This window comes from Pseudomonas sp. NY15356, assembly GCF_048068175.1.
GTDB classification, from domain to species: domain Bacteria; phylum Pseudomonadota; class Gammaproteobacteria; order Pseudomonadales; family Pseudomonadaceae; genus Aquipseudomonas; species Aquipseudomonas putida_K.
Map to the genome: position 1 here is coordinate 55,881 of NZ_JBLUPW010000008.1, position 115,343 is coordinate 171,223.

Here is a 115,343-nt window from a genome sequence, read left to right on the forward strand (position 1 = left end):
CCGACTTCAGCGCATCTTGATAGCGCGCATTGTTCTGCAGCAGGCTGACCAGGTCGTGGAAGCTGTCCTGGTAGGAGTCGTAGGAACGGAACGCCGCGGTCTCCTTGACGAACTGCCCGCCACGGAACTCACTGGTGATCGCCCGCGCATGTCCGCCCTGCCAATTACCGGTGGCCTTGATGCCGAACAGGTTGTGGCTGCTGGTGCCGTCGGCGTTGCGCATCACCGACTTGCCCCAACCGGTTTCCAAGGCGGCCTGGGCCACCAGGTAGCGGGGGTCGATGCCGATGCGCTTGGCCGCCTGCTCGGCCATCGGCAGCATGGTAGCGACGAACTGGTCGCTGTCGCTGAAGGCCTTCTTCGGTGCCAGCGGCGGCTGAGCCACGGCACGGCCAAGAATGCGCAGGCCGTCATCTGGCACGGCGAAGCTGCGCGCGACCTGCTGCCCTTCGCGGGCCGGCACGGCGGCGGTGTTGCTGGTGGCCGCCGACGGCACGATGCCGGCCAGCAGGCGATCGGTAAGCTTGCCCGGCAACGCCAGGCGGCGGGCATTGAGCGCCGCCACGTCGTTGCGGGCGGAAGTCGGCTCCCCATGCACGGGCGCTGCCACCTGCTGGCTGCCCCACAGTGCTGGAGCGTTGCCTTCGATACGTGGGAAGGGGCTGGTATTGGCCTGGGCGCTTTTGTGCTTGGTCAGCTGGCGCACCAGCACATCCTGCAGGCCGATGCCGCCGCCCTCGCGCGACATGCTCACGGCCAGCTGCTGGTCGTACATGTCGCGGTACTGCTTGACCGTCTCGCTGTTCATCGGATTGTCGTCGGCCAGCACGTCGCTGGCCTTGCGCGAGGCCTTGAGCATCTCGCTGATGAACAGCGATTCGAACTCCTGGGCCACCTTACGCACGTTGGCGTCGCTGTCGCGATCACCGTGCTTGAGCGCGCTCAGGCGGTTGAGGTCGGTATAGGCGCCGCTGTCGGCGTGTCCGGAGACCAGGCTCTTGGGCGTCATGGGCAGGCCTCCTCAGATCACGATCAGGTCGGCCTGCAAGGCGCCGGCCTGCTTCAGGGCTTCGAGGATCGCCATCAGGTCGCTGGGCGCCGCCCCGACCTGGTTCACCGCACGGACGATCTCGTCCAGGGTGGTACCCGGGCCGAACTTGAACATCGGCTTGGCCTCCTGCTGGGCATTGACGCGAGAGCGCGGCACCACGGCGGTCTGACCATTGGAGAACGGCCCCGGCTGGCTGACGATCGGGTCTTCGGTGATGGTCACGGTGAGGCTGCCGTGGGTCACCGCCGCCGGCGAGACCTTGACGTTCTGGCCGATGACGATGGTGCCGGTACGCGAGTTGATGATGACCTTGGCCACGGCCTGGCCCGGGTCGATCTCCAGGTTCTCGAGGATCGACAGGTAGTCCACCCGCTGGCTTGGGTCCATGGGCGCGGTGACGCGCACCGAGCCACCGTCCACGGCCTGGGCGACACCCGGGCCGAGCAGCTCATTGATCTTGTCGACGATGTGCTTGGCGGTGGTGAAGTCCGGGCGGTTGAGGTTCAACGTCAGGCTGTTGCCCTGGTTGAAGCCGCTCGGCACCGCACGCTCGACGGTGGCACCGCCCGGGATACGGCCGGCCGAGGGCACGTTGACGGTGATCTTGGAACCATCCCGACCTTCGGCGTCGAAGCCGCCCACCACCAGGTTGCCCTGGGCCACGGCGTAGACATTGCCGTCGATACCCTTGAGTGGGGTCATCAGCAAGCTGCCGCCGCGCAGGCTCTTGGAGTTACCGATGGAAGAAACGGTGATGTCGACCACTTGGCCGGGCTTGGCGAAGGCCGGCAGGTCCGCGTGCACGGATACCGCCGCCACGTTCTTGAGCTGCACGTTGCCCGACCCTGGCGGCACCTTGATGCCGAACTGCGAGAGCATGTTGTTGAAGGTCTGCAGGGTGAATGGGGTCTGGGTGGTCTGGTCACCCGTACCGTTCAAGCCCACCACCAGGCCGTAACCGATCAACTGGTTGGTACGCACGCCGGAAATGCTGGCGATGTCCTTCAGGCGCTCGGCCTGGGCGCCGAAGGCACAGGACAGAAGCAGGGTCGCGGCGATCAGCTGCCTTACGTTGAACATGGTCATTCGACTCAGAAGGGCCAGAGCGGGCTGATGAAGAAGCGGTCCAGCCAACCGGGCTGGCTGGCATCGGCGAAGGAGCCGGTACCCGAGTAGGTGATACGCGCATCGGCCACGCGGGTGGACGGCACGGTGTTGTCGGTGGCGATGTCATCGGCGCGGATCAGGCCGGCGATACGCACCAGCTCCTCGCCGGTGTTCAGGGTCAGCCACTTCTCGCCACGCACGGCGATGATGCCGTTGGGCAGCACCTCGGCCACGGTGACGGTAATCGAACCGGTCAGGGTGTTGCCCTGGGTCGCCTTGCTGTCACCCTTGGTGGCGCGCTCGCCGCTATAGCCAGCCTCCAGCGACAGGTCACCGCCCCCGAAAGGGTTGTTGGTGTTCGGGCTGGTGCCGAACAGCGAGGTCAGGCCGATGTTGGCGTTGCTGTTCTTCTGGATCTGCGAACCTGCGTTCTTGCTAGCCGAAGTGCGCTCGTTGAGGGTGATGGTGATGATGTCACCCACCCGGAACGCCTTGCGGTCGGTGTACAGGTTCTGCTCGAAACCGGCCTGGTAGATCGAACCGTTGTTGGCCGCCGCGGGCAACGGGGTACGCGGCAACACCGGCGCGTAGTACGGGTCGTTGGGCTTTGGCGTCGGCGCGACGCAACCGGCCAACAACACCGCGCCCCCGAGGGCGAAGACGGACAACAGACGATTCATGACGCTTACCTCACGGTGTAACGGGCTTGGGGCTTACAGCTGCTGGGTGACGAACGAGAGCATCTGGTCGGCGGTGGAGATGACCTTGGAGTTCATCTCGTAGGCGCGCTGGGTGGTGATCATGTTCACCAGCTCTTCCACGGTGCTGACGTTGGAGTTCTCCAGGGTCTGCTGCAAGGTGGTGCCGAAGCCGTTCAGGCCCGGAGTACCGATCTGCGGTGCACCGCTGGCGGCGGTCTCCAGGAACAGGTTGTTGCCGATGGCCTGCAGGCCGGTCGGGTTGATGAAGTCGGCAGTCTGGATGTTGCCGATGATCTGCGCGGCCGGGTTGCCGGCGGTGGTGATCGACACGGTGCCGTCCTGGCCGACGGTGAAGGTCTGGGCATCCGGCGGCACGACGATCGCAGGCTCCAGGGCGAAACCGTTGGCGGTGACGATCTGGCCGTCGGAATTCAGGTGGAAGGTGCCGTCACGGGTATAGGAGACGGTGCCGTCCGGCTGCAGCACCTGGAAGAAGCCGCGACCGTTGACGGCCATGTCCAGCGGATTCTCGGTGGTCTGCAGGCTGCCAGCGGTGAAGTTCTTCTGGGTGCCGACGATGCGCACACCGGTACCGACCTGCAGGCCCGAGGGCAGCTCGCTGTCCTGGGTCGACTGGGCACCGGGCTGGCGCTTGATCTGGTACAGAAGGTCCTGGAATTCGGCGCGATCACGCTTGAAGCCGGTGGTCGAGACGTTGGCCAGGTTGTTGGAGATGACAGTCAGGTTGGTGTCCTGGGCGGACAGGCCGGTCTTAGCGACCCAAAGAGCCGGAAGCATTTAGTGTTCTCCTCGTGCGCCTGTTTTACGGCACCCGTTCAAAAGTGATTAGCCGATTTGCAAAACCCGAGCCATGGCTTCATCGCCTTCCTTGGCCGCGTTCATCATCTTGACGTGCAGCTCGAACTGGCGGGACAGGGCCAGTACCGAGGTCATTTCCTCGACGGCGTTGACGTTGCTCGACTCCAGAAAGCCCGACACCACCTTGACGTTGACGTCGGCATCGGCCGGCTGGCCGCTGGTGGTGTGGATCATGCCGTCCAAGCCCTTGGTCAGGCCCTTGGTATCGGGGTTGACCAGCTTGATGCGATCGACCTCGGCCATCACCCGCGGGTCTTCACCCATGGCGCGGATGCTGATGGTGCCGTCTTCGCCGATCTCCACCTTCTGCTCCGGCGGAATGGCGATCGGGCCGCCATTGCCGATCACCGGCATGCCGTTGCCGGCACGCAGCACGCCCAGGGCATCGATGTTCAGGCTGCCGGTGCGCACGTAGGCTTCGCTGCCGTCCGGTGCCTGCACGGCGATGAAACCGTCACCGCTGACGGCCACGTCCAGCTCGCGGCCGGTTTCCACCAGGGCACCTGCGGTGAAGTCGGTAGCCGGGCGTTCGGTCATGGCAAACGCACGCGCCGGAAAGCTGTCGCCGAACACCGGCATCGACCGCGCCTGCTCCAGGTCGCGCTGGAAGCCGTTGGTAGAAACGTTCGCCAGGTTGTTGGCGTGGGCCCGCTGGGCCAGCGCGTTCTGGCTGGCGCCGGTCATGGCCACGTAAAGCATCTTGTCCACAGTCTCTCCTTCTGCGCGTACCCGTGCCGCGCGCATGCTGCACAGGGATAAGCAAATATCGAACCAAGGTTGCCAACCCAGTAATTACGGGGACTGTAGCGCCTGGCTCGACCTTGACCGTCAGTTTGTCGGCGAATCTTTGCCGACAGCGGCAAGACACTGCTCAGTAATCGCGGCAACCGGCATTGTTGTAAGGGCCGGAGTGACGCACCCAACCTTCGCCCGGGTTGCTGGCCGAGCACATGAAGCGGCCGGTGGCCAGGCTTTGCCATTGGTAGAAAGGCGCGGGGGCCGCAGACAGCGACAGGGAGATGCACAGCGCGGGGAACAGGCTGAGCGGGAGCCGTTTTTTCATGGAGGTATCTCGTTGGCAGGGGCTGCCAGGCAGCCCCTGCCCGATCATCAGGTCATCTGGATGATGGTCTGCATGATGGTGCTTTCAGTGGAGATGGTCTTGGCGTTGGCCTGGTAGTTGCTCTGGGCTTTGATCAGGTTGACCAGCTCGCCGGTGAGATCGACGTTGGAGTCTTCCAGCGCACCGCCCGCGATCTGGCCCAGGGTGCCGGTGCCAGGCTCGCCGATGACCGGCACACCCGAAGCATAGGACTCCTTCCAGGCGGTGCCGCCCACTGGCGTGAGGCCCTGCAGGTTGGCGAAGTTGGCTACCACCACCTGGCCGATCACTTTGTCCTGGCCATTGGTGAAGTTGGCGAACAGGTTGCCACTCGGGTCCACGGTCAAGCCGGTGAGCTCGCCAGTGGCATAGCCATCCTGGCTTTTGGCGGTGGTCGCCGACGCCGCGTTGTACTGGGTGGTCGCCAGCATGTCCAGGGTCACGCCGCCCGTGCGCGCAGTGGCACCATTGCCGACCCAGTCGCCCGCCGCATTCTTTTCGGCCGGTACCCAGCCATTGAGGGTGAAAGTCTTGTCATCGCCGATATCCAGACCACCGGGCACCGCGCCCGCCGTCATGGCGGCGGTGTCCAGGGTACCGTCGGACTTGAACGGCAGCTTGTTGACCAGCGGTGTATCGAGGCTTGGATCAGTCGGGTTACGACCGTCGATGGTGGTGTACATGGTCCACGAGTTGGTGCCCGCGTCCTTGATGAAGTACTGGTTCAGCTGGTGCGCGTTGCCCTGGCTGTCGAACACGTCGGTGTTGAAGGTGTAGTTGTAGCTGTTGACATTGGTCGGATCGAACGGCGTCACGCTCGGCGTCGAGGCGCTGGAGTTGAGGTTGACGGTTTCGGAAATCCGACCGGTCGGGTTAGGCGAGAGGTTCGAGGTATCGATCTGCAGGTTGGTCAGCACCCCCTGGACGATCTTGCCATCGGCATCGACCGCATAGCCCTGCAGGTTGGCGCCCGAGGCGTTGACGATGTAGCCGTCCTTGTCGCTGTAGAACGCACCGGCACGGGTGTAGATCTTCGAGCCATTGTCGCTCAGGGCGAAGAAGCCGTTGCCGTCGATGGCAAGGTCCAGGGCCTGGCCGGTGCCGTTGATATTGCCCGGGGTGAACATCTGCGATACCGCGGCGGTCTTCACACCGCTACCGACAGTGGTCTTGCCGGCGCTGGTGCCGCGAATGGACGCCGAGTACTGGTCAGCGAATTCGGCACGGGAGGACTTGAAGCCTGTGGTGGCCACGTTGGCGATGTTGTTGCCGGTAACGTTCAGAGCCTTGTTCGCCGCGTAGAGCCCGCTCAGGCCAATATTGAAAGACATTTACTTGCTCCTTCTGCCGATTGCGCGGCGTTAGATTCCGATGGTAGTTACTTTGGAGATGCCGATCTTGCCGATGCCGGCAAGGTTGAGCATCATCTCGCCGCCGCTCTGGAAGCTGACACTGTTCACCGTTGCCGGCAGCAGCGTGGCGAGCGTCACGCTCTTGCCATCGACCGTGGTGCTGGCGGCGAAGGTGTAGTTGCCCGGGTCGACTTTCTCGCCCTTGTCGTTGGTGCCATCCCAGATGAAGTCGGCGGTACCGGCCTTCTGCGCACCCAGCTCGATGGTCTTGACCACGTTGCCGTCCTTGTCCTTGATGGTGACCTTGCCTTCGGTGATGTTCTGCGGCAGTACCACCTGGCCGGTGAAGCTCTTGGTGGTGTCGACCATGGCCTTGTCGTTCTGCACGATCACCGAACGGCCGACCAGGGACGAGGCCTGCAGCGCCTGGGAAGAGCCCATGCCGCTGAGGATGCCGTTGACCGACTGGTTCAGCGTCTGGATACCTTCAAGGCTGCTGAACTGGGCCAGCTGGGCGACGAATTCGCCGTTCTCCTGAGGGTCCAGTGGGTTCTGGTTCTTCATTTGGGTGACCAGCAGTTGCAAGAACGCATCCTTGCCCAGCGCACTGCCGGCGGTACCGGTGCTGCTGTCGGTCTTGGGGTTCTGCTTTTGCAGCGACGTCAGGTAGGCACTGCCGACTTCGCTGGTGGAATTGGTCGTGGTCATGTCGATGTCCTATCACTGACCCAGGGTCAGGACCTTCTGCATCATGGTCTTGGCGGTGTTCATCAGTTCGGCGTTGGTCTGGAACGCACGGCTGGCGGAGATCATGTCGGCCATCTCCTCCACCACATTGACGTTCGGGTAGTAGACGTAGCCGTCTTTGTTCGCCGCCGGATGGTTGGGCTCGTAGCGCGCCTCGAGGTTGCTCTGGTCCTCGACGATGCCCATCACCTGCACGCCCTGCCCCGCCTCGCCCTGGTCCTGGAACAGCGACTGGCCGGCACCATCCTGGGCCTGCTGGAACGTGGTGGCGAACACCGGGTGGCGTGCGCGGTAGGTCTGGTCGATGCTCGAGGACACGGTCTCGGCGTTGGCGATGTTCGAGGCAACGGTGTTGAGGCGGGTGTTCTGCGCACTCATGCCGCTACCGGCAATGTTGAAGACACTGGCAAGGGACATGGTCACTCTCCGCGCAGGGCCGAAATCAGCCCTTTGAATTTACTGTTGAGCAGGGTGAAGCTGGCCTGGAAGCCAATGGCGTTCTCTGCGTAGTTCGACTGCTCGATCTGCGCATCGACGGTGTTCTGGTCGATCGAAGGCTGCATCGGCGTGCGGTACTTGAGGGTGTCATCGCCCATGGCCAAGCCCTGGGCCTCGATGTGCCGGGTGTTGGTACGGTCCAGGGCGATGCGGCCGTCCTGCTGCTTGGCCGCCTCGGCGGCGAGCACCGCCGAGAAATCCATGTCGCGCGCCTTGTAGTTGGGCGTGTCGGCATTGGCGATGTTATTGGCCAGGACCTCGGCGCGCTGGGCGCGGAAGCTCAATGCCTGCTCATGGATGCCGAGCGCCTTGTCGAAGCTGATGCTCATGTCTGGGAAACCTTCGAAGGTTGACCGGAAGAATCGTGAGCAGGCTAGAGCAAGGTTTGTGCCAAGCGGCAAGGGCCCAGTAAAACCGGGGTTTGGGGCGCAGGTGGCAAAATGGGATGCCAGAAAAGCGGCAAAGTGCTTCCGCCTGGTGAAGGGAAAGCGGCAATCGCGTGGTGGCAAAAGCGGCAAAACAAAAAATTGACACCAATTGAGGCCATGGTCGAACCATGCACAGCTTGAGGCTCAGGGTCTGGGCAAACCAGATCGCTCCCAAGCTGTATCATCGACGAATTTGTCGGCTATTTCAGTGGAATTTACGAATTTTCCCACAAGCTACACGGAAATGATCACCATTTTTTCGTGATGTGATTTCCCCCTGCACACGCTGTCAGGGAGACACCACATGTTTCTAGGCCACTACATACCTTCGTGGCAGGAAATCGAGTCACGCATTATCAATGAAATGGGCTATCAGGGAGGCGCCCATTTCCGCACGCACCTCAACGAACAGGTCGCCTCGCTGGCGCTCAACCTACGCCGGGTCAGAGCCGTTCAATCGGCCTTCGACCAGGCTGAATGGCAAGCTGCACGTATGCTGCGCCAACGCTTCGCCGACCTCGAAATCGCCAGCATCGTCGACGAACTGCTCATCGTCGTGAGGCAGATGGCGATGATCATCGCCAGCGGCGTCATCACCGGCGGCGCCATTGGTGCAGGAATAGGCGTATTGGGTGCAGGAGCGAGCGCCATTCCCTTTGCCGGCGCGGGCGCGGCGATGGGTCTTAAGGTCAGCGGCTGGATCCTCGGCGTACTGGGGCTGGCGTCCATCGCCGAGTTTTTCATCGACGGCCTGCCACGCATCGGCGAGTACTACCTCGATGGCATCTGCATAGCCTGGAAAGGTACGCGTGGCGACGAAGGTCTGAGCCCATTCAGCCAGGACGACCCGCATGCGGTATCCCGAGCCGCCCATCATATTGCCCTGGGTCATGTAGAAGTCGTGGTGTTGCTACTGGGCGCGATTGTGTCCTACCTCACGCGCGGGCGAGGCGACGCCCGGGTGCTGGCGCAGGAGATGGCGGCCAGCCGCAAAGGTGCGCGGCTGGGGCAATGGATGCTCAAGCATGAAGAAGGGTTGAAGAAACGGCCGGATCTGCAGGTGCCGGTGCGGCGCAAGGGGGCGGTGGGTGACCCGCAACCGGTTCGCCCGAATCAGCCCAAGAAGGAGTCAATGAAGGCCCACCCCGGCACGATGGCATTGCATAATGTTGAATGCTTCAAAGCTGACAAAGTGCCGGAATACAAAATAGGAGAATTCAAGCGACAGTTGAATGGTCAGGAAGATGGGCTCAACGGGATGACTGTTGAAGAATTTTTGGAAAAAGTTGAAAGCCCGAACCAGCGAAACAAAGGGCTTGCCCAGAGAGCGAGAAGGAAGGAACAGGAAGTCATCCAGGAAAAATTTGCAAAAGAGCTCAGGAAAACCATGGATCCATCTGAAGCGCAACGGATCGCAATAGAAAAAGCCCGAAACCGCATGTCAATCACAGCGGCACTACACAACCCAGACCTCATCGCAGGAGGTCGAGACGTCATATCGGACTTTGGGGACCGACAAGTAAACTCAATAATAGGCCCCCAATGGAAAACAAAGATACCCAACTTGAAGAAAGCCGCCGAAACGGTACCGCTGGAGCTCAGAGGCTCAACCCGCATGAATATAAAACTACACAAATGCTAACGCAAGGCGATTGAAATGGATAAAATTTTTTCCAAGTTCATTGAAAACTTCGGCCTACCGATTGACCGCCGGGAAGTACCTACCTCCACAATCGAAAGATACAGAGACAAGCTTCCCTCCAAGCTCTTGGAATATTGGTCCGAACATGGATGGGGAGGCTATGGAGAGGGCATATTCTGGCTGGTCAACCCACAAGAGTATGACGCCGTAGTTTCCTGCTGGATTGCAGGCACCGCATTTGACTCACATGACAACTATCACTTGATTGCAAGAAGCGCTTTTGGAGACTTATATCTATGGGGCGAAAAAACTGGATTCTCACTGGAAATAGCAAGCCTTAGCTCTCAGTACGTCTTCTATAAAACTGATTTTACAAAAGAACAGCTCAACTCCGAACTTCAAGGCTTTATCCTATCAAGAAAAGTCGACTCAAATGATTTCAATGACCTTTTCAATCCCGCCAGAGAAAAGCTTGGCAGACTTAAACATGATGAGATGTACGGCTTTTTCCCTGCACTCATGCTGGGTGGCTCCGACTCCCTGCAGCACCTTCAAAAAGTCAGCGCCATTGAGCACTTGGTCTTTCTTGCGCAACTGGCAGACCTGCAGCCTTATCCCTTCTCCGAGCAACCCGATTGATGCTGCAACCATTCAATGAAGTAGCACAATCACGGACCAAGCGCCGTCAGGCGCCTGGCACCTATATGATGGGCGGGCCTAGCCAGGTGGAGCATCTCGAAAAGGTCAAGGCCGTAGAGCACCTACTTTTCCTTTCACAGCTCACTGAACTCGAGCCTTACAGCTTCTCTGACTTCTGAAGCTGAACCTCACAGCCTCCACCTACCTCATTTGGCCTGGTAGATGATCCCCGGGCTGCACTGCACCATCTGGTAGTGGTCCGGCAAGCCGTTGAGCGCCTCGGACGCGCCGAGGAACAGGTAGCCACCGGGCTTGAGGGTGCTGTGGATGCGTAGCAGGATGTCTTTCTTGACCTGAGCCGAGAAGTAGATCAGCACGTTGCGGCAGAACACGATGTCGAACTTGCCCAACGCCGCGTAGCTGTCGAGCAGGTTGAAGGAGCGGAACTCCACCCGGCTGCGAATCGGCGCCTTGACCGCCCAGCGGCCCGGGCCCTTGGTGTCGAAGTAGCGCTGCAGGCGCTCCTGGGACAGGCCACGGCCGATGGCCAGGCTGTCGTATTCGCCGGTCTTGCAGTTGGTCAGCATCGACCCGGACAGGTCGGTGGCGACGATCTGCGCGCCCATCTTCAACTGGCCCAGGTTGCTGCGCTCGAACTCATCGATGGCCATGGAGATCGAGTACGGCTCCTGCCCCGAGGAGCAGGCCGCCGACCAGATGCGCAGGCGCTGGCCGGGGTTGTTCTTGATGAACTCCGGGATGACCTTGTTCTTGAGCACCTCGAAGGGGTAGGTGTCGCGGAACCACAGGGTCTCGTTGGTCGTCATGGCGTCGACCACCTGCTCGCGCAAACCGCCCCGTGGCTGGCTCTGGATACGCTGCACCAACTCGCCCAACGACTTGATGCCCTGCTGCTCCATCAGCTTATTGAGACGGCTGGACACCAGGTACTGCTTATTCTCGCCCAGCAAGATGCCACAGGCTTTCTCCAGGAAGACCCGGAACTGTTCGAAATCCAAATTACCCGTAGACAATGCTGCCGCCTCTTTCCAATCACTGGTGCCGGGGGCTGGCCCCCGGCGGTTTCAATGCGTCGCCTTGATCCGGTCGACCACCCGCTGGGCCAGGTCGTCCGGCTTGAACTTGGCCAGGAAGTCGTCGGCACCGACCTTCTTGACCATCGCCTGGTTGAAGACGCCGGACAGCGAAGTATGCAGCACGATGTGCAACTTTTGCATGCGTGGATCGCTGCGAATCTCCGCGGTCAGGGTATAGCCGTCCATCTCCGGCATTTCAATGTCGGAGATCATCATCAGGAATTCTTCATCCGGGCGCTTGCCCTCTTCCACCAGCTTGTGCAGGTAGTCCAGGGCCTGGCGGCCGTCGTTGAGCGCCACCACCTCGACACCCACTGCCTGCAGGCAGCGGCTGACCTGCTTGCGCGCAACCGACGAGTCGTCGACCGTGAGCACCCGCAGCATCACTGCCTTGTCTTGCACCTCGGCATCGATCACCCCGGCAGAAATGGCCTCGGAGGCCGGCGACACCTCGGCCAGCACCTTCTCCACGTCGACGATCTCCACCATGCGGTTGTCCACGCGGGTGACCGCCGTCAGGTAGTGGTCGCGACCGGTACCCTTGGGTGGCGGGTGGATCTCTTCCCAGTTCATGTTGACGATGCGTTCGACCGAATGCACCAGAAAGCCCTGGGTCTTGGTGTTGTACTCGGTGATGATCACGAAGCTGTTGCGTGTTTCTTCCCGCAGGCCGGGCAAGCCGGTCGCCATCGACAGGTCGAGGATGGGAATGGTTGCTCCGCGGATGTTCGCCACGCCACGCACCACCGGGTGGGACTTGGGCATCACGGTCAGCTCCGGGCACTGCAGCACTTCCCGCACCTTGAATACGTTGATGCCATAGAGCTGTTCGCCATTGAGGCGGAACAGCAACAGCTCCAGGCGATTCTGCCCCACCAGTTGCGTACGCTGGTTGACCGAATCCATGACTCCAGCCATGCCAGACTCCTCTAGTTCTCGCCTATGTACCGAATCGGCACGGGCTTTGCTTTTTTGAGCGCCATGTATATGAAAACGACATTTTTCCGACGTCTGACGCGCCTGCTGGGCGGCTCGCTGGCCATGATCTGCCTGCTGGCCCCCGGCAACCGAGCGCTGGCCGATGCGGTTACCTTGCCTGAACAGCTTATCGGCGTCACCCAAGGGTTTCTTGAATTCACCGTGGAGGACTACCTGGCCACCAGCCAGACGCCGGGCCGCTACGAGATCCAGGTCAACACCCTCGACCCGCGCCTGCGCATGCCGACATGCAGCCAACAGCTGGACGCTTCGCTGGAGAGCCCGGCACAACCGCTGGGCAGGGTCACGGTACGGGTGCGCTGCGCCGGCAGCGCGCCGTGGACGGTATTCGTGCCGGCCCAGGTGCGCTTGTTCCGCGACGTGGTGGTGATGGCGCGCCCGCTCAAGCGCGAAAGCGTCATCGGCGAAGGCGATGTGAGCCTGCGGGAACGGGACGTGGGCACGCTCAACCAAGGCTTTCTCACCGACCTGGACCAGGCCGTGGGCATGAAGCTGCTGCGCCCGACCGTGCTGGACCAGGTGCTCACGCCACAGCATCTGGAACAAGCCGAGGTGGTGCGCAAGGGCGATCACGTGGTGATCATCGCCCGCAGCGGCAGCCTGAGCGTGCGCATGCCGGGCGAAGCCTTGAGCAAAGGCGGCCTGTCGGAGCAGATCCGCGTGCGCAACCTGAACTCCAAGCGGGTGGTCAAGGCACGAGTGACCGGGCCAGGCCAAGTCGAGGTGGCCATGTAGTATTGGGCCTGCCAAGGCTCTAGTCCCTGTAGGAGCGGGCTTGCCCCGCGATTGGCCCTGCCAGGGAAACGCCATGAAGGCTAGCGACAAGGAACTGCTTTTCCTAGACTGTGTCAGAAAACGGGTTATGTGAACTTGCGCACAGGCGCCGACAAATTCGCGCCTAAAGTTTTTTTCGGGTTGGCCGAAAACAAGGCAAGCGTCCAAATTCCCAGAGGTTTCTACAATCATGGTCATCGACTTCAGTCGTTTGAATAATGCGCCATCCATCACCGGTGGCGTTCGCGGCAATACCGCGACCGGCAACGCCGAGAAAGCCGGCGAAACCAGCCAGGCGGCCAAGCCCGACGCCAGCGGAGAAGCCGTACATCTCAGCCAGGAGGCCCAGCAGTTGCAGAAGATCAGCGACCAGCTGCGTGATCAACCTGAAGTCAACAGCGCCCGCGTGGCCCAGTTGAAGCAGGCCATCGCAGAGGGTAGCTACAAGGTCGATGCCGAGCGGGTCGCCAGCAAACTGCTTGATTTCGAAGCCCAGCGCTAACCCTTTGGGGCGCTGACTTCAAAGGACGTAACGAGCCAAGAGCCAGCCATGCACGACACTACCCTGCTGCAATTGATCGAAAACGACATCGCGCCCACCCAGGAGCTGCTCGAACTGCTTCAGAAGGAAGCCGTCGCCCTGCATGGCCGTGACATGGCGCTGCTGGAGCATATCCTGGCGCGCAAACAGTCGTTGATCGTCTTGCTCGAGCAGCAGGGCATGCGACGCAACCAGCTGCTCACCGGGCTCGGCCTTTCCGCTGACCGCGAAGGCGTGAAGGCCTTGGCGGAACAATCAACGGTAGGCGAGGTCTTGCTGCAACGTTTGGACGCGCTCTCCCAATTGATGGATGCCTGCCAGGCCGCCAACGCGACCAACGGCCGGATCATCCAGGTGCAACAGCTCGCCACCGCCAACCAGATCCGCATCCTCAACGGCGGCGACTCTCCCTCGCTCTACGACAGCCGTGGCACCACCTCGCCCATGGCCAAGGCACGGGCTATCAGCCAAGTGTGATTACCGCTATCAAGGCACGGAACATACTGGCAAAATGCCGTTACTTGCGTGTGTCGTTTTTGCCTGGAGATTGAAAACCCGTGTTCAATGAAACCGATGCCCCGCAACCGCCGAAGGTGCTGACCACGCCTTTGGAGATCGCGGCCAACCTGCGCCAGCTGCAAGATAGCCATGATCCCTTGATCATCACCTTCCACGAGCGCAGCCAGCGGTTCCAGAGCTACGTGGTACACGTGGACCGTGACAGCAATACCCTGGCGCTGGATGAGATGATTCCGCGCGACGGGGAAAAATACATCGAGAACGGCGAACCGTTCCGCATCGAAGGTTTCCATGACGGGGTGCGCATCGCCTGGGATTGCAACACCGCACCGACCATCACCGAGATCAACGGCCACCGCTGCTACCGCAGCGCCCTGCCCAGCGAAGTGACCTACCACCAACGGCGCAACGCCTTCCGCGCCGCGCTCAAGCTGTCGCAGCTGGTCGATATCGTGCTCGACGGCGAAAAGCTCAAGGGCAAGGGCGCCCTGCGCGGCAAGCTGCTGGATATCTCCGCCACCGGTTGCAAGCTGCGCTTCGAGGGCAATGTGGAAGAGCGCCTGCAACTGGGCCAGGTCTACGAGCGCTTTGCCGCTGCGGCCCCGCTGGGTATCCCGCAAGCGATGGTGGAACTGCGCCACCTGCACTTCGAGGAGCGCGCCAATACCACGTTCGCCGGGGTACGCTTTCATAACCTCAATGGCCAACTGCAGCGCAAGGTCGAGAGCTTCGTGTACCAATTGCAGCGTGAGGCACGGCGGTTCGACAAAGACGACTATTGAGCCTTGCTGGGCCATGAAAAACGCCACCCGATCGGGTGGCGTTTTCGTTTTTACAGCTCGGGGAAGAATCGCGGGACAAGCCCGCGATGAGGCCGACCCTGCCACCTAGATCGACTTATCGACCTCGGCCTGCGGCTCGGCCTCTTCGGCTTTGGCCTTCTGTTCCTCAGCCTCGGTATCCTCCGCGGCCACCGGCGCCTGCATCACCTCCTGCACGGTCGCCTCATCCACCCGCGGGTCGAGCGCCGCCGACAACGGCGAACCGGCCGCTGGCATGGCCACGTGGCCCAGTGGCGCGTCCTGCACCTGGTGCAACCCGGTGACCGCCTTCGGCCGGATACGCCACACCAGCACCAAGGCGAAGAACAGGAAGAAGGCGTACAGCATCTGCGGCCCCAACGCTTTCATCAGCACCCCCGCCGCCAGCGGCCCGATACAGGCCCCCACGCCGTAGGTCACCAGCAACATGGCCGTCAACGAGACACGCCGCTCGCTTTCGACATGGTCGTTGGAAAACGCGACCGCCAGCGGATACAGGCAGAACTGCAGCAGCGAAATCACGAAACCGATGGCGAACAGCAACTCCAGCGGCACGCTGGGCAGCACCGCCAGCGGCAATGCCGCCAGCGCCAGGCCGATCGAGACACTACGGATCAACACGGCTCGGTCGTAGCGGTCCGACAGCCAACCGAGCGGCCACTGCACCACCAACCCCGCGAAGATGCAGCTACCCATGAACAGACCGATCTGCTCGGTGGTCAGCCCCTGTTTGGCCGCATACAAGGGCGCCAGGCCGTAGAACGACCCCACGATCAAGCCCGAGCCCAGCACCGTGGACAAGGACTGGGGTACCCGTTTGAGGAAGAACTTCGGCTCCATCGGCGCCGGACGCAACGGCGCCGGGTGGATGCGCCGGGTCATCGCCACCGGCACCAGGCACAAGGCAAAACACATGGCCACCAGCATCAGCAGTTCAGGGCCGAGTTCCGGATGCACCACCAGGATCAACTGGCCGAGCACCAGGCCCAGGTAGGAGGCGATCATGTAGCCACTGAACACCGCCCCGCGGTGCTTCACATCGGCCTGCTCGTTGAGCCAGCTCTCGATGACCATGTACTGGCACATCATCCCCAGGCCGACGATCATCCGCAGCCCTACCCAGACCGGCAACCAGTTGGTCATGCCATGCCCGAGCACGGCGGCACACACGATGCCGGCGCACGTGGCATAGGCGCGTATGTGCCCGACCCGGCCGATCAGCCGGTGGCCGATCTTGCCGCCCACCGCCAGGCCGAAATAGTTGGCGGCCATCAAGGCGCCGACCCAGAGGCTGTCCACATGGTCGGCGGCCAGGCGCAGGGCCAGGTAGGTACTGAGCAGGCCCGAGCCGATCAACATCATCAGCGCGGCGAAATACAACGACTGAAACGGCTTCCAGATATTTCGCATAAGTCCCTTGCGGCTCCCGAGTCAGGTGGCGATGGGTTGCAGACAAGCATAAGGGCAAATGCCAGGGAATGAGTGCAGTGGCAGGTAAAATGCTGTTGCCGGGGCGCGTCCGGTGCAGGTCATGTCGTGATCAGGCCTGTGCAGCAAGCTGAAAGGCCCCTTCCGCTGGCTGAAACGCATCCATGTCCCAAGTCGACAGGCAGTGCATTAGCCTGGGCTACCGCCTCAGCAATCATCGGAGATTTACATGATAAGGGCCAATTTCACCGCTACGCTGCATAGCCGCCACCGTGGTCAGATCGTTGTTGCAGACAACAACGTACACCCAGTTCTTGGCCTGGATGAAGACGGCTGGCTGTGCACGACAGCCGCGCGCAGGAGCATGCCACGCAGCGCGAATGAATTCCAACGACTCGCATTCCATTTTGAATTCATCGAGCACCGTGAAGACCGCACGCACTACTACATTACCTGCGCAGAACACTGGGCCTATATTGGCGCCCGGCTTGAAAGCAGTGGCAATGGCTGGCTAGGCCTGTATGGTACGCATGTGGCCGGGCGGGTCCGGGATGTGCTCAACGCCCCACATCCGTACAACCTGCTACGTACCAGGCCCTACTGGAAAATCGAAACGCTCCAGCCATGGGACGGCACACTGAAGAACGCCAGCAATATTCCCTTCTACCTGCGGGACATGAACGGCTACCGCGTTGCGGAGTCGCTCTCGGACCATGTCCCGGTAATTGACCTGGCCCGCCAGTACTACCTCAATGCCGGCGAGCGTACCGGTGACGTCCTAGAATTCTATCTAAGCGATATTCAGCTGACCTAACCAGCAAGCATAGTGCTCGGACGGCTACTCTCGCAAGGTCATGCCATTGGCCGGCAGTGGCAAGGCCGTCTTGTAGCGCACCTGCTTCAAGGCGAAACTGGAACGGATGTTGGCCACCCCTGGCAACCGCGTCAGGTAATCCAGGAATCGTTCCAGCGCCTGGATGCTGGGCAACAGTACTCGCAACAGATAGTCCGGATCGCCCGTCATCAGGTAGCACTCCATCACCTCGGGCCGCTCGGCGATTTCTTCCTCGAAGCGGTGCAGCGACTGCTCCACCTGCTTCTCCAGGCTCACATGGATGAACACGTTCACGTCCAGCCCCAGCACCTCGGGCGCCAGCAGGGTCACTTGCTGACGGATCACCCCCAGCTCCTCCATGGCCTTGACCCGGTTGAAGCAAGGCGTCGGCGACAGGTTCACCGAGCGGGCCAGCTCTGCGTTGGTGATGCGGGCGTTTTCCTGGAGGCTGTTGAGAATGCCAATATCCGTACGATCGAGTTTGCGCATGAGACAAATTCACCGGTTTTTTGTGTTTATGCGGAATGTTTATCTGGCCCGTCAGGCAAAGGCAATCAACTTGAGAGAAAAATTCTCTGGCCATCCCCCTATGATGTATTTAGCGCTGACTTACCAGTCACAAGCCGGTACTCAGCGGCGACCGCTTCAAAGCTCACAAAAACAACATTCGAGCGAGCGTAAAAGGCATGAACGAGTACGCCCCCCTGCAGCTGCATGTGCCCGAGCCTACCGGCCGGCCAGGCTGCCAGACCGATTTTTCCTACCTGCGTCTGAACGACGCCGGTCTTGTCCGTAAACCTCCTGTCGATGTGGAGCCCGCCGACACCGCGGATCTCTCCTATAGCCTGATTCGCGTCCTGGACGAGCACGGCAACGCCGTCGGCCCCTGGGCCGAGGACATCGACCCGCAGGTCCTGCGCCAAGGCATGCGCGCCATGCTCAAGACGCGGATCTTCGACAACCGCATGGTCGTCGCCCAGCGCCAGAAGAAGATGTCCTTCTACATGCAGAGCCTGGGCGAGGAAGCCATCGGCAGTGCCCAGGCCCTGGCGCTGCAATACACCGACATGTGCTTCCCAACCTATCGCCAGCAGAGCATTCTGATGGCCCGGGACGTCTCCCTGGTCGAGATGATCTGCCAGTTGCTGTCCAACGAGCGCGACCCGCTCAAGGGCCGCCAGCTGCCGATCATGTACTCGGTGCGCGAAGCCGGCTTCTTCACCATCAGCGGCAACCTGGCCACCCAGTTCGTGCAGGCGGTCGGCTGGGCCATGGCCTCGGCGATCAAGGGCGACACCAAGATCGCCTCGGCCTGGATCGGCGACGGCGCCACCGCCGAGTCGGACTTCCACACCGCCCTGACCTTCGCCCACGTCTACCGCGCCCCGGTGATCCTCAACGTGGTCAACAACCAATGGGCCATCTCCACCTTCCAGGCCATCGCCGGGGGTGAATCGACCACCTTCGCCGGCCGTGGCGTGGGTTGCGGCATCGCTTCGCTGCGGGTCGACGGCAACGACTTCATCGCGGTTTACGCCGCCTCGCGCTGGGCCGCCGAACGCGCCCGCCGTGGCCTGGGCCCGACCTTGATCGAATGGGTCACCTACCGCGCAGGCCCGCACTCGACCTCCGACGACCCGTCCAAGTACCGCCCGGCCGACGACTGGAGCCACTTCCCACTGGGCGACCCGATCGCGCGTCTGAAGCAGCACCTGATCGCCAGCGGCCATTGGTCCGAGGAAGAACACCAGGCGGTCACCGCCGAGCTCGAGGCCGAAATCCTCAAGGCCCAGAAGGAAGCCGAGCAGTACGGCACCCTGGGCAATGGCCACATCCCGAGTGCCGCCTCGATGTTCGAGGACGTGTACAAGGAAATGCCCGAACACCTGCGCCGCCAGCGCCAGGAACTGGGGGTCTGAGATGAACGATCACAACAACAGCATCCATCTGGAATCCGCCATGTCCACCACCACCATGACCATGATCCAGGCCCTGCGCTCGGCCATGGACATCATGCTCGAGCGCGACGACAACGTGGTGATCTACGGCCAGGACGTCGGCTACTTCGGCGGCGTGTTCCGTTGCACCGAAGGCCTGCAGGCCAAGTACGGCAAGTCGCGGGTGTTCGACGCGCCGATTTCCGAGAGCGGTATCGTCGGCACTGCCGTGGGCATGGGCGCCTATGGCCTGCGCCCGGTGGTGGAGATCCAGTTCGCCGACTACTTCTACCCGGCCTCCGACCAGATCGTCTCGGAGATGGCCCGCCTGCGCTACCGTTCGGCCGGCCAGTTCACTGCCCCGCTGACCTTGCGCATGCCCTGTGGCGGCGGCATCTACGGCGGTCAGACCCACAGCCAGAGCCCGGAGGCGATGTTCACCCAGGTCTGCGGCCTGCGTACGGTGATGCCATCCAATCCCTATGACGCCAAGGGCCTGCTGATCGCCGCCATCGAATGCGACGACCCGGTGATCTTCCTGGAGCCCAAGCGCCTGTACAACGGCCCGTTCGACGGCCACCACGACCGCCCGGTGACGCCGTGGTCCAAGCACCCGCAGAGCGCGGTACCCGACGGCTACTACCAGGTCCCGCTGGACAAGGCTGCCATTGCTCGCCCAGGCAACGACGTGACCGTGCTGACCTACGGCACCACGGTGTACGTGTCCCAGGTGGCCGCCGAGGAGACCGGCGTCGACGCCGAGGTCATCGACCTGCGCAGCCTGTGGCCGCTGGACCTGGACACCATCGTCGAGTCGGTCAAGAAGACCGGCCGCTGCGTGGTGGTCCACGAGGCCACCCGTACCTGCGGTTTCGGCGCCGAACTGGTGTCGCTGGTCCAGGAGCATTGCTTCCATCACCTCGAGGCGCCGATCGAGCGCGTCACTGGCTGGGACACCCCCTACCCTCACGCACAGGAATGGGCCTACTTCCCCGGCCCTTCGCGGGTAGGTGCGGCATTGAAACGGGTCATGGAGGTCTGAATGGGCACGCACGTCATCAAGATGCCGGACATCGGCGAAGGCATCGCACAGGTCGAGTTGGTGGAATGGTTCGTCAAGGTCGGCGATGTGATCGCCGAGGACCAAGTGGTGGCCGATGTCATGACCGACAAAGCCACCGTGGAAATCCCTTCGCCGGTCAGCGGCAAGGTGTTGGCCCTGGGCGGCCAGCCAGGTGAGGTGATGGCGGTCGGCAGCGAGCTGATCCGCATCGAAGTCGAAGGCGGCGGCAACCACGTGGATGCGCCGCAGGCCAAGCCGGTCGAAGCCGTCGCGGCCCCTGCTCCGGCGCCGGTCGCCGAGCCACCGCGCAGCGCACCTCAAGTGATGGCCAGCCAGCCTGCCAGCACCAGCACTGCCGCGCCTATCGTGCCGCGCCAGGCCAGCGACAAGCCTCTGGCCTCCCCGGCCGTGCGCAAGCGCGCCCTGGATGCCGGTATCGAGCTGCGCTACGTGCATGGCAGCGGCCCGGCCGGGCGCATCCTGCATGAAGACCTCGATGCGTTCATCAGCAAGCCCCACAGCAGCGCCGGCCAAGCGCCGAGCGGCTACGCCAGGCGTACCGACAGCGAGCAGGTGCCGGTCATCGGCCTGCGCCGCAAGATCGCCCAGCGCATGCAGGATGCCAAGCGCCGCGTCGCCCATTTCAGCTACGTCGAGGAAATCGACGTCACCGCCCTGGAAGCCCTGCGCCAGCAGCTCAACCAGAAGCACGGCGAAAGCCGCGGCAAGCTGACCCTGCTGCCGTTCATCGTGCGCGCCATGGTCGTGGCCCTGCGCGATTTCCCGCAGATCAACGCCACCTATGACGACGAAGCCCAGGTCATCACCCGCCATGGCGCGGTGCATGTAGGCATCGCCACCCAGGGCGACAATGGCCTGATGGTGCCGGTGTTGCGCCATGCCGAAGCCGGCAGCCTGTGGAGCAACGCCGCCGAGATCGCCCGCCTGGCCAACGCCGCGCGCAACAACAAGGCCAGCCGCGACGAGCTGTCGGGCTCGACCATCACCTTGACCAGCCTCGGCGCACTGGGCGGTATCGCCAGCACGCCAGTGGTCAACACGCCGGAAGTGGCCATCGTCGGGGTCAACCGCATGGTCGAACGACCGGTGGTGATCGACGGCCAGATCGTCGTGCGCAAGATGATGAACCTGTCCAGTTCCTTCGACCACCGTGTGGTCGATGGCATGGATGCCGCCCTGTTCATCCAGGCCGTACGTGGCCTGCTGGAACAGCCCGCCTGCCTGTTCGTGGAGTGAGCATGCAACAGATCCTCAATACCACCCTGCTGATCATCGGTGGCGGCCCTGGCGGCTACATCGCCGCCATTCGCGCCGGCCAGCTGGGCATCCCCACCGTGCTGGTCGAAGGCCAGGCGCTGGGCGGCACCTGCCTGAACATCGGCTGCATCCCGTCCAAGGCGCTGATCCACGTGGCCGAGCAGTTCCATCAGGCCAGCCGCCTCGATGACACCTCCCCCCTGGGCATCAGCGTGTCCGCACCGCGCCTGGACATCACCCGCAGCGTGGCCTGGAAGGACGGCATCGTCGATCGCCTGACCAGCGGTGTCGCCGCACTGCTGAAGAAGAACGGCGTGAAGGTGATCCACGGCTGGGCCAGGATTCTCGACGGCAAGAACGTCGAGGTCGATGGCCAGCGTATCCAGTGCGAACACCTGCTGCTGGCCACCGGCTCCACCAGCGTGGAACTGCCGATGCTGCCGCTGGGCGGCCCGGTGATCTCTTCCACCGAGGCCCTGGCGCCCAAGGCCCTGCCCCAGCATCTGGTGGTGGTTGGTGGCGGCTATATCGGCCTGGAGCTGGGCATTGCCTACCGCAAGCTCGGTGTGCAGGTCAGCGTGGTGGAAGCCCGCGAGCGCATCCTGCCGACCTACGACGCCGAGCTGACCCAGCCGGTGGCCGAGTCGGTGAAGAAACTGGGCATCGCCCTGTACCTGGGTCACAGCGTCGAAGGCTACGAGAACGGTTGCCTGCTGGCCAACGACGGCCAGGGCGGGCAACTGCGCCTGGAGGCCGACCAGGTGCTGGTCGCGGTCGGTCGTCGTCCGCGCACCCAGGGCTTCAACCTTGAATGCCTGGACCTGAAGATGAACGGTGCGGCAGTGGCCATCGATGAACGCTGCCAGACCAGCATGCGCAACGTCTGGGCCATTGGCGATGTGGCCGGCGAGCCGATGTTGGCGCACCGCGCCATGGCCCAGGGCGAAATGGTGGCGGAAATCATCGCCGGCAAGGCACGGCGTTTCGAGCCGGCTGCAATTGCCGCGGTGTGCTTCACCGACCCGGAAGTGGTGGTGGTCGGCAAGACCCCGGAGCAAGCCAGCCAGCAAGGCCTGGATTGCATCGTCGCGCAGTTCCCCTTCGCCGCCAACGGCCGGGCCATGACCCTGGAAGCGAAAAGCGGCTTCGTGCGCGTGGTGGCCCGCCGTGACAACCACCTGATCCTCGGCTGGCAGGCCGTAGGGGTGGCGGTCTCGGAGTTGTCCACTGCCTTCGCCCAATCCCTGGAGATGGGCGCACGGCTGGAGGATGTCGCCGGCACCATCCATGCCCACCCGACCCTGGGCGAAACGGTCCAGGAGGCGGCCCTGCGTGCCTTGGGCCACGCCCTGCATATCTGACACTGAAGCGGCGACGGCCGATTTGACCCGCTGCGCCCCAGGCGCCGCGGGTCTTTTTTGTCCGGCTTTGCAAGGCTTGCCCCCCTGTAGGAGCGGGCTTGCCCCGCGATCGGGCGCGAAGCGGCCGCAAATCCGGTAAACCCTGGTATTGAGTTGGCTGATTATACGGCCGCTTCGCGCCCGATCGCGGGGCAAGCCCGCTCCTACAGGGGTCGGCTGCAGCTCATTCGAAAATGGTGTTCTTGCCCGCAGCCTTGGCCCGGTACAGCGCCCGGTCGGCCCGCGCCAGCAGGTCGTGCTGGTCTTCATCCTCCTGCCAGCGCACCACGCCGAAGCTCATGGTCAACCGGCAATCGCCGATCGGCTCCACCGCTTCCATGGCCTGGCGGATCGCGCCTGAAATCTCCAATGCCTGCTCCACCGGCGTTTGCGGCAACACGGCGACGAACTCGTCCCCCCCCCAGCGCGCCAGCAGGTCCTGAGGGCGCAGACAACCCCGGATGCATTCGACCACCTCCACCAGCGCCGCATCCCCGCGGGCATGGCCGTGGCGGTCGTTGATCGGCTTGAAGTCGTCTACGTCCATGACGATCAGCGACAACGGCTGGCGGAAACGCCGGGCCCGTTCGCATTCCTGCTGCAGGGTCTTCTCCAGGCGATAGCGGTTGGCAGTGCGGGTCAGCGCGTCGCGCTCGGCAAGCTCCAGGTTCTCATCGAGCTGGCGTTGCAGTTGCTGGTTGACCCACGACAGCTCCCGGGTGCGCTCGGCTACCAGGGTTTCCAGGGACTGGTTCTTCTGCTGCAGCTCGATCACCAGGCGCTTGCCGGCATCGATGTTGCGGTGCGCGCCGAGCATGCGCGCCACCGAGCCATCCTCGTTGCGGGCGATGATATGGCCGCTGTCCTCGATCCACAGGTAACTGCCGTCCTGGCAACGGCAACGGTATTCGATGCGGTAGCGCTCGTTGCGCTGGTTGATGTAGGCCTCGAAGTGGGCCATTACCCGGGGGTAGTCCTCCGGGTGGATGACGCTTTCCCAGGTGAGCACGGTGTTGGCCATGGAATGGCTTTCGTAGCCGAGCATGGCGTACCAGCCGGGGTTGCGGTAGACGTACCCGGAATTGGCATCCCAATCCCAGATACCATCGCTGATCAGCTCGAACAAGGTATGCAGCTGCTGCTCGCTGAAACCGGCGGGCACCGGCTTTGGCTCCTGACTCATGACACGCTCCCTGGCTCCCCTCGGTGGCAAGCATAGCTGCACCGCACAGCCCTGCGGATAGCCCGGCAGGCCGCTTTCGTGCCTTTGCGAGCCCAAGCCTGTATACCTGTAACGTTCATGGAACTGCGGCCCAGGCCACTCCCCACCCTGTGTAGGAGCGGCCTTGTACCGCGAAGGGGCCGCGCCGGCGGCCCTCAAGGTTCAAGGTTCCTCGATCCCCGTGGTATCACCGATCAACGACTCGGCCTTGAGCACAGGCGCCGGCTGCTTGCGCAGGCTCGCCACCTGGGCTGCGGTCACCGCACCGGCCTGGTTGCCCCAGCTGCTGCGGATGAAGTTGACCACATCGGCCACTTGCTGGTCGTTCATCCGCCAGGCGAAGGCCGGCATGGTGAAGGTCGACGGCGCCGTCTGCGTTGCAGGCAAGGTGCCGCCTTCGAGCACGATGTGGATCAGCGAAGTGGCATCCTCGCCCTGCAGCACCGGGTTGCCGGCAAGGGCCGGGAACACCCGCGCGTAGCCCTTGCCATCGGTGCGGTGGCAAGCAGCGCAGTTGTCCACGTAGAGCGCGGCACCGGGCTTGGCATCGTCGCCCTTCCACAACGCATCGGCGACCTGGCGGTCCTCCTGGAACGGCTTGTCGTCCGGGTTCACCGGCGGCAAGGTCTTCAGGTAGCGGGCGATGGCGCTGAGGTCGGCGTCGCTCATGTACTGCATGCTGTGTTCGACCACATCGCTCATGCCGCCGAAGACCGCCGTGCGCTCGTTGCGCCCGGTCTTGAGGAAGGCCACGATCTGCGCCTCGCTCCAGCTGCCCAGGCCATCTTTGTGATCGCCCCGCAGGCTCTTGGCGACCCAGCCTTCCAGCGGCGCGCTGCCGGCCAGGTAGGCATCGCCGTCGTCGGCATCCAGCGCTTTTTCCTGCATGGTCAACGCCCGTGGCGTATGGCAGGCGCCACAATGGCCCAGGCCCTCGACCAGATAGGCCCCGCGGGCCACCACCGGGTCACGCCCACCGGCCTCGAACGGCTTGACCTCAGGCGCGAACAGCCCGCGCCAGAACGCCAGCGGCCAGCGCATGCTCAGCGGCCAGGGGATGTCACTCTCCTTGTTGGCCTGCTCCACCGGCTGCACGCCGTGCATGAAGTAGGCATAGAGCGCCTGCATGTCCTCGTCGCTGACCCGCGCATAGGACGGGTATGGCATGGCCGGATACAGAGTGCTGCCATCGAGCCCGATGCCCTGGCGTACGGCGCGCTCGAAGTCTTCGTAGCTGTAGTCGCCGATGCCGCTCGGGTCCGGGGTGATGTTGGTGGAATAGAGCGTGCCGATGGGGGTCTCCATGGGCAGGCCGCCGGCGAACGGCTTGCCGCCCTTGGCGGTATGGCAGGCCACGCAGTCGCCGGCGCGGGCCAGGTATTCGCCCTTCTTGACCAGGGCCGGGTCGGCCGCGTCGGCGGCATGCAGCAGGGTACTGGCGCCCAGGCAGAGGGCGGCGGTCAACAGTCGTTTCATGGTCGGCCTCCTATGCCTGCACCAGTGGACCTGGGTTCTTCAGGTACTGCTCGCGAATGGCCCGCGCCGACCAGTAAGTCAGCGCCGCCACCAACCCGGTGGGGTTGTAGCCCAGCCCCTGGGGAAACGCCGAGGCGCCCGGCACGAAGACGTTGTGCACGTCCCAGCTCTGCAGGTAGCGGTTGATGGCACTGGTCTTGGGGTCGGTGCCCATGATCGCGCCGCCGTTGAGGTGGGTGGTCTGGTACACGGTGGCATCGAAGTGCTGACCGAACGCCTTCATCGACGCGGCGATCGCCTTGGGCCCCATGGCTTCGGCGATCTTGCGCATCTGCTCGACCATGAAGCGGTTCATCTTCACGTCGTTGTCCTTCCAGTCGAAGGTCATGCGCAGCAGCGGCAGGCCATAGGCGTCCTTGTACACCGGGTCCAGGTCCAGGTAGTTGTCGCGGTAGGACTGGTGCGCGCCATGGGCATCCATCGACAGCATGTGGCTGTAGCTGTCCGCCACCGCGGCCTTCCAGGCACTGCCCCACTTGGGCGTGCCTGGCGGGGTCTTGGTGCCGGAGATGGGCTTGGTGCCCGCCTGGTTGACCCAGAACGGCGAGCCGCCGACGAAGCCGAGCGGGCCATGGTCGAAGTTGTCGGCATTGAAATCGTCCACCGCCACGCCATTGCCGCCAGCGCCGATGAAGGGGTTGGTGTGGTGGCTGTTCTTGTCGAAGAAAGCGCTCACCGTGGACAGGTTCTGGAAGGCGAAGTTACGCCCCACCACACCCTGGTTGCTGACCGGGTCGTAGGGTTTGCCGATGCCCGAAAGCAGCATCAGGCGCACGTTGTTGAACTGGAAGGCACCGAGGATCACCAGGTCCGCCGGCTGTTCCACCTCGCGCCCCTGGGCATCGACGTAGGTCACGCCGGTGGCCAGGTTCTTCTCGGCATTGAGGTTGACCCGCAACACATGGGCATTGTTGCGCAGCTCGAAGTTCGGCACTTGGCGCAGGGCCGGCAGGATGTTCACGTTGGGCGAGGCCTTGGAATACATGTAGCAGGCATAGCCGCTGCAGTAGCCGCAGAAATTGCACGGGCCCATCTGTGCCCCGTAGGGGTTGGTGTAGGGCCCGGAGGTGTTGGCCGACGGCAAATTGTAGGGGTGGTAGCCGACCTCGCGGGCCGCCTTCTCGAACAGCTGCGCCGAGACGGTGTTCTTCTGCGCCGGCAGCGGGAAATCATCGGAGCGGTCCGGGGAGAACGGGTTGCCGCCCTTGTCGCGGCCCACCACCTGCCCCTTGATCGACCAGGCGGTGCCGGAGGTGCCGAAGACTTTTTCGGCGAAATCGAAGTACGGTTCCAGCTCTTCGTAGCTGACGCCGAAATCCTGGATGGTCATGCCTTCGGGGATGAAGGCCTTGCCATAGCGTTCCTCATAGTGGCTGCGCATGCGCAGCTCCATCGGGTCGACGCGAAAATGCACGCCCGACCAGTGCAGCCCGGCCCCGCCGGTGCCCGTGCCAGGCAGGAAGGCGCCGAACTGGCGGTACGGCACGGCCACATCGTTCAGGCTGTGACGCAGGGTCACGGTCTCGCGGGAAATGTCCATGAACAGTTTCTTGCGCGAGTTGTAGGTCAGCTCGTCCATGGTCTGCGGGTAGACACCGTCCGGGTAGGTGTCACGCGCTGGGCCCCGCTCCAGGGCGACCACCTGCAGGCCTGCCTCGGTCAGTTCCTTGGCCATGATCGCGCCGGTCCAGCCGAACCCGACGATGACCGCATCGACTTTCTTCATCACCTGGGCCATCGCTCAACCTCGCTCGCCAATGATGGATACCGGAGGGAAGGGATAGCGCTCGTCGCGTTCCACCCAATCCATGAAATCGGCGCGCGCGCCGGGGAAGCCGATCAGTTTCCAGCCAGCCAGGCCTTGGTTGCCACCGTGCAGCGGGTCGCTGAAGAACCCTTCGCGGGTGTTGAGCCAGAGCATGGCGAAGAAGGTGACGGCAGGCACCGAGGCCAGGGCCGCCTTGCCGCTGTCCAGGGCCTCCAGAGCTTGCTGCTGTTGGGCCGGGTCCAGCTGGGCGAACGGCTTGTTCCACTGCGCCTTGCACCAGGCGTCGGTTTCCTGGATACCCAGCCGGTAGATCTCCTGGGGGCTGAGCTTGAGCTGGTAGCCCAACTCGGCCGGGGCGTCCGGATGGAAGGGGCCCTGCATGTACCACAGGCCACCGCTGCCGTAGCGGGTATTGAGCTGGCGGTCGATGAATTCCGGTACACCGGCTTCTACCGCACCGGGGCCGAGCGCGTCGGCGGGAATGAGCACCGCGACCGCAGCGGAGATGAACGCCCACTCTTCGGCATTGAAGAAGGTCGGTTGGTAGGCGCGGGCGGGCGCCCTGCCCTGTTCGGGGTCCTTGGCGGGTGCGGGGGTAGTGGTTTCGGCAAGCACTGCGCTGCCCATGCCGGTGCTGGCGAGGGTGGCCACCGGAATGAGGGTCAGTGACTTGCGCAGGAACTCGCGGCGCGCCGGGTGCGCGAAGGCAGGTTCGTCGTTGGACATGGCTTTGGCCTCTTCTTTGACAGGTCAATCAGGTCATACATGGCATTCGCTCCGTTCGTGCGGGGCTGTTGTTGTTTTGTCGGGAAAGCATAGACAGTGCTGTTTCTGTGGGAGCCGGCTTGCCGGCGATCAAGGGCCAGCCTTTGCCCTGCAAAAGGCTGTGCCGGCCCAATCGCCGGCAAGCCGGCTCCCACCTGTCCTGCGCTGTTGCAAAGACACCGCCATACCTGTGGGGGCTGGCTTGCCAGCGATAGGACCTGGCAGTGCGCTATCCGGCCCTGCGCTCCCAAGCAATGGGATTCACCAGGTTGGCCGGTTTTTCACCCGCCAGGGCGGCGAGCAGGTTGTCCACCGCACAACGGGCCATGGCCTCACGGGTTTCGTGGGTGGCCGAGCCGATGTGCGGGGTCACCACCAGGTTGTCCAGTTGCAGCAAGGGTGAGTTGGCCGGCAGCGGTTCGCGGACGAATACGTCCAGGCCCGCGCCACGGATACGCCGCTCGCGCAGGGCCTGCAGCAGGGCCGCCTCGTCCAGCACACGACCACGGGCGATGTTCACCAGGATCGCCGAGGGCTTCATCAGCGCCAGCTCACGTTCGCCGATGAGGTTCTGCGTCTGCGCATTCAGCGGCACGCACAGGCAGACGAAATCGGACTCGGCCAGCAAGGCCTCGAGGCTGCGGTGACGCGCCCCATAGCGCGCTTCCACTTCGGGCCGTGGCTGGCGGGTGTGATACAGCACCTGCATGCCGAACCCTGCGTGGGCCCGACGGGCCAGGGCTTCGCCTATGCGCCCCAGGCCGACGATGCCCAGCGTCTTGCCGTGCACATCGCAACCGAACTGGGCCGGGCCGATGCCGGCCTGCCAATGGCCGTTGCGAATCCAGCCGTCGAGTTCCACCACCCGCCGGGCACAAGCCATCAGCAGGGCGAAACCGGTGTCGGCAGTGGTTTCGGTGAGCACGTCGGGGGTATTGGTCAGCAACACGCCGCGGCGGTCGAGCTCGCCGATGTCGTAGTTGTCCACGCCCACCGAGACGCTGGAGACCACCTCCAGCTGCGGCGCCAGGCCCAGCAGCTCGCCATCCAGACGCAGGCTGGCACCGAGCAGGCCATGAGCGCCCGGCAAGGCCGCCCGCAGGCGCGCCAGGCCATCGGCCGCCGGCGCCTCGACCAGGGTCACCTCGGCATGGGTCTGCAGGCGCTGCATGAGTTCATCGGACAAACGTTTGTACAAGACGATGCGTTTTTTCATGGTCGATACCTATTGGCTCGGCGCCAGCTGTTGGCGCCGTGCCTGTTGCGAAGGGTTGAGCACGGCGGTCAGGGCCACCGCTACCAGCAGTGCGCCGCACATGAACAGATAGGAAGCCCCCGGGCCGCCGGTGACACCGTTGAGGTAGCCCACCAGCCAGGAGCCGGAGAACGAGCCCAGCGCGCCCATGCTGTTGATCAGGGCCATGGCGCCACCGGCGACGTTGCTGGGCAGCAGTTCCGGCACGATGGCGAAGAACGGGCCGTAGGGGGCGTACATGCAGGCACCGGCGATCACCAGCAGGGTGTACGACCACCAGAAATGCTCGGTGCCGAGGATGTAGGAGCCGTAGAAGGCCAGGGCAGCGATCAGCAGCGGCGGCCAGACGAAACGCTTGCGCTTTTGCATGCGGTCGGATGCCCAGGACACCCCGAGCATGGCCAGCACCGCGCCCAGGTACGGCACCGCCGACAGCCAGCCGGCCGTGACGATATCCAGCGCCGCAGCTTGCTTGAGAATCGATGGCAACCAGAGCACGAAGCCATAGACACCGATGCTCCAGCAGAAGTACTGCAACGACAGGATGATCACCTTGGGCGAACGGAACGCCTCGCGGTAGTTCTTCACCGGTTTGATGCCCTGTTGCTCGGCGGCCAGGGCCTCGCGCAGCGCGGTTTTCTCCTGTGCCTTCAGCCAGTTGGCCTGCTCCGGGCGATCGTCCACCAGGCGCCACCAGATGAATGCCCACAGCACCGCCGGCAGGCCCTCGATGATGAACATCCAGCGCCAGTCGAAATGCTTGACCAGGTACCCGGACACCACCGACATCCACAGGATGGTCACTGGGTTGCCGAGGATCAGGAAGGTGTTGGCCCGCGAGCGCTCGGCGCGGGTGAACCAGTGGCAGAGGTAGATCAGCATGGCCGGCATCACTGCAGCCTCCACCACCCCCAGCAGGAAGCGGATGGCGATCAGCAGCGACACGTTCTGCACCATGCCGGTGAGCGTGGCCAGGCCGCCCCAGAGGATCAGGCTGACGAAGATCAGCTTCTTGACGCTGCGTTTTTCGGCATAGATGGCACCGGGTACCTGGAAGAAGAAGTAGCCCAGGAAGAACAGCGCCCCGAGCAGGGACGACAAGGCCGGGGTGATGTGCAGGTCATCGGCCATGCCCGAAGCGGCGGCAAAGCCGTAGTTGGCACGGTCAAGATAGGCCAGGCTGTAGGTGATGAAGACGATGGGCATGATGTACCACCAGCGTCTTGGGGCAAGTCGGTCGATCTGCATGGTTGTATCTCCTGAGCTTGTTGTTCTTGTTGCAACAGGTACCGGCCAGGCCGGCAGGTTCGGTTCAACCGCCGAAGCGGTCTTCGTAGGCATCCAATTCATGGCGCTGCGGCAGGCCTTCCATGTCGCCGCGTGATTGCACCGCACGGCTGCCGCACCAGTTGCCGCGAGCCACGGCGCGGCGCAGGTCATGGCCTTCGAGCAAGGCGCTGACCACACCCACGGCGAAGGCGTCGCCCGCCCCTACCGTGTCCACCACCTGCGCCACGGGACAGGGCGCGACCACCCCTTCGGCACCGCGGGCATCACGCAGGTACGCCCCCTCGGCGCCCAGTTTGATGGCCACGCATTGCACGCCGTGCTCCAGGTAGAAACCGGCAATGGCTTCAGGGGTTTGTCGACCGGTGAGCAGGCGTCCCTCTTCCAGCCCTGGCAGCACCCAGTCGGCCTTGAACGCCAGGGCATTGATTTCCTGGACCATGGTTTGCCGGTTAGGCCATAGCGATGGGCGCAGGTTGGGGTCGAAGGAGATGCTGCGGCCGTTGGCGCGCATGGCCTCGAGCAACTGCCGGGACAGGTCGCGGCACGACGCCGACAATGCCGGCACGATGCCTGTGGCATGCAGGTGGCGGGCATCCAGCAGCTCCGGGCACAGCTGCGCCGGCGACATGCGGCTGGCGGCCGAGCCTCGGCGGAAATATTCCACTTGCGGGTCGCTGCCATCGTCGCAACGTGCCTTGAGCTGGAAGCCCGTGGGGTATGCGGGGTCGATTTCGACACGGGCACAGTCCAGGCCTTCGCCACGCAGGCTGGCAAGCACGAAGGCGCCCAGCGAATCGTCGCCCACCCGGCTCAGCCAGTTCACCCGCAGGCCCAGACGCGCCAGGCCGATGGCCACGTTGCTGTCGGCACCGGCAATGCGCTTGCCGAAGCCTGCCACCTGGGCCAGGTCGCCGCACTGCTCGGCCACGAACATGGCCATGGTTTCACCGAAGCAGAGCACATCATGTTCAGCCATGGTGGACCTCCGCCTCGAGCACAGCCAGGTGCTGGACCTGCTGGCGGGTGTAGGCCAACAGATCGTCGTCGACCAATGGATACTCGATGGCCCGGGGCACGCCAGGCATGAAGTGGCTCATCAGCTGCCGCCAGGCCGCCAGGTCCGCTGCCTGCGGCGGCACTGCCACCAGGCGCCCGTCGTCACGCCGGGTGACGGCCTTGCAGTGCACGTAATGCACCCACCGGCCCAGCGCCTGTGCAGCCTGCAGGGGCGACTCGCCCTGCCAGTACCAGTTGCCGATGTCGAAGGTCATGCCCGGCGCCAGGTCGAGGGCGGCGGCACGCTCGAAGAATCGCTGCAGGGGGGCCAGGCGCCCGCCCTGGGGCGTCTGGTCGTTCTCGACGAACAGTGCCGCCCTGCGCCCAAGCAACGGCCGCAGGGCATGCAGGTCGCAGGTGTCGTGGTAATGGCCAAGGGATACTTTCAATGCCACTGCACCGATCCGCTCGGCCATGTCCAGCCGCTCGGCCACCACCGGCTCCAGGCTGCCGTCTTCGCGCCACAACTCCAGAGGCGTGGAAAACAGGCTTTCCAGCCCCAGCTTGACACTGGCCTTGGCCAAGGTGTCGGCATCAGGCCAGGTGTCGAACAGTTCTTCACGCCACTCCACGCGACGCGCACCGGCTTGCGCCAACAGCGGCAGATAGGTGACCTGGCCACGGCGCTTCACGGTATCGGCGCCGAAGCTCGACAGGCTGATGGAAACAGGGTTCGCATGCATCGTCGTTGTCCTTGTTCTTGTCAGATGAAACCGGTTTCATTTCCACGCAAAAAACAGCGCGACTCGCGGGCCGCGCTGCATTCAACTGCGTATCGGGGTGGAGCCTCGCACGATGAGCTGGGCGCGCAAGTCAAGCCTACGTGCCGGCAACTGGCTGCCTTGCAGACGCTCCAGCAGGCACTGGACCGCTGCGGCAGCGATGCGTTCGGTGGGCTGAGCAAGGGCCGTGATACCGCCACCGACCAAGGGGTACCAGTCCAGGTCGTCGAGGGCCACCAGACCCAGTTGCTGGAACAGCTGTTCACCGCGCCCATGCAGGTGACGCATCACCTCCAGGGTCGCCACGCCGTTGCAGCTGAACAGGGCCTGGGGGCCATGGCCAGCGCTGGCCAGGAACGCCGCCAGTTGCACAGGCAGGTTGGCGCTCACTTCCAGCACCTGGCCGCGCAGCCCAGGCCGTCGGGCGATGGCGGCCTGGAAAGCGGCCACCCGCTCCTGACGCGAACTGGTGCCGTCGAGGGGTTCGCTGACGGCGAGGATGTCGCGGTAACCGCAGGCGTGCAGATGGTCCAGGGCCTGCTCGACGGCATCGGCATTGTCCAGGCCCACCAAGTCGGTCTGCAGCTCGGCCAGTTGGCGATCCACCAGTACCATGGGCAGTTCCTGGGCCAGGCTGGCCAGTTCGCCGGCATGGTGGCCGAGGGTATTCACGATCAGGCCGTCGACGTTGTAGGCCTGCAACGCCTGCAAGTGCTGGCGCTCCTGGTCGTCGTCGCAGTCGGTGTTGCACACCACCAGGCTGTAGCCATGCTCGCGGCAGGCCGTCTCGACGCCGTGCATCACGGCCACTGAATAGGGGTTGCGGATATCGGCCAGGAGCATGCCGATCAGGCGCGTACGACCGCGCTTGAGGGCGCTGGCCATGCGGTTCGGGCGGTAGCCGAGCTGCTCGATCACCGCCTCGATGCGCTGGGCGGTGGCATCGGCCAGCAGTTGCCGGTCGCCGCCGATATAGCGCGAGACCGTGGCCTTGGAAACGCCGGCAGCCTGGGCCACTTCACTGATCGTGACCCGCGTGCGGGCTTGGGAAAGCGTCTTGTCCACCCGATGACCTTCTTGTATTCGCTTATGTGGGCAGGGTTATGAAAACGGTTTCAATAAAACAGGGAACCGGGGCTTCGTCAAGAGGGGCGGCGTGTGTCGAGGCAGCTTCGGTGTCTGTGAGATCGAGTGCCACACGGGTGGCGCTCGATCTCACAGGTCAGTACAACCGCGCCTTGATCAACGGCCGCAACAGGTAGTTGAGCACGGTCCGCTTGCCACTGAGGATGTCCACTTCGGCAACCATCCCCGGGATGATCGGCAACACCTGCGAACCGCGGGTCAACTGGCTGCCATCGGTGCGGATCAGCACCTGGTAGAACGACTCCTTGCCATGGGGCGTGTCCTCCTCGATGGTGTCGGCGCTGATCTGCTCCAAGGTGCCGCTGAGGTCGCCGTAGATGCTGTAGTCGTAGGCAGTGATCTTCACCTTGGCTTCCATGCCTGGCACCAGGAAGGCGACATCCCGGGGTTTGATCTTGGCCTCGACGAGCAACCGATCCTCTACCGGGATGATCTCCATGATCGGGTCTCCCGGCTTGATCACACCGCCACGGGTATTGATCAGGACCGTGTTCACCCTCCCCCGCACCGGCGACAGGATCTGCGTGCGGCGCAACTGGTCATGCCGCTGCTGCACGATCGGCTCCACTTGGGCCAGCTGGGCCTTCTTGTCGGCGCGTTCGGTGTAGGCCTCCTGGAAGTAGGTGTTCTTGAGCTCGGTGAGCTTACCGGTCAAGGTGGCGATGTCCTGGCTGAGCTTGAGCGCCTCCATCTGGCTGACTGCGCGCTTTTCCACCAACGGGCGGACCAGGTTCAGTTGGCGCTGGGCCAGGCCGATCTGCTGTTGCACGGCACGGGTGCCTTCGTGCAACTTGGCCCGGCGCGAGGCAAACAGCTCCTGCTCCGAACGTGCCAACGGGCTCTTGCCGTCGATGTCGCTGGGGAACTCGATGCGGTCCTTGCCCAGCACCTCGGCGTCCAGGCGGGCGATCGCCGCACGCAGGACCTGGGACTGGTTGGCCGATTCCTGGTAGTTGGTCAGGAAGTGCGTTTCATCCAGCTGCACCACCGGCTGCCCTATCTCAACCAGATCGCCTTCGTTGACCAGCAGGCGGTCGAGGATGCCCCCTTCGAGGCTCTGGATCTTCTGGATGCGGCTGAACGGCACCACGCGACCATCGCCCCGGGTCACCTCGTCCAGCTCAGCCCAGGCCGCCCAGGCGATGAACAGCACCAGCGTACCCAGCAGCGTCCACAACAGCGGCCTGTAGGTCGGGTGGGTGGTGGCCAGCAAGGGGTCTTCCAGCTGCCTGCGCAACGGCAGGTTCTTCGTTTCAACGCCCATGGGCACGCTCCTCGACCGGTGAGACCTGGACCTGGTTGCCTTGCACCACCTGTTGCACGGCGCCGTCCATCACGACCTGCCCCTGGCGCAGCACCACGGCACGGTCCACCAGGGCCAGCATGCTTTTCTTGTGGGTGGTCAGGATCAGCGTGCGGCTGCCCAGCCAGCGCTGCAGGTAGTTGACCACCTGCAGTTCGCTGGCCTGGTCGAAGGCCGCGGTCGGCTCGTCGAGCAACACGATCGAAGGGTCCTGCAGCAGCACCCGGGCCAACCCTACGGCCTGGCGCTGACCACCCGAAAGGCTGGCATTGCCGTGGATCGGCATGTCCAGCCCCAGGGCATGGCCCCGCACGAACGGGCCAAGCCCGACGCCGTCCAGGGCCTCCAGCAGGTCTTCGTCAGGCAGTGCGGCATTGGCCAGGTTGAGGTTATCGCGCAATGTACCGTGGAACAGCGCCACATCCTGGGGCAGGTAGCCGATACCGCGTTGACGGTCGGCCGGGTCGATCTGCCCGAGGCTCACATCGTCGAGCAACAGGCGCCCCGCTTGCGGGCTGGTCAACCCGCTGAGCAGGCGCAACAGCGACGATTTGCCCGCGCCGTTGCCACCGAGCAAGGCCACGCGCTCGCCGGCCTTGATGGTCAGCGCCTGTACATTCACCACCGGAGGGCTGTCGCCATGGGCCAGGCGCACGCCTTCGAGCTGGTAGTGCCCGGCCAGGCGTTCCTTGTGCACGAAGCGTTGCCCGCTGGGGCGCTCCTGGTCCGCTGACATCAACTGGTCCAGGCCTTCCATGGCCACCTTGGTGTGCTGCCAACGGCCCAGGATGCCAGCCACCTGGGACAATGGCGCAATCGCCCGGGAGGCCAGGATCGAGCAGGCAACCAAGGCACCGACCGTCATCGCCCCGTCGTTGATCCGGTACACACCGAACACCACCACGCCCACGTAGCACAGCTGCTGGATGATGCTCGAGGTGTAGCTCAAGACGCTGACCAGGGCCTGGGTCCGCAGGGCTGTGGTCGACAGCTCGCCGGTCAGGGTCTCCCACTGGTGCAGGCAACGCCCTTCGGCACGGGTGGCCTTGACGGTTTCCAGGTGCTCGAAAGCCTCCAGCAGCACACCGTTTTTCATTGCCCCCTCACGCAGGTTCTGCCGCGACAGCGAGCCGAGCACGCGTTGGGTCAACAGCCCCGGCAACACCATCAACACGCAGGCCACCAGCGGCATCCAGACCACATGCCCACCCACCAGGGCGATGATCAACAGGAAGATCGCCACGAAGGGAATGTCGCTGATCAACGCAGCGCTGGAGGAGGTGAAGAACTCACGCACCGATTCGAACTCGCGCACCTGGGTACTGAACGCGCCCATCGAGGCCGGCTTGGCCGCCAGGCGTGTACTCAGCACGCGTGAGAACAGCAGGGTCGACAATTGCAGGTCCAGGCGCTTGCCCAGCACCGTCAACAGGTGCCCGCGCAGGATCCGCAACACGCCGTCCAGGACGATCGCCGCCATCACGCCACTGGCCAGGATCCACAAGGTGTCGAAGGCGCCGTTGGGGACCACCCGGTCGTACACCTGCATGGCGAACAACGCCGAGGCGATGGCCAGCAGGTTGGCCGCAAAGGCGGCGAACGCCACCTCGGTGTAGGAGCGCCACAGCCGTCGCAGCGGGCCGAAGAACCAGTGCTCACCCGGCGCCTTGGCGTAGTCGCCGATGCGACCGTCAGGGCGGAACCGACACTTGGCGAAGACCACCGTACCGCTGTACAGCGCCTCGAGCTCAGCCAGGGCCATGCGCTCGGCGCCGCCATTGCTTTGCGGCACCAGCACCCGTGCATGCTCGTCTTCCACCCCCACCAGTAGCACGGTCTGGCCGTTGTTCAGCAGCAGCAGCGCCGGGAGCAGGTAATCGTCCATTTGTCGCAGGGGCTGCTCGACCACCTGGGCAACGATGTCGGCACGGCGCAGCGCCCGTACCACCTTGTTCAGGGGCAACTGCCCCTGTTCCAGGGCAATGCCATCGACCAGTTCGGCATCACCGAGTGGACGACCGAGTTGCCGGCACAGCAGTAGCAATCCCTGACGCAACGGGTCCTGATGGTTGTCCACCGGCAACGTCACGACCTTCGCTTGGCTGGTATCGATGTCCATGATTCAAACGCCCCTCCACTAATGGGCCCAGCCAACCGACCTGGGCGGCGGCCCGATACTCGACTCGCTTCTGTTCGAAATGCAGGTTGATCAATTGGCGTTCGGCCTCGAAGCGCTCGCGCTGCACGTTGAGCAGGTCGATCACGTCGCGCCGACCGACCTCGAACTGCTCGCGGTACAACCCCGCGACCTGCTCCGCTTCCGTCACCTGCTGGCTGAGCGATTGCTCACGCCAGCGCAGGGTCTCGCCTGTGTCGAACAAGGTCTGCAACTGCCTGCGGATATCGCGTTGCATGGCATCGGCGGTCCAGCGCGCCGACTCCAGGCGCTGCTGCGCCGCGGTCGGGCGCTGGAAGTTGGAAAGCCCTTGGAAGGTGTCCATGCGCAAGCGCAGGGATACCACCGAGTCGTTTTCCAGATGCCCACCCACCTCACGGCGCAAGGCCGATGCCTCCAGGTTCAGTTGTGGTAAAAGCGAGGCCTTGGCCTCACGCACTTGGGCCTCGGCCACATTGGCGTCCTCGACGGCCTTGCGCTGCAAGGGCGAGTCGCGGATGACCTGCTTCAGGTCGCTGGCAGCCAGGTACCGCTGCATGGACATCGGTTGCGGCTCCTCCAGGTCCGCTGGGGGTTGCCCGACCAGGATGTCGTACTGGTTGCGGGCGTCCTGCAGGGTGCCCTTTTCCAGCGACAACTGCTCCTGGGCCCGGGCCAGCTCCAGGTTGGCGCGATCCAGTTCGCTGCGATCGGCATAGCCGTCGCCGCCACGGTCCTGGGTCATCTGGCGGACGCCGTCCAGGCGCTGGATATGCTGGCGCACGGCTTCCACCCGTTGAGTGGCGGCCAATACGTCCAGGTAGGTCTCGATGATGTCCAGGGCCGCATCGTCCTGGGCTACCCGCACCGCCTCCAACTGCTTGCGCTCGGTGGCACTGGCACCATCGACTTTGCTGCCCACGCGGCCCCAGTCGTAGAGCATCTGGGACACGGTGACGTCGTACACGACCTCACCGAAATCGAATTCCTGTGGCCCGCCGGACATCGACAGGGCCGGGTAATAGCCTCCCTTGGCAATCTTCACCTCGGTGCCGGCGCGTTCGGCCTCGGCGATGGCCGAACGCACGTCCGGGTGAATGGCCAGCCCCGACCGTACCGCCTGGTCGAGGGACATGGCCGACGTCAACACCGGCAGGCCGAGTGAAAGGAGCCAGACGACTCCTTTCACCATCTGCCGCCCCTTGCGGGACTGCGCGGCTCGTTTCATCAGACCACGACCTGAACGGTGTTGTCCTCGATCAACAGGGTCGTGCTACCGAACGTGTAGACGTCGTAGGTCACACCGTCGATCAACTGGGTGGTGCCGGTATTGACCGCTCCCACCACGTTCAGGGTGTCGTTGTTTTCACCGGTGATCTGCAACGTGTTGTTGGCATCGGTGATGACATCGACCTCCGCCGCCGTCAGGGTCAGCACACTGCCGCTGTCGCCCTTGCCCAGGTCGATGCGCTCGATGTTGCTGAGCGTGCCGACGCCTGCGCCGTTGTAGTCCAGGTCGATGCCGTTGGCGAGCAACAGCGTGTCGAACCCGGCGCCACCATCGATGCTGACGAAGTTGTTCGCCGTGACCTGGAGGGTGTCGTTGCCGTCACCGCCTTGGACCTGGTCACCGCTGCCCACGTTGAAGATCAAGTCGTGGCCTGCCCCACCGTTGATGTGTTCGGAACTGCCGTCGGCACCGGACAGAACATCATCTCCGGCAGTGCCATTCACGTTGATATCACCCAATCCCAAAGTGATACCGTTACCGCCCACCGTGACGCCATAGGCAGCACTATCGTTGCCGTTGGCGTCGGTAGCCACGAGGTTGACGGCAAGCAACGTATTGCCGGTAAGGATATCGGTGATATCTATGCCCAACTGAGGCAGGACATTGAGCAGATTCACGTTGAAGTCCCCGTTGGCGTTGGCCTGGATCGGCGTCAATGTCACTTCTGCCCCGAGCGCGCCTACCCGCACCAGTACACTCGAGTTCGGCTCAGTGGTGCCGCTGATCCCGAGGCGCAAGTCCAGTGGGTTCAAGCTAACGTCCAGGCCGAAGTTGCCGATGGTCACCGGCTGCTCGATGCTGGTACCCACGCCGATGGTGGCTACGTTGCTCGGGTTGCCGGCCGGGTCGCGGCCGACCACCGAGACCTGCGCGTTGAGCAGCTGGTCCCAGCTGAAGTCGATGTCCAGGTCGGTCAGCAGGTTCAGCGATGCCAAGCCGCTGTTGTCAGCGGTGGCAGTAGCGGTTGCGGTCACTCCTCCCACGTCCACGGTGATCGTCAGCTCAGTACCCGGCTCCGCGGAAATGGTCAGGATGTTGCCTACCAGCGACAACACCGGGGTGGCTGGCGGCACGGTGTCGATGGTGAATGCCACCGGTGTCGATGCATTACCACCGACCTCGGCCGTGACGGTCGAGGCCCCTTCCGGGAACGGCCCCTGGCCGCCGGGTGGCGTCAGGGTCACGGTGACATTGCCAGCCTGGATGTCGCCTGCGGTAAGGGTATAGTCGACCGAGGCCTCATAACCGTTCTGCCCGGCGAACGTGACGGTGACCACTTGCCCGGCCTGCATGGTCGGGCGCAGGGCCATATCGACCTGGATGCCGTCGCCGATTTCGGCGGCATTGATCCAGGTGTCGGCAGCCTCTGGCACGGTGATGGTCGGCGGTGCCAGGTCCGGTGCAGTGATCGTGGCCGGGCCACTGACATTGCCAGCGGCATCCACGGTAACGGCCGAGAGCAGCTCACCGGTGATCAGCGGAGAGGTGGGCGACCAGCTGAAGTCGCCATTGCCATCGACGTTCACTGTGATCGGGTTGGCAGTGTCGCCGTTGACCACGATGCGCACCTGACTGTTGGGCTCGGCGGTGCCGGTCAACAGCGTGCCGTCGGCATTGATGCTCAGCAGTGGTGCGGGCGGAGCCACTGAATCGACGGTGGTGCTGGCCGGGCCGCTGGTGTTGCCCGCGGCGTCTTCGGCCATGGCATTGACCACGGTGCCGTTGGGCAGCGGCGTGCCAGGGGTGAAGCTCCAGTTGCCGCTGCCATCGGCGGTCGCCTCGCCAATCGGGTTGCCATTGCCGTCGGTGAGGATCACCGTCGCGCCGGCTTCGGCGGTACCGCTGATGATCACACCATTGGTCGGGTTGATGATCGGCGTAGGCGGCGCCACGGTATCGACCGTGACGCTGGTCGGGCCGCTGGTGTTGCCGGCCGGGTCCTGGGCCACGGCATTGATCACGGTGCCGTTGGCCAGCGGCGTGGTGGGTGTGAAGCTCCAGTCGCCGTTGCCATCGGCGGTGGTCTGGCCGATCGGGTTGCCGCCGCCGTCAGTGAGGATGACAGTGGCACCGGCTTCGGCGGTGCCGCTGATCTCCGTGCCATTGCTCGGGTCGACGACCGGCGCGTTAGGCGCCACACCGTCCACGGTAATCACGGCCGGGGCACTGTCGACGTTGCCGGGGTTGCGGGCTACGACGTTGACTACCGTGCCGTCCGGCAGCGGTGTGCCGGGGGTGAACGACCAGTTGCCGCTGCCATCGGCGGTGACCTGGCCGATCGGGTTGCCATTGCCGTCGGTGATGATGATGGTGTTGCCCGCATCGGCGGTACCGCTGATCACCGAGCCATTGCTCGGATCGACCTGCGGAATCGACGGCAGCGAAGTATCGACCGTGGTGGTACTTGGAACGCTTACATTGCCTGCCGCATCGGTAGCCGTGACGTTGACCACGGTGCCATTGGGCAGCTGCGTACCCGGCGTGAAACTCCAGTTGCCGCTGCCGTCGGTGGTGGTTTGGCCAATCGGATTACCGTTGCCATCGGTCAGGGTGATGCTGCTGTTCGGTTCGGCGGTGCCGTTGACCACGTTGCCGTTGCTGGCATTGACCACTGGCGCTGTCGGTGCGACAGCATCCACCGTGGTGCTGCCTTGTGGGCCGGTGTTGCCGGCCGGGTCTTGGGCTACGGCATTGACTACGGTGCCGTTGGGCAACGGGGTGCTCGGCGTGAACGACCAGTTGCCGCTGCCATCGGCCGTGGTTTCACCGATAGGGTTTCCATTGCCATCGGTGAGAATGACCTTGGCTCCGGCTTCAGCAGTACCGCTGAGTGTCGTGCCATTGCTTGGTGCGATTACCGGGGCTGCCGGCGCTACCGCGTCCACGGTCGTTGCTGCTTGCGGCCCAGTGTTACCGGTCGGGTCGGTCGCAGTGGCCACGATGACGGTGCCGTTTGGCAACGGGCTGCCAGGAGTGTACGACCAATTGCCACTGCCATCGGCAGTGACCTGGCCGATCGGATTGCCGCCACCATCGGTCAAGGTCACGGTGGCGCCAGCTTCAGCGGTACCGCTGATGGTCGTGCCATTGCTCGGATTGATCACTGGCGCAGGTGGCGCGCTGGCGTCCACGGTCACGGTCGCCGGCGGGCTGTCGTTGCCGGCAGCGTCCTGGGCCACCACATTGACGACAGTGCCATTGGGGATCGGCGACGTCGGGGTGAAGCTCCAGTTGCCAGCGCCATCGGCCGTGGCTTCACCAATCGGGTCACCGTTGCCGTCGGTGAGGATGACCTTGCTGTTCGGCTCGGCAGTACCGGTGAGGGCGTCGCCCTTGGACAGGTTGACGGTAGGCGCGGCTGGCGCGATTGCATCCACGGTAGCCGAGCCCTGCGGGCCAGTGTTGCCGGCCGGGTCCGTTGCGGTGGCGTTGATCACGGTGCCATCAGGCAAGGCGATGGCCGGCGTGAAGGTCCAATTGCCGCTGCCATCGGCGGTGGCCTCGCCAATCGGGTTGCCATTGCCGTCGCTCAGGGTCACGGTGCTGCCAGGCTCGGCGGTGCCGCTGATGGTGCTGCCATTGCTTGGATTGACCACTGGCGCGGCCGGTGCCACGGCATCGACCGTGACGGCGGCTGGTGAGCTGGTGTTGCCCGCCTCGTCCAAGGCCACGGCTTCGACCACCGTGCCATGAGGCAACGGCGTCGCCGGGGTGAACGACCAATTGCCGCTGCCGTCAGCGGTCGCCTGGCCGATCGGGTCGCCATTGGTGTCCAGAAGCAGCACGGTGGCGCCAGGTTCGGCGGTACCGCTGAGCTCTACACCATTGCTCGGCTCGATGACCGGCGCGTCGGGCGCCACGGCGTCCACGGTGATGCTGGCCGGGGCACTGTCGATATTGTTGCCCGGATTGCGCGCCACGACATTGACGACCGTGCCATCGGGCAGCGCGGTGGTCGGGGTGAACGTCCAGTTGCCGCTGCCGTCGGCGGTGGTCTGGCCGATCGGGTTGCCATTGCCGTCGCGGATGATGATCAGGTTACCCGCATCGGCCGTACCGCTGATCATCGCGCCATTGCTGGCGTCGACCTGGGGAACGTTCGGTACCGAGGTGTCCACGGTCGTGGTGCCTGGGCCACTGACGTTGCCGGCAGCATCGGTGGCCGTGGCATTGACCACCGTACCATTGGGCAGCGCAGTGGCCGGCGTGTAGCTCCAGTTGCCGGCGCCATCGGCGGTAACCTGGCCGATCGGGTTGCCGGTACCATCAGTCAGGGTGATGGTGCTGTTCGGTTCCGCGGTACCGCTGACCAGGACGCCATTGGTCGGGCTGACTACAGGCGCCGCAGGCGCGACCGAGTCCACCGTGGTGGAACCTTGCGGGCCGGTGTTGCCGGTCGGGTCGGTGGCCGTGGCATTGACCACGGTGCCGTTCGGCAGCGCGGTGGCTGGTGTGAACGACCAGTTGCCGCTGCCATCAGCGGTTGTTTCGCCGATGGGGTTACCGTTGCCATCGGTCAGGGTCACGGTGCTGCCTGGTTCAGCGGTACCGCTCAAGGTAGCACCGTTGGTTGGGTTGACCACGGGTGCGGCCGGAGCAACGCTGTCCACGGTGACGGAGCTTGGGCCGCTGCTGTTACCGGCAGGGTCCTGGGCCACGGCATTGATCACGGTGCCGTTGGCCAGCGGAGTGCCTGGGGTGAACGACCAGTTACCGCTGCCATCGGCCGTGGTCTGGCCGATCGGATTGCCGTTGCCGTCGGTGAGCAGGATGGTTGCGCCGGCTTCGGCAGTACCGGTGATATCCACGCCATTGCTCGGCTCGACGACCGGTGCGTCAGGCGCCACGCCATCGACGGTGATGACGGCCGGGGCGCTGTCGATGTTGGCGGGGTTACGGGCCACCACGTTGATGACAGTGCCATCGGGCAGCGGAGCGCCTGGCGTGAACGACCAATTGCCACTGCCATCGGCGGTGACTTGGCCGACCGGGTTGCCGTTGCCGTCGGTGATGATGATGGTGTTGCCCGCATCGGCGGTACCACTGATCACCGAACCATTGCTCGGGTCGACCTGCGGGATCGATGGCAGCGAACTGTCCACGGTAGTCGTGCCTTGCGGGCCGGTGTTGCCGGCCGCATCGGTAGCCGTGGCATTCACCACGGTGCCGTTCGGCAATTGCGTGGCCGGGGTGAACGTCCAATTACCGCTGCCATCGGCAGTCACCTCGCCAATGGGGTTGCCGTTGCCATCGGTCAGGGTCACGGTGCTGTCAGGCTCGGCGGTCCCGTTGATCACGTTGCCATTAGTAGGGTTGACCACCGGCGCTGCCGGCGCGACGGCATCCACGGTGGTGCTGGCCGGCGCGCTGGAGTTGCCCGACGGGTCGGTGGCGGTGGCGTTGACCACGGTGCCGTCAGGCAGCGCAGTGCCTGGTGTGAACGACCAGTTGCCGCTGCCATCGGCAGTGGCTTGGCCAATCGGATTGCCGTTGCCGTCGGTGAGGGTCACGGTGCTGCCCGGCTCGGCGGTGCCGCTCAAGGTGGTGCCGTTGCTGGGATTGAGCACTGGTGCGCTTGGAGCCACGGCATCGACGGTGACGCTGCCCTGCCCGCTGGTGTTGCCCGTCGGGTCGGTGGCGGTGGCGTTGACTACGGAGCCGTTGGGCAACGGCGTGCTCGGCGTGAACGACCAGTTGCCGCTGCCATCGGCGGTGGCTTGGCCAATCGGATTGCCATTGCCATCGGTCAGGGTCACGGTGCTGCCCGGCTCGGCGGTACCGCTCAAGGTAGTGCCATTGGTTGGGTTGACCACGGGCGCGGCCGGTGCGCTGGAGTCAACGGTGACAGCAGCTGCTGGGCTGGTGTTGCCTGCAGCGTCCTGGGCCACCACATTGACGGCCGTTCCATTGGGCAGCGGCGTGGTCGGGGTATAGGTCCAGTTGCCGCTGCCGTCGGCCGTGGTTTCGCCGATAGGGTTGCCGCTGCCGTCGGTGATGATCACCTTGCTGCCCGGCTCCGCAGTGCCGCTCAGGCTGCTGCCGTTGCTCAGGTTCACGGTCGGAGTCGCTGGCGCGACGCCATCCACAGTGGTGCTGGCTGGCGCGCTGGAGTTGCCCGACGGGTCGGTGGCGGTGGCGTTGACCACGGTGCCGTTCGGCAATGGCGTGCTCGGCGTGAACGACCAATTGCCACTGCCGTCGGCGGTGACCTGGCCAATCGGGTTGCCGTTGCCATCGGTCAGGGTCACCGTGCTGCCCGGCTCGGCGGTACCGCTCAGGGTGCTGCCGTTGGTTGGGTTGACCACCGGCGCGTCAGGCGCAACGGCATCGACGGTGACGCTGCCCTGCCCGCTGGTGTTGCCAGCCGGGTCTTTGGTCACCACATTGACCACGGTGCCGTCCGGCAGCGGTGTGGTCGGAGTGTAGGTCCAGTTGCCGTTGCCGTCGGTGGTGGTTTCTCCGATGGGGTTGCCGTTGCCATCGGTGATGATCACGGTGCTGCCTGGCTCAGCGGTGCCGCTGATGGTGCTGCCATTGGTTGGGTTGACCACCGGCGCGTCAGGGGCGACGGCATCGACGGTGATCGTTGCGCCTGGGCTGGTGTTACCGGCGGCGTCCTGGGCCACCACATTGACCACCGTACCATCCGGCAGCGGTGTACCGGGTTTGAAGGTCCAGTTGCCATTGGCATCGGCAGTGGTCTGGCCGATGGGGTTGCCGTTGCCGTCGGTGAGAATCACCGTGCTGTTCGGTTCTGCGGTGCCGCTGAAGCTCGAGCCGTTGCTGGGGTTGATCGTCGGTCGGCCGGGCGCGACTGTGTCTGGTGTGGAACCACCGTCGCTGCCACCGCCGCCACCCCCGCCGTTACTGGCAAGAGCGATACCGCCGCCAACGATAGCCACGCTGGCGAGCAGTGCCCCGCCGGAGACGCCGGCGACGCCGGAGGCTGCCGTCAAGGACTCAAAACCAGCCATACCGTCCTGGGGCACATAGGTGGCCGCGACGACTCCGTCGGTTTCTGCGGCGGCAAGGTCGACCGCCACCAGCTTGTCGTCCTCGCCCACCAGGAACAATTCGCTGGGTGCCTGGCCTTCGGCATAGAAGTTGGCGATACGCACGGTTTCGCCATTTTTCAGATGCACCACAAGATCGGGACCTTGACGGGAGTATTCGGCTACCGCGTCCGGTGAAAGCCCGAGTGCAACATTACTGCTCTGGGTGAGGGTGAGCTGGCCGTCCACCGCAACTGCCGGAGCATCCGCGAGGGTGTGAGAGGGTTGGGTGGAAGCAATCACTTTCGCTTGAATCGACATTCAAACTTCTCCTTGTATTGACGCGACTTGGCAAAGGGCCAATCGGCATCCATTGCGAACCCTCAAGCGGGAAAGACCGCACCGGGAATAAGCTTTTATCCTGTGCCCGTTGCGGAAATCCTCTGACGAATCGGCACCCGAACCAACCAAACTTCCGGCAGCCGGACACACTGACGCCCCGCACTGAAACGTTCAAACAGTCGCTTGTATATAAAACCAGACCACACAACGAATCACGTGCAGGCGAAAAAAGAATGGCCTGCCAGGACCCGCACGCCTTGAGTAATTAAAAAAAGATCAATAGTTTCCGACACCACCAGTACTCAATCGCCCCTTCCCTCCTGCCGAAAGCCGAATAGAGCCAGTTATATATAGGACTAATCGCTTCTATATATATCCAGCCTTCACTTCACACTTCCATACCGCATAAGAAAGTGCATGCGGGATAAAACGTCAAGGGCCTATGTGAAAAACCTTTGTGTTCGATCAACGCGAACAGTGAGCCCTCTGCAGCCTGAAGGCGGCAAAGCACAAGTGGCAAGCGAAAGCGACACTCGCTTGGCGTTAATCGGAACGGTATAACTAACTTAAGAATTAATCAGGAAGGTGGTCGCACACCACCGAAAAGGAACAGTCCGTTTCACGAACGGAACGATTGCGACGTGGCTCGCATTTTAACGACCCATCGAAGGGCACATTAGAAAACCGACTTGCTCAGGCTTTTAAAAAGATGGTATTCAAACAATGCCCAGGGACGGGCGACTTTTCGACCTAAATAAACGCACGCGATAGCAAGGGATATTTACGACTCCCGCTAACGGTACACATAAACGGGCATGCCGATATGAATTGGAAACTAGCCAGACGTAAAACAACGAAGATGGCGTCCCCGGCAGGAATCGAACCTGCACCAAGGCCTTAGGAGGGCCCCGTTCTATCCATTAAACTACGAGGACGGATAGTGCGATTCCCACTGGACATGCCGTGCGTGGGAGCTTGATGTGACGCCTCGCAGGCAGGGCTGCATGCGAGACGGCGAGCATCTTAACCAGCGACCGACCGTTTGTCATGCCTCAATCCATGTTTTACCTGTAATCCTTTTCGGCATTTCCAGGGCTCATCGCGCCACCGCTAACCACCCGGTACGTGGGCAGCCCTGGCGATCACCCCCTCGTCGGCCAGGAGTTCAAGCAATGCGCCCACGGTAGTGGTCAGCGAAAGCGAATTATCCAACACATGCACATCCGGTGCGTCGTGACGCTGCAACCGTGCATTGCGCTCGAGCCGCTGCTCGATCTCCTCGACTGTTTCTCGCCCTCTGGCAAGCAGGCGCAGCCTCAATACCTGCGGCGCGACGTCCAGCCGAATCGCCAGCAGGCCGGGATAACGTCGTCGCGCCTCGGGCAGGTAACCGCGAGAACCATTCACCAGCACATGGCGACCGGCCGCCAACCATTCATCGACTTGCGCAGGGATACCGTACTGCAGCGCATTGGCCTGCCAATGCATCGCAAACGCGCCCGCCTCGCGCATTGCCTCGAACTGCTCAAGGCTCACTCCGTGAGCCGCCTCCCCCTTGGATTCGGCCGAACGCGTAATCACGCGCCTGGCGATTTCGATGCCGTGGGCCAGCAATTGCGCTCGCGCTGCATCGATCAGGGAATCTTTTCCTGATCCGGAAGGTCCAATCAGAAATATCAGGCGACCTGCCGTGTGAAGCGTGCCGCTTGCGTCATGTCGCATAGCCACTATGCTCAAGTGAGGGAACCTGCGTATTTTAGGGATTTTCCATGGCCTTTGCTGATTTTTAACAGCTTTTGACGGCAATCAGCGGACAGCGTGGTGAGGCGAAAAAGGCAAAACTTTTCCAACCAGTGCTCATTTCTGATAATTGGTACTGGCAAAAAGCCTTTATTCAGATCACTATTTGTCACAGAATTGACGCCAAGGAAACGCCGGCCTTAGGGCAAGATGAGCACCTAAATGAGATCCCGGTTGAACATTTTGATGTCGCCACGGTCGTACCACCACCACCGTGCGGCCAATTTGAGAACCGCTTCCCCTGAACCAGAAAAACCGGTCAATGTATATGCGCCCAATGAAACAGGCTATCTATTCAAGCCGCACCGCTGACAAGTTCGTCGTCCGCCTGCCAGACGGAATGCGTGAGCGCATTGCCGAGGTAGCGCGCAACCACCATCGCAGCATGAACTCCGAGATCATTGCACGCCTGGAGCAAAGCCTTATCCAGGAAGGTGCATTGGGCGACGAGCTCAGCATGCGCCTGGACAGCCCTGAGCTGAGCCTGCACGAGCGGGAGCTGCTGCAACGCTTCCGCCAACTCTCCCACCGCCAGCAGAACGCGCTGGTTGCCCTGATCGCCCACGACGTGGAAATGGCCGCAGACGCTTCCTGAGGCCTGCACCACAAAAAAAAGCCAGCTGATGCTGGCTTTTTTTGTGCCGAAACATTCTGGAACGGCTTTGTGCCGCTCCATACAGGAGACCGCCGGTTAGAGCAGGAACAGCGTAGCCAACCCCAGGAAGATGAAGAAACCACCGCTGTCGGTCACGGCGGTGATCATCACACTCGACCCCATCGCCGGGTCGCGCCCCAGACGCGTCAGCGTCATCGGAATCAACACCCCCATCAACGCGGCCAACAGCAGGTTCAGGGTCATCGCGGCGGTCATTACCAGGCCCAGCGACCAACTGCCATACAACCAGAAGGCCACGGCGCCGATCACCCCACCCCAAATCAGACCATTGAGCAACGACACCGCCAATTCCTTGCGCATCAGGCGGCTGGTATTGCCGGGCGATACTTGGTCCAGGGCCATGGCGCGGACGATCATGGTGATGGTCTGGTTACCCGAGTTGCCACCAATACCCGCCACGATCGGCATCAACGCCGCCAGGGCGACCAGTTTCTCGATGGAGCCTTCGAACAGGCCGATCACCCGGGACGCCACGAAGGCAGTGATCAGGTTGATGGCCAGCCAGGCCCAACGGTTGCGCAGCGAACGCCAGACCGAGGCGAAGATGTCCTCTTCCTCGCGCAAGCCTGCCATGTTGAGCACTTCGCTCTCACTCTCCTCGCGAATCAGGTCGACCATCTCATCGATGGTCAAACGGCCGATCAGGCGATCGCTCTTGTCGACCACCGGCGCGGAAACCAGGTCATAGCGCTCGAACGCCTGGGCAGCATCGTAGGCATCTTCCTCGGGGTGGAAAGTGACCGGGTCGTTGGCCATGACCTCGGCGACTTTCTTCTCGGGGTCGTTGACCAGCAGACGCTTGATGGGCAATACGCCCTTGAGGATACCGTCGTAGTCGACCACGAACAGCTTGTCGGTGTGGCCAGGCAGCTCCTTGAGCCGCCGCAGATAACGCAATACCACTTCCAGGCTGACGTCCTCACGGATAGTCACCATCTCGAAGTCCATCAGCGCACCGACCTGCTCTTCGTCGTAGCTCAGGGCCGAACGGACTCGCTCGCGCTGCTGGGCATCGAGGCTTTCCATCAGCTCATGGATGACGTCTCGCGGCAGTTCCGGTGCCAGGTCAGCCAGCTCGTCGGCATCCATTTCCTTGGCGGCGGCGAGCAGTTCGTGATCGTCCATGTCGGCGATCAGCGTCTGGCGAACGGCGTCGGACACTTCCAGCAGGATATCGCCGTCGCGCTCGGAACGCACCAGCTGCCAGACCGTCAGGCGGTCGTCCAACGGCAGGGCTTCAAGGATATAGGCGATGTCGGCAGGGTGCAGATCGTCGAGCTTACGCTGCAGCTCGACCAGGTTCTGGCGGTGGACAAGGTTTTCCACCAGGTCGTGATGGTGACCTTCCTGACGATGGGTCAGGTCCTCGACCACCCGTTGGCGCTGCAACAGTTCGATTACCTGGGCCAGGCGATCCTGCAGGCTCTCTTGGGCTTTTTTTACTTCGACTTCGGTCATAGGCGAACTCCACTCCCAGCAGCGGAGCACGCCGGGAGAATCAATCGGTCAGATCTAGCTTGGCAAATCGTGTTATCGAGTAACTACTGGGTAAGTCCATGGTGGTATTCCACAAGCCCCGGCGGGGCTGACGGGCGCAATCATACACTGCATCAGCTGTCAGATCGCTTAAAATTTTGGCCAGAACAATCGTTTGCGCGTTAAAGCTATGACAACGCTCGAAGCCATCAGTGCGACGGCGGCACGGCGCGAAAAAACACATCGCTTCATGCAGGATGCCTGGCGGCGCATGCAACCATCACCGCTGAGCTTAGTTCGACATCACTGACAAATCAGTGAAACGGCAGAAAAGAAAAAGCCCGCTCAATGAGCGGGCTTTTGGGTGTGGCGGACTCAGGAGGATTCGAACCTCCGACCGCTCGGTTCGTAGCCGAGTACTCTATCCAGCTGAGCTATGAGTCCGTAGGTGGTATTTTTTAGACCAGGTTACCACTGGTTGATGAAGCTGCCTTGCTCAACAAAACCGCCTCATTAAATGGCGGACTCAGGAGGATTCGAACCTCCGACCGCTCGGTTCGTAGCCGAGTACTCTATCCAGCTGAGCTATGAGTCCGTGTCTTGCCGCGCATTATAGTTCGCTGAATCGTTTTGCCAAGCACTTTTTCGTTTATTTTCAACGACTTAAGTGATTCGGCCAATTACAGCGCCCTACACGAAAAATGGCGGTGAAGGGGGGATTCGAACCCCCGATACCCTTATGAGGTATACTCCCTTAGCAGGGGAGCGCCTTCGGCCACTCGGCCACCTCACCGCAACACGGGGCGTATAATAACCAGACCCTTCCCCGTTTGCAAACCCTTTTTTGAAAAAAAATCGAGAAAAATTAAAGGGTTGGTTCTTCGTCCTTCTCTTTCTTGATCCGCAGATAGATTTCTTCGCGGTGAACGGCCACTTCCTTGGGCGCACTCACGCCGATACGCACCTGGTTGCCTTTCACACCCAGGACCGTGACGGTGATCTCGCCGTCACCAATGATCAGGCTCTCGGCGCACCGACGAGTCAGAATCAACATAGCTTTCTCCTCAAGCAATTCAATCAGGGACAACAGTCTGTAGTTGGCTGGGCCGGGCCATACATGGCACCAAGCCCGGATAAGCCACCGCACGAGGCAGGACAGGCGCCTGCGCAGCGGCCAGAAACGCGAAGGGCGCGGCAAGCCGCGCCCCTCCAGGCAGCGAGTTACTCGCCCTGTCGGGCAGGAGCGTCGAGTTCGAACGCGGTGTGCAGCGCGCGAACGGCCAGCTCCAGGTACTTCTCCTCGATGACCACCGAAACCTTGATCTCGGAGGTGGAGATCATCTGGATGTTGATGCTCTCCTTGGCCAGGGCTTCGAACATGCGGCTGGCCACGCCCGCGTGGGAGCGCATGCCGACACCGACGATGGAAACCTTGGCGATGTTGGTGTCGCCGATCACTTCACGGGCACCGATCTCGCGCGCGGTGTTTTCCAGCACGCTGTGCGCCTTCTCGTACTCGTTGCGGTGCACGGTGAAGGTGAAGTCGGTGGTGTTATCGTGCGAGACGTTCTGCACGATCATGTCGACTTCGATGTTCGCCGCGCTGATCGGGCCGAGGATCTTGAAGGCAACGCCCGGGGTATCCGGCACGCCGCGAATGGTCAGCTTGGCCTCATCACGGTTGAAGGCGATACCGGAAATGATCGGCTGTTCCATGGATTCCTCTTCATCAATGGTAATGAGGGTACCCGGACCCTCCTTGAAGCTGTGCAGCACGCGCAGCGGAACGTTGTACTTGCCGGCGAACTCCACCGAGCGGATCTGCAGCACCTTGGAGCCGAGGCTGGCCATTTCCAGCATTTCCTCGAAGGTGATCTTCTCCAGGCGCTGGGCCTGGGGCACTACTCGCGGGTCGGTGGTGTAGACGCCATCGACATCGGTGTAGATCTGGCATTCGTCGGCCTTGAGCGCCGCCGCCAGTGCCACACCGGTAGTGTCGGAGCCACCACGACCGAGGGTGGTGATATTGCCGTGCTCGTCGACACCCTGGAAGCCCGCCACCACGACCACCCGGCCGGCCTTGAGGTCGGCACGGATCTTCTGGTCATCGATCTGCAGGATACGCGCCTTGTTGTGCGCGCTGTCGGTGAGAATCCGCACCTGGTTGCCGGTGTAGGACACCGCCGGCACGCCACGCTTGATCAGGGCCATGGCCAGCAAGGCGATGGTCACCTGCTCGCCGGTCGAGACGATCACATCCAGCTCGCGAGGAACCGGCTGGTCGGTGATCTGCTTGGCCAGGTCGATCAGGCGATTGGTTTCTCCGCTCATGGCCGACAGCACCACCACCAAGTCGGTGCCTTGCTCGCGGAATTTCTTGACCTTGTCGGCAACCTGCTCGATCCGCTCGATGGAACCGACAGAGGTACCGCCAAATTTCTGTACGATCAACGCCATTTCAAAGGTGCCTCAGCCCTCAAGGGCCCCAAAAAACCATCCAACATGAAAGGGCAGCGACTAGACCGCTGCCCCTTCATCTCAAAGTCCCTGCTCGGCGAACGGCACGGCCAGGGCCAGGGCCTTGTCCAACGCAGCGACGTCGACGCCACCACCCTGGGCCATGTCCGGGCGACCACCGCCCTTGCCACCTACCGCAGCAGCGGCTTGCTTCATCAGATCGCCAGCCTTGAGTTGGCCGGAGAGGTCCTTGGTCACACCGGCCACCAGCACGACCTTGCCCTCATGCTCGCTGCCCAGCAGGATCACTGCGTGGCCGAGCTTGTTCTTCAGCTGATCGACCAGGGCCAACAGGGCCTTGCCATCCTGACCATCCAGGCGTGCGGCAAGAACCTTGGCACCCTTGACCTCAACGGCCGCGTTGGAGAGATCATCCCCTGCGGCGCTGGCGGCCTTGGCCTGCAGCTGCTCGAGCTGCTTTTCCAGCTGACGGTTGCGCTCGAGCACAGCCGACAGCTTGTCGATCAGGTTGTCGCGATTACCCTTGACCAGCTGCGCGGCTTCCTTGACCTGCTCTTCGGCAGCGTTCAGGTAGGCCAGCGCCGCAGCCCCGGTAACCGCTTCGATACGGCGCACACCAGAAGCCACGCCGCCTTCGCTGATGATCTTGAACACGCTGATATCGCCGGTGCGCTTGGCATGGATGCCACCGCACAGCTCCACCGAGAAATCGCCACCCATGCTCAGCACACGCACGGTATCGCCGTACTTCTCGCCGAACAGCGCCATGGCACCCTTGGCCTTGGCGGTCTCGATGTCGGTCAGTTCGGTTTCCACCGCAGTGTTCTTGCGCACTTCGCGATTGACGATGTCTTCCAGGGCCTTGATCTGCTCCGGTTTCACCGCCTCGAAGTGGCTGAAGTCGAAACGCAGGCGCTGGCTGTCGACCAGCGAGCCTTTCTGCTGGACGTGCTCGCCCAGTACCTGGCGCAGCGCTTCGTGCAGCAGGTGAGTGGCGGAATGGTTCAACGAGGTGGCGTGCTGCACCTCAGCATCGACCTTGGCCTCGACGGGCGAGCCGATGACCAGAGCACCGCTGGCAACCACACCGTGATGCAGGAAGGCACCACCGGTCTTGGTGGTGTCGCGCACATCGAAGCGCGCAGCGCCAGCCTGCAGGTAGCCGGTGTCACCCACCTGGCCACCGGATTCGGCGTAGAACGGTGTGCGATCGAGCACGACCACGCCCTGCTCGCCTTCACCCAGCTGGTCGACGGCCTGGCCGTCCTTGTACAGGGCAACGATCTTGCCCTGGCCTTCGGTGGCGTCATAGCCGAGAAACTCGGTGGCGACGTCGACCTTGACCAGGCTGTTGTAGTCCATGCCGAAGGCGCTGGCGGAACGGGCGCGCTCGCGCTGGGCCTCCATCTCGCGCTCGAAGCCGCCTTCGTCGATGGTCAGCTCGCGCTCACGGGCGATATCGGCGGTCAGGTCCATTGGGAAGCCGTAGGTGTCGTACAGCTTGAACACCACGTCACCCGGCACCACGTCGCCCTTGAGCTGGGCCAGGTCCTGCTCGAGGATGCGCAGGCCTTGCTCCAAGGTCTTGGCGAACTGCTCTTCCTCGGTCTTGAGCACGCGCTCGATGTGCGCCTGCTGGGCCTTGAGCTCGGGGAAGGCCTCGCCCATCTCGGCCACCAGGGCGGCGACGATCTGGTAGAAGAAGCTGCCCTTGGCGCCCAGTTTGTTACCGTGGCGGCAGGCGCGACGGATGATGCGGCGCAGCACGTAGCCACGGCCTTCGTTGGACGGCAGCACGCCATCGGCGATCAGGAAACCGCAGGAACGGATGTGGTCGGCGACGACCTTCAGCGAAGGTTGGTCGTCGTTGCTGCAACCGATGGCCTTGGCCGCAGCCGACAGCAGGTTGCGGAACAGGTCGATCTCGTAGTTCGAGTGCACGTGCTGCATGACCGCACTGATGCGCTCCAGGCCCATGCCGGTGTCCACCGACGGCGCCGGCAGCGGGTGCAGGACGCCATCGGCGGTACGGTTGAACTGCATGAAGACGTTGTTCCAGATCTCGATGTAGCGGTCGCCGTCTTCCTCCGGCGAGCCGGGTGGGCCGCCCCAGATGTCCGCGCCGTGATCGTAGAAGATCTCGGTGCAGGGGCCGCAGGGGCCGGTGTCGCCCATGGTCCAGAAGTTGTCGGACGCGTACGGGGCGCCTTTGTTGTCGCCGATGCGCACCATGCGCTCGGCCGGCACGCCGATTTCCTTGGTCCAGATATCGTAGGCTTCGTCGTCGCTGGCGTAGACGGTGACCCAAAGCTTTTCCTTCGGCAGGTTCAGCCACTTTTCGGAGGTCAGGAAGGTCCAGGCGAAGGTAATGGCGTCGCGCTTGAAATAGTCGCCGAAGCTGAAGTTACCCAGCATTTCGAAGAAGGTATGGTGGCGCGCGGTGTAACCGACGTTTTCCAGGTCGTTGTGCTTGCCGCCGGCGCGTACGCACTTCTGGCTGCTGACAGCCCGGGTGTAGGCGCGCTTTTCCTGGCCGAGGAAGCAGTCCTTGAACTGGTTCATGCCGGCATTGGTAAACAGCAGGGTCGGGTCATTGCCCGGAATCAGGGAGCTGGAGGCGACGCGAGTATGTCCCTGCTCTTCGAAGAAGCGGAGGAAGGCTTCACGGATTTCTGCGCTTTTCATAGGTTCTTCCACGGAAACGGCGGCCACACGTCGAATCGACGAAACGACGGCAAAGGGCGCCATTATATCCAGCCTGAACGGCGGATGCAGTGTGTTTGTACGTTGAGATGCCCAATCTGGGTGAAATTGTCATTCGAATAGCCCTTCGCAGGCTATACGGTTCATTGCCCGCCGACAACGCCCCGCCCAACGCCCCTCGCACCATCATGCATTAGATAGCTACCACTCCGATGCCCAAGCAGCCCCATAGGCTGGCCAACGCAACACCCGTTGCGTCAGTCCACCCCTTAACGAGGCAAGCGCATGCATCCCAATCCCTCCTATTTCATTTCAGGAAGAGTCAGTGGCTTCGAGCAATGGGCCGATACGTCGACCCCGGGCAGGACCATCCATCAACTGTTCGAATACCGGGACGACAAGCTGGACATCTACCTGGAACAAGTGTGGCTCGACGAAAGCAAGGCCCCCCACAAGCATCACATGGTCATCCAGACCCGCGCGCCCGATGCACGCATCGATATCTCGACCTACGATTGCCACCTTTTCGCCACTATCGAAAACCAGCAATTCATCCTCGCACCGACACCCAGACAGACCCTCATCATCAAGACCAGCGATGGCAAGGCCGTCATTCGCGTGGGGGACGATGTGAAGACGCCGACGATCATCCGGACCGGAACGGGCAACAGCCAGATCACCACCGGCGGTGGTATCACGCAAGTATTCACCGGCGCAGGGGATGTGCAGGTCACGGTGGGTCAGGGCCTGGCATTTCTGAAAAGCGGTTCGGATAAAAGCCGCATTGACGGCCACATCCTGATAGACGACCCGCATACCGAAGGCGTGTATGCCCGGAACCGAGCCGATGATGCCCGCTTCGAACAACCGCTCCCCTCGCCTCTGGATACGCTCGCCAACGATACATTCGAAATAGAAGGCCGCGCTACCTTCAAGCAGGCCGTGGGCAACCACCTGGTCTTCCTCAGGCATACGCAATGTGGCCAACGACTACTGATCGAGCTGGCCAAAAGGTCCCGGATCAGGATTACCGAAACCCAAGGAACGACCCTGTTCGCCCCAGAGGAAGCAGACCCGAACGAAGTCGACCACCACATCAGACAGAACAGCCGATTGGAATGGGTAGCCGGTTTTCCTGCCGAAAGGGGCGACCTGGCATTCAACCCGCAACACTCGCAAAGTGAAAACCTGCCGCTGTTCGATTTCTACCGCTGCCTTTGCGAGGCGTACAACGCCTTCAATGCCACGACACTGCCAGGTGAAGCGACCATACGAACCCTTGATCGCAGGGATATCCAGGTCAACAGGGCTCACCTGCAAGCAATCGGCCTACCGACCGGCTTCTTTTTCGACTTCGACCAGAACCCGGCAACCCCGGCGACCGACACGAATCCCGCGCCCTTCAACGAAAATGCATTGAGGCTCGAACTAGGCGTCCCATTGCGCACACATTATTGAGGCACCTGCGCATGGCAAGCGTTGCGCTTGCCTTGCGCAGGGCTCGAATCATGCGCCCAGCCGCTGCCCCGAGTCTGGCACGACCAGGATCCCGGCCCGTAGCCCGTTCCTGACCTTGGGGTTGGGAAAGATGATACGCGCCCCCTCCTCTTCGACGATCCAACGCATCTCGGCCAGGTCTTCGGCCAGCAGGTAGCCCTTGCTCAGCTCGGAGAAGTTCTCGATATCCGTTGGCAGGTGCAGGTGGAAACTGTCGCTGTGCTTGATGATTTCCCGGGCGACGCTGAACAATTGCAGGCCATCGAGGTTGTCGTCCCCCTCTGGCTCGGTACCTTCGATGATCTGCACCAGACGCGCCTGCAGGCGGTCGAGGTTGACCTGCTGGTTCTGTCCGAACGGCCGCGCCTTGCCCAGCTCCAGAGTGAAGGCCTCGGCTTCCAGCTGCTCGTAGGTGAAGGCACTGAAGGTGATCGACGACTTGCTCTGCAACAGCACCGCCTCCATGCCTGCAGCGCGCAAGCGCGCCAGTTCGCGCCGGGAATGCTGGCGCCCTTCTTTATAGGGATACAGGGCGAACTGTTCGATCTTCGAACCACGGATCGCCGTATGCAGGTCGTAGTGCAGGCGGGTGCGCCCGGGCAGGCTGAAGAATACCCGGGCGAATTGTTCCAGCTCCGCTGCGCGCAAGGCTTCGGCACCGCTGGACAATTCATGCCGCCCATTGAACAGACGGTTGATGTCCTGCTCGACGAAACGTTCCCCCTTGCGGATGGCCTCAGGGTTGCCGAACAGGAACAGGACCCGCGCCCGCGGCTTGATCTCGCCCCGGGCCACGCCATGCAACAGCTCGTCGAGCAACTCGATGGGCGCGGTCTCGTTGCCGTGGATACCTGCCGAGAGCAGCAGGTCCAGCCCCGTGTCCTTGCCCTCGGGCGGGCGCACCTCGAGGGCGCCCTCGCCCAGCCAGCGCAAACGCACACCCCCGACGGTCACTTGCGTCTTCTCGGCCGGCTCATGGTCGGCCAGGGTCAGGTCAAGCAGTTTTCCGAGGGCGAGCATAGGGCGTTTCCTTAGTGATCGTGACCGCAGTCCGGGCCATGCACGTGGTCGTCGTCGCCGATGTCGGCTGGTTCCATTTCCAGCTGCAGGCTGACCAGGTTGGTGGCCATGGGGCGCAGCAACAGGTTGGCGTACTCGGTATCGCCGTCCTCGACGTCGACGCCAATCAGCAGCTGGCCGCGGCCGTCCTGCTGGATCCATACCTCCTTGCCTTGCCAGACCACCGCAAAGCGGGTGCAGGAGGTTTCCAGCTGGGTGCCGTCGTTGTCTTCAAGGATCAGCCGCAGGGCATCGGACATTACAAGTTCTCTCTTCAAGGTTGGCGTTGGAACGGATAGACCGAGCCCAGCTTCAGGATCTGGGTCAGCTCATCCAGGGCCGTACGGCATTCGTTCAGCAGCTGCGGGTCGGCCAGGTCCGCCTCGCCCAGGCGATCGCGGTAGTGCTTGTCGACCCACTGGACCAAGGTGTCGTACAGCGAGGCGGTCATGATAACGCCTTGGTTGACCGCCGCCAGTTCATTGTCCTTCAAGGCCACGCGCAAACGCAGGCAGGCCGGGCCGCCACCGTTCTGCATGCTCTGCTTGAGGTCGAACACCTTGACCTCCTTGACCGGGCCGCCCTGGCTGGTCAACTGCCCCAGGTAAGACCAGACGCGCTCGTTGTTGCGGCACTCCTCCGGCACCACCAACAGCATGGAGCCGTCGTCGCGGCTGAGCAGCTGGCTGTTGAACAGGTAGGAGCGCACCGCGTCTTCCACCGTCACCGCCGCGCGAGGCACACGGATCGCCTGGAAGTTGCCGCCCTTGCTGGCCAGTTTAGCCTGCAACTGGCCAAGCACCGCGTCGGTCTCGAGGAAAGCATCTTCGTGGTAGAACAGCACTTCGCCGTTGCCCACCGAGATCACGTCGTTGTGGAACACACCCTGGTCGATCACCGCCGGGTTCTGTTGAGCGTAGACCACACCGTCGTCGGTGAGCCCATGCAGGCGCGCCACGGCCTGGGAGGCTTCGAGGGTCTGGCGTGCCGGATACTTCTGCGGTGCAGGGTAACGGCTGTCGAAGGCGCTGCGGCCATAGACGAAGAATTCCACCCCAGGCTCGCCGTAGGCGCGGCAGAAGCGCGTGTGGTTGGCGGCGCCTTCGTCACCGAACTGGGCCACGGCCGGCAGGGCTTCATGGTGGGCGAAATGCTGTTCGTTGGCGAACATGGCGCCCAGCACACGGCTGGTGGTCGGGTGCTCGATGCTGCGGTGGTATTTGCAGTTGAGGTTGGCGGCGGTGAAATGCACCCGGCCATCGGCAGTATCGGCGCTCGGGCTGACCGTGGCAGCATTGGCCACCCACATGCTCGAGGCCGAACAGCTGGCCACCAGCAGCGGCATGGCGTCCTTGGCGGCGCGGCGGATCACCTCAGCATCGCTGCCGGTGAAGCCCAGACGACGCAGCGCGGCCACATCCGGGCGCTCCTGCGGCGCCAGCACGCCCTGTTTGAAGCCCATGTCGGCCAGGGCTTTCATTTTCGCCAGGCCCTGGCGCGCCGCCTCACGCGGGTTGGACTGCTGCTGGCTGTTGCTTTGCGAAGCTACGTTGCCGTAGGACAGGCCACCGTAGTTGTGGGTCGGCCCCACCAGGCCATCAAAATTCACTTCGTAGGATTTCATCGGCAAGGCTCCGAGACCTGTTGTTATAGGGTGACGCCCGGCGTCAGGGTCGCCGGCAGGGTGAGGCTGGCGGTTTCCAACGAGGCCACCGGGTAGGCGCAGTAGTCGGCCGCGTAGTAAGCACTGGCGCGATGGTTGCCACTGGCGCCCACGCCGCCAAACGGTGCGCTGCTGGCAGCACCGGTCAGTTGCTTGTTCCAGTTGACGATGCCCGCGCGGCTGCGCAGCCAGAAGTACTGGTAGCGCGCACGCGAATCCGACAGCAGCCCGGCGGCCAGGCCGTATTGGGTGTTGTTGGCCTCGTCGATGGCCGCATCGAAGTCGGCGTAGCGGATCACCTGCAGCAGCGGACCGAAGAATTCTTCGTCCGGGCGCTCGCCCACGGCGGTCACATCGAGGATGCCAGGGGTCAGCAAGGCGGCATCGGCCTGGGGCTGGGTCATCTCCAGCAGTGCCACGGCGCCCTTGCCCAACAGCTCAGCCTGGGCGGCCATGAGCGCGCGAGCGGCCTGCAGGGAAATCACCGACCCCATGAAGGGCGCCGGTTGCTGGTCGAACGCGCCGACACTGATACTGCGGCTGACCTCGACCAGGCGCTGGACCAGCGCGTCGCCCCAGGCGCCTTGCGGCACCAGCAGACGGCGGGCGCAAGTGCAGCGCTGGCCTGCGGAAATGAATGCCGATTGGATGATGGTGTAGACCGCCGCATCCACGTCCTGGACTTCGTCCACCACCAGTGGGTTGTTGCCGCCCATCTCCAGGGCCAGGATCTTGTCCGGGCGCCCGGCGAACTGCTGGTGCAGCAGGTTGCCGGTACGGCTGGACCCGGTGAAGAACAGGCCATCGATGCCCGGGTTGGCAGCCAGGGCCACCCCCGTTTCGCGGCCACCCTGGACCAGGTTCAGCACACCGGCCGGCAGGCCGGCCTCGATCCAACACTTGACGGTCAGTTCGGCCACCTTTGGGGTCAGCTCGCTGGGCTTGAATACCACACAATTGCCCGCCAACAGCGCCGGGACGATATGCCCGTTGGGCAGGTGGCCCGGGAAATTGTAGGGGCCGAACACCGCCACCACACCATGGGGCTTGTGCCGCAGCACAGCAGTGGCGTCGGCCAACGGCCCGCTCTTTTCGCCGGTGCGCTCGCGGTAGCTCTGCACCGAAATGGCGACCTTGTTGACCATGCTGGTGACTTCGGTGGCCGATTCCCACAAGGGCTTGCCGGTTTCCTCACCGATGCATTGGGCCAGTGCATCTGCATTGGCCTTGAGCTGCTCGGCGAAGGCTTCCAGCACGCTGATGCGTGCATCCAGGCTCAGTTGCGCCCAGGCTGGGAAGGCCTGGCGCGCCGCCTGCACGGCAGCCTCTACCTGGGCCTCGTCGGCGCCCTGCCCCTCCCAGACCACAGCCTGGGTGACGGGGTTGAGCGATTGCAGGGCCTGGCCCTGCCCGGCCTGCCACTGGCCGGCGATGTAATGGGTCGTCATTTACTGGGCCTCCCGGCTGGCGGACAGCGGCACGGCGCGCACATTGTCGCCGGCGCCCAGGCGCAGGCGCTTGGCGGTCTGAGGATCGACCACCAGGGTGCCGGCTGCCAGGCGCGCAGGCGCTGCGGTGATGCGGCAGTCCTCGCGCTTGCGGTTATGAATGAGATAAGGGGTGGCGTCGTCGCCCGGTGTACCGACGGCCAACACCAGGGTCTGGCTTTCACGCACAGCGCGGATCTTCGAAGTTTCGCACTCGATGGCCGGGCCCGCGTCGAAGATGTCGACGTAGCCCTGGTAGCTGAAACCTTCGCGCTTGAGCATGGCCAGAGCAGGCTCGGTATCGGTGTGCACGCGGCCGATGACGTTGCGCGCGGCCTCTGACAGGAAGCAGGTATACAGCGGGAACTTGGGCATCAGCTCGGCAATGAACGACTTGTTGCCCACGCCGGTCAGGTAGTCGGCCTGGCTGAACTCCATCTTGAAGAAATGCCGGCCCAGGCTCTCCCAGAACGGCGAGCGGCCATGCTCGTCGGACATGCCGCGCATCTCAGCGATGATTTTGTTGCCGAACAGCTCCGGGAACTCGGCGATGAACAGCATACGTGCCTTGGACAGCAGGCGGCCGTTGAGGCCGGTACGGTAGTCGCTGCGCAGGAACAGCGAGCACAGTTCAGAGTTGCCGGTCAGGTCGTTGGCCAGGAACAGGGTGGGGATCTCGCGGTAGATCTTCAGCTCCTGGGAAGCGCTGACAGTCAGACCGACCCGGTAGTTGTACCAGGGCTCGCGCAGGCCGACGGCGCCGGCAATGGCACAGATGCCGACCACCAGCCCCTCGTCGTTTTCCAATACGAACAGGTAGTCGGTATCGGCGCGCTCGGCTTCGCCACGGAAGCTTTTCTCGGCCCAGCCGACACGGTGCCCGAGGCGGTCTTCGTTGGCCGGCAAGGTGGTCAGGCCGGTGCCGGTGCTGCGTGCCAATTCGATCAGCGCGGGTAGGTCGCTGCTGCGTACGGGACGAACGATCATGCTATCTCCTTGTGCGGCGGTCTTTGCCTGCCGCGAATCTCTCGATACCGACCCTGGGGTTCAGACGGCGACCAGGCGGACGCTGCCACCTTCACCGACGCCCAGGGCATCGGCAGCTTCACGGGTCAGGCTGACCGGCTTGCCCGGCACCCAATCCAGCTCCAGCAACACCGCGCGGTAGTCCTGCAATTGGCCGTTGCACACCAGGTAGGCGCGCCCGCCCTTGATCGGGCTGTCATCGAGCTTGACCGGCACCACCCGGCTCTGGGCGATCGAGCGAATGCCCGAGGTGCGTGCATGCAGGGTCGGGCCACCATCGAAGATGTCGATGTAGTGCTCGGTCTCGAAGCCTTCGCGCATGAGGATGTCGAACGTGATCTGCGCCCGCGGGTGGACCTGGCCCATGGCTTCCTGGGCTTCGTCCGGCAACAGCGGCACATAGATCGGGTAATGAGGCATCAGCTCGGCGAGGAAGGTACGGCTCTTCAGGCCGCACAAGCGCTCGGCGTCGGCATAGTTGAGATCGAAGAAGTTGCGGCCGATGGCGTCCCAGAACGGCGACTCGCCCTGGTCGTCGCTGTAGCCGACGATCTCGGTGACCACCGAATCGGCGAAACGCTCAGGGTGCGAGGCCATGAACAGCAGGCGGCCACGGGAGTTGAGTTCGGCCCAGCTACTGTTCACCAGCTCCGGCAAGACATAGAAGCTGGTCAGCAGGCTGTTGCCGGTCAGGTCGTGACACAACGACAACACATGGATCTTGTTGTGGATCTTCAACTCGCGCGAGGCGTGCACGAAGGTCTCGTTGCGAAAACTGTAGAACGGCTCGGAGTAGCCTGCCGAGGCGACGATCGCCGAGCAGCCGGCGAGCTTGCCGGTCTCGCTGTCTTCGAGCACGAAGAAATAGCTCTCCTCGCCGTTGAAGCTCACTTCGGCGGCGAAGGAGGTTTCCGAGGCAGCGATCTTGTCGCCCAGGCGACCGGCGTCGTCCGGCAACGAGGTGACACCAATGGGGCTGTCGGCAGCCATACGCTGCACTTCGTTCAGGTCCGCCATTTGCGCGGGGCGCATCACCAGCATGGTGTCACTCCTTTGGGAAAACAGGCCGACAGGTCGGCACGGAAAAACGACGGGCGCGGTTTTCAACGCGCGCCCGCTCTGGAATTCAGGTATCGCCGGCCCTGGCCAGGGTCAGGGCCGGCGAAGGGACCGCAGCGCTGTCAGCCCTGGGTCAGCTTGGCCGCGGCACGCTCGAAGCGCGCCAGGCCTTCGTCGATGTCGGCATCCTCGACCACCAGGCTCGGGGCGAAACGCACCACGTCCGGGCCGGCTTGCAGGACCATCACGCCCTCCTTCTCGGCGGCATTGAGGATGTCCTTGGCCTTGCCCTTCCAGGCGTCGGCGAGTACGCAACCGATCAGCAGGCCGACGCCACGCACCTGGGTGAACAGGCCGGACTGCTGGCCAATCTTCTCCAGACGCGCCTTGAAGCGCTCGTGCTTGGCCTTGATGCCCGCGAGGGTTTCCGGGGTGTTGACCACATCCAGCACGGCGCACGCCACGGCACAGGCCAGCGGGTTGCCACCATAGGTGGTGCCGTGGGTACCAACGGCCAGGTGCTTGGCAAGGTCGGTGGTGGTCAGCATGGCGCCGATCGGGAAGCCGCCGCCCAGGCTCTTGGCGCTGGTCAGGATGTCCGGGGTGACGCCGTAATGCTGGTAGGCGTACAGCGAACCGGTACGGCCCACGCCAGTCTGCACTTCATCGAAGATCAGCAGGGCGTTGTGCTCGTCGCACAGTTTGCGGGCGCCTTCCAGGTAGGCTTTGTCGGCCGGCACCACACCGCTCTCGCCCTGGATCGGCTCGATCACCACGGCGCAAGTCTTGTCGGAGATCTGTGCCTTGAGTGCTTCCAGGTCGTTGTACGGCACGTGGCTGATGCCGGTGATCTTCGGACCGAAGCCGTCGGAATACTTGGGCTGACCACCGACGCTGACGGTGAACAGGGTGCGACCGTGGAAACTGTTCACGGTGGCGATGATCTCGTGCTTCTCGGGGCCGAAGCGGTCATGGGCAACGCGACGGGCCAGCTTGAAGGCGGCCTCGTTGGCCTCGGCGCCGGAGTTGCAGAAGAAGGCCCGCTCGGCGAAGGTCGCGTCCACCAGCTTGTGTGCCAGGCGCAGGGCCGGCTCGTTGGTGAAGACGTTGGATACGTGCCAGAGGGTATTGGCCTGTTCGGTCAGGGCTTTGACCAGCGCAGGGTGGCAATGGCCCAGGGCGTTGACCGCGATACCTCCGGCGAAGTCGATCAGCTCACGGCCGGACTGGTCCCAGACGCGGGAGCCCTCGCCTCGCACAGGAATGAAGGCCGCCGGAGAATAATTGGGAACCATGACCTGGTCGAAATCGGCACGTTGCACCGGGGCTTGCTCAACGGACATCTGAGTCTCCTGAAGAGGAACGCTGGCCTGGAAGTGGCGAGCGATGAGGGGATTGTAAGGACTGATCGGCGCCTGTCCTTGCTGCCAGGCGACAACTTGTTACAGCGCTAAACCTTGTTTTACAGAGGTTTTCGGCAATGCGACAAACACTGTCGCAATCGCGCAGTGTACGGGAGAGAGGGGGATGGGTGAACGGGTGTTCACGGGGAATTAAAGGTAGTGGGTGTAGGATGGAGGGCGTTGCTGTTGCGGGATGGCGAAGATCGCGCCGCGCGGGCGGCGCGCGATCTTCGCCCAGGCGCCAAACCCAAGGCATACACCCCAGGCCCACCCTCCCTTCAGCCTTTCTCCGCCGGCGCCGAGCTCAACTCGAACGGGCTGCTGCTGCGTCGCTGGTTGCGGTCTTCCCGTGGCGTTGCGCCAAAGAAATTGCGGTAGGCACTGGAGAAATGTGGCCCTGAGGAGAAGCCGCACGACAATCCGATCTGGATGATCGACTTGCTGGTCTGCATCAGCATCTGCCGCGCCTTGTTCAAGCGCAGCTCCAGGTAGTACTGGCTCGGCACCCGGTTGAGGTACTGCTTGAAGATTCGCTCCAACTGGCGACGGGACACGCAGACATGCTGGGCGATCTCGTCGGTGGTCAGCGGCTCTTCAATGTTCGCCTCCATCAACAGCACTGCTTGGGTCAGCTTCGGATGGCTGGAGCCCAGACGATTCTGCAGCGGAATACGCTGGCGCTCGCCGCCTTCGCGGATACGCTCGACCACCAACTCCTCGGACACCGCCCCCGCCAGCTCCGCCCCGTGGTCACGGGCCAGCACCGCCAGCAGCAGATCGGTCACGGCCATGCCGCCACAGGCGGTCAGGCGATCACGATCCCAGTCGAACAGGTGGCTGGTGGCGATGACCTTGGGAAAACGTTCGGCGAAGTCGTCCTGCCAACGCCAGTGCACCGCCGCCCGATAGCCATCCAGCAAGCCCAGCGCCGCCAGCGGGTACACCCCAGCGGACAACCCGCCGATCATGCAGCCACTGCGCGCCAGTTGCTTCAGCGCAGCGGACAATGCCGACCCCATGGCCGATGGCGGCTCGTCCGCCAGCAGAAACAACTTGTGACAGCCTTCCAGGCGGCCATTCCACGGCTCGCCAGGCAAGCGCCAGTCACCGTCCGGGCTGGCATCGGCTTGAAGGAAGGCCAGTTCGTAGACCACATCCGGGTGAACCCGCTGGGCCACCCGCAACACTTCCTCGGCCAACGCCAGGGTCAGCGGCCGGGTGCTCGGCCAGATGAGAAATCCGATTCGCTGGGTGGTCATAGGGCGTGGTCCGAAACCTGGGTTCGTTCGAGTCTGTGGCGCCGGGTCAGGCTGCGCTTCGCTGCGCAGCATGCCCTATTCTGGTGCAAAGGTGCAGCCTTTACTTCAGGCTGCCGGAGAGAAACTGCTTGAGCCGCTCCGATTGCGGGTTGACCAGCACTTCGCGCGGGCAGCCCCGCTCCTCCACCAGGCCCTTGTGCAGGAACACCAGCTGGTTCGACACCTCACGGGCAAAGCCCATTTCGTGGGTCACCACGACCATGGTACGACCTTCCTGGGCCAGCGACTGCATGACCTTGAGCACATCGCCGACCAGCTCCGGGTCGAGGGCCGAGGTCGGCTCGTCGAACAGCATCACCTCAGGCTCCATGGCCAAGGCACGGGCAATCGCCACGCGCTGTTGCTCACCACCGGACATATGCCCGGGGAAGGCATCCTTGCGGTGGGCCACGCCGACCTTGTTCAGGTAATGCTCGGCCTTTTCCAACGCTTCCTTCCTGTTCACGCCCAGCACATGTACCGGCGCTTCGATCACGTTCTCCAGCGCGGTCATATGCGACCACAGGTTGAAGTGCTGGAACACCATCGACAGGCGCGAACGCATGCGTTGCAGTTGCTTGGGGTCGGCGGCCTTCAGCGCACCGTCCTTGCCGGCCACCAGCTTGAGCTCTTCGTTGTTGAGCAGGATCTTGCCGGCATGGGGCTGCTCGAGCAGGTTGATGCAGCGCAGGAAGGTCGACTTGCCCGAACCACTGGAGCCGATGATGCTGATCACATCGCCCGCCTTGGCCTCGAGCGAGACGCCCTTGAGCACCTCATGGCTGCCGTAGCGCTTGTGCAGGTCTTGGACTTGGAGTTTGTACATGCTGTCGGTTCTCACAGAGCGTTCAGTGCTTGCGCGGCGCCAGGTAGCTGAGCCAGCGGCGTTCGGCCATCTTGAACAGGCGCACGAGGATGAAGGTTAGGCACAGGTAGAACGCGCCCGCCGTGATATAGGCCTCGAAAGGCAGGTAGTACTGGGCATTGACGGTACGCGCCGCGCCCGTGATGTCGATCAGGGTGACGATCGATGCAAGGCTGGTGGTCTGCAGCATCATGATCACTTCGTTGCTGTACTGCGGCAGCGCTCGGCGCAGGGCCGAGGGCAACAGGATGCGCCGGTACATCTTCATGCGTGACATGCCCATCGCCTTGGCCGCCTCGATCTCGCCATGGGGCGTGGCCCGCAGGCTGCCGGCAATGATCTCGGCGGTGTAGGCGCTGGTGTTCACCGCGAACGCAAGGCAAGCGCAGAAGGTCGCACTGGACAGCCAAGGCCAGAGCACACTTTCACGCACAGCTTCGAACTGGGCCAGGCCGTAGTAGATCAGGAACAGCTGCACCAGCATCGGCGTGCCACGGATGACGTAGGTGTAAAGCCATGCGAGCAGGTTCACCAAGGGCTGCTTGGACACGCGCATCAGGCCCAGCGGGATGGCCGCCAACAGGCCGAAGAACAGCGACAGCGCCAGCAGCTTCAGGGTGGTCAGCAGGCCGCCCAGGTACAGCGGCATGGCCTCCCAGATGACGTTGTAGTCGAAGATCATAGTTCAGCCGCCTTTACGCCCACCGAGTAGCGTCGTTCGAGGTACTTCAGGGCCACCAGCGAGATGCTGGTGAGCACCAGGTACAAGGCCGCCACCGCCAGGAAGAAGGTGAAGGGTTCGCGGGTGGCGTCGGCCGCCTGCTTGGCCTTGAACATCATGTCCTGCAGCCCGACCACCGAGATCAGTGCCGTGGCCTTGGTCAACACCAACCAGTTGTTGGTGAAACCAGGGATCGCCAGGCGAATCATCTGCGGCACCATGATGCGGAAGAACACCTGGCGGCTGCTCATGCCATAGGCCACCCCCGCCTCGGCCTGCCCCTTGGGAATACCCAGGAAGGCGCCGCGGAAGGTTTCCGACAGGTATGCACCGAAAATGAAGCCCAGGGTGCCGACACCCGCCACGAACGGGTTCAGGTCGATGTAGTCTTCATAACCTACCAGTGGCGCGATACGGTTGATCACATCCTGGCCGCCATAGAAGATCAGCAGGATCAGCACCAGGTCAGGGATGCCACGGATCACCGTGGCATACATATCGCCCAGCCAGGCCAGCCAGCGCACGGGCGACAAGCGCAGCGCCACGCCGATCAGGCCGAGCACGATGGCCAGGGCCATCGACGACAGGGCGAGCTGCAGCGTCAGCCACGCCCCATCGAGGATGACTGCCCCGTAGCCTTTCAACATGATGGGATTCCTCGGGACTTGGAATGAAAAATGGTGCAAACCTCAGAGCCTCTGCTGTTTGCACCATTGCACAGGTGAAACCCGACGTCTTACTGAGCTTCAGGCCCGTAGATGTCGAAGTTGAAGTACTTGTCTTGGATCTGCTTGTACTTGCCGCTGGCACGAATCGCATCGATCGCGGCATTGATACGCTCGCGATTGGCGTTGTCGCCCTTGCGCACGGCGATGCCGACGCCATCACCGAAGTACTTCACGTCGGTGAACGATGGGCCCACGAAGGCAAAGCCCTTGCCAGCGTCGGTCTTGAGGAAGCCGTCCTCGAGCAGGGTGGCATCGGCCACGGTGCCATCCAGACGACCGGCAGCGACGTCCAGGTAGATTTCGTTCTGGGTGCCATAAGGCACGACGGTGGCGCCCTTCGGTGCCAGGACCTCCTTGGCGAAGCGGTCGTGGATCGAACCGCGCTGCACGCCGATCTTCTTGCCCTGGAGCTCGGCCAGGCCTTCGCTGACGGTGGTGCCTTCCTTCATGACCAGGCGTGCCGGGGTCAGGTAGTAGCGCTTGGTGAAATCGACCGACTTCTTGCGGTCGTCAGTGATCGACATGGACGACAGGATGGCGTCGATCTTGCGCACCTTCAGCGCCGGGATCAGGCCGTCGAATTCCTGCTCGACCCAGGTGCACTTGGCTTTCATCTCTTCGCACAGGGCGTTGCCGATGTCGTAGTCGAAGCCGGCGATGCTGCCGTCGGGTTGCTTGAAGGCGAAGGGTGGGTAGGCGGCCTCGATACCGATTTTCAACGGTTTTTCATCGGCCTGCGATACCAGGGAAAACACGGACAGCGCCAGGGCGCCAAGCAGTGCGAGCTTCTTCATCAGGTAACTCCATCGGTACAGGGCAATACAAGGCAGTTGTAACGGCTGCCCGACATGCGAATGGGTACAACGCGAGCCGCGGGGGTATCGACCAAGGTCGCAGACCACGAGCGAGTGAGTGGCATTTTAACGACAGCCCGGTGGCCGATATTTCTTCAAAGCGACAACTACTTACAGAAGCGCCTGAAACCGCGGCGGGCGATATTGACAGCTCCAGCAGAATATGCAAGAGCAAAAGAAAAATAACCTATAAGCGAAGCAATAAGTGGGCCTATTATTGGCAAAGCCTTGTATTCCGGCAAGTCCAGCGTGCCGGAGCGCAAAAATTCTCTACAGGTGCGCACTGAAATAACACATGATGTTTCGGCTCGCCCCGCTTCTGTGCGAAATGGGTGACAGGAAAGGTTACCGATGTAAGTCGAGGTAACAGAACGCAAGTACAGCAAAAACCCCGGCGGTTGCCCGGCGGGGTTCGAGGAAGAACTTGGATGGCCTTGCGGGCCCAATCGCGGGACGAGCCCGCTCCCACAGGATACGAATGTGGAAGCGGGCCTGTGCCGCGATCAAGGCGCCCAGCAGGCCTCGACTTAGGCCGAAGCCAGGCTCATCGCCTTGTGGGTATCGATCAGGTGCTGCACCACACCCGGGTCGGCCAGCGTCGAGATATCGCCCAGCGCATCGTATTCGCCGGTAGCGATCTTGCGCAGGATACGCCGCATGATCTTGCCCGAACGGGTCTTCGGCAGCCCCGGCGCCCATTGGATGACATCCGGCGAAGCGATCGGGCCGATCTCCTTGCGCACCCAGTTCTTCAGTTCCAGGCGCAGCGCCTCGCTCGGCTCCACGCCGGCATTGAGGGTGACATAGACATAGATGCCCTGCCCCTTGATGTCGTGCGGCACGCCCACCACTGCCGCCTCGGCGACCTTGGCATGGGCCACCATGGCACTTTCGATCTCGGCGGTGCCCATGCGGTGGCCAGACACGTTGAGCACATCGTCGACACGGCCAGTGATCCAGTAGTAGCCATCCTCGTCGCGACGGGCACCGTCACCGGTGAAGTACATGCCACGGAAGGTCTTGAAGTAGGTGTCGACGAAACGATCATGGTCGCCGTACAGCGAGCGCGACTGGCCCGGCCAGGAGTCCAGGATCACCAGGTTGCCTTCGGCCGCACCCTCGATCAGGTTGCCCAAGTTGTCCACCAGCGCTGGCACCACGCCGAAGAACGGGCGGGTCGCCGAGCCTGGCTTGAGCCCTGTGGCGCCCGGCAGCGGGCTGATCAGGATGCCGCCGGTCTCGGTCTGCCACCAGGTATCGACGATCGGGCAGCGCTCCTTGCCCACGGTCTGGTAGTACCAGTTCCAGGCCTCAGGGTTGATCGGCTCGCCCACCGAACCCAGCAGACGCAGGCTGGAGCCGTCGGCACCTGCGACTGCGGCCTGCCCTTCGGCCATCATGGCGCGGATGGCGGTAGGCGCGGTGTAGAGGATATTGACCTGGTGCTTGTCGATGATCTTCGACACGCGGGTGATGTCCGGGTAGTTCGGCACGCCCTCGAACAGCAGCGTGGTGGCGCCATTGGCCAGCGGGCCGTAGACGATGTAGCTGTGGCCGGTGACCCAGCCCACGTCCGCGGTGCACCAGTAGACTTCGCCAGGGCGATAGTCGAACACGCGCTCATGGGTCAGCGCGGCATAGACCAGGTAGCCACCGGTGGTATGCAGCACGCCCTTGGGCTTGCCGGTGGAGCCGGAGGTATAAAGGATGAACAGCGGCTCCTCGGCGCCCATTTCCTTCGGCGCGCAGTGGCTGGAGGCCACTTTCATCAGGTCTTCGTACCAGATGTCGCGATGCTGGTGCCAGGCGATGTCGCCACCGGTGCGCTTGCACACGATGATCTTCTGCACGCTGCTAGTTTCAGGGTTGGTCAGGGCCAGGTCGACATTGGCCTTGAGCGGGGTACGACGGCCACCGCGCACGCCCTCGTCGGCGGTGATCACCACCTTGGAGCGGCAATCGATGATGCGCCCGGCCAGGGCTTCGGGCGAGAAACCACCGAACACCACCGAGTGGATTGCACCGATGCGCGCGCAGGCCAGCATGGCCACCACGGCTTCCGGGATCATCGGCATGTAGATGGTCACCACATCGCCACGGTGCACGTCCTGGCCACGCAGGGCGTTGGCGAACTTGCAGACCTGCTCGTGGAGCTCGCGGTAGGTGATGTTACGGCTTTCGGAAGGATCGTCGCCTTCCCAGATGATGGCGACCTGGTCGCCACGCTCTGCCAGGTGACGGTCCAGGCAGTTATAGGAAACGTTCAGAGTGCCATCAGCGAACCACTTGATGTCGACATGATGATCGTCGAAGGAGGTCTGCTTGACCTTGGTGAAGGGCTTGATCCAGTCCAGGCGCTGGGCCTGCTCGCGCCAGAAGCCGTCCGGGTTGATCACCGACTGCTGGTACATGGCCTTGTAGGTGGCCTCGTCGGTCAGCGTATTGGCTGCTACCTCGGGACGAACGGGATACAGTGGAGCCGCACTCATCTGTTTTACCTCGGTGTAATAGTTGTTTTTGTATGGAAACGTTTGTAACTGTACCAGAGCGTGAAAAGCCATTCGACGTTGGTAGTAGCAAAGCGTGGGTTTTCCTGAAAATTCTTACACAATGGCTCTAGCCCAAGGCTCACAGGGCAGCCACGTGTAAATTCGAACTCGCAACCAAAGGGATTGTTACCGATTCTGTCAAAAGGCGAAAAAACTTTATCAAAACGCCATCTGTTTCCCTCCCCGGCCCCGCCCTAGAATTCATCACGCCACAACGGCAAGGCGATTAACTTCTGAAACAGCCCCCACGAAGGCAAAAGTTGATCCCTCTCTCAATGTGATAGTTGAAAACTCTGATGTACTCGCGGCGCCACAAGCGCCGCGTGCCCCCTCACGACCTTAGACAGGTAAATTGAAAATGAAAGCGTTACTGGTATTGGTACTTGGCGGTTTTTGCAGCGCGGCGATGGCCGACGACGTTGCAAAGGATGCCGAGCAGATTCCGGTTGAACAGTACAGTTATTCGCAGCACCTGGACATCGCCCGGGTACTCTCCATGAGCGAGGTGCCCAACGTCTGCGAAGTGGTGCCAGCCCGCATGACCTATGAGGACTCGCAGGGCCAGAAACACATTCTCGAATACCGTGTGATGGGGAACGGTTGTTCCAACGGCTGACGATGCTCGATGGGGCTGCGCTGCAGCCCCATTTAAATACCCTTTAATTATTCCACTGTTTTATTGAGCGCATACTCTCGCAACTTATTGGCAATCGTCGTATGGGAAACGCCCAGTCGTTTGCCCAGTGCACGACTGCTGGTATATTCCGGCATCAAGGATTCCAATACGGCCTTTTCAAAACGCCCGACTATTTGCGCAAGATCCCCCTCCAGCGAAAACTCACCCAAGGGTTGTCGCGCACCATAATCCGGCAAACGGATATGCTCCCCTTTCACCACCCCGCCCTCGCACAACGACACGGCCTGGAACAGTACGTTCTCCAGTTGGCGCACATTGCCCGGCCAATGGTACTGGCTGAGCTTTTCCATCGCCGCCGGCGCCAGGCGCGGCAGCGGGCAGCCAATCTGCCGGCTGGCCTGGTCGAGAAAGTGCTGCACCAACCCTTCCAGGCCATCCATGCATTCGCGCAGGGGCGGGATGTGCAATGACAGCACATTGAGGCGGTGGTAGAGGTCCTGGCGGAACTCACCGCGGGCACACAACTCGGAAAGGTCGACCTGGGTGGCGCAAATGACCCGCACGTCCAGGTAGACCTCTTCATCGCTGCCCACCCGCCGGAAGCAACCATCCTGCAGGAAGCGCAGCAACTTGACCTGCAGGCGCGGGCTCATTTCCCCCACACCATCGAGGAACAAGGTCCCGCCTGCGGTCAGTTCCAGCAGCCCCAGCTTGCCCTCGGCGCGGGCACCTTCGAAGGCGCCCGGACCATAGCCGAACAGTTCGGTCTCGGCCATCGACTCCGGCAGGCCGGCGCAGTTGAGCGCCATCAGCGGCGCCTGGCCGCGGGGGCTTGCCAGGTGGCAGGCACGAGCGAGCAGCTCCTTGCCGGTGCCGGTTTCACCTTCGATCAGCAGGGGGGCATCCAGCGGCGCCATGCGCCTGGCCTCGCGCACGACCGCTGCCATCACTCGCGAGCTTTGGAAGATGCTGTCGAAGCCACGCAACTCCTGCTTGCGCACGTTATAGATGCGCTCACCGATGCGATCGGCCCGGTGCAGGGTCAGCACGGCCCCGGCCAACGCTTCGCTGTCATCGTGCTCGGACTGCAGCGGCGCGATATCGGCCAGGAAGACGTCGCCCTTGACCTTGATCCGCAGGCCGTTGATGCGCGACTTGTTGGCCCGCACCAGTTCTGGCAGGTCGAAATCCTCGACGTAGCGGTCAAGCGGGATGCCCGGCACCTCATCGACCCGCACCCCCAGCAATTGAGCGGCACTGCGGTTGGCGGCGACGATACTGCCACCCATGTCGATCGACAGCACCGGGAAATCCAGGGCACCGAGCAACGCATTGAGCTCCATGTGCCGCCGTTCGCTGGGCATCAGGCCGACCCGCTTGACCCCGAACACACCGGCGATCGACTCGAACTTGGGCCGCAACGCCTGGAACTGCAGGTTGATCAGGTTCGGGCAGTGCAGGTAGATGGCATTGCCATGGTCGCCGCCGACCTCCCCGCGCAAGACGTTGATGCCGTATTCCACCAACAGATTGAGGATGTCCCGCAGGATGCCGATGCGGTTCTGGCAATGCACTTTGATACGCATGGAAAAGCCCCGAGGCGCGCGGATTTTTTCAGCGGCCGATGGAAAAGTCGTAAAGATAAGCTGACAAAAACAGCATAGTCGCCAGCTGGATGTGCGTGATTTTCCGGGATATCAGGCTTTTTGTAAAATTATCGTTACAAAAATAGGCGATGGGCTACTGCCACCGCGAGCCCGCACCCCGTGCAAATACGTCAACAGGGCGATATTCCTAGGGCATGTCCTGAACATAACAAGAATGCCCTCACCAGGAGAGCCACATGAAACAGACGCAATACGTGGCACGCGAGCCCGATGCGCATGGTTTTATCGACTACCCGCAACAGGAACACGCGGTGTGGAACACCCTGATCACCCGTCAGCTGAAGGTGATCGAAGGCCGCGCCTGCCAGGAGTACCTGGACGGCATCGACCAGCTCAAGCTGCCCCACGACCGCATCCCCCAGCTCGGTGAGATCAACAAGGTGCTCGGCGCCACCACCGGTTGGCAGGTCGCCCGCGTGCCAGCCCTGATTCCCTTCCAGACCTTCTTCGAACTGCTGGCCAGCAAGCGCTTCCCGGTGGCCACCTTCATCCGCACCCCGGAAGAGCTGGACTACCTGCAAGAGCCGGACATTTTCCATGAGATCTTCGGCCACTGCCCGCTGCTGACCAACCCCTGGTTCGCCGAGTTCACCCACACCTACGGCAAGCTGGGCCTGGCGGCCACCAAGGAGGAACGCGTCTACCTGGCCCGCCTGTACTGGATGACCATCGAGTTCGGCCTGATGGAAACCCCGCAAGGCCGAAAGATCTACGGTGGCGGTATCCTGTCCTCGCCGAAGGAAACGGTCTACAGCCTGTCCGGCGAGCCTGAGCACCAGGCCTTCGACCCGATCGAAGCCATGCGCACCCCGTATCGGATCGACATCCTGCAGCCGCTCTACTTCGTCTTGCCCGACCTCAAGCGCCTGTTCGACCTGGCCCACGAAGACATCATGGGCATGGTTCACCAGGCCATGAAACTGGGCCTGCACGCACCGAAGTTTCCACCCAAGGCAGCCGCCTGAGCCGCCTTGCCGATAACAACTCAAAACGGAAAAAGACACCCATGAATGCCTTGAACCAAGCCCACTGCGAAGCCTGCCGTGCCGACGCGCCAAAAGTCTCCGACTCGGAGCTGGCCGAACTGATCCGCGAAATCCCGGATTGGAACATCGAAGTCCGCGACGGCCACATGGAGCTGGAACGCGTCTTCCTGTTCAAGAATTTCAAGCATGCCCTGGCGTTCACCAACGCGGTCGGTGAAATCGCCGAAGCCGAAGGCCATCACCCAGGCCTGCTGACCGAGTGGGGCAAGGTCACCGTCACCTGGTGGAGCCACTCGATCAAGGGCCTGCACCGCAACGACTTCATCATGTGCGCGCGCACCGACGAAGTCGCCAAGACCGCCGAAGGGCGCAAGTGATGCATTTCGCAGCCATTGGCCGGGTCCCTGGCGACCCGATCCTCGGGCTGATGGAAGCCTATGCCCGTGACAACAACCCGGCGAAGTTCGACCTGGGCGTTGGCGTGTTCAAGGATGCCCAGGGCCTGACGCCAATTCCCGCGGCGGTCAAACAGGCCGAACAGCGTCTGGTGGAGCAGCAAGCCACCAAGAGCTACGTCGGCGGCCATGGCGACGCGGCGTTTGGCCGCCTGGTCAGCGAGCTGGTGCTGGGCAGTGCCTCGCCACTGCTTGCCAGCCAACGCGCCGGCGCCACCCAGACCCCAGGCGGCACCGGCGCCCTGCGCCTGGCGGCGGAATTCATCGCCCATTGCCTGCCCGGGCGTGGCATCTGGCTGAGCGACCCGACCTGGCCGATCCACGAAACCATTTTCGCCGGCGCCAAGCTGAAGGTGTCCCACTACCCCTACGTGGGTTCGGACAACCGCCTGGATGTGAAGGGCATGCTGGCGGCTCTGGAACAGGCGCCGGAAGGCGACGTGGTACTGCTGCATGCCTGTTGCCACAACCCCACCGGTTTCGACCTGAGCCAGGACGACTGGCGCGCCGTGCTCGAAGTCGTGCGCAAGCGCAACCTGCTACCGTTGATCGATTTCGCCTACCAGGGCTTCGGCGACGGACTGGAGGAAGATGCCTGGGCGGTGCGCTTGTTCGCCGCTGAGCTCCCGGAACTGCTGATCACCAGCTCTTGTTCGAAGAACTTCGGCCTCTACCGCGACCGCACCGGGGCCCTGCTGGTATGCAGCCATGATGCCGAGAAGCTGCTGGATGTGCGTAGCCAGCTGGCTTTGCTGGCTCGCAACCTGTGGTCGACGCCGCCCGACCATGGGGCCGCGGTGGTGGCCCAGATCCTTGGCGACCCAACCCTCAAGGCCCTATGGGTCGAGGAAGTGGACGCCATGCGCCAACGCATCGCCGAACTGCGCCTGGGCCTGGTCAAGGCGCTGGAACCTCACGGTCTGGCCGAGCGCTTCGCCCACATCGCCGCGCAACGCGGGATGTTCTCCTACACCGGGCTGAGCCCGGAGCAAGTAAGCCTGTTGCGCGAGAAGCACAGTGTGTACATGGTCGGTACCGGCCGGGCGAACATCGCCGGCGCCGATGCACAGCGCCTGGAGCAGTTGGCAGCGGCGATCGCCGACGTCTGTCTGTAGGGCATTTTCGCGGGTGAACCCGCTCCCACAGGGCTTGCCAAAGCCCTTTGTGGGAGCGGGTTCACCCGCGAATAAGCCTCCCTGATTGTCCGATAACCACCCGCAAAACCGCGCCGCAAGGCGAAAAATTTCAAACTGTCATCCAGACTCCTGTATCCTGCCCGAGCTTTTCGAAGCCTCACACGCGCCTGGCGCAGTCTTTTCACTCACACTTGCGAGGAACGACGAGATGCATGAAATCCCGAATCTTCCCTTCCCAAGCCTGAACCCCGAAGAGCAAACCGTTGCCGCCCACGCCGAACCGGCGCCTGCTGTCGAGCAGGACGGTGACGATCAATCCAGCGCCGACCAGGAATAACCGCGCACACCCTCCGACAGTGTGAAAACGGCTGACTCGCGGGACCTTGCCCGTCATCGCGTTTTCACACCGTCCAGAATCCGGCTCACGCCTCAGCGTCGGGCGTACTGCAACACCACTTCCAGCGGATGGCGCAGTTGCCGCTCGGTCATGCGCTTGACCTGGCTACGGCAGGAATAGCCGGTCGCCAGCGCCTCCCCCTCCTTGTCCAGCTTGGTCGCCCAGGACTGCTCGAAGATGGTCCGCGAAGCCTCCTGATTACGCGCCTCATGCCCATAGGTGCCCGACATGCCGCAGCAACCGGTAGCCTCGGTGACCAGCTTCAGGCCCAGGCGGGCGAACACCTGCTCCCACTGGCGAGTGCTGGCCGGCACGTTGGTCTTCTCGGTGCAGTGGGCCATCAGGCGGAAGTGGCCGGCATCGACCGCAGGCTGCTCGGGCAGTACATCCATCAACCACTCCTGGGGCAGCAGCACCTTGGGGCAGCCATCCAGGCCATCGACCTTCTGGTACTCCTGGCGATACACCAGGGTCATCGCCGGGTCCAGGCCCACCAGCGGCACACCGCACTCGGCGAGGGCCTTGAGCTGCGTGGCATTGCGGATCGCGGCCTTGGCGAAGGCACCGAGGAAGCCCTGCACGTGCAGCGGCTTGCCATTGGCGCTGTAGGGGGCCAGGAACACGCGATGGCCCAGGCGATGGGCCAGTTCGATGAACGAGGCCAGCAGTGGCGTCTCGAAATAGCGGGTGAAGGCATCCTGCACCAGCACGATGCTGCGCTCACGCTGGGCCGGGGTCAGCTCACGCAATGCCGGGATACTGGCCATGCCGACGCGGCAACGGCTCAGGGTCGACTGGAAGTTGAAACGGCTGATCAACGGGCTGTCGACCATACCCACCTTGTCGGCCAGCAGCTTGCTTACCCACTTCGAACCCATCACCGCGTTGTACGCCCCCGGCGCATGGGCCAGGTAGGGAATGGTGAACTCCAGCGAGCCGATCAGGTAGTCGCGCAATGGACGCTGGTAGCGGCCGTGGTACAGTTCGAGGAACCGCGAGCGGAAGTCAGGCACATTGACCTTGATCGGGCACTGCCCCGCGCACGACTTGCACGCCAGGCAGCCGGCCATGGCATCGTACACCTCGTGGGAGAAATCCTCCTGGCCATGCTTGCGTGCCCGCGCGTTGCGCAGCCGCGCCGGCAGGCCTTTGAGCCAGCCTCCCTTGTTGCGCGCCGCCGCCAGTACGTCGATGTCCGATTCGCCCTGCAGTCGCAGCCACTCGCGGATCAGCGAGGCTCGGCCCTTGGGCGAATGCTGGCGCTCGCGTGTGGCCTTCCAGGATGGGCACATGGCGTCGTTGGGATCGTAGTTGTAGCAGGCGCCATTGCCGTTGCAGTGCACGGCGCTGCCGAAGCTCTGCCAGACGCGCTCGTCGATGCTGCGATCGAGGTCGCCACGCAGGCTGACGCCATCGACCGGCGTCAGCCCCTCGGCACTGCCCGGCGGGGTGCAGATCTTGCCCGGGTTGAGCTGGTTGTGCGGGTCGAACGCACCTTTGAGGCGCTGCAACGCCGGGTACAGCTCGCCGAAGTATTCCGGAACGTATTCCGAGCGCAGGCCCTTGCCATGTTCGCCCCAGAGCAGGCCGCCGTAACGCTGGGTGAGCGCCGCCACGGCGTCGGAAATCGGTTTGACCAGCGCGGCCTGCGCCGGGTCCTTCATGTCCAGCGCAGGGCGCACGTGCAATACCCCGGCATCGACGTGGCCGAACATGCCATAGGCCAGGCCATAGCCGTCGAGCAAGGCGCGGAAGTCGGCGATGTAGTCGGCCAGTTGCTCCGGCGGCACCGCGGTATCTTCGACGAACGGCTGCGGGCGGACCTCCCCTTCGACGTTGCCCAGCAGGCCCACCGAACGCTTGCGCATGGCATAGACCTTGGTCACCGCCTCGGCGCCCTCGGCCAGGGTATGGCCCAGGCGCTCGACGCTGGCATCGGCCTTCAGGTGATCGATAAAGGCTTGCACCCGAGCATTGACCTCGGCCGGCTCGTCACCGCAGAACTCGACGAGGTTGATGCCCAGGGTCGGGCGCTCGGCGTCGGCCGGGAAATACTCGGCCACGCTGTGCCAGACGATATCCTGCATCGCCAGCATCAGCACCTTGGAGTCCACGGTCTCGATCGACAGCGGCTTGTGCGCCATCAACGCGTTGGCATCGCGCAGGGCATCCATGAAGCTGCTGTAGCGCACGTTGACCAGTACTGCGTATTTCGGGATCGGAAGCACATTGAGCTTGGCCTCGACGACATAACCCAGCGACCCTTCGGCCCCGCACAGCACGCTGTTGAGGTTGAAGCGGCCCTGCTCGTCGCGCAGGTGCGCCAGGTCATAGCCGGTCAGGCAGCGGTTGAGCTTGGGGAAGGTGCTTTCGATCAGTTCGGCCTGGGTCTGCTGGATCTCCCGCGCCGTGCGGTACACCTCGCCCACCCGGCCAGGCGCGGCGCAGGCCTGCTCCAGCGCCGCCTCGTCGAGCGGCAGGCTGTGCAGGCGCTCGCCGCCGAGCAAGACGCTGTGCAGCTCCAGCACATGGTCGCGGGTCTTGCCGTAGGTGCAGCTGCCCTGGCCACTGGCGTCGGTGTTGATCATGCCGCCGACGGTGGCACGGTTGGAGGTGGACAGCTCAGGGGCAAAGAACAGCCCGTGGGGCTTGAGCGCCGCGTTGAGCTGGTCCTTGACCACCCCGGCCTGAACTCGCACCCAACGCTGCTCGACGTTGATCTCGAGAATCGTATTCATGTGCCGCGACAGGTCGACGACGATGCCGTCGGTCAGCGACTGGCCATTGGTGCCGGTGCCGCCGCCACGCGGGGTCAGCTTGATCTCGCGAAAACGCGGTTCGGCCATCAACGTGGCCACTCGCGCCACATCGTCGGCATCCATCGGGAATACCGCGGCCTGGGGCAGGCGCTGGTAAATGGAGTTGTCGGTGGCCAGCACGGTGCGGGTGCCGTAGTCGGCGCTGATCTGGCCACGGAAGCCGCTGCCGCGCAGGGCTTCGAGGAATTCGGGGTAGTGGGCGGCAGGCGCACGGGTCGACAGCTGGGCGATCATCGAAGGATGGCCTCTTGATAGGGCTGATTCACGGAAATCCTGTCGTCCTGGCATGGGTTGCTCAGGCGAGGATGACGAATGTGCCAATGTTCCTGTAGTTTCCGGCTAGGGGCAAACGGATATTCCTGCCGCTATCGATGAGTTTCATGAATGAATTACCGCCACCTGACACCCTCGATGTCATTGCTGCTGGCCTTCGAAGCTGCTGCCCGGCATGAAAGCTACACCCGCGCCGCCGCCGAACTGTCGCTGACCCAGAGCGCGGTCAGCCGCCAAGTCCAGGCGCTGGAGCACCAGCTTGGCCTGACGCTGTTCCGGCGCGAAGGCCGCCAGGTGCAACTGACCGATGTCGGGCGCCTGTACCAGCGCGAACTCAGCGAGGCGCTCGGACGTATCCGCAGCGCGACGCTGCAGGCGTTGGCGTATCAGTCCGGCGTCGGTACCTTGCGCCTGGCCACCTTGCCCACGTTCGGCTCCAAATGGCTGCTACCGCGGCTGCATGCGTTCTATGCGGCGCACCCGGGGATGCTGGTGCACATTCATTCACGGATCGAAGCGATCAACTTCGAGACCAGCGAGATCGATGCGGCCATCGGGGTGGCGACCCATGACCTGCCCGGGTTGATCTGCCATCGGTTGCATGCCGAGGAGCTGGTGGTCATCCTGCCGCCGCAGGCCGCGACCGATGCACAAGCCTGGGGGCCGGGGCGTATCAGCGAGCAGGTGCTGCTCAACGTGGCCAACAATCCCCATGCGTGGGGCGAATGGTTTTCGCACCATGGCCTGCCCCATCGAGGGATGCGACTGGGGCCGAGCTTCGAGTTGACGTCGCATTTGATCCAGGCGGTGCGGGCAGGCATCGGGATTGGCCTGGTGCCACGGATCCTGGTGGAAGAAGAGCTGGCCAGCGGGGAGCTGTTCAGCGCCGGGGAGGCCTTTGCCAGCCAGCGTAGCTACTACCTGATCTACCCGCCGCGCAATGAGGCACTGCCTTCGCTGCGGGCGTTTCGCGGGTGGCTGTTGGGGCAGATTTGAAGCGCCTGGTTCGCAGGCCGCTTGAACGTTCAGATGTAACGGGGGCGCCACTGCCCCATCGCCGGCAAGCCGGCTCCCACAGGTATGGCGGTGTCTCTGGAAACAGCGCAGGCCAAGTGGGGCTTGCCGGCGCCGAGGCAACAAAAAACCCGATGCCAGTCACCTGGCATCGGGTTCCGATACAACCTAACAGTCGCTTACTTGGCCACCGACCCGGCAGCCGAGGTCACAACCCCAGCGCGCTTGCTCTTGAGCGCATAGAACGCATACATCACCACCAGCCAGACCGGAATTGCATACACCGACACCTGGATGCCAGGAATCATCAGCATGATCCCCAGGATCAGCACCACGAATGCCAGGCAGATGTAGTTGCCATACGGATACCACAGGGCCTTGAACAGCGGCTTCTGGCCAGTACGGTCCAGGTGCTGGCGGAACTTCAGGTGCGAGTAGCTGATCATCGCCCAGTTGATCACCAGGGCTGCGACCACCAGCGACATCAGCAGCTCCAGGGCATGCTGCGGCATGAAATAGTTGAGCAGCACGGCGACCAGGGTTACGCCGGCCGAGGCCAGGATCGAGCGCACCGGTACGCCACGCTTGTCGATCTTCGCCAGGCTCGCCGGGGCATCGCCCTGTTCGGCCATGCCGTAGAGCATACGGGCGTTGCAGTAGGTGCCGCTGTTGTACACCGACAGCGCCGCGGTCAGGACCACGAAGTTCAGCAGGTGGGCTGCTACATCGCTACCGAGCAGCGAGAAGACCTGCACGAACGGGCTGCTGCCATAGCTGCCGCCGGAAGCGTCGATGCTGGCGACCAGGCTGTCCCATGGCGTGAGCGACAGCAGGATGACCAGGGCACCGATGTAGAAGATCAGGATACGGTAGATGACCTGGTTGATCGCCTTCGGAATCACGGTCTTGGGCTTGTCGGCCTCAGCGGCGGTGAAGCCCAGCATTTCCAGGCCACCGAAGGAGAACATGATGATCGCCAGGGCCATCACCAGGCCGCTCACGCCGTTGGGGAAGAAGCCACCGTGGGCCCACAAGTTGGTCACCGAAGCCTCGGGACCGCCGCTGCCGCTGGTCAGCAGGTAGGCACCCAGGCCGATCATGCCGACGATGGCCAGCACCTTGATGATCGCGAACCAGAACTCGGCTTCGCCGAAGACCTTGACGTTCATCAGGTTGATCGCATTGATCAGGATGAAGAAGCCTGCTGCCGTGACCCAGGTCGGGATTTCTGGCCACCAGTAATGGATGTACTTGCCGACTGCGGACAGCTCCGACATGCCGACCAGGATGTACAGCACCCAACAGTTCCAGCCGGACAGGAACCCGGCGAAACCGCCCCAGTACTTATGCGCGAAATGGCTGAAGGAGCCGGCGACAGGCTCTTCGACGATCATCTCGCCCAGCTGGCGCATGATCATGAACGCGATGAAGCCGCAGATGGCGTAGCCGAGGATCATCGACGGGCCAGCGGACTTCATCACGCCGGCCGAGCCCAGGAACAATCCAGTACCGATGGCCCCACCCAGGGCAATCAGTTGGATATGGCGGTTTTTCAGGCCACGCTTGAGCTCGCCTGAAGGCATGTTTTGTCCACTCATGAACGAAGTCACCTGCTTGTTTTTATCTGTGACGAAATCGGACCCACCGCGCTCGTGGCGCAGCGGAATGGGCAAGGTGGTTACCTTGGGTTTCTTGGACGAGGTGATACACCGAGGGCTTAGGCCCTGGACGGCTCAACCAGGCGTCAGCAAGAGTGCGCGGTACGCATTGGGGTCACAGGTAAAACGCGGCGCATTGTATACCCCTGCGAGCGCGCAGGCGTCAACGCGTTGCGTCATTTCCTGATGAAAAAACGCACCGGTCCTGGGGTGAAGGCCTGGAAAGGCGGAGAGATCGGCGTACATGGCGCCTCCATTTGTTGTTCTCGATGCCCGGCTCTGCGGCCTGGCTTCTGCACACGGCATGGGCGCTATATCACCGTGGGGCGGGGGCTTGGGCAAGGGGATTGGCGGCGGTGAAGCGGCTCTGCGATGCGGCTCTTGGCAAAATCTGTTTACAGGAGGAGGCGTGACGGGAAAAAGCGCGGGATTTCGTAAAATAATCGTTACAAGATGGTTCAAAAACGTGCCAGGCGTTCGAAAAAGCTTCGGTAGATCAGTGGGTTGAAAAACAAACGGCAAAAAAAGGGCCGCTGCGCAGCCTATCGCGGGACAAGCCCGCTCCTACAGGGAGTGTCATTCCTGTAGGAGCGGGCCTGTCCCGCGATAGGCCGCACAGCGGCCCCTTTCAACTCAACGCCAGTCGTTAGCTGCGCGGCTTGCCGCGGCCACGGCCCGCCGGCTTGTCACCCTCAGGCTTGCCCGGACGCTTGCGCATCTCGCTCGGACGCTCGGCCACGGCACTGCCCCGCACGGCCTTGCGAGGCGGAGCCTCTTCGCGCCCCGGGCGCTCGGCCTGGCCGTCCTGGGCAGGGCGCAAGGTGCGCACGCGCTCGCCACGGCCCAGTGGGCGGGTGGACTTGCGCTGCATGCGCTCGAGCTTGTCCTTGGCCTTGAGGTTCAGCGCCGGCAGCGCCACAGGCTGCAGGCCGACCTCGGCGGCAAGGATGTCGATCTCGCCCTGGGTCATTTCGCGCCAACGGCCCATCGGCAGGTCGGAGTTGAGGAACACCGGGCCGAAGCGCACGCGCTTGAGGCGGCTGACCACCACGCCTTGGGACTCCCACAGGCGGCGCACTTCACGGTTGCGGCCTTCCATCACCACGCAGTGGTACCAGTGGTTGAAGCCTTCGCCACCCGGTGCCTTCTGGATATCGGTGAACTTGGCCGGACCATCCTCGAGCATCACGCCCGCCTTGAGGCGGTCGACCATGTCGTCGTCGACCTCACCCCGCACGCGTACGGCATACTCGCGGTCCATTTCGTAGGACGGGTGCATCAGGCGGTTGGCCAGTTCACCGTCGGTGGTGAACAGCAACAGGCCGGTGGTATTGATGTCCAGGCGGCCGATATTGATCCAGCGGCCCTCTTTCGGGCGCGGCAGGCGGTCGAACACGGTCGGGCGACCTTCAGGGTCGTCGCGGGTGCAGATCTCGCCATCGGGTTTGTTGTACATGATCACTCGGCGGGTGGCCTCGGCGGCCTCCACACGCTTGATCAGCTTGCCGTCAACGGCGATGGCGTCATGCAGGTCGACGCGCTGGCCGAGGGTGGCCTCGACGCCGTTGACCTTGATACGGCCCTGGCTGATCCAGGCCTCGACGTCACGACGCGAACCGACGCCGATGCGCGCCAGCACCTTCTGCAGCTTTTCGCCGGACGGTGGGTTGGGTTGGGTTTCTTGCAGGTCTTGGTCACTCATCTGGGCACCTCCCGGTGTATGTAGTGAAAGCGGTTCGTGGCGACGGATGCGCCAACGGGGCGCGCATCATACGCGGTTCGGTGGGCGAACGCACTGCAGCCTAGAAGGTTTTCACGAACAGACCACGGTTTTCTGCCCGGCGGCGCTTCTACAGGGGAAGTCACATATTCAAGGTTTGGGCTCTTGGACCTCGGACTCCGGCGCCTCGTCCCGCAAGTCATCGAAATCGGTCTTGAGCCCTACTTCCATGGCATCCAGCTCCACCAGCAAGCTCCGGAAACTGGTCTCCTCCCGCAGCGGTGCCTCGCCTTGCTCGCCCTCGTCAAGGCTGGCATCAGCCAACGCCTGCAGGTGTGCCGGCACCGGCGCGTCATCCGGGTCCAGCAGCGGCTCGGGCTCCAGTTCGCGCAACTCGGCCAGGGCCGGCAGCTCGTCCAGGCTCTTGAGGTTGAAATGGTCGAGAAACGCCTTGGTGGTAGCGAACATCGCCGGCCTGCCGGGCACCTCGCGGTAGCCGACGATACGGATCCACTCGCGCTCCATCAGGGTCTTGATGATATTGCTGTTCACCGCCACGCCACGCACATCTTCGATCTCGCCGCGGGTGATCGGTTGGCGGTAGGCGATCAGCGCCATGGTCTCGAGCAAGGCGCGCGAGTATCGCTGCGGCCGCTCTTCCCACAGGCGCCCGACCCAGGGTGCGTAGTCTTCGCGGATCTGCAGGCGATAACCGCTCGCCACCTCCTTGAGTTCGAAGGCGCGGCCGTTGCAGGACTTGCCCAGCAGCTCCAGGGCTTTCTTGAAGACAGCCGGCGCCGGGCGCTCGGCTTCCTCGAACAGTTCGTACAACCGCTCCAGTGACTGCGCCTTGCCAGACGCCAGCAGGAAGGCTTCGATCAGCGACGCCAGGTCGCGCGGTTCATTCAGGTTCATCATCAGGAAAGGCCAGTTCGTTGTCACTCGGCCCGGGCACGGACATGGATCGGGGCGAAAGGCTCATTCTGCACCAGTTCGATGAGCGATTCCTTCACCAGTTCGAGAATCGCCATGAACGTGACCACTACGCCGAGCTTGCCCTCCTCAAGCGTGAACAGCTCGACGAAAGGCACGAAACCACCCCCCTTGAGCCGCTCCAGCACCTCGCTCATACGCTCGCGGGTCGACAGCGTCTCGCGGGTGATCTGGTGGCTCTCGAACAGGTCATTGCGGCGCATCACCTCGGCCATCGAAAGCAGGATCTCCTCCAGCGCGACTTCCGGCAGCAGCTTGCGCACCTTGGCCTGGGGCGCCTCCAGGCGCGGCACGACCACCTCCCGGCCCACCCGCGGCAGCTCGTCGATGCCCTCGGCGGCGGCCTTGAAGCGTTCGTACTCCTGCAACCGGCGAATCAGTTCGGCGCGCGGGTCGCCCTCCTCCTCCTCGACCTCGCTGGAACGCGGCAACAACATGCGCGACTTGATCTCGGCAAGCATGGCAGCCATCACCAGGTACTCAGCGGCCAGCTCCAGGCGCACGCTCTTCATCAATTCGACGTAGGACATGTACTGGCGAGTGATTTCCGCCACCGGGATGTCGAGGATATCGATGTTCTGCTTGCGGATCAGGTACAGCAGCAGGTCCAGCGGCCCTTCGAAGGCCTCGAGGAATACTTCCAGGGCATCCGGCGGGATGTACAGGTCCATCGGCAGCTCGGTCAGGGCTTCGCCATAGACCAGCGCCAATTGCAGCTGTTGCGGCGATTCGCTGTCGCTGACCGGTGCCGCGGCCTCTTGAGCCTGGCTCACGCAGGCGCCAGGAAGGGCGCGGGGTCGCCACAGCCGACACGGATCACTTCCGGGTCGTCGCCGGACAGGTCGATGACCGTCGAAGCCTTCAGGTCGCCGAAGCCCCCATCGATGATCAGGTCGACGTGATGCTCCAGGCGTTGGCGGATTTCGTACGGGTCGGTCATCGGGTCTTCATCGCCCGGCAGGATGAGGCTCACACTCATCAGGGGCTCGCCCAGCTCTGCGAGCAGCGCCAGGACGATCGGGTTGGAAGGTACGCGCAGGCCGATGGTGCGGCGCTTCTCGTGCATCAACAAACGTGGCACTTCGCGCGTGGCGTTGAGGATGAAGGTGTACGGCCCGGGTACATGCGCCTTGAGCAGACGGAACGTCGCCGTGTCGATCTTGGCGAACGTGCCCATTTGCGACAGGTCGCAGCACAGCAGCGTGAAGTTATGGTTCTTGTCCAGCTGGCGCAGGCGTCGAACCCGTTCCACGGCGGTCTTGTCGCCGATCTGGCAGCCCATCGCGTAGGCCGAGTCGGTGGGATACACCACCACCCCGCCCTTGCGGATGATCTCGACGGCCTGCTTGATCAGGCGCGCCTGCGGGTTTTCCGCATGGATCTGGAAAAATTGGCTCACGTAGTCGTCCTGTTCATACCGCCATAGGCTGTTCATGGCTGAATCGGCGCCACAGAGGTGGCAGATCCTCGGGCAATGGCCGATAGGCACCGATCTCGCCCCAGGTGCCGGGGCCGTGGAAGTCACTGCCAGCGCTTGCCAGCAGGCCGAACTCACGGGTGAGGATGGACATCGTGCCCACCTGCTCGGCCGGCATCATCCCGTTGACCACCTCCAATGCCTGCCCGCCTGCCTGAATATAGTCGGCAATCAGCCTTCTGCGCTTGCTGCGGGTAAGTTCGTAGTGCATGGGATGGGCCAGGCTCACCCATGCGTTGGACTGGCGCAGCGTCGCGACAGTTTCCTCCAGGGTCGGCCAGTGCAGCTTGACGTCACCGAGCTTGCCAGCACCCAGCCACTTGCGAAAGGCCTCGCCGCGGTCCTTGACGTGGCCTGCGCGCACCAGGTGCTCGGCGAAATGCGGCCGTGCCGGGGCGTTGCCGCTGTCGCCCAACGCCTGTTGAACGGCCCGGGCACCATCGAGCGTGCCAGGCATGCCTTTGGCCGCCAACCGTCGGTCGATTTCCTCGGCGCGCAGCCATCGCCCCCGGTGCAGGGCCTCGATGGCAGCGAGCAAGGGCGGTGCGTCTAGCGGGAAGTCATAGCCCAGCACATGGATGGTCGCGCCACCCCAGGTGCATGAAAGCTCCACGCCGCTGACCCAATGCATGCCGTTGTCTTGGCAGGCCTGGCGGGCTTCGGCCAGGCCCTCGATGGTGTCGTGGTCGGTCAGGGCCAGCGTCCGCACCCCGTGCTCGTGGGCCCGGGCGACCAGGGCCGAGGGCGACAGGGCGCCATCGGAGGCCGTGCTGTGACAGTGCAGATCAACATTCATGGAGGAGCGCTTTCGCTGGAATCGATGTTTGATATTATGCCGTCACATCCCGCTTCTGGCTGCCACTGTGAAACAATTCATCGATTTCATCCCGCTTCTGCTGTTCTTCATCGTCTACAAGCTCGACCCACGCCCCGTCGAAATCGCCGGCCACAGCTTCGAGTTCGGCGGTATCTACAGCGCCACTGCCATGCTGATCATCAGCTCCCTGGTGGTATATGGCGCGCTGTTCCTGCGCCACGGCAAGCTGGAAAAAGGGCAATTGCTGACCCTGGTCGCCTGCCTGGTGTTTGGCGGCCTGACCCTCGCCTTCCACAGCGAGACCTTCCTCAAATGGAAGGCGCCAGTGGTCAACTGGCTGTTCGCCCTGGGCTTCGCCGCCAGCCACTTCATCGGTGACCGGGTGCTGATCAAACGCATCATGGGCCACGCCCTGACCCTGCCGGACACCATCTGGACCCGCCTGAACCTGGCGTGGATCGGGTTCTTCCTGGTCTGCGGTGCGGCCAACCTGTTCGTCGCCTTCACCTTCCAGGACATCTGGGTCGACTTCAAGGTGTTCGGCAGCCTGGGCATGACCGTGATCTTCCTGGTGGCCCAGGGCGTGTACCTGTCGCGTCACCTGCACGACAACGACCCCTCCACCTCCAAACCCAAGGATTGACATGCTCTACGCCATCATCGCAAGCGACGTCGAAGGTTCCCTGGAAAAACGCCTGGCCGCCCGCCCCGCCCACATCGAGCGCCTGCAGCAGCTCAAGGCCGAAGGCCGCGTGGTACTGGCCGGCCCGCACCCGGCCATCGACAGCAACGACCCAGGCGCCGCCGGCTTCACCGGCAGCCTGATCGTCGCCGAGTTCGACTCCCTGGCCGCAGCCCAGGCCTGGGCCGATGCCGACCCCTACATCGCCGCCGGCGTGTATGACAAGGTCGTGGTCAAGCCGTTCAAGCAAGTCCTGCCCTGACCCTTCCCGCCGCTCCCTTGGCGAACACGCCAGCGCCCCGCCGTCGCGGGGCCTGGCCGACCCGGCCAGTACACCCTTTGCCGCAGCTTGCGGTATCTTGGCCGCTGGCGGGCATCGAGAACGCCGTCAAAGGTTGAATTGAGTGAGTCATGAGCGAGCTGTTACTGATTGATGATGACCAGGAGCTCTGCGAGCTGCTTGCCAGCTGGCTGAGCCAGGAAGGCTTTACCGTACGCGCCTGCCATGATGGCCAAAGCGCACGCCAGGCCCTGGCCGCACAAGCGCCCTCGGCCGTGGTGCTGGATGTGATGTTGCCCGACGGCAGTGGCCTGGAACTGCTCAAGCAACTGCGAACCGAACATGCCGAGTTACCGGTGCTGATGCTCTCGGCCCGGGGCGAGCCCCTGGATCGCATCCTGGGCCTGGAACTGGGTGCCGACGACTACCTGGCCAAGCCCTGCGACCCACGAGAACTCACCGCCCGCCTGCGTGCCGTGCTGCGGCGCAGCCACCCGGCGGCCAGCAGCAGCCAGCTGGAGGTCGGTGACCTGACCTTCAGCCCCGCACGCGGCGTGGCCAGCATCGACGAGCGGGAAATGAGCCTGACCCTCTCCGAGAGCCGTATCCTCGAGGCGTTGCTGCGCCAGCCTGGCGAGCCCTTGGACAAGCAGGAACTGGCGCAACTCGCCCTAGGCCGCAAGCTCACCCTGTACGACCGCAGCCTGGACATGCATGTCAGCAACCTGCGCAAGAAGATCGGCCCTCATCCCGATGGCCGACCGCGCATCGTTGCCCTGCGCAGCCGCGGCTATTACTACAGCCTCTGAACCGCTATCGCCGGCAAGCCGGCTCTCACCTGTCCCGCACCGTCCATACCTGTGAGAGCCGGCTTGCCGGCGATCGGGCCGCCCCGTTCAAGCCAGTTGCCGCGACAGACCTTTACCGAGTCTTTACGCTCAGCTGACCGCCCTTGACCTTGCGTTCCCTAGACTGGGCTCATCCGGTAACCACCGGCCCATGAAAGGAGAAACACCATGCGCAAGACCCTTATCGCCCTGATGTTCGCCGCCGCCCTGCCGACCGTGGCCATGGCCATGCCCGAAGGCGGCCACCAGCATGGCGGCCCGCATCATCGCGGTGACGCGGCTTTCGCCCAACTGGACCTGAGCCGCGACCAGCGCCAGCAGATCGGCAAGCTGATGGGCGAGCAGATGAAACAGCGCCGCGATATCACCGAACGCTACATCGCCAAGCTGCCCGCCGCCGACCAGAAGGCCATGAAGGACGAAATCAAGGCCAGCCAGGACAAGACCCAGGCCAGCATCCGCGGCCTGCTCAAACCCGAGCAGCAGAAGAAGTTCGACGAACTGCAGAAGGAACGCGCCGCGCGCAAGGCCGAGTGGCAGGAGTTCCAGGCCTGGAAAGCTGAAAAAGCCGGCAAGGCCCAGTAAGCTGTCCGCCCGACGCCCGGCCCGCCTCACCGCGGGCCGGGCTTTTCATGCTTTCAGGAGGTTCGCTCGTGCGTTCACTGTTCTGGCGCATCCTGGCCAGCTTCTGGCTGGCCATCGCCCTGGTCGCCGGCTTGTCGATCCTGCTCGGCCACATGCTCAACCAGGACGCCTGGATCCTCAGCCGCCACCCTGGCCTCAACACCCTGGCCAGCCACTGGGCCCAGCACTACGAGCAGGAAGGCCTGGAGTCCGCCCAACGCTTCCTGGAGCGACGCAAGCACCGTTACAAGATCGATGTGCAGGTTCTGGACGAGAATGGCCAGGCCGTGGTGCCAGGCACCTTCCCCCGTCGCGCCGCCGCCTTCGAGGCGCGCCAGCACAACGACCAGCGTCACCTGCCCTGGCGCCGCCTGACCGAGGAATACACCAGTCCCCAGAGCGGCGAGACCTACCTACTGATCTATCGCATCCCCCACCCGGAGCTCAATGCCTGGCACCGCGAAAGCCTGCTGTGGCCACTCAGTGCCCTGGGCATCGCCCTGGTGGTGCTGACCCTGTTCAGCCTGCTGGTGACGCTCTCCATCACCCGCCCCTTGAGTCGCCTACGCGGCGCCGTGCATGACCTGGGGCAAACCAGCTACCAGCAGAACAGCCTGGCGCGCCTGGCCGCCCGACGCGACGAGTTCGGCGTGCTGGCCAACGACTTCAACAAGATGGGCGCACGCCTGCAGAGCCTGATCGGCAGCCAGCGGCAACTGTTGCGCGATGTCTCCCACGAACTGCGCTCGCCCCTGGCGCGGCTGCGCATCGCCCTGGCCCTGGCCGAGCGGGCCGAGCCGGAGCAGCGCCAGGCGTTGTGGCCTCGCCTGACGCGCGAATGCGACCGGCTCGAGGACCTGATCAGCGAGATCCTCGCCCTGGCCCGCGTCGACGCCGAACAATCCCATGCCGAGCCCGTGGACCTGAACGCCGTGCTTGGCAGCGTGCGCAAGGATGCCCAGCTCAGCGCCCCGGAACAGGAGCTGCGCCTGGAGGCCACGCCAGGCCTGACCCTGCAGGGCTGGCCGACACTGATCGAGCGTGCCGTGGACAACCTGGTGCGCAATGCGTTGCGCTTCAACCCCGCAGGGCAACCGATCGAGCTGCGCGCCGAACGCGATCAGGACCGTATCGTACTGAGCGTACGCGACCACGGGCCGGGCGTGGCCGAGGAACACCTGGCCCAGCTGGGCGAGCCGTTCTTCCGTGCGCCAGGGCAGGAAGCGCCTGGGCATGGGCTGGGGCTGGCGATTGCCCGGCGGGCGGCGGAGCGTCATGGGGGCAGCTTGAAACTGGAGAACCATCCGCAGGGTGGGTTCGTCGCGACCTTGGAGCTGCCCTGCGAGATCGTGACTGGATGACGGGGCTGCGGCGCAGCCCCGATCCTTCACTCGCCCCAGGCGCTGACGAAATCGGCGGTCTCCAGCACCGGCGCGGTACGCGGCTCGGTGGCAGGGGTGCCGACATACAAGTAGCCGATCAGTTCTTCGTTTTCGGCAAGCCCCAGCCCTTGGTGTACATGGGCATCGAACGCCATGTCGCCGGTGCGCCATACCGCCCCGATGCCTTGGGCATGGGCCGCGATCAGGATGCCATGGGCCGCACAGCCCGCCGCCAGGCGCTGCTCGGACTTGGGAATCTTGAAGTGGTCCTGCAGCCGGGCCACCACCACGATCAACAGCGGGGCCCGCATCGGCATGGCCCGGGCCTTGTCCAGGGCCGCCTGACTGGCATCGCCCTTCTGGCGCAGCGCTTCGGCGAACAGCTCACCGAGTCTCTCGCGGCCCTGGCCTTCGATGGTCAGGAAGCGCCATGGGCGCAGCTGGCCGTGGTCAGGGGCGCGCAGTGCGGCCTGGAACAGCGCTTCGCGCTGGGCGGCATTGGGCGCCGGGTCGGTCAGGCGTGGCACGGAAACACGGTTGAGCAATGCGTCGAGAGCCTCCATGGGCTACCCTCCTGGCAGAGAAATGTGCGGGCATTCTCAAGCGCCAAGCCCCAAGCTGCAAGCCACAAGAGCAGCCCATGCACCACCCCGTCCACGCTTGCCACTTGCAGCTTGCCGCCCGCCGCTTAAAATGGCGCCCTTCCGTTTCGAGTCAGAGCAGATCACATGGCGTTGCCGACCTTAAGGATCATTGGTTTCATCATCGGCATCTTCCTGATCACCCTGGCCGTCAGCATGATCGTGCCCATGACGACACTGGTCGTCTTCGAGCGTACTGGCGACATGCCGTCGTTCCTCTGGTCGAGCCTGATCACCTTCGTCGCCGGCCTGGCCCTGGTCGTCCAGGGACGGCCGGAGCATGTGCACCTGCGCCCCCGCGACATGTACCTGCTGACCGTCAGCAGCTGGCTGGTGGTGTGCGTGTTCGCCGCCCTGCCGTTCCTGCTGACCCAACACATCAGCTACACCGACGCGTTCTTCGAAAGCATGTCCGGCATCACCGCCACCGGTGCCACGGTACTCAGCGGGCTGGACAACATGTCACCGGGCATCCTCATGTGGCGCTCGATGCTGCACTGGCTCGGCGGCATCGGCTTCATCGGCATGGCGGTGGCGATCCTGCCGCTGCTGCGCATCGGTGGTATGCGCCTGTTCCAGACCGAATCCTCGGACCGTTCGGAAAAGGTCATGCCACGCTCGCACATGGTCGCAAAGTCGATCGTGCTGGTGTACATCGGCATCACCCTGGTCGGCAGCCTGGCCTTCTGGTGGGCCGGCATGCGCCCATTCGACGCCATCAACCATGCCATGTCGGCGATTTCCACGGGCGGGTTCTCCACCTCCGACCAGTCCCTGGCCAAGTGGGACATCCCGGCGGTGCACTGGGTCGCTGTGGTGGTGATGATCCTCGGCAGCGTCCCCTTCACCCTGTACGTGGCAACGCTGCGCGGCAACCGCAAGGCGCTGTTCCGCGACCAGCAGGTGCAGGGCCTGCTCGGCCTGCTGGTGACCACCTGGCTGGTGCTGGGCACCTGGTACTGGGCCACCACCGACCTGCACTGGCTCGACGCCTTGCGTCACGTGGCGCTGAACGTCACCTCGGTGGTCACCACCACCGGCTTCGCCCTGGGCGACTACAGCCTGTGGGGCAATTTCTCGTTGATGCTGTTCTTCTACCTGGGTTTCATCGGCGGCTGCTCCGGCTCGACGGCCGGCGGCATCAAGATCTTCCGTTTCCAGGTGGCCTATATCCTGCTCAAGGCCAGCCTCAACCAGCTGATCCACCCCCGTGCGGTGATCAAGCAGAAGTACAACGGCCACCGCCTCGACGAAGAAATCGTGCGTTCGATCCTGACGTTCTCGTTCTTCTTCGCCATCACCATCTGCGTCATCGCCCTGCTGCTTTCATTGCTGGGCGTGGACTGGATGACGGCCCTCACCGGCGCGGCCGGTACCGTATCGGGCGTAGGCCCTGGCCTGGGCGAAGTGATCGGCCCATCGGGCAACTATGCGACCCTGCCGGATGCGGCCAAGTGGATCCTGGCCGGCGGCATGCTGCTGGGGCGGTTGGAGATCATCACGGTGCTGGTGTTGTGCATGCCGGCGTTCTGGCGTCACTGACCGGCGCGGCCTCCAGGCGCGCCCGGTATTCGCTGGGCGTGACATCGAACCAGCGGCGGAACGCCCGGTAGAAATTGCTCGGGTCGGCAAAACCGAGGAGGTAGGCGGTCTCGAGCAAGGTCATGCCCGGCTGGGCCAGGTACTGCTCGGCCAGCTCCCGGCGGGTATCGTCCAGCAAGGTCTGGAAACTGGTGCCCTCTTCCTGCAACCGACGCTGGAGAGTGCGCTGGGAAAGATGCAGGGCCTGGGCGAGGGTCTCGCGCTTGGGCTCACCCTGGGGCAGGATGCGGCACAGCACCTGGCGCACTCGATGGGTCACCCGGCTTTCCGAGAAACGCGCCAGGTATTCCCCGGCGAAACGATCGTGCAGCACGGCCATGGCCTCGTTGGCGGTGGGCAGCGGTGCTTCCATATCGCAGCGTTCGAACACCAGTGCGTCATAGGGCGCGCCGAACACCAACGGCGAATGAAAGGCCACTTTGTAGGGTTCCACGTTCTTCGGCTGCGGGCCTTGGATCAATACGCGCCGCGGCTGGATCGGCCGCCCACTGAGCCAGGTACACAGCGACAACGCGCAGGCCAGGGAGGCTTCGCTGCTATGCCGGGTGGGTGGCAAGTGATCGCCATGCACGGTAAGCCCCAGGGCATAGCCCTCCGGGCCCAGGCGGAAGCTCAGGTCGGCGCTTTCGGCGATGATCCGCTGGTAGCGCACCAGACGCTCGAAACCTTCGGCCAGGGTGCGGCTGGACATCAATGCATAGCCGACCACATGGAAGGAGGCCGGTCGCACGACCCGTGCCATGTTCAGGCCGATGGCCTCGTTGCCCGAAAGGTCCACCGCCAACTGCCAGAGCCGGGTCATGGAGTCCTGGGTGAAACGCGCGTCGGGGTCGTCCAGGGCGGCGAAGTCCAGCCCGAGCTGCTTGAACATGGCCCGACAATCGAGGCCCTCCAGTTCCAGCGCCTTGACGATCCCTGATGCCCAGCTGGCCGACGTGGTTCTTTCGCTCATGGCAGGCTTCTTGTGCTGACCGCAGCAGGCGGCGAATCGAAAAGATATTCATTTGGCGCCAATTGTCACTGGCCGCCCCCGACAATGACTCTAGACTCAAATCAGGCTCCACGCCGTGCAACCTGCCCACCTCGCGCATCAACGGGGAGCGCCGCCATGCATTCAACCACGCAGTTTCGCAGTTTTGCCGAGTTCTATCCGTACTACCTGGGCGAACACAGCAACCCCACCTGCCGTCGGCTGCACTTCGTCGGCACCAGCCTGGTCATCGCGCTGCTCGCTTACACCATCGCCAGCGGCAAGTGGCTGCTGCTGTTGGCCGTGCCGCTCGCAGGCTACGGCTTTGCCTGGGTTGGCCACTTCTTCTTCGAGAAGAACCGCCCCGCCACCTTTTCCTATCCGCTGTACAGCCTGATCGGCGACTTCGCCATGTTCCGTGACATCCTGCGCGGTAAGGTCAGCCTGTAGGCATCGATTAGACCGGCTCGCGCACCCTCGCTGGCCGCTCGGCCTCGTGCGCCTGGGCGTCGGCCAGGCGATAGAGCTCGATCTGCCCGTCCCAGTGCTCGATCAGCGCGGTGCAGGACTCCACCCAATCGCCGCAATTGAAGTACTCGACCTCGCCCACCCGGCGGATCTCGGCATGGTGGATATGCCCGCAGACCACGCCATGGAAACCACGCCGGGTGCATTCGTGGGCGATGGCGTCCTCGAAATCGCTGATGAAGTTCACCGCACCCTTGACCTTATGCTTGAGGTACGCCGACAGCGACCAGTAGCCATAGCCGTAGCGGGCACGCCAGTGGTTGAGCCAACGGTTGAGCACGAGGGTGAACTCATAGGCACGGTCGCCCAGGAACGCCAGCCAGCGATGGTAGCGGGTGATCACGTCGAACTGGTCGCCGTGGATGACCAATAGCCGCCGGCCATCGGCGGTCAGGTGCTCGGCCTCGTCCACCAGGTGGATGTTGCCCAGGATCAACCGGGAATAGCGGCGCAGGAATTCGTCATGGTTGCCGGTGACATAGATCACTTCGGTACCGCGTTTGCTCAAGGTGAGCAGGCGGCGGATGACGTTGGTATGGGCCTGGGGCCAATAGATGCCACTGCGCAGCTTCCAGCCGTCGATGATGTCGCCGACCAGGTAGATGCGGTCGGCATGGTAGCGCTTGAGAAAGTGCGCCAGGTGCTCGGCCTGGCAGTCCCGGGTACCCAGGTGTACGTCGGAAATCCACAGGGTGCGTACGCGCTGCTTGCGTGACGGACGGGCGAGTTCTACATGGGTCATGGGCAGGCTCCGGCACTGTTTGCTGGAGCCTGGCAGTTGTGGATGACAGGTTGGTGGCAAACGTGTGACGAGCGATCGGTGACGACTTGGGTCGCCCTCTGTGGGAGCGGGCTTGTCCCGCGATGGGGCCCATGCAGGTGTACACTCGCGCTCTGTCAACGCCCCTGAAGACAACTGCCGCGAAAAAATCCCGACAGACAGTTGGCGGTGGCCCTCGTAGACTGGCCCTTCAGCATCGAGCCCAGGATTCGAAGGGCTGCACCTATTCAAGGTGATCATTGTTATCACAAGGACCAGCATGAACCACCGCACCGCCCTCGGCGCCTTGCACATCGGCGCCCTTTTCTTTGGCCTCACTGGGGTCTTCGGCAAGCTGGCTACCAGCGCCAGCCCCACGATCATTGTCTTCGGCCGCGCCGCCTTCGCTGTTCTGGCGCTGGCGCTGTTCGCCGGCCTGGCACGCCAGGGCTGGCAGCGCCTACAGGCCCAGGACCTGCGCCGCCTGTTGCTCGGCGGCGTGTTGCTGGCCGGTCACTGGGTGACCTTCTTCATCGCCGTCAAGGTCGGCGGCGTGGCTATCGCCACCTTGGGTTTCGCCAGCTTCCCGGCGTTCACGGTGATCCTCGAGGGCCTGCTGTTCCGTGAGCGCATCCGCCGTAACGAAGCTGTGCTGGTGCTGCTGGTGAGCATCGGTCTGGTGCTGGTCACGCCCGCCTTCGACCTGGCCAGCGAGGCCACCGGCGGGCTGCTCTGGGCCTTGCTCTCCGGCCTGCTGTTCTCACTGCTGTCGCTGACCAACCGGGCCGGCTCCGGGCGCCTGCCGGCAGTGCAAGCCGCCCTGTGGCAGAACCTGGTGGTCGCGCTGTGCCTGCTGCCGGTGGCCGCGCCGGGGCTTGGCGAGGTGACACCCATGGACTGGCTGTGGATCGCCCTGCTGGGCATTTTCTGTACCGGCATCGCCCATAGTCTGTTCGTCGCCAGCCTGTCGGTGATCAAAGCGCGTACGGCAGCGGTGGTGTTCGGCATGGAGCCGGTCTATGGCATCGCCGTGGCCTGGGTGGTGTTCGCCGAAACGCCGACCCTGCGCATGCTGCTGGGCGGCGCGCTGATCATCTTCGCCATCGTGCTGTCCAGCCGCATGGCCGCCGAGCAGCCGCCCCGGCAGCGCCCCGTGGCCGAGGGCACCTGATCAGCGATCGTTGTGGCCAAGGTCGCGCCGTGGGTCGATCTGATCGCGAACCCGTTGCTTGAGCACCTTGGCCTCGGGGAAGCCGCCATCGGCCTTGCGCTCCCAGAGCTGCGTGCCGTCGCAGGTGATGCGGAACACCCCACCGGTACCCGGCTCCAGGGCCACGCGTCCCAGGTCGTCGGCAAAGGTGCTGAGCAGTTCCTGGGCCAGCCAGGCAGCCCGCAGCAGCCACTGGCACTGGGTGCAGTACGTGATGATGATTTCTGGCTTGGCCTGGGGCATGGCAGCGCGTCTCCTTCGGGAATGAGCCGCTTATACTAGCGGTCTTTGCCCACGGTTTTGAGACTCACGATGCGCCGCCTGCTGCTCTGCCTTTTACTGACGCTCACCTCCTTCGCCACCCTGGCCGCCGAGACGGCCAGGCCCAAGGTCGGCCTGGTGTTGTCCGGCGGCGCTGCCCGGGGCCTGGCCCATATCGGCGTGCTCAAGGCCCTGGAAGAACAAGGGGTGCACATCGATGCCATCGCCGGCACCAGCATGGGGGCGGTGGTCGGTGGGCTGTATGCCTCCGGCTACAGTGTCGAGGAATTGGAGAAACTCGCCACCACCCTCGACTGGCAACAGGCGCTCTCCGACGCCCCACCGCGCAAGGACGTCCCCTTCCGGCGCAAGCAGGACGACCGCGATTTCCTGGTCAAGCAGAAGCTGAGCTTTCGCGACGATGGCAGCCTTGGCCTGCCGCTGGGCGTGATCCAGGGCCAGAACCTGTCCTTGCTGCTGGAAAGCAAGCTGGCCCATACCGCCGACACCCGCGACTTCGACAAGCTGCCGATCCCCTTCCGCGCCGTAGCCACCGATATCGCCAGCGGCGAGAAGGTGGTGTTCCGCCGGGGCCACCTGCCCCAGGTGATCCGCGCCAGTATGTCGATCCCGGCGGTGTTCGCCCCGGTCGAGCTGGACGGCCGCCTGCTGGTGGACGGTGGCATGGTCGACAATATCCCGCTGGACGTTGCCCGAGACATGGGCGTGAACCTGGCCATCGTGGTCGACATCGGCAGCCCGCTGCGTGACCGCAAGCAACTGGCCACGGTGGTGGATGTCCTCAACCAGTCGATCACCCTGATGACCCGGCGCAATTCCGAGGAGCAACTGGCCAGCCTGCATCAGGACGACATCCTCATCCAACCGCCCCTGGCAGCCTTTGGCGTGACTGACTTTGGCCGTGCCCAGGACATGATCGACGCTGGCTACCGCGCCACCCGAGCCCTCGACACCCGCCTGGCCGGCTTGCACCATGCCGAGGGCGACAGCGGCCTGGCGGTGGCCCGCTCGCCGCGTCAGCGCCGGCCGGTGATCACCGCGATCAAGGTGGAGAACGACTCGAAGGTCAGTGATGACGTGATCCGCTACTACATCCGCCAACCCCTGGGCGAGCCGTTGGAGCTGGACCGCCTGCAGACCGACATGGGCACCCTCTATGGCCTGGACTACTTCGACCGGGTGCAGTACCGGGTGGTGCACAAGGGCGACGACAATACCCTGGTGATCAATGCCCGTGGCAAGCGCGGCGGCACCGACTACCTGCGCCTGGGCCTGAACCTGTCGGACGACATGCGCGGCGACAGCGCCTTCAACCTCGGCGCCAGCTACCGGGTCAACGGCATCAACCAGCTGGGCGCCGAATGGCTGACCCGCGCCCAGATCGGTGACCAACAGGAGCTCTACAGCGAGTTCTACCAGCCACTGGACGTAGGCTCGCGCTATTTCATCGCGCCCTACCTGGACCTCGGCTCGCAGAACATCGAGGCCACCCTGGACAACGACCCGGTGGCCGAATACCGCCTGGAGCGCTACGGCTTCGGCCTGAATCTGGGCCGGCAGATCGGCACCTATGGCGAAGTCCGCCTGGGTGTGGGCAAGGCGTGGGGTGAAGCCGAGGTACGCATCGGCGACCAGGACCTGCCCAAGGTCAGCTTCAATGAAGGTTTCTACGAGCTGAAGTATTCCTTCGACACGTTCGACAACGTGTACTTTCCCCACAGCGGCGAGGACATCGGCCTGACCCTACGCAAGTACGACAAGTCGCTGGACTCGGATCACGACTACCGCCAATGGCAGTTCAAGCTCGACAAGGCCTTCAGCAGCGGGCCCAACTCCTGGGTACTGGGCGGGCGCTACGGGCGCACGCTGGACGATACGGAAGTGGTGACGTCGAGCTTCGTATTCGGTGGTGCCCGACAGCTGTCGGGCTTTCGCCAGGACTCGGTCTCGGGTCAGAACATCAGCCTGATGCGCATGGTCTACTACCGCCGCCTGACACCGCGCGCCTACCTGCCCCTGGATTTCCCGCTCTATCTGGGCGGCTCGTTGGAGCGGGGTCGGGCGTGGAACAACGACAACGAGTTCGACAGTGGGTATATCAACGCGGCGAGCATCTTCCTGGGCCTGGAAACGCCGCTTGGGCCGCTGAATATCAGCTACGGGGCCAACAGCGAGCACCAAAAGGCGGTTTACCTGAATCTGGGCCATACCTTCTAAAGGTACAGGGGCCGCCTTGCGGCCCCCTGGATGGAAGACTCAGGACTTCTCGAGGTTGGCCAGAATCTTCGCATGCACTCGCATGCAGACTTCCAGGTCAGCCTCATCGACCCCGGTGAACAGCTCCTGACGCAAGGCATTGGCGATGGTCTCGATCTGGTCGATCAAGGGTTTGGCCGGTGGGCACAACACGATCTTCTTGGCCCGACGGTCTTCCATCACCGCCTGGCGCCGCACCAGGCCCTGGCTTTCCAGGCTATCGAGCAGGCGCGCCAGGGTCGGCCCTTCGACGCCCACGCTTTGCGCCAGTTCACGCTGGGTAGGCGCGTCGTCGAATCGGGCCAGGTGCAGCAGCACCAGCCAGCGGGCCTGGGACAGGTTGAGGCCGGCCAGGCGGCGGTCCAGTTCGGCGCGCCAGCCACGGGACATCTGTGCCAGCTGCATGCCGAAGCGGTGTTGGTTGTCGGTCAAGGGCATAAGTGACTCTATGAACAGAACTAATTATTAGTCAGCTAACCATGGCCCGCTCCAACAGGCAAGGCTGGTGGCCGCGGGAGTGTCCGGTAATCGTCAAAAAGCGTGACAAGGATCAGCTACAGCTCGAATTCGGCCGCCAACGCCGCACGCACGCAGTGCAGTACCCCCTCCGGTACGCGTTGACCGAGCAGTGCCGAGACCGTGGCCACCGGCGGCAGCTCGCCCTCGCCGTCGAGGAAGGCGTCCTGCACCTCCATCAGCAGCGCTTCCGGCAGGTCCAGCGCCTGCTCCAGGCTCAGCTCTTGGCGGCCGAGGGCCTCGGCCAACAGGCTGTAGACGTTCTTCTCGGTGCAATTGAGCTGGCCGGCGATCTGTGCCGGGGTCATGCCGGCACGGGCCAGGTTGACCAGTTCGTGGCGCAGGTCGAGCACCACCTTCGGCGCCTCCTCGCCAGACCCACCATTGAGCACATCGAGAAAGGCCTCGCCGTAGCGCTCCAGCTTGCGTGCCCCCACGCCACTGACCTGGGCCATCTCGCTGAGGCTGGTCGGCTGGCTGCGCAGCATTTCCAGCAGGGTCGAATCGGGGAAGATGACATAGGGCGGCACACTGTGTTCGGCGGCCAACTTGCGGCGCAGGGCGCGCAGGGCTTCCCACAGCTCGCGCTCCTCGGCACGCACCAGCTGGCTGGCCGGGCTGCCGCCGCCGGATGTCTTGGCCACGGTCTGGGGTTTGAGGTCGCGGCGAAGTTGCAGGTTCACCTCGCCGCGCAGCAACGGCCGGCAGTTGTCGGACAGGCGCAGGCCGCCGTAGCCTTCCAGGTCGATATCCACCAGGCCGCGCGCCACCAATTGGCGGAACAGCGAGCGCCACTCGTGCTCGCTCAACGCCTTGCCGACGCCGAAGACCGACAGTTTCTCGTGGCCGAAATTGCGCACCTTCTCGGTGTCCTTGCCCACCAGCACATCGACCAGATGGCCCACGCCATAGCGCTGGCCGGTGCGGTACACCGCCGACAAGGCCTGGCGCGCCGGCTCGGTCGCGTCCCAGGTCTGCACCTGGTCGACGCAGTTGTCGCAATGCCCGCACGGCTGCTCGAGCACTTCATCGAAATAGGCCAGCAGGGACTGGCGACGGCAGCGGGTTTCCTCGCACAGCGCCAGCATGGCATCGAGCTTGTGCTGCTCGATGCGCTTGTGGCGCTCGTCGCCCTCGGAGTTCTGCAGCATCTGCTTGAGCATCACCATGTCCTGCAGGCCATAGGCCATCCAGGCGTCGGACGGCAGGCCGTCACGGCCGGCACGGCCGGTTTCCTGGTAATAGGCCTCCATCGACTTGGGCAGGTCCAGGTGGGCGACGAAGCGTACGTTGGGCTTGTCGATGCCCATGCCGAAGGCAATGGTGGCAACCATGATCAGGCCTTCCTCGTTGAGGAAGCGGTGCTGGTTGGCCGAGCGCGTCTCGGCGGCAAGGCCGGCGTGGTACGGCAAGGCCGGGAACCCCTGTTCGCAGAGGAAGGCCGCGGTTTCGTCGACCTTCTTGCGCGACAGGCAATAGACGATGCCGGCGTTGCCCCGGCGCTCACCGAGGAACGCCATCAATTGCTTGCGCGGCGACTCCTTGGGCACGATGCGGTAGAAGATGTTCGGCCGGTCGAAACTCGACAGGAAGCGCTCGGCGCCCTGCAAGTGCAGGCGCTGGACGATCTCCTCGCGGGTGCGCATATCGGCGGTGGCGGTCAGGGCGATGCGCGGCACATGGGGGAACAGCTCGGCCAACTGGCCCAGTTGCAGGTATTCCGGCCGGAAGTCATGGCCCCATTGCGAGACGCAGTGGGCCTCGTCGATGGCGAACAAGGCGATGTCCAGGGTGCGCAGGAACTCCAGCATGCGCGGCTGCACCAGGCGCTCGGGGGCCAGGTAGAGCATCTTCACCTCGCCGCGGCGCAGGCGCCCGGCCAGCTCGCGCTGCTGCTCGGGGCTCAGGGTGGAGTTCAGCGCGGCGGCGGCCACGCCCAGCTCGTCGAGGGTGGCGACCTGGTCGTCCATCAACGCGATCAAGGGTGAGACCACCACCGCCAGGCCCGGGCGCAGCAGGGCCGGGACCTGGAAGCACAGCGACTTGCCGCCGCCGGTGGGCATCAGCACCAGGGCATCGCCGCCACTGGCCACGCATTCGATGATCGCTGCCTGGCGCCCCCGGAAACTGTCGTAGCCGAAGATGTCCTTGAGGACGCGCTGAGCCTGTTCGAGCATTGAAAACTCCAAAATCGCCATACCATCCTGGACACAGGCTGGACGAAAAATCCGCGGTGCACACTCACGAATGCGTAAGCGGCTTTTGCCGGAGGGCCGGGAAACAGCCCCCCTGGATGAAAAATCGCGGATTATACCCCAGTGCTCGGCCATGCAGGGGGCCTGGGCGCCTTCCTGCGACAGACGTTCCCTTTGCCCCCCAGCCGCCGCAAGGTGCTAGAATTCGTTATCGTTTATTCCCCAAGGTAGCCCTGTAATGTCCTTCGCCGAGCAACTGACCCGCCTGCAAGCCTTCCTCGACGCTGACGAGCTGCACGAAGAAGCGCTGGACTACGTCGCCGCCCACGGCTACCTGACCGCGCTGTCGATCTGCTCCGAGGACGTTCCCGAGCGCGAATGGATCGATGCCCTGTTCGCCGAAGAGCCCCATTACGCCAGCGAGGCCCAGCGCACCGAGATCGAGGCCACCTTGGTCGCGCTCAAGGCGCATATCGGCCGCCAGCTGGCCAGCGACGACGAGTTCGAGCTGCCCTGCGACCTGGACCTGGGCGACGAGCCGGACGACTCCGACCTGCGCGGTTGGTGCATCGGCTTCATGGAAGGCGTGTTCCTTCGTGAAGAGGCCTGGTTCGAGAACGCCGAGGAAGAAGTCAGCGAGATGCTCCTGCCGATCATGGTCGGCTCGGGCCTGTTCGACGAGCAGCCGGAGTTCGAAGACATCGCCAAGAACGCCAGCCTGCAGGACGACATGATCGTGCAGATCCCCGAGGCGCTGACCGCGCTGTTCCTGCTGCTGCACGCACCGGACGAGAAGCCTGCCCTGCTCAAGCCGCGCCACCATTAAGCCGGCCATGCGCTACCTGCTGCTGGCCATCGGCTGGCTCAGCGTCGCGCTGGGGGTGGTGGGGATCTTCCTCCCGGTGTTGCCCACCACCCCGTTCCTGCTGCTTGCGGCGGCGTGCTTCGCCCGTAGCTCGCCACGTTTTCACCACTGGCTGGTGAACCATCCCAAGCTCGGGCCCTGGATCCGCGACTACCTGAGCGGCCAGGGTATCCCGCTGCGGGGCAAGGTCTACGCCATCGGCCTGATGTGGGCCAGCATCGGGCTGTCGTGCTATCTGGTGCCACTGTTTTGGGCACGGGTTTTCATGCTGTCCAGCGCGGTACTGGTCAGTCTGTACATCCTCAAGCAGAAAACCCTGCACCGGCCCGGCTGAGCGTCACTCGCCAAGGGTCGAGGGTTCGGATTCCACTACCAGCAACAAGCAACCCTGGGGTGAACGCAGCCAGTGTTCGGAGCCGGGTGCATAGACCAGGCTGTCGCCGGCACGGAACAGCTGGCCATCGACGTCCATCACCTCTCCTTCCAGTACCTGCAGCAGCTCGACGGCCGCGTGGCGGTGCGGTATCGAACGGCTGCCAGGGGACATCTTCATCCAATAGGCCTGCCAGGGGCCGGCATCGGCCAGGGTTTTCCAGGACACGCCCGCCAGGCGCTGGCCACCCAGGAGCATGGGTTGCCAAAGGGCCTGGGCCGGGCTGTGGACTTCGCGCTGGGGCATCGGGCTGATTCCGAAGGGGGGCTTGAACCCAGTCTAGGAGACGACCGATAGCCCGGCGCCACAGGTGCGACCCGCGCATATGCCCAGGCGTCGCTCACCGCAGATCTCACATGATCGTTCGTCGCAGCAGGTTCGGTGCTTGTGGGATCCAGCGCCGCCCGCGCGGCGCTCGATATCCCAGGCACCCACCTCAGACCGTATCCACCTTCAACGAATGGTCATTGAGCATCCCATTGATGATGGTTGCCGTGTCCTGCCCTGCCGCGACCACCCCACCCGCACCTGCCGTCACACCGTAATGCTGCGCCAAGTCTACGCCGGCCAGGTCTATGGTCTGGGTTGGCGCGGCGCCGGCCACGCTGCTGACCTCGATGGTCGAGACCACATTGACACCGGAACCGGTGACCTTGAAGTGCAGGTAGTCATCCAGCGAGGCAGTGGTGCCGTTTTCGCCCTGGAGCAGTTGCGACAGGTCGAGATGATCGCTTCCTGGGGTGAACGCCAGCACAGTGTCGTGCCCCACTTCGCCCTTCTGCCAGACGAAGGTGTCGTTGCCAGTGCCACCGTTGAGCGTATCGTCGCCGAGCCCGCCAAGCAGCACATCGTTGCCTGCGCCGCCGCTCAGGGTGTCGTTGCCCAGCCCGCCGATCAGCAGGTTGTCGCCACCGTTGCCGGTCAAGGTGTCGTTGTAGTCCGAGCCGATCAGGTTCTCGATGCCGTTCAGGGTATCGGTGCCGGCACCGCCCGTGTTCTGGGCAGTGGCCAGGTTCAGGTTGACGGTCACACCGCCGGTGGCCGAGGCGTAGCTGGCCGTGTCGATGCCCGCACCGCCATCGAGCAGGTCGTTGCCCGGGCCGCCGATCAGCAAGTCATCGCCGTCACCGCCGTACAACAAGTCATCGCCACCGCCACCAACCAGCACGTCATGCCCCAGGCCGCCCTGCAGGGTGTCGTTGCCGGCACCGGCCAGCAGAGTGTTGTCGCCATCGGTGCCGGTGAGCACGCTGCCGTCCTGGTAGGTGATATCGACATTGCCGGTGGCCGTGCCGCCATGGCCGTCACTGGTGGTGTAGGTGCCGTTGTACACATCGTTCTGGGCGTTGCTGTAGTCGATGGTCATGGTCAGCTTGTAGAACTCGGCGCCCGAGCCGAGGGTGCTGTCGGGCACGTTGCGCACCTTGATGGTGTAGGTCCCGCTGTGGGTGGCCGTGAAGGAATGGCCGTCGGTGATGGGGCGGTAATCGCTCACGTCGTCCTTCCACAACATCTCGAGGTTGCCGGTCGGCACGTTGTGATCGAGGGTCAGGGTCTCGCCTTTTTTCAAGTGGACCGTCATGACATCCTGGTCATTGGCATTGCTGGCACCGACGCTCCGTACGAAGGCATCGACGATCAGCGCTGCGACCATGCTGTTGGCAGTGCCCCTGAAGGCGCTGCGCGGCAGGTCCTTGAAGCGGTTTGTGTCGCTCCCCCCCGTGCCATTGAAATCGACGACCGGGGTGCCGTTGCCGACGCTGAAGCCTTCGCCTTTCACGGAGAAATCGGTGTCGAAGGTGATCGGTGAGGCCGTGAGCTTGTCGTTATCCGCGTCGCTGTCGTTGGCCAGCAATACCTCGGCCGGGACGGTGATGCTGGCCCCGGTGATGTTGGTGATGATGTGGTCGGCCCCGGCCACCGGCGCGGTATTGGTGTAGATGTTCACCGTCAGGGTGGCACTGGCGAGATCGCCGTCGTTGTCACTGACGGTGAAGCCGAAGCTTTCTTGCTGGGTCACACCGGTATCCTTGGGCGGGGTGTAGATGAAGTCACCGGTGTCCATGTCCACCAGCAGCGTGCCGCCCAGGTTGGTCTTGATATTGAAGGTATTGGTAGCCGTATCGAAGGCGCCGTGGTCCGCACCGCCGCTGGCCGCGTAGGAACCGTCCCCACCATTGGCCTTCGGATCGTAGGTGTACGTGGTGCCATCAACCACCAGCGTCTTGATGAAACCGCCATCGGCCCCCAGCTCGCCGCCACTGAGCAGGCTGCCGGTGATCGGCGCGCCGAGCACCGTGCCGGACAGCACATTGCTCAGTTGGCTGAGGTCGGTTACCACCACTGCGTTGGTATCGGTGTGAGTGCTGCCATCGTAGGCCAGTGGGTTGAGGTTGCTCTCGTTCACGCCACTGCCGAGGCCAATGGCGTAGGATTTGATGCCATTGTCATCGAGGAACGTTTCCCAACTGGCTTCCCGGTCGGCGGTGATGCTGTGGCCGCTGGTCGGTTCGCCATCGGAGAAGAAGTACGAGATGTTCTGGGCACCGGCCAGCTTGCCACTGGCCACGAAGGCGTTCTTGGCGACATTGACAGCCGAATCGTAGTAGGTCGCGCCACCGGCGCTCAGGCCGTTGACGATGTTCTTGGCCTGGGTGAGCGATACCCACACCGAGGACTCCTGCGTTGCGCCATCGGAGAAGGTGACGATCTGCACCTTGATGTCGCCCATCTCGTCGTACTTGTCGAGCAAAGCGTTGATCGCCTGCTTGGCCAACTGCAGGCGGGTCAGGCCTGGTACGCCTGAGGCAAAGTCCATGCTGCCGGAGACATCGATCACCAACAGCAGGTTGGAGTCCACCTGGCCTGGGGAAACGGCGCGTTCGGCATCGACGGCCGAAGGCACGTCGTCGACGATGGTGATGTCGATACTGCCATTGGCGATGCTGCCGTCGGTGTCGGTCGCACTGACGGCGAGGCTTTCACTCAAGTTGTTGGTGCCGTTGGCGTCCGGATGGGTAGCATTGTCGGCCAGGGTATAGCTGTAGTTCACCACCCCGGTGCTGGGGTTGTAGCCGGTGATGGTCAGGGTGTTGCCAAGATCGGTCGTCACCGATTGCGGGAAGCCTGCCACCACACCGCCGCTGACCACGGTAATGCCGCCTACGGTCAGCGTTTGCAGACCATCCAGAGCCGTCACGGTGAAGCTGCCGCTCTGGGTGAGTTCGCCCGCGTCAGGGCTGGTGCCGTCGGCAAGATGCTTCTCGTAGACGATCAGTTCGCCATCGGTGATGTCCAGGCCTGTAAGGGTGACTGGGTTGTCGAGGTTGGTAACGTTCAACTCCAGCACAGCGGTGCGCACATCGCCATCGGCATCGGTCAGCGTATAGGTGAACTGCTCGATCCCGCTGCCACCGCCATGCAGGTTGAAGAAGTCCGGATCGCTGGCATTGAGCGTATAGGTGTACGAACCATCGGCCGACAGCACCAGGGTGCCGTAGGTGCCGACGAAGGTACCGGCCGTGATCGGGCCACTTGGGACGCGGTCGGCGCCCTGGGTGTCGTTGCCCAGCACATTGCCGGTCAGCGTGGTGTGCTGTTCGGTGGCGGTTTCGACGTTGCTGTCACCTACTGCTGTTGGCAGGTCGTCGATGATGTTCACATCGATGTTGCCGCTGGCTGTACTGCCATCGGTATCGGTCGCCGTGACCGTGAAGCTTTCGCCCAGGCTGTTGGCTTCGTTGGCGTTCGGGTGGGCTTCGTTGTCAGTCAGCGTGTAGCTGTAGCTCACCACGCCTGTGCTGGGGTTGTAGCCGGTGATGGTCAGGGTGTTGCCCAGCCCGGTCGTGACCGACTGCGGGAAGCCCGCGACCACGCCGCCGCTGACGACGGTGATGCCACCTACGGTCAGGGTTTGCAGGCCATCCAGGGCAGTGACCGTGAAGGAACCCGTCTGGGTCAGTTCCCCAGCATCAGGGCTGCTGCCATCGGCGAGATGTTTCTCGTAAACGGTCAGCTCACCGCCTTGCACACCCAGGCCGGTGAGCGTCACTGGATCGTTGAGGTTGGTGACGTTCAACTCCAGTACCGCGGTGCGCACATCGCCATCGGCATCGGTCAGCGTATAGGTGAACTGCTCGATCCCGCTGCCACCGCCATGCAGGTTGAAGAAGTCCGGGTCGCTGGTGTTGAGCGTGTAGGTGTACGAACCATTGGCCGACAGCACCAGGGTGCCGTAGGTACCGACGAAGGTACCGGCCGTGATCGGGCCACTTGGGACGCGGTCGGCGCCCTGGGTGTCGTTGCCCAGCACATTGCCGGTCAGCGTGGTGTGCTGCTCGGTGGCCGTTTCGACGTGGCTGTCGCCTACCGCTGTTGGCAGGTCGTCGATGATGTTCACATCGATGTTGCCGCTGGCTGTACTGCCATCGATATCGGTCGCCGTGACCGTGAAGCTTTCGCCCAGGCTGTTGGCTTCGTTGGCGTTCGGGTGGGCTTCGTTGTCAGTCAGCGTGTAGCTGTAGCTCACCACGCCAGTGCTGGTGTTGTAGCCGGTGATGGTCAGGGTATTGCCCAGCCCGGTCGTGACCGACTGCGGGAAGCCCGCGACCACGCCACCGCTGACAACGGTGATGCCGCCTACGGTCAGGGTTTGCAAGCCATCCAGGGCCGTGACGGTAAAGGTACCGGTTTGGGTCAAGGCTGGCGTATCCGGTGCACTGCCGTCGGCCAGGTTTTTTTCGTAAACAGTCAGCTCACCGCCATTGACGCCCAGGCCATCCAGGGTCACCGAGTCATTGAGGTTGGTGACGTTCAACTCCAGCACAGCGGTGCGCACATCGCCGTCGGCATCGGTCAGCGTGTAGGTGAACTGCTCGATCCCGCTGCCACCGCCGTGCAAGTTGAAGAAGTCCGGGTCACTGGTGTTGAGCGTGTAGGTGTACGAACCATTGGCCGACAGCACCAGGGTACCGTAGGTGCCGACAAAGGTACCAGCCGTGATCGGACCGGAAGGTACGCGGTCGGCGCCCTGGGTGTCGTTGCCCAGCACATTGCCGGTGAGTGTGGTGTGCTGCTCGGTGGCCGTTTCGACGTTGCTGTCACCTACGGCAGTCGGCAGGTCGTCGATGATGTTCACATCGATGTTGCCGGTGGCTGTGCTGCCGTCGGTATCGGTCGCCGTGACCGTGAAGCTTTCGCTCAGGCTGTTGGCTTCGTTGCCATTTGGATGAGCTTCGTTGTCAGTCAGCATGTAGCTGTAGCTCACCACGCCAGTGCTGGCGTTGTAGCCGGTGATGGTCAGGGTGTTGCCCAGCCCGGTCGTGACCGACTGCGGGAAGCCTGCCACCACACCGCCGCTGACCACGGTGATGCCGCCTACGGTCAGGGTTTGCAGACCATCCAGGGCCGTCACGGTGAAGCTACCGCTCTGGGTGAGTTCCCCCGCATCAGGGCTGCTACCGTCGGCGAGATGTTTCTCGTAAACGGTCAGCTCACCGCCTTGCACACCCAGGCCGGTGAGCGTCACTGGATCGTTGAGGTTGGTGACGTTCAGCTCCAGTACCGCGGTGCGCACATCGCCGTCGGCATCGGTCAGCGTATAGGTGAACTGCTCGATCCCGCTGCCACCGCCATGCAGGTTGAAGAAGTCCGGGTCACTGGTATTGAGCGTGTAGGTGTAGGAACCATTGGCCGACAGCACCAGGGTGCCGTAGGTGCCGACAAAGGTACCGGCCGTGATCGGGCCGGACGGCACACGGTCCGCACCCTGCACGTCGTTGGCCAATACGTTGCCCGTCAGCGTCAGCTGGTTTTCAGTGGCCATCGTGGCATTGGTATCGCCAACCGCCGTGGGCACATCATCTACGATGCTGACATCGATGTTGCCGCTGGCTGTGCTGCCATCGGTATCGGTCGCTGTGACCGTGAAGCTTTCGCTCAGGCTGTTGGCTTCGTTGCCATTTGGATGAGCTTCGTTGTCAGTCAGCGTGTAGCTGTAGCTCACCACGCCTGTGCTGGGGTTGTAGCCGGTGATGGTCAGGGTGTTGCCCAGCCCGGTCGTGACCGACTGCGGGAAGCCCGCGACCACGCCGCCGCTGACGACGGTGATGCCACCTACGGTCAGGGTTTGCAGGCCATCCAGGGCAGTGACCGTGAAGGAACCCGTCTGGGTCAGTTCCCCAGCATCAGGGCTGCTGCCATCGGCGAGATGTTTCTCGTAAACGGTCAGTTCACCGCCTTGCACACCCAGGCCCGTGAGCGTCACTGGATCGTTGAGGTTGGTGACGTTCAGCTCCAGTACCGCGGTGCGCACATCGCCATCGGCATCGGTCAGCGTATAGGTGAACTGCTCGATCCCGCTGCCACCGCCGTGCAGGTTGAAGAAGTCCGGGTCGCTGGTATTGAGCGTGTAGGTGTACGAACCATTGGCCGATAGCACCAGGGTGCCGTAGGTGCCGACAAAAGTACCGGCCGTGATCGGGCCACCAGGCACACGGTCCGCACCCTGCACGTCGTTGGCCAATACGTTGCCCGTCAGCGCCAGCTGGTTTTCAGTGGCCGTCGTGGCATTGGTATCGCCAACCGCCGTGGGCACATCATCTACGATGCTGACATCGAGGTTGCCCGTGGCGCTGCTGCCGTCGGTATCGGTCGCAACGACCGTGAAGCTCTCTCCAAGGCTGTTGGTTTCATTGCCATCCGGGTGCGCCTCGTTGTCGACGAGGGTATAGCTGTAGCTCACCACGCCGGTACTGGCGTTGTAGCCGGTGATGGTCAGGGTGTTGCCCAACGGTGTGGTGATCGACTGCGGGAAACCTGCCGCCACGCCACCGCTGATCACGCTGATGCCGCCTACGGTCAGACTCTGCAAGCCGTCAGGTGCGGTGATGGTGAACGAACCGCCTTGCGTCAGCGCACCGGCGTCAGGGCTGCTTCCATCGCCAAGGTGCCGTTCCTGGACGACCAGCTCGCCACCGTTCACACCAAGGCCATCAAGAGAGACCGAGTCGTTGAGGTTGGCGACATTCAACTGCAATGTGGCCGTACTGAGATCGCCATCGGCATCGGTGAGGGTGTAGATAAATTGTTCTACAGCGCTGCCACCGCCGTGCAGGTTGAAGAAGTCCGGGTCGCTGGTGTTCAGCGTATAGGTGTAGGAACCATCGGCCGAGAGCACCAGGGTGCCATAGGTGCCGACGAAGGTGCCGGCCGTGATCGGGCCGCCAGGCACACGATCTGCGCCCTGCACGTCGTTGCCCAAGACATTGCCGGTCAGGGTGGTGTGCTGCTCGGTGGCCGTGGTCGCATTGCTGTCCGGCGCAGCGGACGGCACATCGTCGACGATATTGACCTGGATGCCCCCCGAAGCGCTGCTGCCATCGGTATCGGTCGCGACGACCGTGAAACGCTCGCCCAGGCTGTTGGCACCATTGGCGTTAGGATGGGCTTCGTTATCGGTGAGCGTGTAGGTGTAGCTCACAACGCCTGTACTGGGGTTGTAACCCGTAATGGTCAGCGTATTACCCAGCGCCGTGGTCAGCGACTGCGGGAAACCCGCGGTCACGCCATCACTGACCACGGCGATGCCACCCACGGTCAGGCTTTGCAGGCCATCGGGCGCGGCCACGGTGAAGCTGCCGCCTTGGGTCAGTGCGCCAGCGTCCGGGCTGCTGCCATCGCCCAGGTTGCGCTCGTGGACGGTGAGTTCGCCGCCACTCACATCCAGCCCCCCCAAAGTGACCGGATCATCGAGGTTGGTGACGTTGAGCACCAGCGTTGCCGTGCTGGCATCGCCGTCCGCATCGGTCAGGGTGTAGGTGAACTGCTCCACCCCTGTGCCACCGCCATGCAGCTGGGTGAAATCCGGGTCGCTGCTGTTGAGCGTATAGGTGTAGGAACCATCGGCCTTCAGCACCAGGGTGCCGTAGGTCCCGACGAACGTACCCGGCGTGATCGGCCCCTGCGGCATGCGATCGGCGCCTTGTATATCGTTGGCCAGCACAGTGCCGGTGAGCACCTGCTGGCTTTCGCTGGCACTGGCCAGGTTACCGTCGTCCACGGCCCGCGGCACATCGTCGACGATGCGAACATCCAGGCTGCCGCTGGCCACATCGCCATCGACATCGCTGGCCTGCACGGTGAACTGCTCCGCCAATGCATTGGCCCCAGCAGCCGAAGGATGTCCCTGGGTGCCCACCAAGGTATAGCTGTAGCTGACCGTGCCGGTGGCCGGGTCGTAGCCGGTGATGGTCAACACATTGCCCAGCCCGGTGGTCAGCGATTGGCCTACCCCGGTCACAACGCCGCCGGTGACGACATTGATACCGCCGACATTGAGGTTGAACACACCGTCCGGGGCCAACACGGTGAACGTCCCAGCCTGGGTCAACAAGCCAATATTGCTGGCCGACCCTTCGGGCAAGTTGGCCTCGTTCAGGGTCAATTCGCCGCCGGCCACGTCCAGCCCCTGCAGGCTCACCGGGTTGTTCACAACCGGGGGCACAACCGGGGGCACGTCGTCGTCGAAACGGATGTCGCCGACATCGAGGTCTGCGAACTCAGGGATACCGTTGAACCCGGCCGTGGGGAAACCGATCACCGGGTCCACACGGCCGGCCACTTCACTGAGCAACACGAAACTGTGCCCTCCGCCCAATGCCCCGGGCGCGCTGCCGCTGTTGGGCCCGGCTGCGGTCGCTTCGGCTTCCTGGGTCGGGTCGGCGCCGGCGGCGATCGCCTTTTGCAGGCGCTCCACGTCGCTGAGCTGGGCCTGGGAGGGTGTCATCGCTTCGGGGGTGTGCACATGGCCTGCATGGTTGGCCAGTAACTGTGGCGTCAACGCCAGGCTGCTGTCGCGCCCCAAGGTCAGTTCGGCACCGTTGTTCAGGCGCACGGCCACGGCCCCGGCAGCGCCGGTTTCCAGCTGCTCCCCGGCAAACACGCGGTCGCCTTCGACCAACAGGCGGCGGGTGCCGTCGCTACCGACCGCAAACACCTGACCGACAATCTTGCTGACCACACCGAGTGATTTAGCCATGAATCCACGCCTCCATTGCTGCCGACGGGTTCCTGCAACCGAGGCCTGTAACGGAAGGTGCGGATCGGCCTGCCAGGCGCGTGATTCCACAGCGAATCACAACCGTTGCCCGACGCTCGACGAGGAAGGCGGCAAAACGAGATGGCCACATGACATATGTCAATAAACTGTCGCCAAATATCATTTTGCCTGTATCCCTTCGCGACTCCCCTGCCCTAAGCTGCAAGAAAAACGGGAACTTTTCTGAGATGCCCGAAAAACAACGCGTAGCGCTGATTCAGCGGACGACTTTGAATAGAACAATGTCGGGTATTTCTTAGACCGCATAAGTTTTTTTTCGCATAACTCTTATGAAGAAATCTTCTTAGCTCGGTCAGTAAATGTTCTTAGCTGTGTTGTTACAAACCTGAAACGGTTTGACCCTCATTTTTCGTCATTTTTTTGGCGATTGCGGGACCTTTTCAAGATCAGGGAGATGTACCCCATGCGCGTCCTAACCCCCATCACCAGTGCAATCCTGTTGGCCATGGCATGTACCAACGCTCAGGCGATGTCGATCACCGAAGCCGTCCAGAATGCCGTGGACCAGCACCCGGAGATCAGCGCCAGCCGTAACAGCCGGCTGTCGGCCGACGAGGATGTGAAGTTCGCGCGCGGGGGCTACTACCCGACCGTCGACCTGGTCGCAGGTTACGGTCGGCAACGCTCGGACAACACCAATACCCGCGGCTTCAATGCCGACGGCTCGCGCAACCACAACAAGGAAACCCTGACCTACACCCAGTCGGAGCTGCGCCTGCGGCAGATGCTGTTCGATGGCTTCAATACCGCCAACGAAGTGGGCCGTACCGAAGCGGTGGCCAACTCACGCGCCTACTACACCCAGGCCACGGCCGAAACCGTGGCCCTGCGCGCCATCGAGGTGTACCTGGAAGTGCTCAAGCGCCGCGAACTGGTGACCCTGGCCAAGAACAACCTGCAGGCCCACCTGCGCGTCAACGACCAGATCGGCCTGCGCAGCGAGCGCGGCGTGGGCAGCACCGCCGACCTGGACCAGTCCCGCGCCCGTCGTGCCCTGGCCGAGAACAACCTGGACACCGCAGAAGTCGACCTGGCCGACGCCGAGGCCAACTTCTACAGCGTGGTCGGGCGCATGCCCGACGAGCTGGAAACCCCCGTGACCATCAAGGGTGAAGTGCCTACCACCTTGGAGCAGGCACGCCAGGGCATGCTGGAGAACAACCCCTACCTGAAATCGGCCCAGGCCGACGTGAATGCGGCCGAGCAGCAGTACGAAGTGGCCAAGTCGCCCTTCTACCCTCGCCTGGACGCAGTACTGGCCACCGGCGCGAACAACAACACCGCCGGCCAGCGCGGCCACGACAACAATGACTGGCAGGCCGGCGTGGAGCTGAACTACAACCTGTTCCGCGGCGGCAGCGACAAGGCACGCCTGCAGTCCGACGCGCACAAGATCAACCAGGCCATGGACATCCGCAACAATGCCCTGCGCGAGCTCAACGAGAACCTGAGCCTGGCCTGGAACGCCATGAACAACGCACGCAAGCAGACCCCGACCGCCCGCGAATACGCCGAGACCACCCAGCGGGTACGCGCGGCCTACCAGGACCAATTCGGCCTTGGCCAGCGCACCCTGCTCGACCTGCTCGACAGCGAGAACGAGCTGTACAACGCCAACCGCCGCTACACCGAGGTGCGCTACACCGAGGAGTTCTCGATGTACCGGGTGCTGGCGAACATGGGCGAGCTGTTGAGCAAGCAACGTGTCTCGTTGCCACCGGAAGCCATTGCCAAGAGCGAAGTACGCAACGAAGCCCGGTTGCCTGACATGCGGTAGCGTTCGCACGCGCCAGGCTGTTCGTCCGGAACGGATTCCTCCCCCTGTGGCAGGAGTAGGCCATCGTGACCAGTATGCAAAGCGCGCAACCGCGCCTGGATGTTGATGATCCGTTGCTCGATGGCCTGCTGATCCTGTGCAGGTTGCATGGCTGCCCGGCCAGCCGTGCCGGCCTGTGCAGCGGTCTGCCCCTGGCCAACCAGCGCCTGCCCCTGGCGCTGTTGCCCCGCGCCGCCGCGCGTGCGGGCTTGCAGGCCAGGGTGCTGCAGCGCGACCTGGCCGCCATTTCAGCGCTCAACCTGCCGGTGCTGCTGCTGTTGAATGACGGCCGCAGCACGGTATTGCAGCGCTGGGGCGAGGATGGCCGGGCATTGCTGTTGCCCTGCGAGGCCGATGGCGGTGAACAATGGGTCGAACGCGACGCGCTGGAACACGCCTATGCCGGCCAGGCGCTGTTCGCCCGCCCACGGCATACCCTGGAAAACCTGCGCACGCCGCTGATGCCGCGGGTCGATGCCTGGTTTCGCGACACGCTCAGGCATTCACGCTGGCTATACGGCGACGCCCTGCTGGCGAGCCTGCTGATCAACCTGTTGGGGCTGATGGTGCCGCTGTTCGTCATGCAGACCTACGACCGGGTGGTGCCCAACCAGGCCCTTTCCACGCTCTGGGTCCTGGTGGGCGGGTTGTTCGTCGGCACGGCGTTCGAACTGGTGCTGCGCATGGTGCGTGCCCACCTGCTGGACCAGGCCGGCAAGAAGACCGACCTGATCCTCTCGGCGACCCTCTTCGAACGCATCACCGGCATGGCCATGAAAGCGCGGCCAGCCACCATCGGCGGCTTCGCCCAGAGCATCCATGACTTCCAGGGCCTGCGTGAATTCCTCACCGCGGTGACCCTGACCAGCATCATCGACCTGCCGTTCGTGGTGCTGATGCTGCTGGTGATCGGCCTGATCGGCGGCTGGCTGGTGCTGATCCCACTGGTGGCCTTCCCGCTCGCCGTGGGCTTCGCCCTGCTCATCCAGGCGCGCCTGCGCGACACGGTGCAGAAAAGCCTGAGCCTGGGCTCGGTACGCCAGGCCCTGCTGATCGAGACCCTGGGGGGGCTTGAAACCCTCAAGGCCTGCGGTGCCGAGAGCGAGCGTCAATACCAGTGGGAACACACCAACGGCGCCATCGCCCGCCTCGACGTCCATGCCCGCAACCTGTCGTCCCTGGCCAGCAACGGTACGCTGTTCATCCAGCAATTCTGCGGTATGGCCACCATCGTCGCCGGGGTCTACAGCATCATCGCCGGCA

94 protein-coding genes, 4 tRNA genes and 1 pseudogene (2 of these 99 cut by a window edge) are annotated in these 115,343 nt (G+C 63.4%); 34 read left to right on the forward strand and 65 right to left on the reverse strand.

The window, feature by feature from the left end:
- From flgJ to flgB, 10 genes are all read right to left on the reverse strand, one after another.
- Positions 1-1,009: the 5' portion of a flagellar assembly peptidoglycan hydrolase FlgJ gene (gene flgJ / locus ACNFCI_RS08725; RefSeq protein ID WP_368830025.1), read on the reverse strand. 146 nt of this gene lie to the left of the window's left edge; 1,009 of the gene's 1,155 nt are visible here — the first part of the coding sequence; its start codon is at positions 1,007-1,009; its stop codon lies beyond the left edge, outside the window.
- Positions 1,010-1,021: 12 nt separating this feature from the next.
- Entirely contained in the window at positions 1,022-2,131 is a 1,110-nt protein-coding gene (locus tag ACNFCI_RS08730; protein ID WP_084858247.1) for a flagellar basal body P-ring protein FlgI, read from the reverse strand.
- Between the two features lie 11 nt (positions 2,132-2,142).
- Entirely contained in the window at positions 2,143-2,838 is a 696-nt protein-coding gene (gene flgH / locus ACNFCI_RS08735; protein ID WP_084858248.1) for a flagellar basal body L-ring protein FlgH, read from the reverse strand.
- A 33-nt stretch (positions 2,839-2,871) separates the two neighbouring features.
- Complete coding sequence (gene flgG, locus ACNFCI_RS08740) at positions 2,872-3,657, reverse strand: flagellar basal-body rod protein FlgG (protein WP_196156517.1); 786 nt, start codon at positions 3,655-3,657, stop codon at positions 2,872-2,874.
- Between the two features lie 48 nt (positions 3,658-3,705).
- Positions 3,706-4,446, reverse strand: a complete 741-nt coding sequence (gene flgF, locus ACNFCI_RS08745) for a flagellar basal-body rod protein FlgF (RefSeq protein WP_084858250.1) — start codon at positions 4,444-4,446, stop codon at positions 3,706-3,708.
- A 163-nt stretch (positions 4,447-4,609) separates the two neighbouring features.
- On the reverse strand, positions 4,610-4,801 hold the full coding sequence (locus ACNFCI_RS08750) for a hypothetical protein (RefSeq protein ID WP_084858251.1): 192 nt from the start codon (positions 4,799-4,801) through the stop codon (positions 4,610-4,612).
- 47 nt (positions 4,802-4,848) lie between these two features.
- On the reverse strand, positions 4,849-6,171 hold the full coding sequence (gene flgE, locus ACNFCI_RS08755) for a flagellar hook protein FlgE (RefSeq protein WP_084858252.1): 1,323 nt from the start codon (positions 6,169-6,171) through the stop codon (positions 4,849-4,851).
- Positions 6,172-6,201: 30 nt separating this feature from the next.
- A complete protein-coding gene (flgD, locus tag ACNFCI_RS08760) occupies positions 6,202-6,900 on the reverse strand; it encodes a flagellar hook assembly protein FlgD (protein WP_368830026.1) in 699 nt (232 codons plus the stop codon).
- A gap of 12 nt (positions 6,901-6,912) precedes the next feature.
- Entirely contained in the window at positions 6,913-7,356 is a 444-nt protein-coding gene (gene flgC / locus ACNFCI_RS08765; RefSeq protein ID WP_084858254.1) for a flagellar basal body rod protein FlgC, read from the reverse strand.
- A gap of 2 nt (positions 7,357-7,358) precedes the next feature.
- A complete protein-coding gene (gene flgB, locus ACNFCI_RS08770; protein WP_084858255.1) occupies positions 7,359-7,766 on the reverse strand; it encodes a flagellar basal body rod protein FlgB in 408 nt (135 codons plus the stop codon).
- 403 nt (positions 7,767-8,169) lie between these two features.
- On the opposite strand from flgB, the gene ACNFCI_RS08775 reads away from it, so the two are divergent.
- Genes ACNFCI_RS08775 through ACNFCI_RS08785 form a run of 3 tightly spaced genes read left to right on the forward strand, consistent with a single transcriptional unit; the run spans position 8,170 to position 10,325 of the window.
- Positions 8,170-9,507, forward strand: coding sequence for a DUF6861 domain-containing protein (locus tag ACNFCI_RS08775; protein WP_368830027.1), 1,338 nt, complete (start codon positions 8,170-8,172; stop codon positions 9,505-9,507).
- Positions 9,508-9,522: 15 nt separating this feature from the next.
- A complete protein-coding gene (locus tag ACNFCI_RS08780) occupies positions 9,523-10,146 on the forward strand; it encodes a GAD-like domain-containing protein (RefSeq protein ID WP_416767835.1) in 624 nt (207 codons plus the stop codon).
- On the forward strand, positions 10,146-10,325 hold the full coding sequence (locus tag ACNFCI_RS08785) for a T6SS immunity protein Tdi1 domain-containing protein (protein WP_416767836.1): 180 nt from the start codon (positions 10,146-10,148) through the stop codon (positions 10,323-10,325). The genes ACNFCI_RS08780 and ACNFCI_RS08785 overlap by 1 nt, the downstream gene beginning before the upstream one ends.
- A 27-nt stretch (positions 10,326-10,352) precedes the next feature.
- Here the strand turns inward: ACNFCI_RS08785 and cheR are convergent, their stop codons facing one another.
- Together cheR and ACNFCI_RS08795 are read right to left on the reverse strand one after the other, a co-directional pair.
- A complete protein-coding gene (gene cheR, locus ACNFCI_RS08790; RefSeq protein ID WP_084858256.1) occupies positions 10,353-11,180 on the reverse strand; it encodes a protein-glutamate O-methyltransferase CheR in 828 nt (275 codons plus the stop codon).
- Between the two features lie 51 nt (positions 11,181-11,231).
- Positions 11,232-12,161 (reverse strand): chemotaxis protein CheV, encoded by a 930-nt coding sequence (locus ACNFCI_RS08795; protein ID WP_084858257.1) that lies wholly within the window; start codon positions 12,159-12,161, stop codon positions 11,232-11,234.
- 63 nt (positions 12,162-12,224) lie between these two features.
- Between ACNFCI_RS08795 and flgA the strand changes: the two genes are divergently transcribed.
- The 4 genes from flgA (at position 12,225) to ACNFCI_RS08815 (ending at position 14,858) form a co-directional block, all read left to right on the forward strand.
- The gene (flgA, locus tag ACNFCI_RS08800; protein ID WP_084858258.1) at positions 12,225-12,977 is read left to right on the forward strand and encodes a flagellar basal body P-ring formation chaperone FlgA; all 753 of its coding nucleotides are present in this window, start codon (positions 12,225-12,227) and stop codon (positions 12,975-12,977) included.
- 229 nt (positions 12,978-13,206) lie between these two features.
- A complete protein-coding gene (gene flgM, locus ACNFCI_RS08805) occupies positions 13,207-13,518 on the forward strand; it encodes a flagellar biosynthesis anti-sigma factor FlgM (RefSeq protein WP_084858259.1) in 312 nt (103 codons plus the stop codon).
- Positions 13,519-13,566: 48 nt separating this feature from the next.
- Positions 13,567-14,034, forward strand: a complete 468-nt coding sequence (locus ACNFCI_RS08810) for a flagella synthesis protein FlgN (RefSeq protein WP_084858260.1) — start codon at positions 13,567-13,569, stop codon at positions 14,032-14,034.
- 80 nt (positions 14,035-14,114) lie between these two features.
- Complete coding sequence (locus tag ACNFCI_RS08815; RefSeq protein ID WP_084858261.1) at positions 14,115-14,858, forward strand: flagellar brake protein; 744 nt, start codon at positions 14,115-14,117, stop codon at positions 14,856-14,858.
- A 105-nt stretch (positions 14,859-14,963) separates the two neighbouring features.
- Here the strand turns inward: ACNFCI_RS08815 and ACNFCI_RS08820 are convergent, their stop codons facing one another.
- Positions 14,964-16,307 (reverse strand): MFS transporter, encoded by a 1,344-nt coding sequence (locus ACNFCI_RS08820; protein WP_084858262.1) that lies wholly within the window; start codon positions 16,305-16,307, stop codon positions 14,964-14,966.
- Between the two features lie 247 nt (positions 16,308-16,554).
- Between ACNFCI_RS08820 and ACNFCI_RS08825 the strand changes: the two genes are divergently transcribed.
- Positions 16,555-17,139 (forward strand): hypothetical protein, encoded by a 585-nt coding sequence (locus tag ACNFCI_RS08825; protein WP_368830298.1) that lies wholly within the window; start codon positions 16,555-16,557, stop codon positions 17,137-17,139.
- A 24-nt stretch (positions 17,140-17,163) separates the two neighbouring features.
- On the opposite strand, the gene bkdR is transcribed toward ACNFCI_RS08825, so the two are convergent.
- Positions 17,164-17,649 carry a Bkd operon transcriptional regulator BkdR gene (gene bkdR, locus ACNFCI_RS08830; protein WP_023381577.1) on the reverse strand — a complete coding sequence of 162 codons (486 nt, stop codon included), beginning with the start codon at positions 17,647-17,649 and terminating at the stop codon, positions 17,164-17,166.
- A gap of 197 nt (positions 17,650-17,846) precedes the next feature.
- Between bkdR and ACNFCI_RS08835 the strand changes: the two genes are divergently transcribed.
- Genes ACNFCI_RS08835 through lpdA form a run of 4 tightly spaced genes read left to right on the forward strand, consistent with a single transcriptional unit; the run spans position 17,847 to position 22,799 of the window.
- Entirely contained in the window at positions 17,847-19,079 is a 1,233-nt protein-coding gene (locus tag ACNFCI_RS08835) for a 3-methyl-2-oxobutanoate dehydrogenase (2-methylpropanoyl-transferring) subunit alpha (protein WP_084858264.1), read from the forward strand.
- A 1-nt stretch (position 19,080) separates the two neighbouring features.
- Entirely contained in the window at positions 19,081-20,139 is a 1,059-nt protein-coding gene (locus ACNFCI_RS08840; protein WP_084858265.1) for an alpha-ketoacid dehydrogenase subunit beta, read from the forward strand.
- A complete protein-coding gene (locus ACNFCI_RS08845; RefSeq protein ID WP_368830297.1) occupies positions 20,140-21,417 on the forward strand; it encodes a dihydrolipoamide acetyltransferase family protein in 1,278 nt (425 codons plus the stop codon).
- 2 nt (positions 21,418-21,419) lie between these two features.
- Positions 21,420-22,799 carry a dihydrolipoyl dehydrogenase gene (gene lpdA, locus ACNFCI_RS08850; protein WP_084858267.1) on the forward strand — a complete coding sequence of 460 codons (1,380 nt, stop codon included), beginning with the start codon at positions 21,420-21,422 and terminating at the stop codon, positions 22,797-22,799.
- Between the two features lie 223 nt (positions 22,800-23,022).
- On the opposite strand, the gene ACNFCI_RS08855 is transcribed toward lpdA, so the two are convergent.
- From ACNFCI_RS08855 to phnN, 15 genes and pseudogenes are all read right to left on the reverse strand, one after another.
- Positions 23,023-24,021, reverse strand: a complete 999-nt coding sequence (locus tag ACNFCI_RS08855; RefSeq protein WP_084858268.1) for a sensor domain-containing diguanylate cyclase — start codon at positions 24,019-24,021, stop codon at positions 23,023-23,025.
- Positions 24,022-24,222: 201 nt separating this feature from the next.
- On the reverse strand, positions 24,223-25,536 hold the full coding sequence (locus tag ACNFCI_RS08860) for a c-type cytochrome (protein WP_368830183.1): 1,314 nt from the start codon (positions 25,534-25,536) through the stop codon (positions 24,223-24,225).
- 10 nt (positions 25,537-25,546) lie between these two features.
- The gene (locus tag ACNFCI_RS08865) at positions 25,547-27,334 is read right to left on the reverse strand and encodes a GMC family oxidoreductase (protein ID WP_084858270.1); all 1,788 of its coding nucleotides are present in this window, start codon (positions 27,332-27,334) and stop codon (positions 25,547-25,549) included.
- Positions 27,335-27,337: 3 nt separating this feature from the next.
- Positions 27,338-28,090 (reverse strand): gluconate 2-dehydrogenase subunit 3 family protein, encoded by a 753-nt coding sequence (locus ACNFCI_RS08870; RefSeq protein ID WP_368830184.1) that lies wholly within the window; start codon positions 28,088-28,090, stop codon positions 27,338-27,340.
- Positions 28,091-28,358: 268 nt separating this feature from the next.
- Complete coding sequence (locus ACNFCI_RS08875; RefSeq protein WP_368830185.1) at positions 28,359-29,345, reverse strand: 2-hydroxyacid dehydrogenase; 987 nt, start codon at positions 29,343-29,345, stop codon at positions 28,359-28,361.
- A 9-nt stretch (positions 29,346-29,354) separates the two neighbouring features.
- Positions 29,355-30,632: an MFS transporter gene (locus ACNFCI_RS08880; RefSeq protein WP_368830186.1), complete on the reverse strand. Its 1,278-nt coding sequence runs from the start codon at positions 30,630-30,632 to the stop codon at positions 29,355-29,357.
- A gap of 64 nt (positions 30,633-30,696) precedes the next feature.
- Positions 30,697-31,650, reverse strand: a complete 954-nt coding sequence (locus ACNFCI_RS08885) for a sugar kinase (protein ID WP_368830187.1) — start codon at positions 31,648-31,650, stop codon at positions 30,697-30,699.
- A complete protein-coding gene (locus tag ACNFCI_RS08890) occupies positions 31,643-32,413 on the reverse strand; it encodes a sugar phosphate isomerase/epimerase family protein (RefSeq protein WP_368830188.1) in 771 nt (256 codons plus the stop codon). Before ACNFCI_RS08890 ends, ACNFCI_RS08885 begins: the two co-directional genes overlap by 8 nt.
- Positions 32,414-32,494: 81 nt before the next feature.
- Positions 32,495-33,517, reverse strand: a complete 1,023-nt coding sequence (locus ACNFCI_RS08895) for a LacI family DNA-binding transcriptional regulator (protein ID WP_368830189.1) — start codon at positions 33,515-33,517, stop codon at positions 32,495-32,497.
- A gap of 157 nt (positions 33,518-33,674) precedes the next feature.
- The gene (locus ACNFCI_RS08900; protein WP_368830190.1) at positions 33,675-34,862 is read right to left on the reverse strand and encodes an HlyD family efflux transporter periplasmic adaptor subunit; all 1,188 of its coding nucleotides are present in this window, start codon (positions 34,860-34,862) and stop codon (positions 33,675-33,677) included.
- Positions 34,852-37,020, reverse strand: coding sequence for a type I secretion system permease/ATPase (locus ACNFCI_RS08905; RefSeq protein WP_368830191.1), 2,169 nt, complete (start codon positions 37,018-37,020; stop codon positions 34,852-34,854). The genes ACNFCI_RS08900 and ACNFCI_RS08905 overlap by 11 nt, the downstream gene beginning before the upstream one ends.
- Positions 37,016-38,284, reverse strand: a pseudogene (locus ACNFCI_RS08910) (TolC family protein); the annotation flags it as partial. The pseudogene ACNFCI_RS08910 and the gene ACNFCI_RS08905, both read right to left, overlap by 5 nt.
- Positions 38,284-45,660 carry an Ig-like domain-containing protein gene (locus ACNFCI_RS08915; RefSeq protein WP_368830192.1) on the reverse strand — a complete coding sequence of 2,459 codons (7,377 nt, stop codon included), beginning with the start codon at positions 45,658-45,660 and terminating at the stop codon, positions 38,284-38,286. The pseudogene ACNFCI_RS08910 and the gene ACNFCI_RS08915, both read right to left, overlap by 1 nt.
- A gap of 881 nt (positions 45,661-46,541) precedes the next feature.
- Positions 46,542-46,616: transfer RNA gene (locus ACNFCI_RS08920), tRNA-Arg, on the reverse strand.
- A gap of 175 nt (positions 46,617-46,791) precedes the next feature.
- A complete protein-coding gene (gene phnN, locus ACNFCI_RS08925) occupies positions 46,792-47,403 on the reverse strand; it encodes a phosphonate metabolism protein/1,5-bisphosphokinase (PRPP-forming) PhnN (protein ID WP_368830193.1) in 612 nt (203 codons plus the stop codon).
- Between the two features lie 74 nt (positions 47,404-47,477).
- Here phnN and ACNFCI_RS08930 point away from each other — a divergent pair, with 74 nt between their 5' ends.
- Together ACNFCI_RS08930 and ACNFCI_RS08935 are read left to right on the forward strand one after the other, a co-directional pair.
- On the forward strand, positions 47,478-47,726 hold the full coding sequence (locus tag ACNFCI_RS08930; protein ID WP_368830194.1) for a hypothetical protein: 249 nt from the start codon (positions 47,478-47,480) through the stop codon (positions 47,724-47,726).
- A 23-nt stretch (positions 47,727-47,749) separates the two neighbouring features.
- Positions 47,750-48,076 carry an Arc family DNA-binding protein gene (locus ACNFCI_RS08935; RefSeq protein WP_003254499.1) on the forward strand — a complete coding sequence of 109 codons (327 nt, stop codon included), beginning with the start codon at positions 47,750-47,752 and terminating at the stop codon, positions 48,074-48,076.
- A gap of 96 nt (positions 48,077-48,172) precedes the next feature.
- On the opposite strand, the gene mgtE is transcribed toward ACNFCI_RS08935, so the two are convergent.
- From mgtE to alaS, 7 genes are all read right to left on the reverse strand, one after another.
- Positions 48,173-49,615: a magnesium transporter gene (gene mgtE / locus ACNFCI_RS08940; RefSeq protein WP_084858280.1), complete on the reverse strand. Its 1,443-nt coding sequence runs from the start codon at positions 49,613-49,615 to the stop codon at positions 48,173-48,175.
- A gap of 385 nt (positions 49,616-50,000) precedes the next feature.
- A tRNA-Arg gene (locus ACNFCI_RS08945) sits at positions 50,001-50,077 on the reverse strand.
- A gap of 74 nt (positions 50,078-50,151) precedes the next feature.
- Positions 50,152-50,228: transfer RNA gene (locus ACNFCI_RS08950), tRNA-Arg, on the reverse strand.
- A 107-nt stretch (positions 50,229-50,335) separates the two neighbouring features.
- Positions 50,336-50,426 (reverse strand) — tRNA-Ser (locus ACNFCI_RS08955).
- A gap of 72 nt (positions 50,427-50,498) precedes the next feature.
- Positions 50,499-50,687: a carbon storage regulator CsrA gene (gene csrA, locus ACNFCI_RS08960; protein ID WP_043209419.1), complete on the reverse strand. Its 189-nt coding sequence runs from the start codon at positions 50,685-50,687 to the stop codon at positions 50,499-50,501.
- A gap of 167 nt (positions 50,688-50,854) precedes the next feature.
- Positions 50,855-52,090, reverse strand: a complete 1,236-nt coding sequence (locus tag ACNFCI_RS08965) for an aspartate kinase (protein WP_084858281.1) — start codon at positions 52,088-52,090, stop codon at positions 50,855-50,857.
- A gap of 81 nt (positions 52,091-52,171) precedes the next feature.
- Positions 52,172-54,796: an alanine--tRNA ligase gene (alaS, locus tag ACNFCI_RS08970; protein WP_368830195.1), complete on the reverse strand. Its 2,625-nt coding sequence runs from the start codon at positions 54,794-54,796 to the stop codon at positions 52,172-52,174.
- A gap of 303 nt (positions 54,797-55,099) precedes the next feature.
- Between alaS and ACNFCI_RS08975 the strand changes: the two genes are divergently transcribed.
- Positions 55,100-56,272, forward strand: a complete 1,173-nt coding sequence (locus ACNFCI_RS08975) for a M91 family zinc metallopeptidase (RefSeq protein ID WP_368830196.1) — start codon at positions 55,100-55,102, stop codon at positions 56,270-56,272.
- 48 nt (positions 56,273-56,320) lie between these two features.
- Here ACNFCI_RS08975 and astE read toward each other — a convergent pair whose 3' ends face one another.
- From astE to acs, 13 genes are all read right to left on the reverse strand, one after another.
- Positions 56,321-57,331, reverse strand: coding sequence for a succinylglutamate desuccinylase (gene astE, locus ACNFCI_RS08980; protein WP_084858284.1), 1,011 nt, complete (start codon positions 57,329-57,331; stop codon positions 56,321-56,323).
- An 11-nt stretch (positions 57,332-57,342) separates the two neighbouring features.
- On the reverse strand, positions 57,343-57,630 hold the full coding sequence (locus tag ACNFCI_RS08985; RefSeq protein ID WP_084858285.1) for a topoisomerase II: 288 nt from the start codon (positions 57,628-57,630) through the stop codon (positions 57,343-57,345).
- Between the two features lie 14 nt (positions 57,631-57,644).
- On the reverse strand, positions 57,645-58,994 hold the full coding sequence (gene astB / locus ACNFCI_RS08990) for an N-succinylarginine dihydrolase (protein WP_084858286.1): 1,350 nt from the start codon (positions 58,992-58,994) through the stop codon (positions 57,645-57,647).
- A 23-nt stretch (positions 58,995-59,017) separates the two neighbouring features.
- Positions 59,018-60,481, reverse strand: coding sequence for a succinylglutamate-semialdehyde dehydrogenase (astD, locus tag ACNFCI_RS08995; protein WP_084858287.1), 1,464 nt, complete (start codon positions 60,479-60,481; stop codon positions 59,018-59,020).
- On the reverse strand, positions 60,482-61,507 hold the full coding sequence (gene astA, locus ACNFCI_RS09000; protein ID WP_084858288.1) for an arginine N-succinyltransferase: 1,026 nt from the start codon (positions 61,505-61,507) through the stop codon (positions 60,482-60,484).
- Between the two features lie 60 nt (positions 61,508-61,567).
- The gene (gene aruF, locus ACNFCI_RS09005) at positions 61,568-62,587 is read right to left on the reverse strand and encodes an arginine/ornithine succinyltransferase subunit alpha (protein WP_084858289.1); all 1,020 of its coding nucleotides are present in this window, start codon (positions 62,585-62,587) and stop codon (positions 61,568-61,570) included.
- Between the two features lie 140 nt (positions 62,588-62,727).
- Positions 62,728-63,948: an aspartate aminotransferase family protein gene (locus ACNFCI_RS09010; RefSeq protein ID WP_084858290.1), complete on the reverse strand. Its 1,221-nt coding sequence runs from the start codon at positions 63,946-63,948 to the stop codon at positions 62,728-62,730.
- Positions 63,949-64,286: 338 nt separating this feature from the next.
- Complete coding sequence (gene argR, locus ACNFCI_RS09015; RefSeq protein WP_224456440.1) at positions 64,287-65,267, reverse strand: transcriptional regulator ArgR; 981 nt, start codon at positions 65,265-65,267, stop codon at positions 64,287-64,289.
- Between the two features lie 100 nt (positions 65,268-65,367).
- A complete protein-coding gene (locus tag ACNFCI_RS09020) occupies positions 65,368-66,132 on the reverse strand; it encodes an ABC transporter ATP-binding protein (protein WP_084858292.1) in 765 nt (254 codons plus the stop codon).
- Positions 66,133-66,154: 22 nt separating this feature from the next.
- Positions 66,155-66,853, reverse strand: a complete 699-nt coding sequence (locus ACNFCI_RS09025) for an ABC transporter permease (RefSeq protein WP_084858293.1) — start codon at positions 66,851-66,853, stop codon at positions 66,155-66,157.
- Complete coding sequence (locus tag ACNFCI_RS09030; RefSeq protein ID WP_084858294.1) at positions 66,850-67,539, reverse strand: ABC transporter permease; 690 nt, start codon at positions 67,537-67,539, stop codon at positions 66,850-66,852. The genes ACNFCI_RS09025 and ACNFCI_RS09030 overlap by 4 nt, the downstream gene beginning before the upstream one ends.
- 89 nt (positions 67,540-67,628) lie before the next feature.
- Positions 67,629-68,414: an ABC transporter substrate-binding protein gene (locus ACNFCI_RS09035; RefSeq protein WP_084858295.1), complete on the reverse strand. Its 786-nt coding sequence runs from the start codon at positions 68,412-68,414 to the stop codon at positions 67,629-67,631.
- Positions 68,415-69,001: 587 nt separating this feature from the next.
- Positions 69,002-70,963, reverse strand: a complete 1,962-nt coding sequence (acs, locus tag ACNFCI_RS09040; protein WP_084858296.1) for an acetate--CoA ligase — start codon at positions 70,961-70,963, stop codon at positions 69,002-69,004.
- A gap of 418 nt (positions 70,964-71,381) precedes the next feature.
- Here acs and ACNFCI_RS09045 point away from each other — a divergent pair, with 418 nt between their 5' ends.
- Positions 71,382-71,639 carry a DUF2790 domain-containing protein gene (locus tag ACNFCI_RS09045; protein WP_224456443.1) on the forward strand — a complete coding sequence of 86 codons (258 nt, stop codon included), beginning with the start codon at positions 71,382-71,384 and terminating at the stop codon, positions 71,637-71,639.
- Positions 71,640-71,686: 47 nt separating this feature from the next.
- Here the strand turns inward: ACNFCI_RS09045 and ACNFCI_RS09050 are convergent, their stop codons facing one another.
- Complete coding sequence (locus tag ACNFCI_RS09050; RefSeq protein WP_084858298.1) at positions 71,687-73,246, reverse strand: sigma-54-dependent transcriptional regulator; 1,560 nt, start codon at positions 73,244-73,246, stop codon at positions 71,687-71,689.
- A gap of 257 nt (positions 73,247-73,503) precedes the next feature.
- Here ACNFCI_RS09050 and phhA point away from each other — a divergent pair, with 257 nt between their 5' ends.
- The 4 genes from phhA to ACNFCI_RS09070 all read left to right on the forward strand — a co-directional run bounded on the left by phhA (position 73,504) and on the right by ACNFCI_RS09070 (position 76,241).
- Positions 73,504-74,292, forward strand: coding sequence for a phenylalanine 4-monooxygenase (gene phhA / locus ACNFCI_RS09055; RefSeq protein ID WP_084858299.1), 789 nt, complete (start codon positions 73,504-73,506; stop codon positions 74,290-74,292).
- 41 nt (positions 74,293-74,333) lie between these two features.
- On the forward strand, positions 74,334-74,690 hold the full coding sequence (locus tag ACNFCI_RS09060; RefSeq protein WP_324811688.1) for a 4a-hydroxytetrahydrobiopterin dehydratase: 357 nt from the start codon (positions 74,334-74,336) through the stop codon (positions 74,688-74,690).
- On the forward strand, positions 74,687-75,883 hold the full coding sequence (locus ACNFCI_RS09065; RefSeq protein ID WP_324811685.1) for an amino acid aminotransferase: 1,197 nt from the start codon (positions 74,687-74,689) through the stop codon (positions 75,881-75,883). Before ACNFCI_RS09060 ends, ACNFCI_RS09065 begins: the two co-directional genes overlap by 4 nt.
- Positions 75,884-76,112: 229 nt before the next feature.
- Complete coding sequence (locus ACNFCI_RS09070; protein ID WP_263498516.1) at positions 76,113-76,241, forward strand: hypothetical protein; 129 nt, start codon at positions 76,113-76,115, stop codon at positions 76,239-76,241.
- Positions 76,242-76,333: 92 nt separating this feature from the next.
- Here ACNFCI_RS09070 and ACNFCI_RS09075 read toward each other — a convergent pair whose 3' ends face one another.
- The gene (locus ACNFCI_RS09075) at positions 76,334-79,354 is read right to left on the reverse strand and encodes an FAD-binding and (Fe-S)-binding domain-containing protein (protein WP_368830164.1); all 3,021 of its coding nucleotides are present in this window, start codon (positions 79,352-79,354) and stop codon (positions 76,334-76,336) included.
- A gap of 150 nt (positions 79,355-79,504) precedes the next feature.
- On the opposite strand from ACNFCI_RS09075, the gene ACNFCI_RS09080 reads away from it, so the two are divergent.
- A complete protein-coding gene (locus ACNFCI_RS09080; protein WP_084858303.1) occupies positions 79,505-80,389 on the forward strand; it encodes a LysR substrate-binding domain-containing protein in 885 nt (294 codons plus the stop codon).
- Positions 80,390-80,586: 197 nt separating this feature from the next.
- Here the strand turns inward: ACNFCI_RS09080 and ACNFCI_RS09085 are convergent, their stop codons facing one another.
- The 6 genes from ACNFCI_RS09085 to ACNFCI_RS09110 all read right to left on the reverse strand — a co-directional run bounded on the left by ACNFCI_RS09085 (position 80,587) and on the right by ACNFCI_RS09110 (position 87,051).
- Entirely contained in the window at positions 80,587-82,005 is a 1,419-nt protein-coding gene (locus ACNFCI_RS09085; RefSeq protein WP_084858330.1) for an amino acid permease, read from the reverse strand.
- 706 nt (positions 82,006-82,711) lie between these two features.
- Complete coding sequence (gene rluB / locus ACNFCI_RS09090) at positions 82,712-83,767, reverse strand: 23S rRNA pseudouridine(2605) synthase RluB (protein ID WP_084858304.1); 1,056 nt, start codon at positions 83,765-83,767, stop codon at positions 82,712-82,714.
- A 168-nt stretch (positions 83,768-83,935) separates the two neighbouring features.
- Positions 83,936-84,700: an SMC-Scp complex subunit ScpB gene (gene scpB, locus ACNFCI_RS09095; protein ID WP_324815749.1), complete on the reverse strand. Its 765-nt coding sequence runs from the start codon at positions 84,698-84,700 to the stop codon at positions 83,936-83,938.
- A gap of 23 nt (positions 84,701-84,723) precedes the next feature.
- Positions 84,724-85,422, reverse strand: a complete 699-nt coding sequence (locus ACNFCI_RS09100; RefSeq protein ID WP_172403047.1) for a segregation and condensation protein A — start codon at positions 85,420-85,422, stop codon at positions 84,724-84,726.
- A gap of 125 nt (positions 85,423-85,547) precedes the next feature.
- On the reverse strand, positions 85,548-86,177 hold the full coding sequence (locus ACNFCI_RS09105) for an L-threonylcarbamoyladenylate synthase (protein ID WP_084858331.1): 630 nt from the start codon (positions 86,175-86,177) through the stop codon (positions 85,548-85,550).
- A 13-nt stretch (positions 86,178-86,190) separates the two neighbouring features.
- Positions 86,191-87,051, reverse strand: a complete 861-nt coding sequence (locus ACNFCI_RS09110) for a PHP domain-containing protein (protein ID WP_084858306.1) — start codon at positions 87,049-87,051, stop codon at positions 86,191-86,193.
- Positions 87,052-87,118: 67 nt separating this feature from the next.
- Here ACNFCI_RS09110 and ACNFCI_RS09115 point away from each other — a divergent pair, with 67 nt between their 5' ends.
- From ACNFCI_RS09115 to ACNFCI_RS09135, 5 genes are all read left to right on the forward strand, one after another.
- Positions 87,119-87,715, forward strand: a complete 597-nt coding sequence (locus ACNFCI_RS09115; protein WP_084858307.1) for a septation protein A — start codon at positions 87,119-87,121, stop codon at positions 87,713-87,715.
- Position 87,716: 1 nt separating this feature from the next.
- Entirely contained in the window at positions 87,717-88,016 is a 300-nt protein-coding gene (locus ACNFCI_RS09120; RefSeq protein ID WP_070092114.1) for a YciI family protein, read from the forward strand.
- Between the two features lie 149 nt (positions 88,017-88,165).
- Complete coding sequence (locus ACNFCI_RS09125; RefSeq protein ID WP_084858308.1) at positions 88,166-88,843, forward strand: response regulator transcription factor; 678 nt, start codon at positions 88,166-88,168, stop codon at positions 88,841-88,843.
- Between the two features lie 207 nt (positions 88,844-89,050).
- Positions 89,051-89,467: an LTXXQ domain protein gene (locus ACNFCI_RS09130; RefSeq protein ID WP_368830165.1), complete on the forward strand. Its 417-nt coding sequence runs from the start codon at positions 89,051-89,053 to the stop codon at positions 89,465-89,467.
- A gap of 47 nt (positions 89,468-89,514) precedes the next feature.
- Positions 89,515-90,867: a sensor histidine kinase gene (locus ACNFCI_RS09135; RefSeq protein WP_368830166.1), complete on the forward strand. Its 1,353-nt coding sequence runs from the start codon at positions 89,515-89,517 to the stop codon at positions 90,865-90,867.
- 26 nt (positions 90,868-90,893) lie between these two features.
- Here ACNFCI_RS09135 and ACNFCI_RS09140 read toward each other — a convergent pair whose 3' ends face one another.
- Positions 90,894-91,451 (reverse strand): NAD(P)H nitroreductase, encoded by a 558-nt coding sequence (locus ACNFCI_RS09140; protein ID WP_084858311.1) that lies wholly within the window; start codon positions 91,449-91,451, stop codon positions 90,894-90,896.
- 165 nt (positions 91,452-91,616) lie between these two features.
- On the opposite strand from ACNFCI_RS09140, the gene ACNFCI_RS09145 reads away from it, so the two are divergent.
- Positions 91,617-93,071 carry a TrkH family potassium uptake protein gene (locus tag ACNFCI_RS09145; protein WP_416767850.1) on the forward strand — a complete coding sequence of 485 codons (1,455 nt, stop codon included), beginning with the start codon at positions 91,617-91,619 and terminating at the stop codon, positions 93,069-93,071.
- On the opposite strand, the gene ACNFCI_RS09150 is transcribed toward ACNFCI_RS09145, so the two are convergent.
- Positions 93,028-94,083: an AraC family transcriptional regulator gene (locus ACNFCI_RS09150; RefSeq protein WP_084858313.1), complete on the reverse strand. Its 1,056-nt coding sequence runs from the start codon at positions 94,081-94,083 to the stop codon at positions 93,028-93,030. The two genes, ACNFCI_RS09145 and ACNFCI_RS09150, sit on opposite strands and share 44 nt — an antisense overlap.
- Positions 94,084-94,239: 156 nt before the next feature.
- Between ACNFCI_RS09150 and ACNFCI_RS09155 the strand changes: the two genes are divergently transcribed.
- On the forward strand, positions 94,240-94,551 hold the full coding sequence (locus ACNFCI_RS09155) for a DUF962 domain-containing protein (RefSeq protein ID WP_084858314.1): 312 nt from the start codon (positions 94,240-94,242) through the stop codon (positions 94,549-94,551).
- A gap of 7 nt (positions 94,552-94,558) precedes the next feature.
- Here the strand turns inward: ACNFCI_RS09155 and ACNFCI_RS09160 are convergent, their stop codons facing one another.
- Positions 94,559-95,371, reverse strand: a complete 813-nt coding sequence (locus ACNFCI_RS09160) for a UDP-2,3-diacylglucosamine diphosphatase (RefSeq protein ID WP_368830168.1) — start codon at positions 95,369-95,371, stop codon at positions 94,559-94,561.
- Between the two features lie 298 nt (positions 95,372-95,669).
- Here ACNFCI_RS09160 and ACNFCI_RS09165 point away from each other — a divergent pair, with 298 nt between their 5' ends.
- Complete coding sequence (locus ACNFCI_RS09165) at positions 95,670-96,560, forward strand: DMT family transporter (RefSeq protein WP_084858316.1); 891 nt, start codon at positions 95,670-95,672, stop codon at positions 96,558-96,560.
- Here ACNFCI_RS09165 and ACNFCI_RS09170 read toward each other — a convergent pair whose 3' ends face one another.
- On the reverse strand, positions 96,561-96,842 hold the full coding sequence (locus tag ACNFCI_RS09170) for a SelT/SelW/SelH family protein (RefSeq protein WP_084858317.1): 282 nt from the start codon (positions 96,840-96,842) through the stop codon (positions 96,561-96,563). It lies immediately after the preceding gene.
- A gap of 69 nt (positions 96,843-96,911) precedes the next feature.
- On the opposite strand from ACNFCI_RS09170, the gene ACNFCI_RS09175 reads away from it, so the two are divergent.
- Positions 96,912-99,098 (forward strand): patatin-like phospholipase family protein, encoded by a 2,187-nt coding sequence (locus tag ACNFCI_RS09175; RefSeq protein ID WP_368830169.1) that lies wholly within the window; start codon positions 96,912-96,914, stop codon positions 99,096-99,098.
- A 39-nt stretch (positions 99,099-99,137) separates the two neighbouring features.
- Here ACNFCI_RS09175 and ACNFCI_RS09180 read toward each other — a convergent pair whose 3' ends face one another.
- Both ACNFCI_RS09180 and recQ read right to left on the reverse strand, forming a co-directional pair.
- The gene (locus ACNFCI_RS09180; RefSeq protein ID WP_084858319.1) at positions 99,138-99,575 is read right to left on the reverse strand and encodes a MarR family transcriptional regulator; all 438 of its coding nucleotides are present in this window, start codon (positions 99,573-99,575) and stop codon (positions 99,138-99,140) included.
- A 116-nt stretch (positions 99,576-99,691) separates the two neighbouring features.
- Positions 99,692-101,830 (reverse strand): DNA helicase RecQ, encoded by a 2,139-nt coding sequence (gene recQ, locus ACNFCI_RS09185; RefSeq protein WP_368830170.1) that lies wholly within the window; start codon positions 101,828-101,830, stop codon positions 99,692-99,694.
- Between the two features lie 256 nt (positions 101,831-102,086).
- On the opposite strand from recQ, the gene ACNFCI_RS09190 reads away from it, so the two are divergent.
- Both ACNFCI_RS09190 and ACNFCI_RS09195 read left to right on the forward strand, forming a co-directional pair.
- Positions 102,087-102,674 carry a YecA family protein gene (locus ACNFCI_RS09190; protein ID WP_368830171.1) on the forward strand — a complete coding sequence of 196 codons (588 nt, stop codon included), beginning with the start codon at positions 102,087-102,089 and terminating at the stop codon, positions 102,672-102,674.
- Between the two features lie 7 nt (positions 102,675-102,681).
- A complete protein-coding gene (locus ACNFCI_RS09195) occupies positions 102,682-103,047 on the forward strand; it encodes a YbaN family protein (RefSeq protein ID WP_084858322.1) in 366 nt (121 codons plus the stop codon).
- Positions 103,048-103,050: 3 nt separating this feature from the next.
- On the opposite strand, the gene ACNFCI_RS09200 is transcribed toward ACNFCI_RS09195, so the two are convergent.
- Both ACNFCI_RS09200 and ACNFCI_RS09205 read right to left on the reverse strand, forming a co-directional pair.
- Complete coding sequence (locus ACNFCI_RS09200; protein ID WP_368830172.1) at positions 103,051-103,392, reverse strand: cupin domain-containing protein; 342 nt, start codon at positions 103,390-103,392, stop codon at positions 103,051-103,053.
- A 190-nt stretch (positions 103,393-103,582) separates the two neighbouring features.
- On the reverse strand, positions 103,583-112,183 hold the full coding sequence (locus ACNFCI_RS09205; RefSeq protein ID WP_416767852.1) for a retention module-containing protein: 8,601 nt from the start codon (positions 112,181-112,183) through the stop codon (positions 103,583-103,585).
- Between the two features lie 484 nt (positions 112,184-112,667).
- On the opposite strand from ACNFCI_RS09205, the gene ACNFCI_RS09210 reads away from it, so the two are divergent.
- Together ACNFCI_RS09210 and ACNFCI_RS09215 are read left to right on the forward strand one after the other, a co-directional pair.
- On the forward strand, positions 112,668-114,041 hold the full coding sequence (locus ACNFCI_RS09210) for a TolC family outer membrane protein (protein ID WP_084857438.1): 1,374 nt from the start codon (positions 112,668-112,670) through the stop codon (positions 114,039-114,041).
- A gap of 74 nt (positions 114,042-114,115) precedes the next feature.
- Positions 114,116-115,343, forward strand: the 5' portion of a protein-coding gene (locus tag ACNFCI_RS09215) for a type I secretion system permease/ATPase (RefSeq protein WP_416767855.1). It continues 908 nt past the right edge of the window; the window shows 1,228 of its 2,136 coding nt (coding positions 1-1,228); the start codon lies at positions 114,116-114,118; the stop codon falls past the right edge of the window.

Excerpts from the sequence above, each read along its gene's own strand:
- ACNFCI_RS09045 (WP_224456443.1), top strand. The coding sequence starts at position 71,382 with ATGAAAGCGTTACTGGTATTGGTACTTGGCGGTTTTTGCAGCGCGGCG.
- ACNFCI_RS09125 (WP_084858308.1), top strand. The coding sequence starts at position 88,166 with ATGAGCGAGCTGTTACTGATTGATGATGACCAGGAGCTCTGCGAGCTG.
- ACNFCI_RS08775 (WP_368830027.1), top strand. The coding sequence starts at position 8,170 with ATGTTTCTAGGCCACTACATACCTTCGTGGCAGGAAATCGAGTCACGC.
- ACNFCI_RS09060 (WP_324811688.1), top strand. The coding sequence starts at position 74,334 with ATGAATGCCTTGAACCAAGCCCACTGCGAAGCCTGCCGTGCCGACGCG.
- ACNFCI_RS09010 (WP_084858290.1), bottom strand. The coding sequence starts at position 63,948 with ATGTCCGTTGAGCAAGCCCCGGTGCAACGTGCCGATTTCGACCAGGTC.
- ACNFCI_RS09075 (WP_368830164.1), bottom strand. The coding sequence starts at position 79,354 with ATGATCGCCCAGCTGTCGACCCGTGCGCCTGCCGCCCACTACCCCGAA.
- ACNFCI_RS08880 (WP_368830186.1), bottom strand. The coding sequence starts at position 30,632 with ATGCAGATCGACCGACTTGCCCCAAGACGCTGGTGGTACATCATGCCC.
- ACNFCI_RS09180 (WP_084858319.1), bottom strand. The coding sequence starts at position 99,575 with ATGCCCTTGACCGACAACCAACACCGCTTCGGCATGCAGCTGGCACAG.
- ACNFCI_RS09205 (WP_416767852.1), bottom strand. The coding sequence starts at position 112,183 with ATGGCTAAATCACTCGGTGTGGTCAGCAAGATTGTCGGTCAGGTGTTT.
- ACNFCI_RS09140 (WP_084858311.1), bottom strand. The coding sequence starts at position 91,451 with ATGGAGGCTCTCGACGCATTGCTCAACCGTGTTTCCGTGCCACGCCTG.
- ACNFCI_RS08860 (WP_368830183.1), bottom strand. The coding sequence starts at position 25,536 with ATGAAACGACTGTTGACCGCCGCCCTCTGCCTGGGCGCCAGTACCCTG.
- ACNFCI_RS08890 (WP_368830188.1), bottom strand. The coding sequence starts at position 32,413 with ATGCATGCGAACCCTGTTTCCATCAGCCTGTCGAGCTTCGGCGCCGAT.
- ACNFCI_RS08785 (WP_416767836.1), top strand. The coding sequence starts at position 10,146 with ATGCTGCAACCATTCAATGAAGTAGCACAATCACGGACCAAGCGCCGT.
- ACNFCI_RS08810 (WP_084858260.1), top strand. The coding sequence starts at position 13,567 with ATGCACGACACTACCCTGCTGCAATTGATCGAAAACGACATCGCGCCC.
- ACNFCI_RS08865 (WP_084858270.1), bottom strand. The coding sequence starts at position 27,334 with ATGGCCCAGGTGATGAAGAAAGTCGATGCGGTCATCGTCGGGTTCGGC.
- scpB (WP_324815749.1), bottom strand. The coding sequence starts at position 84,700 with ATGAACCTGAATGAACCGCGCGACCTGGCGTCGCTGATCGAAGCCTTC.
- ACNFCI_RS08905 (WP_368830191.1), bottom strand. The coding sequence starts at position 37,020 with ATGGACATCGATACCAGCCAAGCGAAGGTCGTGACGTTGCCGGTGGAC.
- ACNFCI_RS09085 (WP_084858330.1), bottom strand. The coding sequence starts at position 82,005 with ATGAGTGGACAAAACATGCCTTCAGGCGAGCTCAAGCGTGGCCTGAAA.
- flgB (WP_084858255.1), bottom strand. The coding sequence starts at position 7,766 with ATGAGCATCAGCTTCGACAAGGCGCTCGGCATCCATGAGCAGGCATTG.
- flgC (WP_084858254.1), bottom strand. The coding sequence starts at position 7,356 with ATGTCCCTTGCCAGTGTCTTCAACATTGCCGGTAGCGGCATGAGTGCG.
- flgE (WP_084858252.1), bottom strand. The coding sequence starts at position 6,171 with ATGTCTTTCAATATTGGCCTGAGCGGGCTCTACGCGGCGAACAAGGCT.
- ACNFCI_RS09080 (WP_084858303.1), top strand. The coding sequence starts at position 79,505 with ATGAATTACCGCCACCTGACACCCTCGATGTCATTGCTGCTGGCCTTC.
- astD (WP_084858287.1), bottom strand. The coding sequence starts at position 60,481 with ATGACGACCCATTACATCGCCGGCCAGTGGCAGGCCGGGCAGGGCCAG.
- ACNFCI_RS08835 (WP_084858264.1), top strand. The coding sequence starts at position 17,847 with ATGAACGAGTACGCCCCCCTGCAGCTGCATGTGCCCGAGCCTACCGGC.
- ACNFCI_RS09110 (WP_084858306.1), bottom strand. The coding sequence starts at position 87,051 with ATGAATGTTGATCTGCACTGTCACAGCACGGCCTCCGATGGCGCCCTG.
- acs (WP_084858296.1), bottom strand. The coding sequence starts at position 70,963 with ATGAGTGCGGCTCCACTGTATCCCGTTCGTCCCGAGGTAGCAGCCAAT.
- ACNFCI_RS08985 (WP_084858285.1), bottom strand. The coding sequence starts at position 57,630 with ATGTCCGATGCCCTGCGGCTGATCCTTGAAGACAACGACGGCACCCAG.
- ACNFCI_RS08795 (WP_084858257.1), bottom strand. The coding sequence starts at position 12,161 with ATGGCTGGAGTCATGGATTCGGTCAACCAGCGTACGCAACTGGTGGGG.
- ACNFCI_RS08730 (WP_084858247.1), bottom strand. The coding sequence starts at position 2,131 with ATGTTCAACGTAAGGCAGCTGATCGCCGCGACCCTGCTTCTGTCCTGT.
- aruF (WP_084858289.1), bottom strand. The coding sequence starts at position 62,587 with ATGCTGGTGATGCGCCCCGCGCAAATGGCGGACCTGAACGAAGTGCAG.
- flgA (WP_084858258.1), top strand. The coding sequence starts at position 12,225 with ATGTATATGAAAACGACATTTTTCCGACGTCTGACGCGCCTGCTGGGC.
- ACNFCI_RS09135 (WP_368830166.1), top strand. The coding sequence starts at position 89,515 with ATGCTTTCAGGAGGTTCGCTCGTGCGTTCACTGTTCTGGCGCATCCTG.
- ACNFCI_RS08845 (WP_368830297.1), top strand. The coding sequence starts at position 20,140 with ATGGGCACGCACGTCATCAAGATGCCGGACATCGGCGAAGGCATCGCA.
- flgH (WP_084858248.1), bottom strand. The coding sequence starts at position 2,838 with ATGAATCGTCTGTTGTCCGTCTTCGCCCTCGGGGGCGCGGTGTTGTTG.
- lpdA (WP_084858267.1), top strand. The coding sequence starts at position 21,420 with ATGCAACAGATCCTCAATACCACCCTGCTGATCATCGGTGGCGGCCCT.
- ACNFCI_RS08965 (WP_084858281.1), bottom strand. The coding sequence starts at position 52,090 with ATGGCGTTGATCGTACAGAAATTTGGCGGTACCTCTGTCGGTTCCATC.
- ACNFCI_RS09190 (WP_368830171.1), top strand. The coding sequence starts at position 102,087 with ATGTCCTTCGCCGAGCAACTGACCCGCCTGCAAGCCTTCCTCGACGCT.
- ACNFCI_RS09150 (WP_084858313.1), bottom strand. The coding sequence starts at position 94,083 with ATGAGCGAAAGAACCACGTCGGCCAGCTGGGCATCAGGGATCGTCAAG.
- ACNFCI_RS09165 (WP_084858316.1), top strand. The coding sequence starts at position 95,670 with ATGAACCACCGCACCGCCCTCGGCGCCTTGCACATCGGCGCCCTTTTC.
- phhA (WP_084858299.1), top strand. The coding sequence starts at position 73,504 with ATGAAACAGACGCAATACGTGGCACGCGAGCCCGATGCGCATGGTTTT.
- ACNFCI_RS08820 (WP_084858262.1), bottom strand. The coding sequence starts at position 16,307 with ATGCGAAATATCTGGAAGCCGTTTCAGTCGTTGTATTTCGCCGCGCTG.
- alaS (WP_368830195.1), bottom strand. The coding sequence starts at position 54,796 with ATGAAAAGCGCAGAAATCCGTGAAGCCTTCCTCCGCTTCTTCGAAGAG.
- ACNFCI_RS09175 (WP_368830169.1), top strand. The coding sequence starts at position 96,912 with ATGCGCCGCCTGCTGCTCTGCCTTTTACTGACGCTCACCTCCTTCGCC.
- csrA (WP_043209419.1), bottom strand. The coding sequence starts at position 50,687 with ATGTTGATTCTGACTCGTCGGTGCGCCGAGAGCCTGATCATTGGTGAC.
- ACNFCI_RS08840 (WP_084858265.1), top strand. The coding sequence starts at position 19,081 with ATGAACGATCACAACAACAGCATCCATCTGGAATCCGCCATGTCCACC.
- flgM (WP_084858259.1), top strand. The coding sequence starts at position 13,207 with ATGGTCATCGACTTCAGTCGTTTGAATAATGCGCCATCCATCACCGGT.
- ACNFCI_RS08915 (WP_368830192.1), bottom strand. The coding sequence starts at position 45,660 with ATGTCGATTCAAGCGAAAGTGATTGCTTCCACCCAACCCTCTCACACC.
- ACNFCI_RS08825 (WP_368830298.1), top strand. The coding sequence starts at position 16,555 with ATGATAAGGGCCAATTTCACCGCTACGCTGCATAGCCGCCACCGTGGT.
- ACNFCI_RS09210 (WP_084857438.1), top strand. The coding sequence starts at position 112,668 with ATGCGCGTCCTAACCCCCATCACCAGTGCAATCCTGTTGGCCATGGCA.
- ACNFCI_RS08885 (WP_368830187.1), bottom strand. The coding sequence starts at position 31,650 with ATGGCTGAACATGATGTGCTCTGCTTCGGTGAAACCATGGCCATGTTC.
- phnN (WP_368830193.1), bottom strand. The coding sequence starts at position 47,403 with ATGCGACATGACGCAAGCGGCACGCTTCACACGGCAGGTCGCCTGATA.
- ACNFCI_RS09025 (WP_084858293.1), bottom strand. The coding sequence starts at position 66,853 with ATGATCTTCGACTACAACGTCATCTGGGAGGCCATGCCGCTGTACCTG.
- flgG (WP_196156517.1), bottom strand. The coding sequence starts at position 3,657 with ATGCTTCCGGCTCTTTGGGTCGCTAAGACCGGCCTGTCCGCCCAGGAC.
- ACNFCI_RS08780 (WP_416767835.1), top strand. The coding sequence starts at position 9,523 with ATGGATAAAATTTTTTCCAAGTTCATTGAAAACTTCGGCCTACCGATT.
- ACNFCI_RS09200 (WP_368830172.1), bottom strand. The coding sequence starts at position 103,392 with ATGCCCCAGCGCGAAGTCCACAGCCCGGCCCAGGCCCTTTGGCAACCC.
- astA (WP_084858288.1), bottom strand. The coding sequence starts at position 61,507 with ATGATCGTTCGTCCCGTACGCAGCAGCGACCTACCCGCGCTGATCGAA.
- bkdR (WP_023381577.1), bottom strand. The coding sequence starts at position 17,649 with ATGCGCAAACTCGATCGTACGGATATTGGCATTCTCAACAGCCTCCAG.
- ACNFCI_RS09070 (WP_263498516.1), top strand. The coding sequence starts at position 76,113 with ATGCATGAAATCCCGAATCTTCCCTTCCCAAGCCTGAACCCCGAAGAG.
- ACNFCI_RS09145 (WP_416767850.1), top strand. The coding sequence starts at position 91,617 with ATGGCGTTGCCGACCTTAAGGATCATTGGTTTCATCATCGGCATCTTC.
- ACNFCI_RS08870 (WP_368830184.1), bottom strand. The coding sequence starts at position 28,090 with ATGTCCAACGACGAACCTGCCTTCGCGCACCCGGCGCGCCGCGAGTTC.
- recQ (WP_368830170.1), bottom strand. The coding sequence starts at position 101,830 with ATGCTCGAACAGGCTCAGCGCGTCCTCAAGGACATCTTCGGCTACGAC.
- ACNFCI_RS09020 (WP_084858292.1), bottom strand. The coding sequence starts at position 66,132 with ATGTACAAACTCCAAGTCCAAGACCTGCACAAGCGCTACGGCAGCCAT.
- ACNFCI_RS09120 (WP_070092114.1), top strand. The coding sequence starts at position 87,717 with ATGCTCTACGCCATCATCGCAAGCGACGTCGAAGGTTCCCTGGAAAAA.
- flgD (WP_368830026.1), bottom strand. The coding sequence starts at position 6,900 with ATGACCACGACCAATTCCACCAGCGAAGTCGGCAGTGCCTACCTGACG.
- ACNFCI_RS08855 (WP_084858268.1), bottom strand. The coding sequence starts at position 24,021 with ATGAGTCAGGAGCCAAAGCCGGTGCCCGCCGGTTTCAGCGAGCAGCAG.
- rluB (WP_084858304.1), bottom strand. The coding sequence starts at position 83,767 with ATGAGTGACCAAGACCTGCAAGAAACCCAACCCAACCCACCGTCCGGC.
- ACNFCI_RS09160 (WP_368830168.1), bottom strand. The coding sequence starts at position 95,371 with ATGACCCATGTAGAACTCGCCCGTCCGTCACGCAAGCAGCGCGTACGC.
- ACNFCI_RS08975 (WP_368830196.1), top strand. The coding sequence starts at position 55,100 with ATGCATCCCAATCCCTCCTATTTCATTTCAGGAAGAGTCAGTGGCTTC.
- astE (WP_084858284.1), bottom strand. The coding sequence starts at position 57,331 with ATGCTCGCCCTCGGAAAACTGCTTGACCTGACCCTGGCCGACCATGAG.
- ACNFCI_RS09155 (WP_084858314.1), top strand. The coding sequence starts at position 94,240 with ATGCATTCAACCACGCAGTTTCGCAGTTTTGCCGAGTTCTATCCGTAC.
- ACNFCI_RS09035 (WP_084858295.1), bottom strand. The coding sequence starts at position 68,414 with ATGAAGAAGCTCGCACTGCTTGGCGCCCTGGCGCTGTCCGTGTTTTCC.
- ACNFCI_RS09170 (WP_084858317.1), bottom strand. The coding sequence starts at position 96,842 with ATGCCCCAGGCCAAGCCAGAAATCATCATCACGTACTGCACCCAGTGC.
- astB (WP_084858286.1), bottom strand. The coding sequence starts at position 58,994 with ATGAAATCCTACGAAGTGAATTTTGATGGCCTGGTGGGGCCGACCCAC.
- ACNFCI_RS08750 (WP_084858251.1), bottom strand. The coding sequence starts at position 4,801 with ATGAAAAAACGGCTCCCGCTCAGCCTGTTCCCCGCGCTGTGCATCTCC.
- ACNFCI_RS09050 (WP_084858298.1), bottom strand. The coding sequence starts at position 73,246 with ATGCGTATCAAAGTGCATTGCCAGAACCGCATCGGCATCCTGCGGGAC.
- ACNFCI_RS08935 (WP_003254499.1), top strand. The coding sequence starts at position 47,750 with ATGCGCCCAATGAAACAGGCTATCTATTCAAGCCGCACCGCTGACAAG.
- mgtE (WP_084858280.1), bottom strand. The coding sequence starts at position 49,615 with ATGACCGAAGTCGAAGTAAAAAAAGCCCAAGAGAGCCTGCAGGATCGC.
- ACNFCI_RS08875 (WP_368830185.1), bottom strand. The coding sequence starts at position 29,345 with ATGAAAAAACGCATCGTCTTGTACAAACGTTTGTCCGATGAACTCATG.
- ACNFCI_RS09195 (WP_084858322.1), top strand. The coding sequence starts at position 102,682 with ATGCGCTACCTGCTGCTGGCCATCGGCTGGCTCAGCGTCGCGCTGGGG.
- argR (WP_224456440.1), bottom strand. The coding sequence starts at position 65,267 with ATGACCACCCAGCGAATCGGATTTCTCATCTGGCCGAGCACCCGGCCG.
- ACNFCI_RS08900 (WP_368830190.1), bottom strand. The coding sequence starts at position 34,862 with ATGGGCGTTGAAACGAAGAACCTGCCGTTGCGCAGGCAGCTGGAAGAC.
- ACNFCI_RS09130 (WP_368830165.1), top strand. The coding sequence starts at position 89,051 with ATGCGCAAGACCCTTATCGCCCTGATGTTCGCCGCCGCCCTGCCGACC.
- ACNFCI_RS09030 (WP_084858294.1), bottom strand. The coding sequence starts at position 67,539 with ATGTTGAAAGGCTACGGGGCAGTCATCCTCGATGGGGCGTGGCTGACG.